At 60.0% G+C, this 113884-nt stretch carries 107 protein-coding genes, 1 tRNA gene, 2 other RNA genes, 4 pseudogenes and 2 riboswitches (1 of these 116 cut by a window edge); of the genes and pseudogenes, 29 read left to right on the top strand and 85 right to left on the bottom strand.

What is annotated here, in order from left to right; translation table 11 throughout:
* From thiO to GF108_RS15285, 9 genes are all read right to left on the bottom strand, one after another.
* A protein-coding gene (thiO, locus tag GF108_RS15325) for a glycine oxidase ThiO (protein ID WP_153668755.1) crosses the window boundary here: on the bottom strand, positions 1–893 show its 5' portion. 67 nt of this gene lie to the left of the window's left edge; the window shows 893 of its 960 coding nt (coding positions 1–893); its start codon is at positions 891–893; its stop codon lies off the left edge, out of view.
* Positions 894–897: 4 nt separating this feature from the next.
* A complete protein-coding gene (gene thiC / locus GF108_RS15320) occupies positions 898–2700 on the bottom strand; it encodes a phosphomethylpyrimidine synthase ThiC (protein WP_153668753.1) in 1803 nt (600 codons plus the stop codon).
* 147 nt (positions 2701–2847) lie between these two features.
* A riboswitch (TPP riboswitch) is annotated at positions 2848–2966 on the bottom strand.
* Between the two features lie 50 nt (positions 2967–3016).
* Positions 3017–3583, bottom strand: coding sequence for an NADPH-dependent FMN reductase (locus GF108_RS15315; RefSeq protein ID WP_027231834.1), 567 nt, complete (start codon positions 3581–3583; stop codon positions 3017–3019).
* Positions 3584–3781: 198 nt separating this feature from the next.
* Positions 3782–4054 carry a 30S ribosomal protein S21 gene (gene rpsU, locus GF108_RS15310; protein ID WP_027231835.1) on the bottom strand — a complete coding sequence of 91 codons (273 nt, stop codon included), beginning with the start codon at positions 4052–4054 and terminating at the stop codon, positions 3782–3784.
* Between the two features lie 240 nt (positions 4055–4294).
* Positions 4295–4639 (bottom strand): RidA family protein, encoded by a 345-nt coding sequence (locus GF108_RS15305; protein WP_153668751.1) that lies wholly within the window; start codon positions 4637–4639, stop codon positions 4295–4297.
* Positions 4640–4725: 86 nt separating this feature from the next.
* Positions 4726–4801: transfer RNA gene (locus GF108_RS15300), tRNA-Lys, on the bottom strand.
* A gap of 115 nt (positions 4802–4916) precedes the next feature.
* The gene (locus GF108_RS15295; protein WP_153668749.1) at positions 4917–5834 is read right to left on the bottom strand and encodes a PhzF family phenazine biosynthesis protein; all 918 of its coding nucleotides are present in this window, start codon (positions 5832–5834) and stop codon (positions 4917–4919) included.
* Between the two features lie 127 nt (positions 5835–5961).
* Positions 5962–6675, bottom strand: a complete 714-nt coding sequence (locus GF108_RS15290) for an NUDIX hydrolase (protein ID WP_153668747.1) — start codon at positions 6673–6675, stop codon at positions 5962–5964.
* A 3-nt stretch (positions 6676–6678) separates the two neighbouring features.
* Entirely contained in the window at positions 6679–7794 is a 1116-nt protein-coding gene (locus tag GF108_RS15285; RefSeq protein ID WP_153668745.1) for an endonuclease/exonuclease/phosphatase family protein, read from the bottom strand.
* 351 nt (positions 7795–8145) lie between these two features.
* Between GF108_RS15285 and GF108_RS22480 the strand changes: the two are divergent.
* Positions 8146–8268, top strand: a pseudogene (locus GF108_RS22480) (BA14K family protein); the annotation flags it as partial.
* 63 nt (positions 8269–8331) lie between these two features.
* On the opposite strand, the gene ilvC reads toward GF108_RS22480, so the two are convergent.
* The 12 genes from ilvC to GF108_RS15220 all read right to left on the bottom strand — a co-directional run bounded on the left by ilvC (position 8332) and on the right by GF108_RS15220 (position 19569).
* The gene (ilvC, locus tag GF108_RS15275; protein ID WP_027231841.1) at positions 8332–9351 is read right to left on the bottom strand and encodes a ketol-acid reductoisomerase; all 1020 of its coding nucleotides are present in this window, start codon (positions 9349–9351) and stop codon (positions 8332–8334) included.
* A 20-nt stretch (positions 9352–9371) separates the two neighbouring features.
* The gene (locus GF108_RS15270) at positions 9372–10031 is read right to left on the bottom strand and encodes a TetR/AcrR family transcriptional regulator (protein ID WP_370462185.1); all 660 of its coding nucleotides are present in this window, start codon (positions 10029–10031) and stop codon (positions 9372–9374) included.
* Between the two features lie 185 nt (positions 10032–10216).
* Positions 10217–12082: a potassium transporter Kup gene (locus GF108_RS15265; protein WP_246664004.1), complete on the bottom strand. Its 1866-nt coding sequence runs from the start codon at positions 12080–12082 to the stop codon at positions 10217–10219.
* Positions 12083–12287: 205 nt separating this feature from the next.
* On the bottom strand, positions 12288–13028 hold the full coding sequence (locus GF108_RS15260; RefSeq protein ID WP_153668740.1) for a pyridoxine 5'-phosphate synthase: 741 nt from the start codon (positions 13026–13028) through the stop codon (positions 12288–12290).
* Between the two features lie 125 nt (positions 13029–13153).
* A complete protein-coding gene (locus GF108_RS15255) occupies positions 13154–14281 on the bottom strand; it encodes an ATP-dependent RecD-like DNA helicase (RefSeq protein WP_153668738.1) in 1128 nt (375 codons plus the stop codon).
* A 61-nt stretch (positions 14282–14342) separates the two neighbouring features.
* Positions 14343–14789: a hypothetical protein gene (locus tag GF108_RS15250; protein WP_153668736.1), complete on the bottom strand. Its 447-nt coding sequence runs from the start codon at positions 14787–14789 to the stop codon at positions 14343–14345.
* Position 14790: 1 nt separating this feature from the next.
* On the bottom strand, positions 14791–15153 hold the full coding sequence (locus GF108_RS15245) for a nitrile hydratase accessory protein (protein ID WP_370462184.1): 363 nt from the start codon (positions 15151–15153) through the stop codon (positions 14791–14793).
* A complete protein-coding gene (gene nthB, locus GF108_RS15240; protein ID WP_153668732.1) occupies positions 15140–15799 on the bottom strand; it encodes a nitrile hydratase subunit beta in 660 nt (219 codons plus the stop codon). Before nthB ends, GF108_RS15245 begins: the two co-directional genes overlap by 14 nt.
* Positions 15796–16416 (bottom strand): nitrile hydratase subunit alpha, encoded by a 621-nt coding sequence (gene nthA / locus GF108_RS15235; RefSeq protein WP_153668730.1) that lies wholly within the window; start codon positions 16414–16416, stop codon positions 15796–15798. Before nthA ends, nthB begins: the two co-directional genes overlap by 4 nt.
* 38 nt (positions 16417–16454) lie before the next feature.
* Entirely contained in the window at positions 16455–17048 is a 594-nt protein-coding gene (locus GF108_RS15230) for a LysE family translocator (protein WP_153668728.1), read from the bottom strand.
* Positions 17049–17168: 120 nt separating this feature from the next.
* Complete coding sequence (gene ilvN / locus GF108_RS15225) at positions 17169–17741, bottom strand: acetolactate synthase small subunit (protein WP_027231850.1); 573 nt, start codon at positions 17739–17741, stop codon at positions 17169–17171.
* 22 nt (positions 17742–17763) lie between these two features.
* Positions 17764–19569, bottom strand: coding sequence for an acetolactate synthase 3 large subunit (locus GF108_RS15220; RefSeq protein WP_091922221.1), 1806 nt, complete (start codon positions 19567–19569; stop codon positions 17764–17766).
* 382 nt (positions 19570–19951) lie between these two features.
* Between GF108_RS15220 and GF108_RS15215 the strand changes: the two genes are divergently transcribed.
* On the top strand, positions 19952–21850 hold the full coding sequence (locus tag GF108_RS15215; protein ID WP_153668726.1) for an ATP-binding protein: 1899 nt from the start codon (positions 19952–19954) through the stop codon (positions 21848–21850).
* On the opposite strand, the gene miaA is transcribed toward GF108_RS15215, so the two are convergent.
* On the bottom strand, positions 21851–22753 hold the full coding sequence (miaA, locus tag GF108_RS15210) for a tRNA (adenosine(37)-N6)-dimethylallyltransferase MiaA (RefSeq protein ID WP_370462213.1): 903 nt from the start codon (positions 22751–22753) through the stop codon (positions 21851–21853).
* A gap of 6 nt (positions 22754–22759) precedes the next feature.
* Between miaA and serB the strand changes: the two genes are divergently transcribed.
* On the top strand, positions 22760–23647 hold the full coding sequence (serB, locus tag GF108_RS15205) for a phosphoserine phosphatase SerB (RefSeq protein ID WP_153668724.1): 888 nt from the start codon (positions 22760–22762) through the stop codon (positions 23645–23647).
* A gap of 27 nt (positions 23648–23674) precedes the next feature.
* Here serB and GF108_RS15200 read toward each other — a convergent pair.
* From GF108_RS15200 to GF108_RS15165, 8 genes and pseudogenes are all read right to left on the bottom strand, one after another.
* Positions 23675–25072, bottom strand: a pseudogene (locus GF108_RS15200) (DegQ family serine endoprotease); the annotation flags it as partial.
* Positions 25073–25333: 261 nt separating this feature from the next.
* Positions 25334–25519: a DUF2065 family protein gene (locus GF108_RS15195; RefSeq protein WP_027231855.1), complete on the bottom strand. Its 186-nt coding sequence runs from the start codon at positions 25517–25519 to the stop codon at positions 25334–25336.
* A gap of 12 nt (positions 25520–25531) precedes the next feature.
* Complete coding sequence (gene hflC, locus GF108_RS15190) at positions 25532–26476, bottom strand: protease modulator HflC (RefSeq protein WP_153668722.1); 945 nt, start codon at positions 26474–26476, stop codon at positions 25532–25534.
* The gene (gene hflK / locus GF108_RS15185) at positions 26473–27579 is read right to left on the bottom strand and encodes an FtsH protease activity modulator HflK (protein ID WP_027231857.1); all 1107 of its coding nucleotides are present in this window, start codon (positions 27577–27579) and stop codon (positions 26473–26475) included. The genes hflC and hflK overlap by 4 nt, the downstream gene beginning before the upstream one ends.
* 191 nt (positions 27580–27770) lie before the next feature.
* A complete protein-coding gene (locus GF108_RS15180) occupies positions 27771–28271 on the bottom strand; it encodes a dihydrofolate reductase (protein ID WP_153668720.1) in 501 nt (166 codons plus the stop codon).
* 23 nt (positions 28272–28294) lie between these two features.
* Positions 28295–28573 carry a DUF2442 domain-containing protein gene (locus GF108_RS15175; RefSeq protein ID WP_153668718.1) on the bottom strand — a complete coding sequence of 93 codons (279 nt, stop codon included), beginning with the start codon at positions 28571–28573 and terminating at the stop codon, positions 28295–28297.
* A 54-nt stretch (positions 28574–28627) separates the two neighbouring features.
* On the bottom strand, positions 28628–28789 hold the full coding sequence (locus tag GF108_RS22745) for a DUF4160 domain-containing protein (RefSeq protein ID WP_210386081.1): 162 nt from the start codon (positions 28787–28789) through the stop codon (positions 28628–28630).
* Between the two features lie 42 nt (positions 28790–28831).
* A complete protein-coding gene (locus tag GF108_RS15165; RefSeq protein ID WP_153668716.1) occupies positions 28832–29626 on the bottom strand; it encodes a thymidylate synthase in 795 nt (264 codons plus the stop codon).
* Positions 29627–29888: 262 nt separating this feature from the next.
* Between GF108_RS15165 and GF108_RS15160 the strand changes: the two genes are divergently transcribed.
* Positions 29889–30401, top strand: a complete 513-nt coding sequence (locus tag GF108_RS15160; protein ID WP_153668714.1) for a DinB family protein — start codon at positions 29889–29891, stop codon at positions 30399–30401.
* Positions 30402–30406: 5 nt separating this feature from the next.
* Positions 30407–31486: an NAD(P)/FAD-dependent oxidoreductase gene (locus tag GF108_RS15155; protein ID WP_370462183.1), complete on the top strand. Its 1080-nt coding sequence runs from the start codon at positions 30407–30409 to the stop codon at positions 31484–31486.
* A gap of 53 nt (positions 31487–31539) precedes the next feature.
* Here GF108_RS15155 and GF108_RS15150 read toward each other — a convergent pair whose 3' ends face one another.
* Positions 31540–31851 (bottom strand): DUF2853 family protein, encoded by a 312-nt coding sequence (locus tag GF108_RS15150; protein ID WP_027231861.1) that lies wholly within the window; start codon positions 31849–31851, stop codon positions 31540–31542.
* Positions 31852–31994: 143 nt separating this feature from the next.
* On the opposite strand from GF108_RS15150, the gene ssrA reads away from it, so the two are divergent.
* From ssrA to GF108_RS15130, 4 genes are all read left to right on the top strand, one after another.
* Positions 31995–32352, top strand: a transfer-messenger RNA (tmRNA) gene (gene ssrA, locus GF108_RS15145).
* Between the two features lie 138 nt (positions 32353–32490).
* Positions 32491–32832 carry a helix-turn-helix transcriptional regulator gene (locus GF108_RS15140; RefSeq protein ID WP_153668710.1) on the top strand — a complete coding sequence of 114 codons (342 nt, stop codon included), beginning with the start codon at positions 32491–32493 and terminating at the stop codon, positions 32830–32832.
* Complete coding sequence (locus tag GF108_RS15135; protein ID WP_153668708.1) at positions 32825–33304, top strand: SRPBCC domain-containing protein; 480 nt, start codon at positions 32825–32827, stop codon at positions 33302–33304. Before GF108_RS15140 ends, GF108_RS15135 begins: the two co-directional genes overlap by 8 nt.
* 208 nt (positions 33305–33512) lie before the next feature.
* A complete protein-coding gene (locus tag GF108_RS15130) occupies positions 33513–34070 on the top strand; it encodes an AAA family ATPase (RefSeq protein ID WP_153668706.1) in 558 nt (185 codons plus the stop codon).
* A 63-nt stretch (positions 34071–34133) separates the two neighbouring features.
* On the opposite strand, the gene GF108_RS15125 is transcribed toward GF108_RS15130, so the two are convergent.
* Positions 34134–35342 (bottom strand): multidrug effflux MFS transporter, encoded by a 1209-nt coding sequence (locus GF108_RS15125; RefSeq protein WP_153668704.1) that lies wholly within the window; start codon positions 35340–35342, stop codon positions 34134–34136.
* Positions 35343–35583: 241 nt separating this feature from the next.
* Between GF108_RS15125 and GF108_RS15120 the strand changes: the two genes are divergently transcribed.
* The 5 genes from GF108_RS15120 to GF108_RS15100 all read left to right on the top strand — a co-directional run bounded on the left by GF108_RS15120 (position 35584) and on the right by GF108_RS15100 (position 38027).
* Positions 35584–36240, top strand: a complete 657-nt coding sequence (locus tag GF108_RS15120; protein ID WP_246663966.1) for a TetR/AcrR family transcriptional regulator — start codon at positions 35584–35586, stop codon at positions 36238–36240.
* Positions 36241–36422: 182 nt separating this feature from the next.
* Positions 36423–36992 carry an SspB family protein gene (locus tag GF108_RS15115; protein WP_027231866.1) on the top strand — a complete coding sequence of 190 codons (570 nt, stop codon included), beginning with the start codon at positions 36423–36425 and terminating at the stop codon, positions 36990–36992.
* Between the two features lie 2 nt (positions 36993–36994).
* Entirely contained in the window at positions 36995–37213 is a 219-nt protein-coding gene (locus tag GF108_RS15110; RefSeq protein WP_370462182.1) for a DUF4169 family protein, read from the top strand.
* Positions 37210–37440, top strand: a complete 231-nt coding sequence (locus GF108_RS15105) for a ribbon-helix-helix domain-containing protein (protein ID WP_370462181.1) — start codon at positions 37210–37212, stop codon at positions 37438–37440. Before GF108_RS15110 ends, GF108_RS15105 begins: the two co-directional genes overlap by 4 nt.
* Before the next feature lie 101 nt (positions 37441–37541).
* Positions 37542–38027 (top strand): VOC family protein, encoded by a 486-nt coding sequence (locus tag GF108_RS15100; RefSeq protein WP_153668700.1) that lies wholly within the window; start codon positions 37542–37544, stop codon positions 38025–38027.
* Positions 38028–38057: 30 nt separating this feature from the next.
* Here the strand turns inward: GF108_RS15100 and GF108_RS15095 are convergent, their stop codons facing one another.
* The 6 genes from GF108_RS15095 to GF108_RS15070 all read right to left on the bottom strand — a co-directional run bounded on the left by GF108_RS15095 (position 38058) and on the right by GF108_RS15070 (position 46857).
* On the bottom strand, positions 38058–41843 hold the full coding sequence (locus GF108_RS15095; RefSeq protein WP_255453110.1) for an AsmA family protein: 3786 nt from the start codon (positions 41841–41843) through the stop codon (positions 38058–38060).
* A gap of 124 nt (positions 41844–41967) precedes the next feature.
* Complete coding sequence (locus GF108_RS15090) at positions 41968–43377, bottom strand: FAD-binding oxidoreductase (RefSeq protein ID WP_027231870.1); 1410 nt, start codon at positions 43375–43377, stop codon at positions 41968–41970.
* 224 nt (positions 43378–43601) lie between these two features.
* The gene (locus GF108_RS15085; protein WP_027231871.1) at positions 43602–43967 is read right to left on the bottom strand and encodes a DUF2185 domain-containing protein; all 366 of its coding nucleotides are present in this window, start codon (positions 43965–43967) and stop codon (positions 43602–43604) included.
* A gap of 8 nt (positions 43968–43975) precedes the next feature.
* Positions 43976–44929: a hypothetical protein gene (locus GF108_RS15080; protein ID WP_153668697.1), complete on the bottom strand. Its 954-nt coding sequence runs from the start codon at positions 44927–44929 to the stop codon at positions 43976–43978.
* Between the two features lie 84 nt (positions 44930–45013).
* Positions 45014–45901: a dienelactone hydrolase family protein gene (locus tag GF108_RS15075; RefSeq protein WP_153668695.1), complete on the bottom strand. Its 888-nt coding sequence runs from the start codon at positions 45899–45901 to the stop codon at positions 45014–45016.
* 44 nt (positions 45902–45945) lie between these two features.
* Entirely contained in the window at positions 45946–46857 is a 912-nt protein-coding gene (locus GF108_RS15070; RefSeq protein WP_153668693.1) for a DMT family transporter, read from the bottom strand.
* 145 nt (positions 46858–47002) lie between these two features.
* Here GF108_RS15070 and GF108_RS15065 point away from each other — a divergent pair, with 145 nt between their 5' ends.
* Positions 47003–47473 carry an Lrp/AsnC family transcriptional regulator gene (locus tag GF108_RS15065; RefSeq protein WP_027231875.1) on the top strand — a complete coding sequence of 157 codons (471 nt, stop codon included), beginning with the start codon at positions 47003–47005 and terminating at the stop codon, positions 47471–47473.
* A 3-nt stretch (positions 47474–47476) separates the two neighbouring features.
* Here the strand turns inward: GF108_RS15065 and GF108_RS15060 are convergent, their stop codons facing one another.
* Positions 47477–49816 carry a glucose/quinate/shikimate family membrane-bound PQQ-dependent dehydrogenase gene (locus GF108_RS15060; protein ID WP_153668691.1) on the bottom strand — a complete coding sequence of 780 codons (2340 nt, stop codon included), beginning with the start codon at positions 49814–49816 and terminating at the stop codon, positions 47477–47479.
* Positions 49817–50066: 250 nt separating this feature from the next.
* Between GF108_RS15060 and GF108_RS15055 the strand changes: the two genes are divergently transcribed.
* Positions 50067–52508 carry an ATP-dependent helicase gene (locus GF108_RS15055; protein ID WP_153668689.1) on the top strand — a complete coding sequence of 814 codons (2442 nt, stop codon included), beginning with the start codon at positions 50067–50069 and terminating at the stop codon, positions 52506–52508.
* 9 nt (positions 52509–52517) lie between these two features.
* Here the strand turns inward: GF108_RS15055 and GF108_RS15050 are convergent, their stop codons facing one another.
* From GF108_RS15050 to GF108_RS15035, 4 genes and pseudogenes are all read right to left on the bottom strand, one after another.
* Positions 52518–52769, bottom strand: coding sequence for an SH3 domain-containing protein (locus GF108_RS15050; RefSeq protein ID WP_153668687.1), 252 nt, complete (start codon positions 52767–52769; stop codon positions 52518–52520).
* A gap of 85 nt (positions 52770–52854) precedes the next feature.
* A pseudogene (locus GF108_RS22740) lies at positions 52855–53352 on the bottom strand (N-acetylmuramoyl-L-alanine amidase); the annotation flags it as partial.
* A gap of 104 nt (positions 53353–53456) precedes the next feature.
* Positions 53457–53942, bottom strand: coding sequence for a CreA family protein (locus GF108_RS15040; RefSeq protein ID WP_153668683.1), 486 nt, complete (start codon positions 53940–53942; stop codon positions 53457–53459).
* 69 nt (positions 53943–54011) lie between these two features.
* Positions 54012–54659 carry a DapH/DapD/GlmU-related protein gene (locus tag GF108_RS15035; protein WP_153668681.1) on the bottom strand — a complete coding sequence of 216 codons (648 nt, stop codon included), beginning with the start codon at positions 54657–54659 and terminating at the stop codon, positions 54012–54014.
* 274 nt (positions 54660–54933) lie between these two features.
* Between GF108_RS15035 and GF108_RS15030 the strand changes: the two genes are divergently transcribed.
* Together GF108_RS15030 and GF108_RS15025 are read left to right on the top strand one after the other, a co-directional pair.
* Positions 54934–55527, top strand: coding sequence for an SCO family protein (locus GF108_RS15030; protein ID WP_153668679.1), 594 nt, complete (start codon positions 54934–54936; stop codon positions 55525–55527).
* A 10-nt stretch (positions 55528–55537) separates the two neighbouring features.
* Entirely contained in the window at positions 55538–56422 is an 885-nt protein-coding gene (locus GF108_RS15025; protein WP_153668677.1) for a 50S ribosomal protein L11 methyltransferase, read from the top strand.
* A 4-nt stretch (positions 56423–56426) separates the two neighbouring features.
* On the opposite strand, the gene GF108_RS15020 is transcribed toward GF108_RS15025, so the two are convergent.
* On the bottom strand, positions 56427–56567 hold the full coding sequence (locus GF108_RS15020; RefSeq protein WP_153668675.1) for a hypothetical protein: 141 nt from the start codon (positions 56565–56567) through the stop codon (positions 56427–56429).
* 249 nt (positions 56568–56816) lie between these two features.
* Between GF108_RS15020 and GF108_RS15015 the strand changes: the two genes are divergently transcribed.
* A complete protein-coding gene (locus tag GF108_RS15015; RefSeq protein ID WP_370462212.1) occupies positions 56817–58661 on the top strand; it encodes an aminopeptidase P family protein in 1845 nt (614 codons plus the stop codon).
* A 7-nt stretch (positions 58662–58668) separates the two neighbouring features.
* Here the strand turns inward: GF108_RS15015 and GF108_RS15010 are convergent, their stop codons facing one another.
* The 9 genes from GF108_RS15010 to GF108_RS14970 form a co-directional block, all read right to left on the bottom strand.
* On the bottom strand, positions 58669–58962 hold the full coding sequence (locus GF108_RS15010; RefSeq protein WP_027231884.1) for an AzlD family protein: 294 nt from the start codon (positions 58960–58962) through the stop codon (positions 58669–58671).
* Between the two features lies 1 nt (position 58963).
* On the bottom strand, positions 58964–59704 hold the full coding sequence (locus GF108_RS15005; RefSeq protein WP_153668671.1) for an AzlC family ABC transporter permease: 741 nt from the start codon (positions 59702–59704) through the stop codon (positions 58964–58966).
* Between the two features lie 104 nt (positions 59705–59808).
* Positions 59809–60528, bottom strand: a complete 720-nt coding sequence (locus GF108_RS15000) for a DUF2461 domain-containing protein (RefSeq protein ID WP_153668669.1) — start codon at positions 60526–60528, stop codon at positions 59809–59811.
* Positions 60525–62669 carry an NAD-dependent DNA ligase LigA gene (gene ligA / locus GF108_RS14995; protein ID WP_153668667.1) on the bottom strand — a complete coding sequence of 715 codons (2145 nt, stop codon included), beginning with the start codon at positions 62667–62669 and terminating at the stop codon, positions 60525–60527. Before ligA ends, GF108_RS15000 begins: the two co-directional genes overlap by 4 nt.
* 112 nt (positions 62670–62781) lie before the next feature.
* A complete protein-coding gene (recN, locus tag GF108_RS14990) occupies positions 62782–64461 on the bottom strand; it encodes a DNA repair protein RecN (RefSeq protein WP_153668665.1) in 1680 nt (559 codons plus the stop codon).
* A gap of 18 nt (positions 64462–64479) precedes the next feature.
* Positions 64480–65346: an outer membrane protein assembly factor BamD gene (locus tag GF108_RS14985; protein WP_091946539.1), complete on the bottom strand. Its 867-nt coding sequence runs from the start codon at positions 65344–65346 to the stop codon at positions 64480–64482.
* 339 nt (positions 65347–65685) lie between these two features.
* Positions 65686–66891: an MFS transporter gene (locus tag GF108_RS14980; RefSeq protein WP_153669484.1), complete on the bottom strand. Its 1206-nt coding sequence runs from the start codon at positions 66889–66891 to the stop codon at positions 65686–65688.
* A 148-nt stretch (positions 66892–67039) separates the two neighbouring features.
* On the bottom strand, positions 67040–67612 hold the full coding sequence (locus tag GF108_RS14975) for a DUF4865 family protein (RefSeq protein ID WP_153668662.1): 573 nt from the start codon (positions 67610–67612) through the stop codon (positions 67040–67042).
* Positions 67609–68019, bottom strand: coding sequence for a tautomerase family protein (locus GF108_RS14970; RefSeq protein ID WP_153668660.1), 411 nt, complete (start codon positions 68017–68019; stop codon positions 67609–67611). Before GF108_RS14970 ends, GF108_RS14975 begins: the two co-directional genes overlap by 4 nt.
* A gap of 118 nt (positions 68020–68137) precedes the next feature.
* Here GF108_RS14970 and GF108_RS14965 point away from each other — a divergent pair, with 118 nt between their 5' ends.
* Positions 68138–69031 carry a LysR substrate-binding domain-containing protein gene (locus GF108_RS14965; RefSeq protein WP_153668658.1) on the top strand — a complete coding sequence of 298 codons (894 nt, stop codon included), beginning with the start codon at positions 68138–68140 and terminating at the stop codon, positions 69029–69031.
* A gap of 137 nt (positions 69032–69168) precedes the next feature.
* Here the strand turns inward: GF108_RS14965 and lpxC are convergent, their stop codons facing one another.
* The 24 genes and pseudogenes from lpxC to GF108_RS14845 all read right to left on the bottom strand — a co-directional run bounded on the left by lpxC (position 69169) and on the right by GF108_RS14845 (position 93961).
* On the bottom strand, positions 69169–70110 hold the full coding sequence (gene lpxC / locus GF108_RS14960; RefSeq protein ID WP_153669482.1) for a UDP-3-O-acyl-N-acetylglucosamine deacetylase: 942 nt from the start codon (positions 70108–70110) through the stop codon (positions 69169–69171).
* Positions 70111–70380: 270 nt separating this feature from the next.
* On the bottom strand, positions 70381–72075 hold the full coding sequence (ftsZ, locus tag GF108_RS14955) for a cell division protein FtsZ (RefSeq protein ID WP_113282213.1): 1695 nt from the start codon (positions 72073–72075) through the stop codon (positions 70381–70383).
* A 69-nt stretch (positions 72076–72144) separates the two neighbouring features.
* A complete protein-coding gene (gene ftsA, locus GF108_RS14950; protein WP_027231896.1) occupies positions 72145–73467 on the bottom strand; it encodes a cell division protein FtsA in 1323 nt (440 codons plus the stop codon).
* Positions 73464–74405, bottom strand: coding sequence for a cell division protein FtsQ/DivIB (locus tag GF108_RS14945; protein WP_370462180.1), 942 nt, complete (start codon positions 74403–74405; stop codon positions 73464–73466). Before GF108_RS14945 ends, ftsA begins: the two co-directional genes overlap by 4 nt.
* Positions 74393–75319 (bottom strand): D-alanine--D-alanine ligase, encoded by a 927-nt coding sequence (locus GF108_RS14940; RefSeq protein ID WP_153668654.1) that lies wholly within the window; start codon positions 75317–75319, stop codon positions 74393–74395. The genes GF108_RS14945 and GF108_RS14940 overlap by 13 nt, the downstream gene beginning before the upstream one ends.
* Positions 75320–75571: 252 nt before the next feature.
* Positions 75572–75877 carry a type II toxin-antitoxin system RelE/ParE family toxin gene (locus GF108_RS14935; protein ID WP_153668653.1) on the bottom strand — a complete coding sequence of 102 codons (306 nt, stop codon included), beginning with the start codon at positions 75875–75877 and terminating at the stop codon, positions 75572–75574.
* A complete protein-coding gene (locus tag GF108_RS14930; RefSeq protein ID WP_153668651.1) occupies positions 75874–76119 on the bottom strand; it encodes a type II toxin-antitoxin system ParD family antitoxin in 246 nt (81 codons plus the stop codon). Before GF108_RS14930 ends, GF108_RS14935 begins: the two co-directional genes overlap by 4 nt.
* A 58-nt stretch (positions 76120–76177) precedes the next feature.
* Entirely contained in the window at positions 76178–77152 is a 975-nt protein-coding gene (gene murB / locus GF108_RS14925; protein WP_153668649.1) for a UDP-N-acetylmuramate dehydrogenase, read from the bottom strand.
* A gap of 58 nt (positions 77153–77210) precedes the next feature.
* Positions 77211–78611, bottom strand: coding sequence for a UDP-N-acetylmuramate--L-alanine ligase (murC, locus tag GF108_RS14920; RefSeq protein WP_153668647.1), 1401 nt, complete (start codon positions 78609–78611; stop codon positions 77211–77213).
* The gene (gene murG / locus GF108_RS14915) at positions 78608–79735 is read right to left on the bottom strand and encodes an undecaprenyldiphospho-muramoylpentapeptide beta-N-acetylglucosaminyltransferase (protein WP_153668645.1); all 1128 of its coding nucleotides are present in this window, start codon (positions 79733–79735) and stop codon (positions 78608–78610) included. Before murG ends, murC begins: the two co-directional genes overlap by 4 nt.
* Positions 79736–79741: 6 nt before the next feature.
* Positions 79742–80899, bottom strand: a complete 1158-nt coding sequence (gene ftsW / locus GF108_RS14910) for a putative lipid II flippase FtsW (protein ID WP_153668643.1) — start codon at positions 80897–80899, stop codon at positions 79742–79744.
* Positions 80892–82295, bottom strand: a complete 1404-nt coding sequence (murD, locus tag GF108_RS14905) for a UDP-N-acetylmuramoyl-L-alanine--D-glutamate ligase (RefSeq protein ID WP_153668641.1) — start codon at positions 82293–82295, stop codon at positions 80892–80894. Before murD ends, ftsW begins: the two co-directional genes overlap by 8 nt.
* A gap of 5 nt (positions 82296–82300) precedes the next feature.
* Entirely contained in the window at positions 82301–83383 is a 1083-nt protein-coding gene (gene mraY, locus GF108_RS14900) for a phospho-N-acetylmuramoyl-pentapeptide-transferase (RefSeq protein WP_027231906.1), read from the bottom strand.
* 31 nt (positions 83384–83414) lie between these two features.
* On the bottom strand, positions 83415–84848 hold the full coding sequence (locus tag GF108_RS14895) for a UDP-N-acetylmuramoylalanyl-D-glutamyl-2,6-diaminopimelate--D-alanyl-D-alanine ligase (protein WP_153668639.1): 1434 nt from the start codon (positions 84846–84848) through the stop codon (positions 83415–83417).
* Positions 84845–86314, bottom strand: a complete 1470-nt coding sequence (locus GF108_RS14890; RefSeq protein WP_153668638.1) for a UDP-N-acetylmuramoyl-L-alanyl-D-glutamate--2,6-diaminopimelate ligase — start codon at positions 86312–86314, stop codon at positions 84845–84847. The genes GF108_RS14895 and GF108_RS14890 overlap by 4 nt, the downstream gene beginning before the upstream one ends.
* A gap of 119 nt (positions 86315–86433) precedes the next feature.
* Positions 86434–88092: pseudogene (locus GF108_RS14885) on the bottom strand (peptidoglycan D,D-transpeptidase FtsI family protein); the annotation flags it as partial.
* Positions 88093–88175: 83 nt separating this feature from the next.
* Positions 88176–88604 (bottom strand): hypothetical protein, encoded by a 429-nt coding sequence (locus GF108_RS14880; protein WP_027231910.1) that lies wholly within the window; start codon positions 88602–88604, stop codon positions 88176–88178.
* A 3-nt stretch (positions 88605–88607) separates the two neighbouring features.
* On the bottom strand, positions 88608–89606 hold the full coding sequence (gene rsmH, locus GF108_RS14875) for a 16S rRNA (cytosine(1402)-N(4))-methyltransferase RsmH (RefSeq protein WP_153668636.1): 999 nt from the start codon (positions 89604–89606) through the stop codon (positions 88608–88610).
* The gene (gene mraZ / locus GF108_RS14870) at positions 89603–90061 is read right to left on the bottom strand and encodes a division/cell wall cluster transcriptional repressor MraZ (RefSeq protein WP_153668634.1); all 459 of its coding nucleotides are present in this window, start codon (positions 90059–90061) and stop codon (positions 89603–89605) included. The genes rsmH and mraZ overlap by 4 nt, the downstream gene beginning before the upstream one ends.
* A gap of 377 nt (positions 90062–90438) precedes the next feature.
* An RNA gene (gene rnpB, locus GF108_RS14865) (RNase P RNA component class A) lies at positions 90439–90876 on the bottom strand.
* A gap of 97 nt (positions 90877–90973) precedes the next feature.
* The gene (locus GF108_RS14860) at positions 90974–91741 is read right to left on the bottom strand and encodes a lytic transglycosylase domain-containing protein (RefSeq protein WP_153668633.1); all 768 of its coding nucleotides are present in this window, start codon (positions 91739–91741) and stop codon (positions 90974–90976) included.
* A 211-nt stretch (positions 91742–91952) separates the two neighbouring features.
* Positions 91953–92717, bottom strand: a complete 765-nt coding sequence (locus GF108_RS14855) for an N-acetylmuramoyl-L-alanine amidase (protein WP_091922307.1) — start codon at positions 92715–92717, stop codon at positions 91953–91955.
* Positions 92704–93423 (bottom strand): DnaJ family molecular chaperone, encoded by a 720-nt coding sequence (locus GF108_RS14850; protein ID WP_091922309.1) that lies wholly within the window; start codon positions 93421–93423, stop codon positions 92704–92706. The genes GF108_RS14855 and GF108_RS14850 overlap by 14 nt, the downstream gene beginning before the upstream one ends.
* 127 nt (positions 93424–93550) lie before the next feature.
* Complete coding sequence (locus GF108_RS14845) at positions 93551–93961, bottom strand: hypothetical protein (protein WP_139202489.1); 411 nt, start codon at positions 93959–93961, stop codon at positions 93551–93553.
* A gap of 233 nt (positions 93962–94194) precedes the next feature.
* On the opposite strand from GF108_RS14845, the gene GF108_RS14840 reads away from it, so the two are divergent.
* The 4 genes from GF108_RS14840 (at position 94195) to GF108_RS14825 (ending at position 100425) form a co-directional block, all read left to right on the top strand.
* On the top strand, positions 94195–97830 hold the full coding sequence (locus tag GF108_RS14840; RefSeq protein WP_370462179.1) for a hydantoinase B/oxoprolinase family protein: 3636 nt from the start codon (positions 94195–94197) through the stop codon (positions 97828–97830).
* Positions 97823–98335 (top strand): GNAT family N-acetyltransferase, encoded by a 513-nt coding sequence (locus GF108_RS14835; RefSeq protein ID WP_172982646.1) that lies wholly within the window; start codon positions 97823–97825, stop codon positions 98333–98335. Before GF108_RS14840 ends, GF108_RS14835 begins: the two co-directional genes overlap by 8 nt.
* Positions 98336–98512: 177 nt before the next feature.
* Positions 98513–99769, top strand: coding sequence for a DUF3419 family protein (locus GF108_RS14830; RefSeq protein WP_153668629.1), 1257 nt, complete (start codon positions 98513–98515; stop codon positions 99767–99769).
* Positions 99769–100425, top strand: coding sequence for a class I SAM-dependent methyltransferase (locus tag GF108_RS14825; protein WP_153668627.1), 657 nt, complete (start codon positions 99769–99771; stop codon positions 100423–100425). The genes GF108_RS14830 and GF108_RS14825 overlap by 1 nt, the downstream gene beginning before the upstream one ends.
* Before the next feature lies 1 nt (position 100426).
* Here GF108_RS14825 and GF108_RS14820 read toward each other — a convergent pair whose 3' ends face one another.
* A complete protein-coding gene (locus tag GF108_RS14820; RefSeq protein WP_153668624.1) occupies positions 100427–101446 on the bottom strand; it encodes a hypothetical protein in 1020 nt (339 codons plus the stop codon).
* A gap of 191 nt (positions 101447–101637) precedes the next feature.
* Here GF108_RS14820 and GF108_RS14815 point away from each other — a divergent pair, with 191 nt between their 5' ends.
* Both GF108_RS14815 and GF108_RS14810 read left to right on the top strand, forming a co-directional pair.
* Entirely contained in the window at positions 101638–102456 is an 819-nt protein-coding gene (locus GF108_RS14815; protein ID WP_027231922.1) for a GH25 family lysozyme, read from the top strand.
* A gap of 114 nt (positions 102457–102570) precedes the next feature.
* A complete protein-coding gene (locus tag GF108_RS14810; RefSeq protein ID WP_153668622.1) occupies positions 102571–103788 on the top strand; it encodes a lytic murein transglycosylase in 1218 nt (405 codons plus the stop codon).
* Between the two features lie 9 nt (positions 103789–103797).
* Here the strand turns inward: GF108_RS14810 and GF108_RS14805 are convergent, their stop codons facing one another.
* Positions 103798–105024 carry an alanine racemase gene (locus tag GF108_RS14805; RefSeq protein WP_153669476.1) on the bottom strand — a complete coding sequence of 409 codons (1227 nt, stop codon included), beginning with the start codon at positions 105022–105024 and terminating at the stop codon, positions 103798–103800.
* A gap of 180 nt (positions 105025–105204) precedes the next feature.
* Here GF108_RS14805 and GF108_RS14800 point away from each other — a divergent pair, with 180 nt between their 5' ends.
* Positions 105205–106095, top strand: coding sequence for a DMT family transporter (locus GF108_RS14800; protein WP_091923638.1), 891 nt, complete (start codon positions 105205–105207; stop codon positions 106093–106095).
* 494 nt (positions 106096–106589) lie between these two features.
* Here the strand turns inward: GF108_RS14800 and metF are convergent, their stop codons facing one another.
* On the bottom strand, positions 106590–107516 hold the full coding sequence (metF, locus tag GF108_RS14795; RefSeq protein WP_091944972.1) for a methylenetetrahydrofolate reductase [NAD(P)H]: 927 nt from the start codon (positions 107514–107516) through the stop codon (positions 106590–106592).
* Positions 107516–108523 (bottom strand): metalloregulator ArsR/SmtB family transcription factor, encoded by a 1008-nt coding sequence (locus GF108_RS14790; RefSeq protein WP_153668620.1) that lies wholly within the window; start codon positions 108521–108523, stop codon positions 107516–107518. The genes metF and GF108_RS14790 overlap by 1 nt, the downstream gene beginning before the upstream one ends.
* 127 nt (positions 108524–108650) lie before the next feature.
* On the opposite strand from GF108_RS14790, the gene GF108_RS14785 reads away from it, so the two are divergent.
* Positions 108651–108968, top strand: coding sequence for a DUF2293 domain-containing protein (locus GF108_RS14785; RefSeq protein ID WP_153668619.1), 318 nt, complete (start codon positions 108651–108653; stop codon positions 108966–108968).
* Here GF108_RS14785 and bluB read toward each other — a convergent pair.
* Together bluB and GF108_RS14775 are read right to left on the bottom strand one after the other, a co-directional pair.
* The gene (gene bluB, locus GF108_RS14780) at positions 108901–109662 is read right to left on the bottom strand and encodes a 5,6-dimethylbenzimidazole synthase (RefSeq protein WP_153668617.1); all 762 of its coding nucleotides are present in this window, start codon (positions 109660–109662) and stop codon (positions 108901–108903) included. The two genes, GF108_RS14785 and bluB, sit on opposite strands and share 68 nt — an antisense overlap.
* A gap of 45 nt (positions 109663–109707) precedes the next feature.
* A riboswitch (cobalamin riboswitch) is annotated at positions 109708–109890 on the bottom strand.
* 27 nt (positions 109891–109917) lie between these two features.
* Positions 109918–110526 (bottom strand): molybdenum cofactor sulfurase, encoded by a 609-nt coding sequence (locus GF108_RS14775; protein ID WP_153668615.1) that lies wholly within the window; start codon positions 110524–110526, stop codon positions 109918–109920.
* A 237-nt stretch (positions 110527–110763) separates the two neighbouring features.
* On the opposite strand from GF108_RS14775, the gene GF108_RS14770 reads away from it, so the two are divergent.
* Positions 110764–111408, top strand: a complete 645-nt coding sequence (locus tag GF108_RS14770; RefSeq protein WP_228017962.1) for an MT-A70 family methyltransferase — start codon at positions 110764–110766, stop codon at positions 111406–111408.
* Here the strand turns inward: GF108_RS14770 and GF108_RS14765 are convergent.
* Positions 111378–112160, bottom strand: a complete 783-nt coding sequence (locus tag GF108_RS14765) for a BglII/BstYI family type II restriction endonuclease (RefSeq protein ID WP_036814458.1) — start codon at positions 112158–112160, stop codon at positions 111378–111380. The two genes, GF108_RS14770 and GF108_RS14765, sit on opposite strands and share 31 nt — an antisense overlap.
* A 6-nt stretch (positions 112161–112166) precedes the next feature.
* Positions 112167–113816, bottom strand: a complete 1650-nt coding sequence (gene ettA, locus GF108_RS14760; RefSeq protein WP_153668613.1) for an energy-dependent translational throttle protein EttA — start codon at positions 113814–113816, stop codon at positions 112167–112169.
* Between the last annotated feature and the right edge of the window lie 68 nt (positions 113817–113884).

Below are 113884 nucleotides of genomic sequence, written 5' to 3'. Positions count from 1 at the left end.
AGGAAACCGTGGCGGAAAAGTCCATTGATGCTGATTGCGTTGCCGTTGCGGACGACGCGCGGCAGGTTGTCGGCATAGGCCGGCCGGATACCGGTTCCAGTCTCCACGATCTCAGCCTCGCCAAAGGCGGGATGGAGGCTATAGGCGGCATTCAGCAGTTCCATCATCGAGCGCGCCGTGATCGGCCCGGTCGCATCGCTTTCGATCATCGTTGCGCCGACCATGAAGGTCTGTCCTGCCCTTGGCACGATGTAGACGGGAAAGCGTGGATGAATGAGCCGTATCGGCCGTGACAGGGCAACGTCCGGCGTGCGCAAAAGCAGCATTTCGCCGCGCACGCCGCGAATGTTCGCGTCCTGCGTCGCGCGGCCGACACATTCTATGGTCCAGTCGAAGGCCGACCGGGCCGACAGATCGGTTTCGAAAGAGACACCGCAGGCGGCAAGCTTTGCGGCAAGACCGATCAATGCGTGGCGAGGATCGAGATGCGCTTCGCGGGGGAAATGAAGCCCCTTGTGAAAGCGGCCGGAAAGGTCGGGCTCAAGCGCCGTGATCTCTACTTCATCGATCATTTCGAAGCCGGACGTGCGCGCGCCAAAGCGGTCGAGTTCCTTATGGTCGCGCGCCGGGGCGAGGACCAGCGTGCCGTTCCGGGTCACGCTGCCGGGCAGTGCTTCCTCCCACCAATCGGCTGCCCCTCGTCCAAGCTCGACGACGGCTTGCTCGGCGCTTTCCCGTTCGCAATAGGGCGCGAGCATACCGCCGGCATACCAGGATGCGGCCCTTAGGCCTCCGGGCGCTGGATCGACCACGGTCACCTCGATACCGCGCACCATCAGTTCATGCGCAACCGCCAGGCCGGCAACGCCAGCGCCTTTGACAAGCACCGCCATGGGATCAGCCGCCATTTTCCAGCGGCATATAGAGATCGCCGCCCTCGCGGAATTTCGCCGCCATCGCCGCCATGCCTTCCTTCTGAGCCTCCGCCCTGATTTCGTGCGAAATGCGCATCGAGCAGAATTTCGGCCCGCACATCGAGCAGAAATGCGCCACCTTGTGCGCTTCTTTCGGAAGGGTCTCATCGTGGTAGAGGCGCGCGGTTTCCGGATCGAGCGACAGGTTGAACTGGTCTTCCCAGCGGAACTCGAAACGCGCCCGCGACAGCGCGTCGTCGCGCAGTTTCGCCGCCGGATGGCCCTTGGCAAGGTCGGCCGCATGGGCGGCGATCTTGTAGGTGATGACGCCGACCTTGACATCGTCCCGATTGGGCAGGCCGAGATGCTCCTTGGGCGTGACGTAGCAGAGCATTGCTGTGCCGAACCAGCCGATCATTGCCGCGCCGATGCCCGAGGTGATGTGATCGTAGCCGGGTGCGATATCTGTCGTCAGCGGTCCTAGCGTATAGAATGGAGCCTCGCCGCAAACCGCGAGCTGCTTGTCCATGTTCTCCTTGATCTTGTGCATCGGCACGTGGCCGGGCCCTTCGATCATCACCTGACAATCCTTGGCCCAGGCGATCCGGGTAAGTTCGCCGAGCGTCTCGAGTTCGGCAAATTGCGCCGCATCGTTGGCATCGGCGATCGACCCAGGCCGCAGCCCGTCGCCCAGGGAGAAGGAGACATCATAGGCGCGGCAAATATCGCAGATTTCCGCGAAATGCTCGTAAAGGAAGCTTTCCCTGTGGTGATGCAGGCACCACTTCGCCATGATCGAACCGCCGCGCGAGACAATGCCGGTCACCCGGTTGACGGTGAGCGGGATGTAATGAAGCCGCACCCCGGCATGGATGGTGAAATAGTCGACGCCCTGTTCCGCCTGTTCGATCAGCGTGTCGCGAAAAATCTCCCAGCTCAGATCCTCAGCGATACCGCCCACCTTTTCCAGCGCCTGATAGAGCGGCACCGTGCCGATCGGCACTGGCGCGTTGCGGATGATCCACTCGCGAATATTGTGAATATTGCGCCCGGTCGAAAGGTCCATGACCGTATCCGCGCCCCAGCGCGTCGCCCAGACCATTTTCTCGACCTCCTCGGCCATCGAAGAGGTGACGGCGGAATTGCCGATATTGGCATTGATCTTGACGAGGAAATTGCGGCCGATGATCATCGGCTCGAGTTCCGGGTGGTTGATATTGGCCGGGATGATCGCCCTGCCTCGCGCGATCTCGTCGCGCACGAATTCGGGCGTCACATAGTCCGGTATCGCTGCTCCGAAGGATTGGCCGTCGCGCACCAACGCGTTCCTCGCCGCCTCGCGCCCAAGGTTTTCGCGAATCGCGACAAACTCCATCTCCGGCGTAACGATCCCTGCCCGCGCATAGGCGAGTTGGGTAACCGCACGGCCGTCCCTGGATCGGCGTGGCCTGCTGAGGCCGGAGAAAGCCGGCGTCAGGCGTTCGCCGGTCGCAAAGCCATTATCGGCGGGGAGAACGTGGCGGCCGTCATAAACAATCGTGTCGCCCCTCGCCTCAAGCCAGGCCTCCCGCATGCGTGGCAGGCCCTGCGCAATATCGATCGTCACGAGCGGATCGCTATAGGGGCCGGACGCATCATAGACGGTGATATTGGGCTCGCCCGCCGTTGGATGCACGGCAACTTCGCGCATCGGTACGCGCAAATCCGCATATATGCGCCCGGTCTTGTAGACCTTCGTCGATGCCGGGAGTGCGCCGGTCGAAACGATTGGAGTAATTGCGGTCATCATCAGGTTCCTTTGCTCCGCGAACGCTCAAAAACGCCCGCCAGTTCAAATTGCCCGCATGCCATTATGGCCATGCAGGCGCGAAACCCAGTTCTGTGCCGGAAGGATGAAAGGCTTGTGCGAACTACAACAGGAGATCCCTGGCCCGCGCAGACTTTTGCACCGTCCCTACGCCAGTATGAACTGGATCAGGTTCAACGGGTCACTGCGCTTGCCGATGGCCAGCAGTATCTCAGCCCCTTGTCGGGACCCCCCTGGTGAATGTCTCTAAGAGACCCGCCTGCAACGCTGTTGTCAAGCGGGTCAATACGTCAGATCAAGCGCGCAGCGGCTTCAGGGCCTCTGCCCACTTGGCAAGCTCCGCCAGCATTGTCGCCGCGCTGCCCGTCATCGATTCGGTAGGCTGGAAGACGCCTTCATCATCGATGAACTGCTGATACGAATGCACGGCAACGCCATCGGGAATCGGCATCATGCGCAAGCCCGCAACCAGCCCTTTTACCGACTCGACCGAACGCAAGCCGCCGGATACGCCGCCATAGCTGACAAATCCGGCCGGTTTGTAATTCCACTCCTTGGACAGGTAAATCAAAGCGTTGATGAGCGATGGCGGAGCAAAATAATCATATTCCGGCGTGACGAACACGGTTGCGTCTGCCGCATCGACGAGGCTGCTCCAACGCTTGGTATGAGCCTTTTCATATTTCTGCATGCGGGGATGATGCGGTTCATCAAGGAGAGGCAGATTGATCTCGGCAAGGTCGATCAGCGCGGTTTCGAACCGGGCATCCAAGCTGGCAAATTCATGAAACCACTTTGCGACTGCCGGGCCGCCACGACCGGGGCGTGTGCTGGCAATGATAATGTTGAGCTTGAGCGCCATATGCTTGTCTCCATGATGCATGACTGAATGCCCGCATGAATAGGCAGGCTGTGGGGCCGCGCAAGGAGGCACTTTCTGGAAACCGCCCAAGTGATGATCCCTGCCGACCATACAGGGCCAGGAAAAAACGAAACCCGCCCCGGCAAGGCCGTGCGGGTTTTCTCGCTTTAAAAAATGACCGGACGGGCCGGTCACCGACTATCGGTTGAAATCGCCACCGCTATTGCCATTCGGACGCGGCGGGCGTTCCTTCTTCTTCGGCCCTGGCAGGAGGCCTTCGCGCTGTGCCTGCTTGCGCGCTGCCTTGCGGGCGCGGCTGACGGCTTCAGCTTTTTCACGGACACGGCGCTCGGACGGCTTTTCGAATGCCTGGCGCGCCTTCATTTCGCGGAAGAGTCCCTCCCGCTGCATCTTTTTCTTCAGGACCCGGAGGGCCTGTTCAACATTGTTGTCTCGAACGAGTACTTGCAATCGTTTTCCTTACCCATGCTTGCCTCGTCTTGCGCAATAGCAATTGGCTACAATCAGACAAGCGTTTGAAGAATTGCCCCTGTGGCAATCCGGAGAAGCGCGGACTTTATGCATTTCCGCGCCAAAAATCCAGCCTGCCCGAGCAATTTACTCGGGCTTTGCTGCAAAGAAACCGCCTTTTGCGGCAGGATGGTGACAACCGCTTCAAGAATGGCGCACATTGAGGTGCGCCAAAGCGAATCAGAGAGCGGCGGTGATGATGATCTCGACCTTGTATTCGGGCGTTGCGAGCTTGGCTTCGCCGGTCGCGCGCGCGGGCGTATTGGCCGGATCGACCCAGCTATCCCATACGGCGTTCATCTCGCTGAAGTCCTTCATGTCGTCGAGCCAGATAATGGCCTGGAGCAGCTTCGACTTGTCGGTGCCGGCCTCCTTGAGCAGGCGATCGACGGCCGCAAGCACATCCTTGGTCTGCTCGGTAACGCTCTTGCCCGGGCCACCGACCTGGCCGGCAAGATATACCGTGTTGCCATGGATAACGGCCTGGCTCATGCGTGGACCAACTTCAATACGACGGATGCTCATGGGAAGTCTCCTCTAGCGTTTGCCGGCAGGTTGAGCCTGCCTCGCGTACATGAAAAAAGGGCCATGCGGCCCTTTTTTCGAAAGAATGGTGGGCACAGTAGGGATCGAACCTACGACCCGCTGATTAAGAGTCAGCTGCTCTACCAACTGAGCTATGTGCCCGTCAGCCGCTGTGACGACCGAAAGTGAGGGCTCTATAACGGGGCATTTCCTGCCTGTCCAGCCCTTCTTGAAAACTTTATGACGGCCGCGCACAGGAACAGCGCAAGGCAGCATATCAAGCAAAAAGACGGCCCTCCGCGATCTTGACCGCCGAACCGCCAATACGCGCGCTAAGGAGCTTCTCCTCGGCAATATCCAGCTCCAGTTGCAGGCGCGACGGCCTGCCCATCTCGTGGCCCTGTTCGATCGAGAGCCGCAGCACTCCGTCAAGCGGCCTGTCGAAGGCGTGGATGGCGCCGGCAAAGGCCGCCGTCGCCGAGCCTGTCGCGGGATCCTCGTAGGTGCCGTCATCGCTGACGAACATGCGCGAATGGAAATGGCTGTCGTGCAGGATAGTTTCGCGGCAATAGCAGTAGACCGGCAACTGGCGATGCCCGATGGTCGGGGCAACATCCTTCATGGCCGTCTGGTTGATGCGGATGCGGCCGGCCGATTCGAGACCGTGGACCGGGACCATCATGAATGGCACGCCCGCGTCCCAGATGCTCGGCACATGATTTTCGAAGCCGATCTCCCGCGGTTCGAGCCGCAGCGCGTTGGCAATTGCGATCCTGTCGTAATTGTAGGGTATCTGCACGGGAAGCTTCGGCAGGTCGAACTCCGCAAAGGCACCGCTCGCGGTAAGCCGGACGCCGCAGCGGACCGGGCCAACCTGCTCCTCAAGAATGATCAGTGCGTCCTGGTCCTCCTCGACGGCGCCAAAGCGTCGTTGCGCCAGTGAAATCGCCGTGCCGACGGTCGGATGACCGGCGAACGGCATCTCATAGTCCGGTGTGAAGATACGCGCCCAGGCCGTATGTGCCGGATTCTTGGCCGCAAGCACGAACACCGTTTCGGAAAGGTTGAACTCCCGCGCAATCTTCTGCATTGCCTCGCTGTCGAGCCCATCGGTATCGTGGACGATAGCCAAGGGATTTCCCGCCAGTACCTTGTCCGTAAAGACGTCGTAAACTTCGTAGTTCCGGCCAGCCATTTGCGTTTCTCCCCGCGTGAATGCCGCAGAAATTAGTGGATGGTCCCGCTCATTCAAGCCAAAGCTTGTGACGGTTACATTCTGGACGGGTCCGAGACCCGAAAGCTTACGCTCTTGTGGCGCAAGCTCAAGACCGGCCGAAGTGCCAGTCTGCAAAGGCGCGGAATGTCGGAGGAGTCGCCTCGCGCATTGCACCGGCGCCGGAAATCGCAACGATGTCATCGAGTTCCGGATCGTTTTCCGAGGCAATGTGCGCGCGGATGCGATCGAGAATGGTCGCGGCGGTCAGATCGAAATAGTGGCGGCGGAACAGCGCAATGCTGCGGTTTACGGTTACGAGATACAGGGCATCGTCCCTGCTTGCCGCCCGCGAAAGATCAATGCCGGTTTCCTCTTCGACTTCACGCATCATATTGCCGTCGATATCGATATGGTCGCCGACGACATCGTCCTCGTCGAAGGATCCGGCTGGAAAATAGATGCGGCCCGCGGCCGACGTCGAAGGCGCCATGCGGCCGGCGATCAACCTGTTGTCGCTGGAAACGATGACGCCCACGCCAAAAATGTGCAAGGGCTTTTCGACGGAAGCATTGCCCTTCCAGTGCATCATCGTTGCAAAGCGCGTGCGGTGATATCGCGCGCGGAAATCGCCACCCGCAACCGATGCCTCCTCCGCCATGAAGAACGGACCATTGAACAAGGCAGGGTTGTCGGCAGTCGCGCGCGACCAGTTTGCCGCAATATTCGCGCTGTTCTGCAATTCATAGGTCAGAGGTGCGCCGTCGATGCGCACGGTCGCGCTCTTCAGCGGAATGACGACGCCTTCCGGAATATCCAGCATTGTTCAAACCATATCGAGAGTGACTGCCACCGGGCAATGATCACTGGCCTTGGGCCGGTCCCAGCCAGTGCGTGGAAAGCGATCGACCTCCTGGCCGGGCGGAAAGATTGTCCGGTGCGGCTGGCCGTTGCGGATGATGTCGGGGAGAACCTTGCCGTTGGAACGGGCAAGCTCCGGCGAGGCCAGGATATAGTCGAGTTGGCAAAGATGCCGTTCCTGCGGGCCGCGCGTATGATAAAGCGTCCAGCGGTCCATGATCGGCCGCCTCTCCACCAGATTTTCGCAGAACCCGCCCTCGAGCAGGACGTCGACACAGCTGACCGGGTCGTTGACGGGGGCAAACGTATAGCCGCTCATGGAATCGCCGCCGATCACCACCCGCTCGCGATAATCGTTGAAATCGCCGCAAATCACCCAATGCTTGTCCGCCGGGCCGCCACTTGCCGCAAACTTTTCGCTGATGATGCGCCGCACGGCCTTCGCCTCTGCGAGGCGGACCGGCATGGTCGATGTTCGCCCGTCGAGACCATTGCGCGGCGAGCCCATCGATTTGAAATGGCAGACGAAGAGGCTGAGCGGCTTGCCGGCGATGCGCACATCGATCTCCAGGCAGTCGCGCTTGAAAATGCGCTCATTGGCGGTGATCCCAACAAGGCCGAGCTGCGGATCGTAAAGCCCGAAATCGTCATAGGTCACATGCGCGTGGCTGGTCATGGAAACGAATTCGATCGGCTCACCATGGCGCGTCTGGTCGCGCAGGAGCACGGCGACATCGATGCCGCGGCTGTCATTGCCTTCGACCATGTATTTGTGGCGGTAGCCCTCGCCCACCATTTTGAACAGGTAGCCGAACTCGAAAGCATTCAGCGCGCCGATATTGTCGACTTCCTGCAGGCACAATATGTCGGCATGGGTTTCGGCAATCGCCAGCGCCGTCAATTGGCGCGTATCGTCCGCATGGGCAATGGCGCGGGCCTGTTCGAGCTGCCTGAACTGCGCCTCGTCCTGAATCTGAAAGAGCTGGAGCGAACGATCCATGTTGAGATTGTTACGGAACCCGGAAAAATCGAACCGGCTCATCAGGTTCTCGACATTGAAGGTAGCGATGCGGACGGGCATGCGGAGGGGTCCAGGTTGAAACCATTCGGTACAAAGCAACGTTGCTTTTCAGGAACCTAATCGGGTTCGGCGATGACCACCAGTGGCTATCGTGGCGCTTCGCTCCTATATTGTTGTGCGAATGGAAAGACCGGACAAATGAAAAACCTCCCAATTGCCCTCGCCATCTGCCTCGCCGCGACGACCTCGATGAGCGTCGCATCGGCACAGGAAGTGCAGACCTATCGCCCGGCGCCGCGTGGCCTCGACGTCATCCCGCGCCAGCCGATCATCCTCAAGAATGGTTCGCCTGCGAATATTGCCTCGCCTGATTGTACGGGTTCGTCGCGCTGCTACGATTTTCGCGTTCGCCGTCCGGTCGGGCCGTCCGGACCGAGCCAGGTCGAACGCTGCCGCGCGCGTTACCAGTCGTACCGCCCTTCCGACAACACGTTCCAGCCGTATAATGCACCACGGCGGCAATGTGATCTGTAATTGCAGAGCGCGAAAAGGCCGGCGGATCGCTCCGCCGGCCTTCCTGCTTCAGACGATAATGTCTTAGTTCTTGGCCTTGTCGACCAGCTTGTTCTTGCCGATCCACGGCATCATGCCGCGCAGCTTTTCGCCGACTTCCTCGATCTGGTGGGCGTCGTTCATGCGGCGGATGCCCTTGAAGCGCGATGCGCCGGCCTTGTATTCCTGCATCCAGTCGGACGTGAACTTGCCGGTCTGGATATCTTTCAGAACACGCTTCATCTCGGCCTTGGTCTCGGCGGTGATGATGCGCGGACCTGAGACATATTCGCCCCATTCGGCCGTATTCGAGATCGAATAGTTCATGTTGGCGATGCCGCCTTCGTAGATAAGGTCGACGATCAGCTTCACTTCGTGCAGGCACTCGAAATAGGCCATTTCCGGCGCATAGCCAGCCTCGACCAGCGTTTCAAAGCCGGCGCGGATCAGTTCGACCAGACCGCCGCACAGAACGACCTGCTCGCCGAAGAGGTCGGTTTCGCACTCTTCGCGGAAATTGGTCTCGATGACGCCGGAACGCCCGCCGCCAACGCCGCAAGCATAGGAAAGCGCGAGATCATGCGCATTGCCGGAAGCATCCTGATGGATGGCGATGAGGCAGGGAACGCCGCCGCCCTTCTGGTATTCGCCGCGTACCGTGTGGCCCGGGCCCTTCGGGGCGATCATGACCACGTCGACGCTCTTCTTCGGCTCGATAAGGCCGAAATGCACGTTGAGGCCGTGCGCGAAGGCGATCGCAGCGCCGTCGCGGATGTTGTCAGCGATATGTTCCTTGTAGATGTCGGCCTGCAGTTCGTCCGGCGTTGCCATCATCATCAGATCGGCCCATTTGGCAGCCTCGGCAACGCTGACGACCTGGAAGCCGTCAGCCTCGGCCTTCTTGGCGGTGGCGGAGCCAGGGCGAAGCGCAATGCGCACGTCCTTGGCGCCGGAGTCCTTGAGGTTCAGCGCATGGGCGCGGCCCTGCGAACCATAGCCAATAATGGCAACCTTCTTCGACTTAATGAGGTTGATGTCCGCATCGCGGTCATAATATACGCGCATCGATTTATTCCTTCCCTTGGTTAGGATTGGTGGCCGTTCCCGGCCTGGTTGGTGTTAATTCCGTAAAGAGCCAGAAACTGCTGTGTCGCTCGCCTTGCGTCACGGTCGATCGCCGTCTCGTTCAATCCGAGCCGGTCGCCAAGCAGCAACCGGATTTGCACGTCCCGGACGACAAGTCCGAAGAAAGTGCGAAACGCCTCGTCCGTTTCCTGAAATTGCAAAAGGCCGGTCTCCCGCCCGAGCTGCAGCAAGGGCTTCAAGCGCCGCGCCATGGCGAACGGGCCGTTTTCGAGCACGATCGCGCCAAGATCGTGCTTGTCGCTGCCGGCATGACCAACGGCGACCCGGTTGAGCGCGACCGAAATATTGCCCGACAACACACGCAGCCAATCGGCAGCGAAGCCTTCGAGCCCCGCGGTCAGCGAGGCAAGATTGAAAGCCTCTGGATCGACCGGCACGCCCCTCACCTTCAGGGCCTGCCATTGCACCGTTGCGGTCAAGAGACCGTCGCGGTCGCCGAACCACTTGTAGAGGCTTTCCTTCGAGCAACTGGCACGGCGCGCAACGCTTGTCATCGTAAGCGTGTCGCCGGCCTCAACGAGAAGCGCGAGCGCCGCATCGAGCACGTCCTTCTGACGCTCGGTCAATCCGCTTTCGCTGACATCGACTGTGGGGTGCACGCGTTAACTCCCTGCCGTACCGTACCGTACGTTACGGCCGGGTTTCTAATACGATGCAGGGCATTTGGCAAGCGCGATGGCGCAAATATTTTTCGATACAGAATGAATTGGCATGGCGTTGGCGGCCGGGGCTTGACACCGGCCGGATGCGGCCTCGAGCATGTCCTAACTAAACAGGGAATGCTCTAAATATTCACCTGCGTACCGATTTCGACGACGCGCCCGGTCGGGATCTGGAAATACTCCGTCGCGTCGCTTGCGGTGCGAGCGAGCGCAATAAACAGCCGATCCTGCCAGCGCGGCATTTCGGACCGCGCCGAAGCTTTCAGCGAACGCCGCGACAGGAAGAAGGACGTCGTCATGATGTCGAACTTCCAGCCCTGCTTGCGGCAGATGGCGAGGGTGCGGGGAATATTGGGGCGTTCCATGTAGCCGAAGGTCAGGGTCACCCGCATGAACAGGTCGTTGATCGGTTCGATCCGTACGCGCTCGCTCTTCTTTACCAGCGGCGTCGGCGCGGTGATGACCGTGAGTATGACATTGTTCTGGTGCAGGACCTTGTAGTGCTTGAGGCTGTGCATCAGTGCCGTCGGCGTGCTTTTTGGATCGCCGGTGAGGAAGACGGCCGTACCCGGAACCAGCGTCGGCGGGTTCTCGGCCATCTTGCGCGAGATCAGATCAAGCGGCACTTCGCCCTTGCGCGTCTTTTCGAAGAGCTGGCGGCTGCCGCGCACCCAGGTGAACATGACGAGGATGATCAGGAAGGCGACGACGAGCGAAGCCCAGCCGCCATCGACGACCTTGATCAGATTGGCGCTGACGAAGGTCAGATCGATGATAAGGAAGGAAAGCGTCAGGCAGATTGCGACCCAAAGACGCCACTTCCAGATGCGGAGCATGACGATGAACAGCAGGGTCGTCGTGACCAGCATGTTGCCGGTGACGGCAATGCCATAGGCCGATGCAAGATTGGACGAGCGCTCGAAGCCGAGAACCAGCAAGATGACAACGAGGCCGAGGAGTACATTGACCCGTGGCAGATAGACCTGGCCGGACTGTTTCTCCGAGGTATGCTCGATATTCAGACGCGGCAGAAGATTGAGTTGCACGGCCTGACGCGACAGCGAATAGGCACCCGAGATGACCGCCTGGCTGGCGATGACCGTCGCCATCGTGGCGAGAATGACCATGGGCAGGAGCGCCCAGTTCGGAAACATTTCGAAGAAAGGATTCTTGGCCGCTTCGCCATGCGCGAGAATGAAGGCGCCCTGACCGAAATAGTTCAAGAGCAGGCACGGAAAAACGACCCACATCCACGCCGTGGCTATGGGTTTGCGGCCGAAATGCCCGAGGTCGGCGTAGAGCGCCTCCGCACCGGTGACGGCCAGGAATACCGTACCGATGGTCGGGAAGGCGGTAGCCGGATTGTCGATGATATATTCGAAGGCATAGACCGGATTGGCGGCGGCGAAGACGCTGAGGTCATCGGCAAGATGCCAAAGACCGAAGAAGCCGAGGGCAAGGAACCAGAGCAAGGTAATCGGACCGAAAACGGTCGCGACACGCGCCGTGCCGAAGCGCTGGATGGAAAACAGCGTGAGCAGAATGACCAGCGTAATCGGGACGATGAACGGCTCCAACGTGGGCGTGACGATCTCGAGGCCTTCCACCGCCGAAAGCACGGAAATCGCCGGCGTGATCACTGCATCGCCGTAAAACAGCGACGCCCCGATAATCCCGAGGGCCAGAATAAGTTGCGGGCGAGTCTTGAAGCTCGCCCGTGCCAAGGCCATCAAGGAAAGAATGCCGCCTTCGCCGTCATTGTCGGCGCGCAGCACGAAAAGCACATATTTTATGGTGACAATGACCGTGAGGGCCCAGAAGATCATCGAGACGACGCCGAGCACGTCAGTCCGGCTCAGGCTTCCATCAAGGGAAGCAGCGTGAAGCGCCTCGCGGAAAGCATAGATCGGGCTCGTGCCGATATCACCATAGACGACGCCGAGTGCCCCAAGCACAAGGACCGGAAACGTCTCTTTGTGGTGATGCATATCCGGGTCATGGGTGACGGGATCTTTGTAGTAGTTCTCGTCAGCCAATTGCTGGTCACTCATGCAATTTTTTCCTCGCTCTGACAGCGTGGGCGGACGAGTTAGCCGTGTTGCATCGCAATATCAATCGCCATTTCTTCATAGCTCTAGACTAACGGTATGCAAAAACGCATGGCAAATCAAATCGCGCACCCTTATCAAGGGGCTAAGCTCGTAGCGCATCGAGGAATCTTTCCACAGAGCGCGACATTCCGTGTGTCAAAGCGTCGGCGGTCAGGCCATGACCTATTGAAACTTCAACCAGATTTGGCACTTTCTTGACCAGAGGCGGCAGGTTGGCGACGGTCAGGTCATGTCCGGCATTGACCGCAATTCCTACCTTCGCAGCCGCCGCAGCGGTGACTTCCAGCTTCGAAAGTCCTTCGGCCGCACGGCGCGGATCATCGAAGGCGCCGCCATAGGGACCGGTATAGAGTTCGACGCGGTCAGCCCCGAGTGCCTGGGCCCCGGCGGGCGCTTCCGGATCGGGATCGATGAACAGGGAAACGCGCGCGCCGCGCTCTTTCAGCCCGGCGATGATCGGGCGGAGATAATCTGCCTTCGCGACGACATCCCAACCGTGATCTGAGGTCGATTGCGATGGATCGTCGGGAACAAGGGTCACTTGTTCCGGCTCGTTCCTGGCGACGAGTTCGAGAAACTCCGCCGTCGGATAACCTTCTATGTTGAACTCGGCGTCGGGGAATTCATCGTCGATGAGCGCACGAATTTCGGGCAGATCCGAGAAACGTATATGGCGCTCGTCCGGTCGCGGGTGAACCGTCAGGCCGGACGCTCCGGCCGCCAGCGCTATGCGCCCGAGGCCGGTCACGCTCGGCCACGGCAGGTCGCGGCGGTTGCGTAGCATCGCAATAGCGTTGAGGTTGACGGAGAGTGTTGCAGTCATCGTCGAATTTCCACGCAGGAACGTCTCACACAGTTCTATCTGAGAAATACGACATAAGACATTGGTAATTCGTTCAAGGGCAGATCGAAATTTGAACGATCCATGTTACGGACGCATGGTCTGCCCTACCGGACAACCGTCAATCGCTCGGCGGCGCGGGTAATGGCCGTATAGAGCCAGCGCTCGCGGGTATCGCGGAACGCAAAGCTTTCGTCGAAGAGCACGACATCGTCCCATTGCGAACCCTGCGCCTTGTGGGTCGTCAGCGCATAGCCATAGTCGAAGTCGTCGAAGCGCTTTTTCGTCTGCCATGGAATTTCAGCGTCGGGGTCATCGAACTGCGCCTTCAGGAGCTTGATCTTGGCAACACCCCTGCCCGGTTCCTCATCTTCAGGCGAAACGAGAAGATTGATGCCCGGCTTCACGGTCTCCCGCGACGAGGTCATAACCTTCCACAGCGAGCCATTGAGCAAGCCCTTGGCCGGGTCGTTGCGCAGGCAAACCAGCTTGTCGCCAGCCTGCGGAAAGGCGGCGGAAAAGCCCTTGAGTTCGCGCAGGCGCTGGTTGTAACGGCGGCGTGTGCGGTTCGTTCCGACCAGCACCTGGTCGGCGCCAAGCACGAGGTCCTGGGTCACGTCGGTCTTGGAGATGACCTTGGCCGCGCCATAGTCGCCATAGCCGAATTCGCGACCTTCGCGCACGTCAAGTGCCAGCCGTATGATCGGATTATCGCGCGCCTGCCGGTGAATCTCGCTCAAGAGAAAATCCGGCTCGTGCTCGGTAAAGAAGCCGCCGCCGGAAATCGGCGGCAACTGGCCCGGATCGCCGAGAACAAGGATGGGCGTGCCGAAACTCAGCAGATCCTTGCCAAGCTGTTCGTCAACCATCGAGCATTCGTCGACGACGATGAGCTTGGCCTTGGCGACGGGGCTTTGCCGGTTCAGCGAAAAAGTCGGCGCGATACTGGTCTTGCCCGTGGTCTGGTCTTCGACAGCCTCTTCGCCGCGCGGCCGGTAAATCAGCGAATGCAACGTCCGTGCATTTGCCGCGCCCTTCGAGCGCAGCACCTGCGCCGCCTTGCCGGTAAAGGCCGCAAACTGGACGTCGCCATCGATATGTTCGGCGAAGTAACGGGCGAGCGTTGTCTTGCCGGTGCCGGCATAGCCGAACAGGCGAAAGATCGGCCGTCGCCCTTCCTTCAGCCATGTCGAAACCGCTCGTAGCGCTTCGTCCTGTTGCGGAGCTAATTGCATGGGTCTGACTGACAGGATTCGCCGCCAAAGGGCAAGGAAAATGCCGCGCTATCGGCTTATACTATAGATTATCGGGATTTCCCGCCCGGATCTGCCCCTCGCCGACCCGACCGAATTTCTGGTCGGTCATGCGAAACCGGTCGCCCTTCACCTGCAGGCGCCAGCAGATCTTGTCCGCTTCACCTTCATAGGTAACGCACAGATTATCCTTCTCCAGCGTCCACTCGCCCGCATAGGACATGCCGTTGCTGACGACCTGCTCCGGCTTGCAGCATTCGATCATCTTGCCGCGCGACTTTCCATCGGAGGCAAGGAATTCACTGAAATTGAACGGCGGCTCCGCCTTTACCTCGCCCGTCAGCGTCGCCCCGGTGATAATCTTTCGCAAATCCTCTTCGCTGGAGGTTGGCCAATTGTCTTCCTGCGCCTTGGCGGCGCCGCCAAGTACAAGCATTCCGCACGCAAGAAGGAGAAACGCCTTCCGGCGCACGTTCAGTAAAATCATCATTTCAGGATCGATCCGGGTCGTTTTCAAGTCTGATGGGCTCGCCGTGCGGCGTCGCATGGGCGGCGCGTTGCCAGGATGCGGCAAGCGCTTCTACTTCGCTTCTCGCCGCAACATTCTTGGTGATGACAAGGGTTTCCAGCGCCTCAAGCCAGCAATGATAGTAATCGCTGGCATCCTCCAGCGCGTCGGGGCGTTTCAATTCAGCCGAGAGCGCATGCGCCCATTCATCCCAGGTGAACAGGCCTCTGTCGTGCAAGGCAACGACCATGGCAAATGCCTCCGCCTGCCAGGGCTCGGCAAAGACAGGACTGCCATCATGCGACGGAAGACCCTTGGAGTGCGTGATCAGGTCACGCAGGCTCAAGATAGCTCTCCCAGGCATCGATGCTGACTGTCAGCGTGGGGTCGGCCCCGTCGCCCCAGATCTCCGCAGCCGGAAAGGTCACCGTATAAACGAATTGCGGATTCTCGCCCTTGCCGTGGGCGTTGGTGTCCGGAAAGACGAAGCCCTCCCGCACAGCCTCGACGATTCCTGCCTTGCCGCGGGCGTAGCGCGGCAGCCGCGTATGCGTCTGCGGATTGAAATTATGTGTTCGCACCCTGTCACCCGCCGAAAAGCGCGGCTGCGCAGTCATCGGCCGGTCGCAGGGTCCCCCCTTCGCCAGGGCCGCAGCGACGTTTTCCGCCTTGAGGACACGTTTCGGCTCCGTGCCCTTACCCGTGGCATGACCTTTGCCAAGTTCCTCGGCCGACACGAACCCATGGTGCTGCAGCAATCGCTCGAGCGCCTTGATCCAGATTTCATAATAGGTGGACGAATAATAATCGGCAGGGTGCAGGCTTTCGCGCGTGTGCCGGCTTTCATCGATGTTCCAATGCCCCATCGCCCCAGCGGCTATGGTCAGGCCGAGCGCGCGCTTTTCCCATTCCGCATGAAACAGCGGCTCGTCCTTTTCCGGTGCAACCGGGCCGAATCCCATTTGCCCGCCGAGATCCTGCGGGCCGTTCATGCCGCCTCCGGGGTCAGTGCCAGCCCGGTGCCGATCATCGAATCGCGTGTGACGAGTTCTGCGAGTTGTTCCTCGCTGAAACCATCGGTACTCGCCGGACGCAGGGGGACGACGAGGTAGCGCAGTTCCGCGGTCGAATCCCAAACGCGGATCTTCGTCGTCTCGGGCAGAATGAGATCGAACTCCGCAAGCACGCCGCGCGGATCGATCACTGCCCGCGAGCGATAGGGCGGCGCCTTGTACCATACTGGCGGCAAGCCGAGCACCGACCACGGATAACAGGAGCACAAGGTGCAGACCACCAGGTTATGCGTATCGGAGGTGTTGAACACCGCTTGCATATGTTCGCCCTGGCGCCCGGCATAGCCGAGCGAGGCAATTGATTCGGTGGCGTCGCGTTGCAGCCAACCGGCAAATTCCGGGTCGGACCAGGCCTTCGCGACCACTCTCGCCCCATTACGCGGGCCAACTTTCGTCTCGTATGTATCGACGATCGCATCGATGGCCTTCGGATCGACGAGACCCTTCTCCGTCAGGATCGTCTCGAGCGCCCGCACGCGCGCGGCCATGGGATCGAGTTCGTTGTCGTGGTCATGCTCGGGGTGATCGTGTGCCATGGAAAAATCTTAAGACCTTTTCCTGCCCCGGTGCAAGCTCACTTCAGCATTGGCCAGAGGCTCGCAATGAGGAGAAGCGCCATCGTGATGTTGAACCATTTAAGCCGGACGGGATCGGCGAGCCATCCCCGCATCATCTGGCCGAACGCTGCCCAACTCGACACAGAAGGGACGTTGACGATGGCAAAGGCGATGCCGACGATGAGAACCGTCAGCAGATAGGCATCCGACGAGGTGTAGGTCGCCATGGCGGTAACGGCCATGACCCAGGCTTTCGGGTTGATCCATTGGAACGCAGCAGCTTCGAGGAACGTCATCGGCCGTGCATTGCCATCGACCGTGCCGAGCGACCGCGATGTCGCGATCTTGTAGGCAAGGTAGACGAGGTAGGCCCCGCCGGCGAACTTGAGTGCAGTGTATACCAGCGGAAAATTGTGAATGAGCGCGCCGAGGCCCAGCCCGACCGCGATAAGCAGGGTGAAGAACCCGCTGCCGATCCCGAACATATGCGGAATCGTCCGCCTGAAACCGAAATTCACACCCGATGTCAGCAGCATCAGATTGTTCGGACCGGGGGTTATGGAGGTGACAAAGGCAAAGACGAGCAGCGTCAGGAAAATTTCGAGCGTCATGATCTAACCATACATAATATGAATTGACTCACGTTATGGCCGCTCGATATGCGGCTCAACGCCTATCTTGTCAGGGATACAATTGCGCATCCCTGACATTTGGCGCCATTCCATTGGAGATTACATGCCCTGTGCGCCGCGATTCATCGCAGCCACACCCGTGCGGCAGATTTCGACGAGGCCGATCGGCTTCATGATGGCGATGAACTGGTCAAGCTTTGAGCCTTTGCCGGTTATCTCAAAAATGAAGTGCTCGACAGTCGCGTCCACGACCTTGGCGTGGAATGCTTCGGCGAGGCGCAGCGCCTCATTGCGGTTGTCGCCGAAACCGGCAACCTTGACCAGGGCGAGTTCGCGCTGGATCGGTTTCTCGTTGCCAAGCTCGCCTGCACGTACCGACAGGTCGACGACACGATGCACCGGCACGATGCGCTCGAGCTGGTGGCGAATCTGGTCGAGGACATGCGGCGTGCCGCGCGTCACGATGGTGATGCGCGACAGGTGCTGCTCGTGCTCCGTCTCCGAAACCGTAAGGCTTTCAATGTTGTAGCCGCGTCCGGAAAAGAGGCCGATCACGCGGGCAAGGACGCCCGGCTCATTGTCGACGAGTACCGATAGGACCGTCGTTACCGGTAGTTCGGTCTCCTTGGCGATGAAGTAGGCCGAGCCGGAGGCAAGGTTTTGCGCGTTCATGATATTTCTTTCTCCGGTTCGGTTAAACGAGCTGCCTGCCCTTGGCATCGATGGCATTGGCGACCGCTTCGTCCGTTGCTTCGTCGGGCAGCAGCATTTCATTGTGCGCCTTGCCCGACGGGATCATCGGGAAGCAGTTGGCAAGATTGGCGACGCGGCAATCGAAGAGGACCGGCTTCTTGACATCGAGCATTTCCTGGATCGCATCGTCGAGGTCGCCCGGCTTCTCGCAGCGTATCCCGTGCCCGCCATAGGCCTCCGCCAGCTTGACGAAATCAGGCAAGGCTTCCGTGTAGGAATGCGACAGGCGGTTGCCGTGAAGCAGTTGCTGCCATTGGCGCACCATGCCCATGTACTGGTTGTTGAGGATAAAGATCTTGATCGGCGCATTGTACTGCACCGCCGCGCTCATCTCCTGCATCGTCATCTGCACCGAAGCATCGCCGGCAATATCGATGACCAGCGAATTCGGATGGGCGATCTGCACGCCCAGCGCCGCCGGCAGGCCATAACCCATCGTCCCGAGCCCGCCGGACGTCATCCAGCGATTGGGCTTTTCAAAGCCGTAGAACTGCGCTGCCCACATCTGGTGCTGGCCGACCTCGGTCGTGATGTAGGTGTCGTGATCCTTCGTCAGCGCGTAGAGACGCTCCAGCGCATGTTGCGGCATGATCACGTCCTTATTGCGCGTATAGGACAGGGATTTGCGTGCGCGCCACTTGTCGATCTGTGACCACCATTCGCCGATCGCCTTCTTGTCCGGCTGGACCGACGAGGCGCGCATCAGGCGCACCATGTCTTCAAGAACGTTGGCGACATCGCCGATGATCGGAATATCGACGCGAACGGACTTGTTGATCGAAGACGGATCGATATCGATATGAATCTTCTTCGAGTTCGGCGAAAAGGCGTTGAGCCTGCCGGTGATGCGGTCGTCGAAACGCGCACCGATGTTCAGCATGACATCGCAATCGTGCATGACCATGTTGGCTTCGTAGGTGCCATGCATGCCGAGCATGCCGAGCCAGTTCTTGCCCGATGCCGGATAGGCGCCGAGGCCCATCAGCGTCGATGTGATCGGGAAATTGCTGATCTCCACGAGTTCGCGCAAAAGCCTGCTGGCTTCATCGCCGGAATTGACGACGCCGCCGCCCGAATAGATGACTGGACGCTTCGCGGAGGCAAGCAGCGCAACCGCCTGTTTGATCGCTTCGATATCGCCCTGGACTTTCGGATTGTAGCTGGTGCGCGGCGCGGTTTCCGGCGGCGTATACATGCCGGTCGCAAACTGGACGTCCTTCGGAATGTCGACGAGAACCGGACCGGGCCGCCCGGTCTTGGCAACGTGGAAGGCTTCGTGCAGTACGCGCGCCAGATCGTTGACGTCCTTGACCAGCCAATTGTGCTTGGTGCAGGGGCGCGTGATGCCGACCGTATCGCATTCCTGGAACGCATCGGAGCCGATCAGGCTGGTTGGGACCTGGCCGCTGATGCAGACAAGCGGGATCGAATCCATCAGCGCATCCTGCAGCGGCGTCACCGCATTCGTCGCGCCCGGCCCCGAGGTCACCAGCATGACGCCGACCGTGCCCGTCGAGCGGGCGTAACCTTCGGCCGCATGGCCCGCGCCCTGCTCATGGCGCACGAGGATGTGATTGATCTTGTCCTGCTGGAAGAGCTCGTCATAGATCGGAAGGACAGCACCGCCTGGATAACCGAAAATATCCTTGACGCCCTGGTCGATAAGCGCCTGGACGACCATTTCGGCGCCGGTCATTTCGCGTCGTTGCGATGCGTGGCTGTCACTATCCTGTTTTTCTGCGGTCATCGGTCTCTTCCCGTTCGATCCTGTGGCTCTCGGCCCTTCAGAAGATGATTTCGTTTAACTGAGATGCTGGTAATAAAAAAGGCCCCCGAAGGAGCCTGTGTTTCGCGCATGGGAGCTTTCGCCGGGTGCTTACAACACCCTGCCCATGCGCGATCCCACGACGATAAGAACTGTTTTCATGGTCGCGGACGATAATTTGGCATTTTCCATCCGTCAACGGCAAAAATGCAGCGATTTGGCAAATGAATCGCGATTGGGGCACGCCCCAGGCGCATATCGTTCAAATGCAAACAACCGGACTAACATAATCTCAATGCGTCTCAGCTTAGGGTTGTTGTGAACGATATCAGTATTCCTCCTCGCCCAGGATTGAACGCCGCCAATGAGTTCAGAAGCTTTGCCTTCCCAGCAGCCCCGTCCCTTCCTTCGCAATCGAACCGACGGTCATGTCATCGAGTGCAACGGCGAAAAGGCGATCATCCATGCCAAGTCCGGACCATCCGTCTCGGCGTCGGACGACTACTGGACGGTAGGCCAGCTCATCTCGATACAGGTCGCTCACAGCCGCGTTGTCGGCCTCGTCTATAAGGTCGATCTTCCCAACGCCCAATGGGAACCTGGCGAAGACCAGATCATACACGTCCACATCGAACTCGTCGGGCAGGTCGATACGCTCAGCGACGGGACGCTGCGGTTCTCCTCCGGTATCGCCACCTATCCCTATATGGGAGCAGTGGGGCACCGCATTCGCTCGGAAGACCTCGCGGCGATCTACAACGCTACGATGAACAACACCGTGTCGGTCGGTCATCTGTCGCAAAATGCCGATATTCCCGCCCTGATCTCCATCGACAGCCTCGTATCGCGCCATTTTGCCGTCCTCGGCAGCACAGGCGTCGGCAAGTCTAGTGCAGTCTCGCTGCTTCTGCGCAAGATTATCGCCCAGCGTCCCGATCTGCGCGTCCTGATCCTCGATCCGCACAATGAATTTTCGAGTGCGTTTCCAGAACACGCCATTTCGATCGATTACACAACATTCGACCTGCCCTACTGGCTGTTCCGGCTGGAGGAATTCGCAGAGGCAGTCTTCCGCGGGCGCCCATCGGTTGCGGCGGAAGTCGATATATTGCGTGATCTGATCCCGCTCGCCAAGGAGCGCTTTGCCAGTGCCGAAGGGACTACCAGCGCATCGCTCCTCAAAAAGGACCGCGATTATTCTTCCATGACGGCTGATACGCCCTCGCCATACCGGATCACCGACCTGATAAAGCTTATTGATGAGCGTATAGGCCAGCTCGAAGGCAAGCCGGACCGTCCGACGATGAAGGCATTGAAGCAGCGCTTGCAGGCGCTTGTCGCCGATCCGCGCTACCGCTTCATGTTCTCGGCGCCGACGACCATGGACACGATGCGCCAGACGATCGGCCACATATTCCGCATACCGAAGAACGACCGGCCGATCTGCGTTTTCCAATTGGCTGGCCTGCCATCCGAAGTCGTGAACTCCGTTGCCTCGGTGCTATGCCGCCTGGCGTTTGACCTTGCACTTTCGAGCGACGGGCGCGTGCAGACCCTTGTCGTCTGCGAGGAAGCACACCGCTATATTCCCGCCGATCCAAATGGCGGTTTCTGGCCGACGCGCCAGGCCGTTGCCCGCATTGCCAAGGAGGGACGCAAATACGGCGTCTATCTTGCCGTCATCACGCAGCGCCCGGGCGAACTCGACCCGACGATCCTGTCTCAGTGCAGCACGGTCTTCGCCATGCGGCTCGGCAATGAGCGCGACCAGGAAATCATCCGCGGCGCCATAACCGGCGCGTCGCAGAGTACGATCGGGTTTCTCTCATCCATCGCCAATCGCGAGGCCATAGCCTTTGGGGAAGCTGTTCCAACCCCGATGCGCATGATGTTCGAGACGATTGCGCCGGATCAATTGCCTGCCGCGCACATGGCAAGGACCCAGCAATCGTCCCGGCTTGGCGATACACACGTCTCGCTCGACATGATCCTGACGCGCATGCGCCAGCTCAATGCGGCGGAAAACAACAGTGGCGACGACAGCGACTTCGACGATCTGGATGGGATAACGGCTCACGCGACGCCGCAGTCGTTTGCAGCGCCACGTCCTCAGCCGCCGGCCGCGACGGATCCCGTCCGCGCCCAATGGCGGACGCTCGATGCGGCGATGCGCAATGACGAGCAAGCCAAGCCGCAGCAGGAAAGTAGCGAACGTTTCCGGGCCAGCGATCTCATCCGCACCTTCCGCACCGACAAGCCCTGATCAGGGATAGGGCAGGCGTTCCCACTCGTCGCCGAGCTGGTTGCGAAACCACGTCATTTGCCGCTTGGCATATTGGCGCGTGGCGATAATGGCGCGATTGGCCGCTTCCTCGGCGCTCGACCGGCCTTCAATGACTTCCGCTATCTCCTTGACACCGATCGCCCGCATCGCAGGCAATTCGTTTGGCAGTCCCAGGGCCAGCAGTTGGCTGACCTCCTCGATCGCGCCCGATGTCATCATGGTTTGAAAGCGCACGGCAATGCGCTCGCCGAGCCACGCCCGGTCCGGATCGATGACGATCTTGCGCGTCGTCCGGGGATCGATCAGCGGGCATCCAGTCTCCTTTTGCCAATCGACGATAGAACGGCCCGATGCATCGATAACCTCCAGCGCGCGCACAATCCTTTGGCTGTCCGAGGGCCGCAAGGTCGATGCAGCCAGCGGGTCCTTTCCGGCAAGGATCGCATGCAATTTGTTGGCTCCGTGCTCCGCGTCCTGACGCCGCCAGTGCGCTCTGATTTCTGCGGGAATATCCGGCATGGCCGAGAGCCCGCCCAAAAGCGCCCGGAAATAAAGTCCTGTGCCGCCCACAAATACGACAGGCTTGTCTGACAGTTCCGCACGCCCCAGCAGCGCCTCGACATCTGCAAGCCAGCGGCCGGTCGAATAGGCAAATGCAGGCGAAACATGGCCGTAGAGATAATGTGGCGCGATCTCGAGATCGTGGACACTCGGCCGCGCGGTCAGAAGGTTCAATATGTCGTAGACTTGCATTGAATCGGCGTTGACGATCACCCCGCCCGCTTCGCTTGCCAAACGAAGCGCAAGCGCCGACTTGCCGCTTGCCGTCGGTCCAGCTATCAGGATCGCCTGTCTTGTCACATCAACCGCCCGATCGGAAATTGTCCCATGCCTTTGATGGCCACCCTCATCGCAAATCCCGCTATGGCGGGCCTTTCGCCTTCGCTCGGGATTAAAGCCTCGGCGGCGGTCAATGCAACAGGTGTTTATTGGCTGGCAGATGGAATTGCCTGCGATATTGCGCTGAAAGATGGCACCGATCCGGCCGAAGCCCATGCGTTGCTTGCGGATGCGCTTGGCGGCAGCCCCATCGATATCGTCGTGCAGGACCAGGATGCACGGCGCAAGAAGATCCTGATCGCTGACATGGACTCGACCATGATCCAGCAGGAATGCATCGACGAACTCGCCGAGGAAGCAGGCCTGCGCGACAAGGTTGCGGCCATCACGGCAAGGGCAATGAACGGGGAGATTGCCTTCGAGCCAGCCTTGCGCGAACGTGTTTTGCTCCTGAAGGGCCTCCCCTACAGTGTCATCGATAAGGTCATTGCCAGCCGCATCACTCTGATGCCGGGCGGTCCTGAACTGGTGCGGACAATGAAGAAGTTCGGCGCATATACCGCCCTCGTTTCCGGCGGCTTCACGGTGTTCACCCAGCGCATAGCCGATATGATCGGCTTTCATGAAAACAGCGCCAACACGTTGCTCGACGACGGAAAGGTGCTGACCGGCGAAGTCCGGAAGCCCATTCTTGGCCGCGAGGCGAAGGTCGCCGCCTTGAAATCGATCTGCGACCGTTTCAACCTGTCGCCAAGTGAAGCGATTGCCGTGGGCGACGGGGCCAACGATCTCGGCATGCTGCAGCTTGCCGGAACCGGCGTTGCGCTTCACGCCAAGCCTGTCGTTGCCGAGCAGGCACGCGTTCGCATCGACCATGGTGACCTGACGGCGCTGCTTTACGTGCAAGGTTACCGGAAGACGGATTTCGTGATTTGAGGCGGCGGGCGGGCCCGCCGCGCTCCATCAATCCATCTGCAGTGTAACGAACCGCAACTCGCCGGTTTTTGAAGCCAGCATGAGCAGCGCGTTCTTGCGGCCCTCGTCGCGCAGCTTTTCGATGCGTGCCGCGACGTCCTCAGGCGTCGAAACCGTTTCCTGCGCGATATCGACTATGACGTCGCCGGCTTCGATACGCTTGTTGGCGGCAATCGAGTCTTTCTGCACTTCGGTGACGAGAACACCCTGCACTTCCTTGGCGATGCCGAACGACTTCCGGCTGTCATCGTCGAGCGACCCGAGGGTCATGCCGAGGACATCGACGCCGTGCAGGGCATTGTTGTCCTCGCCCTGACTGGATTGATCGTCCTTCTTGGCCTGCTGATCGGTATCTTCGAGCCTGCCGAGCTTGACCTTGACGGTCTGCTCCTTGCCCTTGCGGATCACGACGACATCGACTTCCTTGCCAACCGGGCTCTCCGCAACCACGCGCGGCAGGTCCTTGACATTGTTGACGTCCCGGCCGTCGAAACGCGTGATCACGTCGCCGGCAAGAATCGAACCATCGGCGACGGGGCCGCCATCGATGATCCCGGCGACGAGCGCGCCCTTGCTCGAAGGCATGCCGAGGCTTTCGGCAATCTCGTCGGTAACCGGCTGGATGCGCACGCCGAGCCAGCCGCGGCGCGTTTCGCCGAACTCGCGCAACTGGGCGATGACGCCGGAGGCAAGCTCTGCCGGAATGGCAAAGCCGATGCCGATAGACCCGCCGGTCGGGGAAATGATCGCAGTGTTGATGCCGATCACCTCACCGTACATGTCAAACAGCGGGCCACCGGAATTGCCCCGGTTGATGGCCGCATCCGTCTGGATGAAGTTGTCGTAGGGTCCGGAATTGATGTCGCGATTGCGCGCCGAGACAATGCCAAGCGTAACCGTGCCACCGAGGCCGAACGGATTGCCGATGGCCATGACCCAGTCGCCGATACGCGTCTTGGCGGAATCGCCGAACTTGACGGCAACGAGCTTGTGCTTCTTCGGATCGACCTTGAGCACGGCAAGATCAGTCTTCGTGTCCTTGCCGACAAGTTCTGCCTTGAGCTTCGAGCCGTCGTTGAAATTGACTTCAATCTCGTCGGCGTCGGCGATCACGTGATTGTTGGTGACGACGATGCCTTGCGCTGCATCCACCACAAAGCCGGAGCCGAGCGACTGGACCTGATGCGAGGGATTGTTCTGTCCGGGCTTCTGCTTGCCGAAATACTCATCGAAGAATTCCTGGAAGGGCGAGCCTTCCGGAACCTTCGGCATGGGTACCGGACCTGACTCGCCATCCTGACCCTTGACGGTCTGGGACGTCGAGATGTTGACCACGGCGTCAAGAAGCCCTTCGGCAAGATCAGCGACGGAAGCCGGACCTTGAGCCCGCGGCTGCAGGCTGTTCGGTACCGGCGCCGCCTGCGCCTGCGCAAATGCGTGGTTGACCGACAAGGGAGTAGCGCCCGCTGCAACCAATGCAATCAGGGCCGCTGCTGCCGTGGTGGAACGGAAGAAGGTGCGACCAGTGTTTAGAACCATGCGTTCGGTCCCCTATCGGTTAACGTGGAAATAATACAACAGAACGGTGAGAGTAGACAAAAATATGGCCGCCGACACAAAGGTTTGATGAACGGCGGCCTTGACCACTTATCCACGTGCCAGCCAGACGATGGCAACGCCGATCGCCACCGCCGCCACGCCGGCGATACGCAGGAACCCGTCAGGCTGCTCGCTGACGTCGCGTGCGACGCGCTTGGCTACCACGGGAAAACAGCCGTAGAGCACGCCCTCGAACACGAGGAACAGCCCTACGGCATCGAGAAAGTCTACCATGAGAGCCTGCCCCTATTGCGGGGCAGGCGCAGGAGCGGCCGGCGCCGGCGGCGTTGCGCCGCTCACCGGAGGAAGGTTTCCATTCGAGTCCTGGAAGTAGCGGAAGAACTCGGAATTGGGCGAAAGCACCATCGTCGTTCCCGTATTGTCGAGAGCGGTGCCATAGGCCGTCATCGACCGGTAGAACGAGAAGAAATCCGGATCCTTGGAGAACACTTCGGCAAAGACGCGGCTGCGCTCACCTTCGCCCTCGCCTCGCATGATTTCCGATTCCTTGCGGGCTTCGGCGATGATCTCGACCACCTGGCGGTCGGCGATGGCCTTGATGCGCTGGGCTGCTTCACGACCGCGGGCGCGCAGGCGTTCGGCTTCGGCAAGCCGCTCCGCCTTCATCCGGTCGAAGGTCTGCTGCGAGACTTCCTGAGTGAGATCAGTCCGGCGAATACGCACGTCGGTGATCTTCAGGCCCAGCGATTCCGCATCGGGACGCAGCTGTTCACGCACCTCATGCATCATGCCGGCGCGTTCATCAGACAGCGCAGCTTCGAAACCGCGCAAACCATAAACACCACGCAAAGAGGCATCGAGACGGGTGCGCAGCCGGGCTTCCGCCAGTGTAACGTCACCCGACACGGTCTGCCGGAACTTGCGCGGATCGGTGATCTGGTAAACGAGGAAGGCATCGACTTCGTAGAACTTGCCGCCGGAGACCTGCACGCGGATATTGTCAAGTTCGAAGCTCAGGAGGCGATCTTCGATCATCTGGACATTGTCGGCCTCAAGGAAGCCGAACGGCAATTTGAAATAGATGCCGGGGTCGGATTTCACATCGACGATCTGGCCGAAGCGCAGGACGATGGCTTGCTGACCGGCGCGAACGACGAAAATCGACGAATAGACCAGCAAGGCGACAAGGGCGATGAGGCCGACGATGATGGGGAGGCGGTTCTGGGTCATTGCTTCGCCCCCTCGGCTGCCGGACGCTGCTGCTGCTTGGTCAGTTCCGTCAGAGGCAGGTAAGGAACGACACCCTGGCCGCTCTGATCGACAATCACTTTATTGGAGTCCTTCAGGACACGCTCCATTGTTTCGAGGAACAGACGCTTGCGGGTAACCTCCGGCGCCTTCACATATTGATCGTAGACAGACGTAAAGCGCTGCGCCTCACCCTGGGCTTCCTGCACGATACGGTTCTTGTAGGCGGCCGCATCTTCGCGGATTTGCGCGCCCTCACCGCGGGCCTGACCGAGCTTCTGGTTGGAATATTGGTTCGATTCTTCGACGAACCGGTCTTCGTCCTGCTCGGCGCGCTGCACTTCGTCGAAGGCATCGGCGACCTCGCGCGGCGGTGCCGCATCCTCGATCGATACGGCATTGATTTGCATGCCAGCGCCATAATCGTCGAGCGTCTTCTGGATGATACCGCGCACGTCGTTGGCAATGCCCGCACGATTGTCACGGAAAATGTCCTGCGCCGGACTGCGGCCGACGATCTCGCGCATGGCGCTCTCGGACACCTGCTGCACCAGATTTTCCGGGTTTTCGACATGGAAGAGATAGGCGACGGGATCGGAAACGCGATAAAGCACGGAGAACTGGACGTCGACGATATTCTGGTCGCCCGATAGCATCAGGCCTTCCTTGGCGCCGCGCGCGCCCTGACCACCAATGTTCTTCTGTTTTTCGACGATCTCGACCTTTTCATAGGATTCGATCGGCCAGAAATGGAAATGCAGGCCAGGTTCGGCGATATCGGGCTTCGGCTTGCCGAAGCGCAGTTCAACAGCGCGCTCATCCGGCTGCACCGTATAGACCGACTGGAAAAGCCAGAAAGCAACGAGAACGAGGGCTGCAATGCCCCAAAAGGCAGGGCTGCCGCCGGAACCGCCAGGCAGAGCCTGACGCAAACGATCCTGACCGCGACGGAGTATGTCTTCGAGGTCCGGCGGATTACCGCCACCGCCCCCTTGCGGCTTCTGGCCCCATGGACCCCCACCACCACTATTGTTACCGCCGCCACCCCATGGGCCGCCGCCGCCGTTCTGATTACTCCAGGGCATTCCTACCTCATATTTTGAAGGAAAACGCCAACCCCTTGGCTTCCTCCCACTGTCACGATGTCCCGTTTATAGGGATGGCAGGGCACGCTTTCAACGCGCGCGGCCGGATTTCGCGCGAATTTGGTAAAAAGCCGAACGATTATGGTTCCTTATCACGATATTTTCATATCGCGCGCAGTTTGTGCGCGCACTCAGCGGCGCTCGTAGACGGCAAATCGCGTCGGATAATTGTCCTTCTCGCCAGCCGGGAATTCCTCGCTGGAAACTTCGGTCCAGATCTTGGGATCGATCGGTGGAAAGTGCACATCGCCATCGATATCAGCGAGCACCCAGGTCACGTAGAGCCGGTCGACCCGGTTCAGCGTCTGGCGAAAGATTTCGCCGCCACCGATGATGCAGATCTCGTCGACCTTATCGGCAGAAGCATGACTGCCGGCGACGACCAGCGCCTCATCGACGGAGCGAACCGCAACGACGCCATCGACCCCGAAGGCAGCGTCGCGCGTTACGACGATATTGGTCCGTCCGGGCAACGGGCGGCCGAGCGAATCCCAGGTCTTGCGACCCATGATGATGGGCTTGCCCATTGTCGTCGCCTTGAAGCGCTTCAGATCCGAGGACAGCCGCCAAGGCAGGCCGTTCTCTCGTCCGATGACGCCGTTTTCGGCAATTGCAACCACGAAACTGATCATAGGAGAGACCGCCGGTCCTGTTATTACGCCGCTTTGGTTTTTGCCGGCTTCTTCTGGTCGCGCCGACCTGCGAGTAGCCCCGCAACGGAGATGTCCTCATCAAGCTCGGGCCAATGGATGCCCTGGCCCCGCCCGATCAGTTCCCAGCGATCACGGGACTGCTGCGAACCACTCAAGAGTCGCGGGAACCAGACCGTAGGGACCGCGAGTTGCCTGCCGTCGTCGAGCGTTAGACTCAGAACAATGTCGGAGACAGCCACCTCGATGGCCAGTGGTTCGGTTTCAAGAACTAAAGTGGTCATGCCATGCCTCCAGCAGCTCGTCGCAGTGCTCGACAACCAGCAAGCGAATATCATTCAATTGGTTGGCGCGTAAACCTTTCGAGTTCGCAAGCTCAACCGGCAACGCCAAAATTTGGCGACAGTGTCGCCATTTGTAACCTGAATATGCGGCGGTTCGCTGCCCTCGTCGCTGTAGAAAAAGAATCTGAACCCATTAAGGCGAAGGACAGTTGGCATGGACCGCTCCGGCTTTCGGGAAAGTGGCCTCGCCAACGGCACTCATACGGCGATCGGCGCCTTGATGCTGGATTCGGCGACGTAATCTATCAGACGGAAATCGTCATATTTGAAGGCAAAGAGGTCCGTTACCGCCGGATTCATGTGCATCTTCGGCAGGGGACCGGGAGTCCGGGTCAGCTGCAACCTGGCCTGTTCGAAATGGTTCGAATAGAGATGCGCATCACCAAGCGTGTGGACAAAATCGCCGGGCTTTAGGCCTGTTACCTGCGCCACCATCATCGTCAGCAGCGCGTAGGAAGCGATGTTGAAGGGCACGCCCAGGAAAATATCGGCCGAGCGCTGGTAGAGCTGGCAGGAAAGTTTTCCATCAGAAACGTAAAACTGGAACAGGCAGTGGCATGGCGGCAGGGCCATCTCGTCGACGAGCGCCGGATTCCACGCCGAAACAATCAGGCGCCGCGAATGCGGGTTGGTCTTTATCGCCTCGACCACATTGGCGATCTGGTCGATGTGCCGTCCATCGGCGGCCGGCCAGGAACGCCACTGGTAGCCGTATACCGGCCCAAGGTCGCCATTCTCATCGGCCCACTCATCCCAGATGGTGACACCGTGCTCATTCAGATAGGCGATGTTGGTATCGCCCTCAAGAAACCACAGCAACTCATGGATAATGGACTTGAGGTGGAGCTTCTTCGTCGTCAGCAGCGGGAAGCCTGCCGAAAGATCAAACCGCATCTGGTAGCCGAACACGGAGCGTGTACCGGTGCCGGTCCGGTCGCCGCGGTCGACGCCTGTGTCCAGCACATGCTGGAGAAGATCGAGATAAGTGCGCATGCCTCCTTCTTAGCAGATTCGACCGGCGAAAAACCATCGCTTTCGCCAATCCACAGCATCCCGGTTTCAGAGCGCATGAGGGCAATCGCCTTGCATATGAACATCAAAGCTTGAATGCTTCGATTTGTCTGAGGTGAAATCGACATCCACTTTTTGATGACACGTCATTTTGAATTTGATTGAATAGCAAGAGAGAGCCAAGCATCGGCGGAAAATACTTTAATCCATTACAAAACAGCGTATTGCGCAGACGAGGTTTAAAATGAGTTCACAGGTTCTTCTGAAATCCCTTTTTGAGTATAAGGCTTGGGCAAATGATACGCTCTATCGGGCGATGCTCGATATCGGTGATGAAAATTCTCCTTCCTATCGCACGGCCTTGAGCACGCTCAATCACGCTCATATCGTCGATCGAATCTTCATGGCGCATCTTGAGGGACGAAGCCATTCCTACAGCACCAATGAGCCGGACGACGTGCCTGCCGCGGATCGACTATTCTCCGATGTGCGCGAGACCGACGCGTGGTACATCGGTTACATGCGTAATGTCACTCCTGAAGAACTGTCGGAAATGGTGGCATTCCAGTTCACCGATGGCAAGCCGGGGCGTATGTCCCGTGAAGAGATGCTGGCGCATGTGATTACCCATGGCGGCTATCATCGCGGTGAAGTGGGCCGGCTGCTACCCCAAGTTTCGGATGCGGCATCCGGCGATGTCTTTGCCGGTTTTCTCCACAGGACGGATCCCAGCCGTCGCAATTTTGAGAGCAAATGAGGTCCATGAAAATTATCGTCGTCGGCGCCGGCATTATCGGCGCATCAATTGCCCGCTCGCTGGCGAAAGCCGGCGCTGAAGTCACCGTGCTCGCCGAGCACGCGGGCGGCGTTGCGACCGCTGCTTCCTTCGCCTGGATCAACGCGAGCTGGGGCAATCCGGAACCCTATTTCCGGCTGCGACGTAGCGCGATGGCTGAGTGGCGGCAGCTTGCATCGGAATTGCCGGACATGCCGCTGCGCTGGTGCGGCAGCCTGTGCTGGGACCTCGCGCGTGATGAATTGCATGCCTATCTGACCGAGCATGGACGCTGGGGCTACGACATCAGGCGAGTTGGCCGTGCTGAGGCCTTCAATCTGGAGCCAAACCTCGCAGAATATCCGGAGTTCGCGGTTGCCGTTGCGGAGGAAGGCGCAGTCGAACCGGTCGATGCCGCGCGCATACTGCTTGCCGATGCGCAAGCCCACGGGGCAACGTTGATCGGCAATGCGAGCGTCACCGCCCTGCGCGAGGAAGGCAGGCGTATTGCCGGCGTCATAACCTCTTCCGGTGAAATGACGGCCGACATGGTGGTGCTCGCCGCCGGATCCGCTGTCACGAAGCTTGCGGCTTCGGTCGGCGTTACAGTGCCGCTTGAGACGCCGCCAGGTTTGATCGTTCATTCGAAGCCAACACGGCAGCGATTGAATGGATTGGTGATTGCGCCCGAAGTCCACATGCGCCAGACGGCGGCCGGGCGTATCATTGCCGGCAGCGATTTCGCGGGAAGCGAACCCGGCGACGATCCTGGCCAAACCGCGGAAGCTCTCTTCGCCAAGGTCAAGGCAATGTTGCGGGATGCGGACGATCTTGCCCTTGAGTTTCACACGATAGGATATCGCCCGACGCCCGCGGACGGATTTCCTGTCATTGGCCGGCCAGCAGGCTGCGACGGCCTTTACATTGCCGTCATGCATTCAGGTGTCACCCTCGCCCCCTTGGTAGGAACCATGGTCGGCGGCGAAATCATGACGCAGGCTGTCGATGAACGCATGGCGCCTTATAGGCTGGAGAGGTTTGAAATCGCCGGCCGCGCAGCCTCCTGACGCAAAATCCCCGGCGCACGGCCAGGGATTTCACATCGATCAGGAAGCGTGAATCAGAGGCTTCCGAGGGCGCCGAGTGCTTTCGCCGTCAAATAGTAGAAGGTGACACGGCTCTTGGTGTTGTCAGCCTTCATGGCGGCACAAACCGACTCGATCGCGGCTTCCGCCTTGGCGGTGTCGGTGAGGCCGAGTTTCTTTTCCACCCAATTGGTACGTACCCGCTTGAGTTCATCAGGGTCCGTGCAGGATACCAGCGACGAGTCGCGGTTGCGCAGGGCAATGCCGAGGTGCTTGACGATCTTGGCAACAGTCGCCTCATCGGCAGCTGCGTCGTAATGGCGTACATCCTTCAAATAGTCAGTCATGGAAATTCCCCTGCTTGCTGGGTGCAATGCCCCGCATTGCAGCCTCCCTGAAACCTGAAGACGCCTCGCGACTGGCCGACGCATGAGGCGGTGACTCTGTATACGAGTCGAAACATTCCCCAGCAACGATTTGAAGTCAATGCACTCTTTCAATTCAACAAATCAGGCCCTATATAAGTCGTGCCGGCTTCGGTCGGCTATGGTGATAAACGGACGATGCAATAAGCCCATTGGACCCGGGGGCAGTACCCGGCGCCTCCACCACAATGCAGCCGATGACGCTGCCTTGTGGCGGGGGCGACACAGGATCGACAAGGGTGTAAAGATCGCTCTTTTGCCCGGCATTGTACCACCGTTATCGGGCTAACTCAGTAGTTGCAAACGACAACTATGCGGAAGCACGTCTCGCCGCTTAATGCGGTGCGATAGCTTCAAATCAAGTCCTAGGGGTTCGCACTTCTAGGCGGGGTTCGGAGGCACCTGGCAACAGAAGCCTCCACTTTCCCTCCCTGTTTCTTTCAACAAAATTCGCCTCGGACCTCGCCCGCTGGACGTTTTCGTTTGTCGACGACCGCTTGACCGCTGTTAACACAGGGTGTATTAAACTCCCAAGTTAAATAACCATTAGGTTCCGTTAAGATGATGCCTGATCGACTCGACACAATATTTTCAGCCCTCGCTGACCCGACGCGCCGCGCAATCCTGGCACGCTTGTCGCTTGGAACGACTTCGGTCACTGAACTCGCGCAGCCGTTCGACATGTCAGGACCTGCAATTACCAAACATCTGAAGGTGCTTGAACGCGCAGGCCTTGTGACCCGCAGCCGTGAAGCGCAGTGGCGCCCCTGCAGTCTCGATGCCAAGCCTCTGAAGGAAGCGACCGACTGGCTCGAACGCTACCGCCAATTCTGGGAAAGCAGCTTCGACCGCCTGGAAGACTATCTGCACGAAGTACAAAACAACGGAGAGCGAGATGGCTGATACCGATAGGGCCCACGTGATGAATGACACTGCGGGACGCGTCCTTACCATCACACGACTGTTCAATGCGCCCCCTGCCGTCGTCTTCGCGGCCTTCGCCAACCCGAAACGGATGATGCAGTGGCTCGGTCCGCGTGATTATCCGGCAACCCAGGTGGAAGCGGATTTTCGCGTTGGCGGCAAGTGGCGCGCGTGCCTCGATTCGGCGGCCACGGGGAAAAAACTCTGGCACGGCGGTGTCTACCAGCAGATTGTACTCAATCGAACGCTGGCCTTCACCTTTGCCTGGGACCAGGAGGACGGTAAGCCTGGAAACGAGACGCTTGTCCACATCACCCTCGAAGATCAGGCGGCGAAGACGCTGATGACATTCCGCCAGAGTGTCTTCGAGACGGCTGAAAGTTGCGACGGCCATGTCAGCGGCTGGAACAGCGCCTTCGATCGTCTCGAAGCTCTGCTCGCGCGCGAATAATTCGGACTTCGAATTTGGGTGGCGATGGTTCGTCGCCGCCCTTGTCAGCGATGGCATTTGATTTCGGTGCTGGTGCACCCTCCCCCCGCCTGCCCATGCGCGCTCTCCAAATTCCCAAAATTCAAATCGGCCAGGACCTAGCAGTCTGTGCCTGACGTCAACGCGTGACGAGTTGCGATCTTTCCGCAACCGTCGAGCCGGAGCATTTATGCAGCGACACATCCAGAACAATTTCATCATTCTCACCGGCGGTCCGGGCTCGGGCAAGACGAGCCTGATCGCAGCCCTTGACCGGCACGGATACGCTACCTCGACCGAGGCCGGGCGTGCGATCATCCGTCATCATCAGATAGTGGATGGCCCTGCCGTGCCATGGAAGGACCCCGCAATCTTCGCGGAACTGATGTTGTCGTGGGAGATGCGTTCCTACGATAGCGCCGCTGACAGCGCCGATCTCGTCTTCTTCGATCGCGGCGTGCCCGACATTGTTGGCTATCTGAAGCTTAACGGTCTTGAAGTTCCCGCCCATGTCCGCAAGGCAGCACGGATATTCCGCTACAACCCGACGGTTTTTATTCTGCCGCCGTGGCCGGAGATATTCACACAGGATACAGAGCGCAAACAAACGCTTGAAGAAGCCGAGCGGACCTTTCACGCAATGGTTTCGGCCTACAGTAATTGCGGCTATGCGCTCGTCGAGGTTCCACGCGTGCCTATATCGGAGCGGGTCGCATTCCTTATCGAAAGCATAGGCGCCGTCACCTGACGACAAAGGCTCCCGGAACTCGCGTTCCGGGAGCCTTCGCATGCTTCTGACGGAGGATCAGAATTATTCGGCAGCAGCTCCCGCCTCAACGACGCGGCGCCTGCCGATTGTTGCCTGGGTAAGAACGAAAGCGCCAACCGCACAAAGAGCGATGCCTATGGCCATCGGCAGGGCCGTGCCGTCGAAAAACACGCCGGCAATGACCATCGCTATCGCCGAGGTGACGAAATGCAACGTACCCATCAACGCCGACGCCGTACCGGCGATTTCGCCGTGGTCCTCGAGTGCCAGAACCGAGGTTGTGGGGATGACGAGGCCGAGGAAGCCGTATCCAACAAAGAGGAACGCCGCCATCACCGGCAGTTGATTGATACCAAGGCTCATGACCACGACCATCGCCGCCATGGTGAGCGCGAACGCCGTGACCGCCATACGCATGACGCGGACGAGGCCAAAGCGGTCGCCGAGCCAGCCGGTCAGTTGCGACACGGCAAAGAACGACACGGCATTGATCGAGAACGCTATGCTGTATTGGGTTGGCGTCAGCCCATAGTGATCGATCAGCACGAACGGCGAGTTCGCGAGATAGACAAGGAAACTGGAAATGCCGAGGCCGCCGATAAAGGTGAGCGTCAGGAAATTCCGGTCGCCAAGAAGCAGGCGGTAGGCCGACATGGCGCTGCCAAGGCCGCTTTCGGCACGCGCCGCGGATGGGCGCGTTTCCTTGAGCTGAGTCGATAGCAGGATAAGGCCGATGAAGGCGGCGATCATCACCGCCCAGAAAACACCGCGCCAACCGTAAAATTCGATGACGGCACTGCCCGTCAGCGGAGCCAGGATCGGCGAAATGCTGAAGACCAGCATCAGCAGCGACATGAGGCGGGCCGCCTGGACGCCCGTGTGCATGTCACGGACGATCGCCCGCGGAATGACCATGCCGGCGGCGCCGCCAATTCCCTGCAGGAAGCGGAAGGCGACGAGCGTCTCGATATCCTGCGCAAGGGCGCAGCCGATGCTGGCGACGGCAAAGAGACCGATGCCTATGTAGAGGGGCGCCTTGCGGCCCCACATGTCGGACAAGGGACCGTACAGCAACTGGAAAATTGCAAAGGAAATGAAGAATGCCAGTAGGCTCAGCTGTACGGCGCTGTTTTCTGCCCCGAGTTCCCTGCCGATCGATGGCATGGCCGGCAAGTACATGTCGATGGCAAATGGGCCGATCGCAGTGAGAAGACCGAGGATGAGAGCGTTGCGAAAGAAGGATGTCGTCATGATGCCAAATCTTTCAAAAGCTGCGGCGCAGAAACCGGATTGTTTCCGCGGTGCCTTGCGATCAGGATGAGGTTTGACGGAGCGCACAGTCTTGGGAGGAAGTACACGTACCGCGTTAATTGGCGTGTCAACAATTTTGGACACAAGTGTAAAATTAGACACCATTGTCTAAAACGTCAAGACGCCTTATCTTTCATTCATGACAAATCGTGAAGTTGCCCTGAAATCCGCGGGGCCCACCATGCGTGGCCAATGTGCCAAACGCCTTTCCATCCTCGACGCCGCTGCCAACGTGTTTTGCCGCGAAGGCTTTTCCGGAGCGAGTATCGACGAAATTGCCGTCGAGGCCAGCGTTTCGCGCCAGACCATCTACAACCACTACCGCGAGAAGGAAACGCTGTTTACCGCCGTCGTCGCCGACGTCATGGACCGGGCCAATGCCGCGCTCTTTTCGGTCCTTGCGACCTTTCCCGAGAAGAGTGACAATCTGGAGAACGAACTGACGGGGTTTGCCATACGTTTGACCCAGAATTGCCTTTGCAATCAGGACGGGCGCTTTTTGCGCAAGCTTGTGCAAAGTGAGGGCGAACGTTATCCGCATCTGTTCGAGGCCTGGCGCCTGCATGGGCCGGGCAAGATTACCACGGCCCTCGCGGCGCTGTTCGCCCGCCTCAACCACAAAGCTATCCTCGACATTGACGATGTCGATGTCGCCGCGCGCCAGTTTCTTGCGCTCGTCAACGCCGACCTGCAGATGGTAACGCTGTTCGGCGAAACGCCGAGCCCGGAACAGATGGAGAGCGCGTCTCGCAATGCGGTCGGCACGTTCCTGCGCGCCTATGCTTGCCACGGCAACGATTCGAACCGCCCTGGCACGCCGCTTTCGGTTGTCGGCTGATCATTATTGCCGCCATTCTCCCTCTCCGCTCACTGCGCTTGACGATCCGCGCAGCCCATCACGTTAAATTTAAGCGCAGTGCTGACAAGCGGTCGCAATTCCTTTAGCCATGCGCCATAATGGTCGAAATTCGGTCACCCTTTCGCTTGACAGGCAGGGGTGAATCCATGGGATAAGAATGCATGCCACAAGATATGATCCGCTACGATATACTTGCCCAGGAAGCGCTTCGGGGCGTCATCCGCAAAGTGCTCGGCGAAGTTGCCAAGGCAGGTCTCCCGGGCAATCATCATTTCTTCGTCACCTTCCTGACTGGCGCGCCCGGCGTGCGAATCTCGACCCGGCTGCACGAGAAATATCCCGAGCAGATGACGATCGTGTTGCAGCATCAGTTCTGGGACATGCAGGTAACCGACACGCAGTTTGAGGTTGGCCTCTCCTTCGGCGACGTGCCGGAGCGCCTCGTCGTGCCATTCTCGGCCATTCGCGGCTTTTATGATCCTTCGGTCAATTTCGAACTTGAATTCGATGTCGAGATTGCTGAAACGGTCGGGGACAATGATCAGGGCGTCACCAGCATCGCGCCTGCCCAGCCCGAAAAGCCCAAGGTCGCAACGCCGAGCGCCAAGCCGAAACCGCCCGTCAAGGCAGCGAAGAAGCCCGCAAAGGCAGGCGGTGAAGCTGCTGAGGAAAACGGCGAGAAATCATCGGCTTCCGTCGTATCGCTGGACTCCTTCCGCAAGAAAAAATAGCCGTGGGCGAGATCGTCAACCTTCGCCTGGTCAAGAAGCGCAGGGCCAAGGACGCAAAGGACAAGCACGCCGCCGAGAACCGCATCCGGTACGGTCGCACTAAGGTCGAAAAGCAATTCGAGCGCGATGAGACCAACAAGGCCGCGCGCTTTCTCGAAGTCAATCGGCTGGAAAAGCCCGACGCCACCGATCAGGCCGACGTGCCTACGGACAAGACGTGAGCGCCGTCCGCAAGCGCTCAGTTTCCATTCATGGCCACCGCACGAGCTTTTCGCTCGAAGACGCCTTCTACGACCTTCTGCTCGACATCGCCAAAGCCCGCAATCTGACCATCGCCGGTCTCATTGCTGAAGTGGATGAGACCCGCGACCGCAATTCCAATCTTTCGTCGGCGTTAAGGCTTTATGTTCTCGACTGGGTGAGAAACGCCGGCAACAATCGGCCGTAAATAGCTGTTGCGACTCTGCAAAAAAATATCGGCGCGGTGTCGGTCCGGCCCATGCTCGTTCGTCCTCGGAGCGGTTGAATTCAAATCGAAAGGAAGGATAGATGCCAGCCAACCAGAAGATTACGCCATGCCTTTGGTTCGACGGAAATGCTGAGGACGCGATTGAGTTCTATTTGTCGGTTTTCAAGGATTCGAAGGTTCTTGAAATTACCCACTGGGGCAAGAGCGACCCGGAAAAGGAAGGCAAGGTCTTGATCGCCAAGTTCCAGTTGGCAGGCGAGGAATATCTCGCCCTCAATGGCGGGCCGCAGTTCAGATTCACCGAGGCTGTCTCACTCACCGTCGACTGCACCAACCAGGAAGAAATCGATTATTACTGGGAAAAACTGACAGCCGATGGCGGCGAACCCGGACCATGCGGCTGGCTCAAGGACAAGTTTGGCCTGTCATGGCAGATCGTTCCATCGTTGATCATGGAAATGCTGCAGGACAAGGACGTGGACCGGTCGACGCGCGTCATGAATGCATTGATGGATATGCACAAGCTCGAGATCGCCGAGCTGCAACGGGCCTATGACGCCGGATAGACTGCGCTCATCGAAGGAATTCTCTCCGACCTAAAATTTTGGTTCGAGCGTCTTCAAAAACTCGTCGACGGACTGCTTGTTTATCGTACCCGATCCCTGTGACGGGGTCACAGCTGCGCCGCCCTGCCCTTGCGCGGGCGGCGTTTGGCCCTGTTCAAGGGCCTTCTGGGCTGCGGCTTCGTCCGCCGCTCTCTTTGCCGCAGCCGCCCGCTCCTCGGCGGCGCGTTTTTCCGCCTCGGCGCGTTCAGCCGCTTCCCTTGCCTCTTGTTCAGCCTTCAACCGCGCCTCCTCGGCAAGACGCTGCCTTTCGTCCGCACGCGCCTGGAAAAGTTGAGCCTCGCGGCGCAGCCGCTGCTTTTCGACAAGCGCCGCCTGCATGGCGTCGACCCGCTGTTGCTCGCGTTCAAGCGCCCGCTGCGTCAGGAATTGCTCCAATGGCTGCTGGTTGAGCGTCACCTTCGGTGCTGCCCAAGGCCCATAGAGGCTGAACTCGACGACGGGATCGGCCCCGGCCACGGTCGATTTTCCGGGATCGAAAACGAAACGTCCCTGCGATGCTACGGTGAGATCGGGAAAGTTGACACGAAGATCGGCGCCGAGCGTCGCTCCCTCGCTCGCCAACTGGAACGTCGACGTGCGCGCCATGCCGCCGGCGATGGTGAAGGCGAATTCGGCAGCGCCGGCCTTGAACTCGCCAGTGTTGAGATATTTGCCGATCGTGGCGTCGATCATTGCCGGGGTAACCGGCCCGTCGGCCGCATCCGTATCGGTCACAATCGGCTTCAATGCGGCTGGATTGAGGGCATTGATCGCAAGATCGGCGACAGAAATGACACCGGAACCCGCCACCGACTGCATCATCTCCGCCACTGACGTGCCGGTTGAATTGACCGATGCCGATATTTTTGTCTTACCGCGGAGCGGCACGAAGGGGATTACGTCCTCATCGGGCTTGTAAAGCGTATCGAGCGCCGTTCCGTCCAGGGTGAACTGACCTGTCGCCAGGCCCGTTCCGCTTGTATTGCGCAGTTCGAACATGCCGTTGAAACTGCCGCCGAGAACATCCCCCTTCGCGTCATCGAAGCGCAACGATCCGTCTTTCAGCGCCGTGTTTGCCTGAAACTTGCCGATCGTCCCGAGGAAACCGGCATCCGCCTCGTTTGCATTAAGCTTCAGCTTGAAATTCAGAGGAAACAGCGGTGTGCCCGAAAAAGTCGTCGTCGGCCATGGCCCGCGTGCCTCTGCTTGGAGCGCGCTGGTCCCGAGCATGAAGTCACCGAGAGTCGCAAGATCGAGATGCGCCACATTCAAATCGCCTTGAACGTCGGGGACCTGGTTGGCGATTTCTAGTCCGAGCCGTCCGCCGACCTTGGTGCCGCTCACCTGGCCCGCAAAATCGGGAAGGTTAAGCCTGCCCTTGCCCAGTTGAAAGCTGCTGGCGAGATCCACGGGCATGCCATCGCCAAAGCCGGGAAGCGTGTAGCCTGCCGTCGCGATATAGGGTTCGAGGTCCGCTGCCTTGATCGAGGCTCTTCCTTCGCCGCTGAGAACATCGCCAATATTGCGAAACACGCCATCGACCAGCGCCTGTCCGTCCGATGCTTTAAGCGAAAGTTGCGTTTGCAGCCCGTCCTTCTCGTTGCCCTTCAAGGCAAGATCCGCTTCAAGCCCGCCAGCAAGCCCAAGAGGCAGCGCCGGCAGGCCGATGAACGCCATCAGGGCTTCCGCCTGTTCGCTGCGCGAATCCATGGTGAGTTCGAGGCTTCGCAAACCCTCGCTGTTCTTCGAGGTCGTGCCTGAAAGCGTGACGTCCATACCGCCGGTCTTGCCGGCCGCGCTCAAGGAGAACTCGTTGGTACCGCTTTTTCCCTGCAGGCTATTTGCGAGAACGTTGAGCTTGGTTTCCTCGAAGAGGCCGGGATAGCTTGCCGCATGCTGGCTGAGCGACGTTATGAATGGGAAGTCGGGAAATCTTCGCGCCATGGCCGTCACGAAGGGAGCAAGGTTGTCGGAAAGAACGGTCGAATCGATCGAGCCGGATGGCTCCGCCTTGAAGGGTTCGAGCTTGCCGGTTGCGGTAATGGTGGCCCCGGCGACATTGCCGATCGTCAGGCGATCTATATCGAAGACGCCGTCGCGCAGGCGGAATGAGGTGTCGAGCGTTTCTGCGACAAGACCGCCATGGGTGACGGGTCCAGCTTTCAGATGCACATCGAGGTCCTGTCCGCGCAATTGCGGTGAACCATCGTCTGAAGGCTGGCTATTATTGCCGAAGATGGCGGCGAATGCTTCAAGCGCATCGGCGTCAAGCGCGCCGCCCTCGAGCACCAGTTGCGTCAGCGGCAGGGATTCGCCCTTGGCGCTACGCAGAAGCGAACCCTTCAGCGAGGCCCCGCCAAGGGCTACCTCGAGATTGTCGATCTTCTGCAGGTCATCGCGCAGACTTACATCACCAGAAAAGCCCGCGCCCGGCAGACGCCGGATGGCTTCGTCGACAGAATTGGTCAGCCATGCTGCGAGCCCGGAGGGCTGCCGCGAAGCGACGAGCAACCGGCCGTCGAAGCCGAAATCATCGCCGACCCTTAAGGTGCCCTTTGCCTCGAATTGCGTGCGTCCCGGCAGTTCGGCCCGCAATTGGTTGATCGTCCAGCCGGCTGCGGATGGCGCAGCGTCGATGGTGACGGAGCGGATGGTCGTATCGCCCGCAACGATCGCGGGCAGTTTGAGGTCGATCCTGCCCGGCACGGTTGGAATTGGCAGCTGGTCCATGAGGCGGCGGAACACCGCCAGACGCTCGGCCGCCGTTATCGGGGTCGGCGTTGCGCCTTTCGCCGGCTGAACCTGCTCCGCGAAGGTGACCTGCTGCCCGTCTGCCGTCACTTCGAAGTGGGGGTTCTTGCCATAATCGAACAAGGCGGTGCCATTGACCACATAAGGATCGTCCACGGGCCCCTGCTCCATGCGGAACTCGGGGATCGTCACCTTGGCGTGATCGGCCTCGAAGCGGCCTGTCACGCGCAGGCTGGACAATAGCGGCTTTGCTTTTTTCGGTTCGACTTTGGCGCCCGTTGCCGCCGCGACTTCATCGGCCGAGCGAATGGCGATACTGCCGGTATATTTAAGGCCGCTGTTCTGAAGCGAAACGAGACCGTCGGTTTCGAACGAGGCCGGAACACTGTCAGGGGTGAAGCGGGTGCGCAGGTTCATCGTACCATCGGGTTTGACCGCGCCCGTCGATGCAGTAACGGCGGTCTTCTTGCCGTTGAAGAACAGCGTGCCATCGAAGCTCCAGGGTCCGGACAGATCGTTTGCCGCAAGCGTGGCATCCAGATTGGTAACCGTACGCGTCGTTCCCGTGGAAGCATCGCGGATGATGATCGATCCGTCCGTGATGCGCATGTCTTCAAGCCGTACCTGCGCGGAATGAAACGGCGTGCGCGGACGGATCGCCCAGTCGAACGCCCCGTCCTTGTCGATTCGAACGGTGGCCCGCGGGTTCTCGATGCGCATGTCGAAAATCAGGATTTCGCCGCGTATAAAGGGCGCAAGCTCCGCATCCATTGAGAACTTGTCGATCGTCATGACGGGCTCGGTGCCGGGATCGCCGACCCGCACATCGGAGAATGTTACCGAAGGAAACGGCAGGAGACGCGCGCTCGCGCTGCCCGCAACCGTAACGGGCCGGCCCAGAAGCGCCGACGCCTCCCGTTCGAACGACGAACGATAACCGGCCCAGTCGACGAAATAAGGCACGATCAGTGCTGCAGTCAGCACCAGGACGAGGAGTCCACCAATGAAAACAAAAAGGCGTGCCAGGTTCCTGCTCCGATCACTCTATCTTGGGCGCTATACCAGAAGATTGCGCACGCGGACGTGACAAGCGCCTCGCTCGCACGCAATCCTCAGAAAAAGGTTCAGCGCCCCGAATCAACTTGCAAGCTCAAAGCCGTAAGATCTTGCCGGGATTCATGATATTGCCCGGATCGATGGCGCGCTTGATCGTTTCCATGACGTCGACCGCGCCGCCAAGCTCTGCTCTCAGGAACTTGATCTTTCCCTGCCCTATGCCGTGCTCACCGGTGCAGGTACCATCCATTGCAATGGCCCGCAAATTGAGGCGCTCGACGAAGGCTTCGACCTTTTGTATCTCCTCGGGGTTCTTTTCATCGAAAAGCACCAGCACATGGAAGTTGCCGTCTCCCGCATGGCCGACGATCGGCGCGATGAGGCCGCTGCTCTCGATGTCGGTTTCCGTCTCTACAATGCATTCCGCCAATCGCGAGATCGGGACGCAGACATCCGTCGACAGGGACTGCTTGCCGGGAGCGAGCGTCATGCAGGCGAAGTAGGAGTTATGCCGCGCCGACCAGAGTTTCTCCCGCTCCTCAACATTTGCGGTCCATTTGAACGCGCCGCCGCCATTGGCCGCAGCGATTTCGCCGAAGAGCTCCGCTTGTTCCGCCACCCCGGTTTCACTGCCGTGGAACTCGAGGAAGAGGTAGGGCGCCGGCTCGTAGTCGAGCTTTGAATAGGCGATCATTGCCTGCATTTCGAGCTGGTTGACCAGTTCGATGCGCGCCACGGGAATGCCCATCTGGATCGTTTCGATCACCGTGTTGCAGGCGCTCTCGAGATCGGGAAACGCACAGATGCCGCCAGAAATCGCCTGCGGAATGCCGTAGAGCTTGAGCGTCAGTTCGACAATGATGCCAAGCGTGCCTTCGGAACCTATGAGGAGCCGCGTCAGGTCATAGCCCGCGGATGTCTTCTTCACCCGTTTAGACGTGGTGATGAGACGACCGTCGGGCATCACGGCTTTCACAGCCAGAACATTCTCGCGCATTGTGCCGTAGCGCACTGCATTCGTTCCCGAGGCGCGCGTCGCCGCCATGCCGCCGAGGCTCGCATTGGCGCCGGGGTCGATCGGGAAGAACAGCCCGGTATCGCGCAGATATTCGTTAAGCTCCTTACGCGTAACCCCAGGTTCGACAACGACATTCAGATCTTCGCTATAGACTTTCAGAATGCGGTTCATGCGCGACAGATCGATCGATATGCCGCCGGCCGGCGCGTTCACATGGCCTTCAAGGGAAGTGCCTGTTCCAAACGCGATGACCGGTACCTGCCACTCTCCGCAAAGGCGCACGACCTCCTGCACGTCCTCGACGGATTCGGCGAAGACGACGAGATCGGGAGCCTGGTTCGGAACGTAGCTTGTGGTGTGGGCATGCTGTTCGCGAATGGATTTGCCGGTTTGGGCATTATCGCCGAAGCGCTTCTTGAGAATCGATACGACAGTTGCAATTCCGTTCTCGTTGCGCAGCAATGCCTCTGCGTCTGCCAGTGCCATTTCAGTCTCCACCCTTCCGCGCATCGTTTACGGCCGAAACCGGCCACCAACTCATGCATGCGCGTTCGCACACTCTTTTTGACCACCACCCGCGCACAAGCGAGGGCTGGGCACAACAATCGAGGATTCATCGATTATCACTGCATTTTCGGGGAATGCACGTGACTTGTCCAGTTGTAACTCAGTGTGAAAGCTGCTGGCCCAGCGCGTCGCAACGCCGCGTGTCAGTCTTCCTCGTCGTCATCGTCGTCCGGATGCCAATCGGTCACCGCGACGAAGCGTTCCTGCTGGCCGGTCTTCTCGAAGACACTGCCGACCGGAGCGTCCAGCAAGGGGATAATGCTCGGATCGTAATTGGCGATCGTATTGACGTCAAAGATGCCGCTGTTCTCCGGATCTTCCATGTAGTCGTCGCTCTCAAAGCCGGAAAGGAAGCGCCAGCCACTGTCGAACTCGTTGTCGGGGTCTTCGCGGTACATGAAACGCACCGGAAAACCATCGATCGTTATCGTGTCCGTAGCGATGCAGCCACCATAGTTGCGAATCAATGGCCGTATCTGGTCTTCACTGAGTCGATAGCTCTTTTCCATGACTAATTTTAATTGATCGTCATGGATTTGGCTAGTTTACGGAAGCGATCGGCATATTTGGCCTTCTCACTGTCACGAACGATCAGGATGGCGCGGACATATCGGCTGGCCTCGAAACGGGCGATTTGAGCAACGTAGAGAGGATCGCCGCTTGCCGCATCCTTGGCGCTGCCGTCGATCTCGACCCATTCGGCGCCTTCGGCTTCGGAACTCGATTCATTGTCGGAACTGACATCCTTGATGCCGGTCAGCGAGGCGAACGCTTGCCTGGCAAAGTCCATGCGCGTGGACGGCTCGGGCGCCGTATTGAGATTTGAGGCAATGATTACCATCGGCTGTGTGGAGTTCGTCGCAACGTCATTTGCTCCTTCGGTCAAAAGAAACGTCGCGCCGGCGATGACGCGCACAGGACGAAAGCCCGCCATGTCGGTCAGCTTGAAGGGGAGCGATGCGATCTGTTCATCGAGGCTCGGCGGTGGGCGAACGACGATGCTGCGCAGGGCCTGATCGACATCGGCATCGGACAGGCCGCCTTGGACGCCATCGGGAATTTGCACCGTGACCATGGCCGTCGTCGATTGTGCGCCGACAAGCACGATCCATTTGCGATATTTTATGCCTGCTGCCATCTGGCTGCCGCGCATGAGCTTGGAGACGACCGCGCCCTGAACCGGCCAGTTTTCAGGCTGGCCCACAGTTTCGATGCCCGTCTCGCGCAGGCCCTCGGGATTGAATTTCGCCGCCAGTGCAGCATAGGCGTCAGCGGGCATTTCGGTGACAACGACGGAGGTGCCCTTGGCTGCGTCTTCGAAACCGCTGAAATTGGTGGAAAGCACCAGCCCGGGCGGCGGGACAAGCCCTATGCTCGATCCGCCCGGAAATACGACATCATCAGCGCGGCTTGCCCCAATGCCGGCGAGCAGCAACATCAGAAAGCTAAGGGCAATTGTGACCAGGCGCATTTGCGGTTCCTTGCGTGAACGTCATCCAGAAGTAGTGCTCCGCGACGGTTCCCGCAAGCCGTTGGCCTCGTTCGCTGTTTCGCGCTAGCTCAGGTTCTTCTTGAAGAAGCCGATTGTCCGGCCCCAGGCAAGCTCGGCCGCCTTCTTGTCGTAACGCGCCTCCGAGGTATCATTGTTGAAAGCGTGATTGGCGCCATCATAGACAAAGATTTCGAAGGTCTTGCCATTCGCCTCGAGCGCCTTCTTGTAGGCGTCGATGCCCGCATTGATGCGCGTGTCGAGCCCGGCATAGTGCAGGAGGAGCGGCGCCTTGATCTTCGGCACGTCTTCAGCCTTGGGCTGGCGCCCGTAATAGGCGACACCTGCGCCAAGATCAGGCGCATTGACGGCAAGGTCATTGACAAGCCCGCCGCCCCAACAGAAGCCGACGACCCCGACCTTGCCGTTGGTGGCCTTGTCATTCTTCAGATAGTCGATGGTCGCGACACCTTCGGCAATCGCCGTGCTGGCATCGAGCGCGCCGATCATGTCGCGGGCCTTGTCCTCATCCGGCGGCGTTCCCCCCGAAACGGACAAAAGGTCAGGCGCGAGCGCAACAAAGCCTTCTAGCGCCACACGCCGCGCGACATCGCGGATATGATCGTTCAAGCCACGATTTTCATGAATGACGACAACGCCGGGAAGCTTGCCGGACGCATCGGCAGGGCTCGCCCTATAGCCCTTGATCTCGCCTTTGGATCCGGGAAACACAACATCCTTCGTGAGCAGGCGCTTGTCGTCGGCAGCGACGATGGCCGCTCTCGCGGAATTTGCCGCAAGCAGCGGGGCGATCATGGCGGCCGCAGCACCGGAGCCCGCGAGCTTGGTCAATTTGTCCATGAAAGAGCGCCGGTCAAGCGTCAGGTGCGTATACTCGTCATAGGCATCGACCATGGCCTGCGTGATTTTTGGAGTAGCGTTAGGATCGTTCATGACAGCCTCACCCTTGTTGGGGGGCGAGGCGCCGACCTTTCACATCAGCGCTTGCAGCGGTGTGAAAGGATGCCGGTTGAGAGGGCAACGCCAAGCCCGGTTATCAATGCTGCCGCAATCTCCCAGACGCCGACCGGTTCGTCAAGGAAGATGGCGCCGCCAAGCGCGGCAAGAACCGGCGTAAGGGCGCTGAAGGCCGCTGCCTGGCTGCCGCCGAGCACACGCACAGCGATCCCATAGGCGAGCATGGCGGCGAGGCCCGACAGGATGCCCTGGCTGAGAAACTGCAACCCGATCTCCGCCAGGGGAACGCTGGTGATGGCCGTACCGAAGACAAGCGCGAGGCCAATGTGGATGATGAAAGACCAGACCGCAATCAACGCGCCGCCTTCAAGCGCCGTGAGGCCGGAGCGCTTGAACGCATGCGTATAGCCTGCCCACAGCAGAGCTCCCAGCGGCAGAAAGGTAAAGCTGATCCACCCGATCGCGTGGCTGCCGAGCGCGATGGTAAGAAGTATCGCAAGACCGGCCACGATTGCGGCAAGGCCGAGCCAGCGGGTGAAATCCGGCCGCTCGCCGAAGACGACCACGCCGATCAGTGCGGCTGCAAGCGGCATCGATCCGCCGAGCAATACGCCCACCGCGGAAGCGGGCGTGGAATGGATGGCAAAGGTGGTGATCTGGAAGAAGAGTGCCCCTGCCCCGCAGACCATGATGGCGACAAGCATGACAGGCACGCCGCGCGGAATGAGCCCGGCCCTCAACCAGACTGGCGCAAGGACGAGCGCCGGAACACCATAGCGGATCAAGCCGAGATCGATGGTGCCAAGGTGTGTTGCGCTGCTGTGCCGGGTGGCGATGATCCACGTCGCCCAGATAAGGATGGTAATCAATGCGCCGGCGTAACCGGCTCCCAGTGAATTGGACTTCTTCATTTCGGGGGCAAGAGCAACCATCGGAATGTCCTTTCGTTTCGTCCGAAACAGCGTTCGGTTGAGAGAACATACTGCAAACCGTCGAAGCATGTCCTTGCCAGTTGATGCCGCTCCACCTATGCTTTCAGCAACTTTCGGGAAGTTTGAACCCTATAAAAGGTCGTTTATGCCAAACATGGATAATTTCGATATCGGCATTCTTGAGGCGTTGCAGGAGGATGCGCGTGCAACCAATGTCGAGATCGCCGAGAAGGTGAACCTCTCCCCGTCCCCCTGCCTGCGCCGTATCCGCAACCTCGAGAAATCTGGCGTGATCCGCGGCTACCGCGCCGACATCGACCGCAAGGCCGTAGGCCTCGGCTTGACCGTTTTCGTGGAAATAAAGGTCGGGCACCACAGCCGCGAAAACTCGGAAGCGCAGCAGGCCGCGCTCCTGGCGATGCCCGAGGTCACGGCCGCTTTCCTCATTTCAGGCACGGCAGATTTTCTGGCCGAAGTGGTGGTCGAAGACCTCAGCGCCTATGAACGCTTCCTCACCGACAAGTTGCTCCTCTTGCCGGGCGTCGCCGATATACGCTCCAACTTCGCCATCCGGACGGTGAAGACCGGCGCACCGCTGAAATTGCCGCAGCGATGATGCTCACTTCGGCAATGTATAGGCCATGACGTAATCGCCGGGCTTGGTCCCGACCGAACCGTGACCGCCGGCGACGATGACGACATATTGCTTGCCGTCGGCGAGCGCATAGGTCATCGGCGTCGACTGGCCGCCGGCTGGCAACCGCGTCTGCCACAATTGCTTGCCGCTCGTTAGATCGTAGGCCCTGAGGTAATCATCGACAGCCGCGCCGAGGAAGGCGACGCCGCCTGCCGTGATCATCGGCCCGCCGATGCCCGGCACGCCGACCTTGAATGGCAAGGGCAGCGGCGAAGAATCGCGGACAGTGCCGTTGCGGCGCTTATAGGTGATTTTGCCGGTGCGCAGATCCGCGCCAGCGACATAGCCCCACGGCGGCGCCTGGCAAGGCAAGCCAAGCGGCGAGACGAACGGCCCCATATAGACCGCATAGGGGGCGCCTTCATTGCGGTTGAGGCCCTGCTCGCTGCCTTTCGTGCCCGCGCCGGGCGGCGGCACTTCGGCACGCGGCACCAGCCGCGAGGTGAAGGCGAGATAGGTCGGCATGCCGAACATCACCTGGCGCGCCGGATCAACCGCGACGCTGCCCCAGTTGAACACACCGAAATTGCCGGGATAGATCAGCGAGCCTTGCAGCGAGGGCGGCGTATAGCGCCCGTCATAGCGCAGGCGAAGAAACTCGACGCGGCAGGCGAGCTGGTCGAACATCGACACGCCCCACATATCCTTGCCTGTCAGGCGCTGCGGCATGAAGGTAAGGTCCGAAACCGGCTGCGTCGGTGACGTGAAATCGCCTTCGATGGCGCCCGTTGGCGCTGGCACCTCGTTGACCGGTATGATCGGTTCGCCCGTGCGCCGGTTAAGAACATAGATGTCGCCCTGCTTTGTGGGGCCGACCAGGGCCGGCACGGACCCTGTGGCCGTATTGATGTCGACAAGCACCGGCTGGGCCGGAATGTCCATGTCCCAGAGGTCGTGATGCACGGTCTGCCGCATCCAGCGCAACTGCCCGGAGTTCAGATCGAGGGCAACGATGGATGAGGAGAATTTCTCGACATTCTCGCTGCGCCCCGCTCCCAGCTGATCGGGCGTCTGGTTGCCGAGCGGCACGAACAGGAGGCCAAGCTTCTCATCGACACTGGATACCGACCAGCTGTTCGGTGAGTTATGCGTATAAGTCTGTCCTTCGGGCAACGGCGTCGTTACATCCGGATTGCCGGAATCCCAGTTCCAGATCAGGGCGCCGGTATTTATGTCGAAGGCGCGGATGACACCGGATTGTTCGTGGACCGAGTAATTGTCATTGACGGCGCCGCCGACAATGATCTTGCCGGCCGCGATGACCGGCGGCGATGTCGAATAGTAATAGCCGGCGGGATTGTAAGGCATGCCCTTTTCAAGATGGACTGTGCCCTTGTCGCCGAAGGATGGGCAGATTTGGCCATTGGCGGCATCGAGGGCAATGAGACGGGCGTCAGATGTCGGCAGATACAAGCGCTCGGCGCAGGGTTGCCCCGCCGTCACATTCGGATCGGCATAATAGGAGACGCCGCGACAGGTCTGATGCTGGCGATCCGGGTTGAGACCGACATTCGGATCGAACTTCCATTTCTCCTTGCCCGTCGCCGCATCGATAGCGATCGCCCAATTGTGCGGCGTGCACAGATAGAGCGTATCGTGGACCTTGAGCGGCGTGACCTGATAGGTGGTTTCGCCAACGTCCTGCGGCAGCTTTACATCGCCGGTCTGATATTGCCAGGCGAGCTGCAGGTTGCCGACATTCTCGGTCGTAATTTGCTTCAACGGCGAATAGCGCTGGCCGTAGGGCGTGCGGCCATATTGGTGCCATTCATTGTCCGGTACCTTACCGCCAAGGTCAGGCGTGGCAACGATGACTTCCTTGCTGAGTTCGCCCACGATCGCAAGCGGATCGCCTGTCATCGCGTAGCCGGCAACGCCGAGCCCGACGATTGCCGCGATGGCCAATGGCAGGGCGGGCAGAAAATCAGAGGGCGACCTTCCCTCTTCCTCGTTGAGCTCACGCCGGATCCATGGGGTCAGCAACCAGAGCGCGAAAAGCATGATCACGCCTCCGCGCGGCGCAAGCTGCCACCAGTCGAACCCGATCTCCCAGATTGCCCAGGCCAACGTGCCTATGACCAGGACGGCATAGATGATCAGGGCGGAACTGCGCTTGCGAAAGAGCTGGATCGATGTAGCAAGAAAGAGGATTCCAGCGATGAGATAGTACCAGCTTCCGCCGAGAATTATGAGCCAGACCCCGCCGACGCCAAGTACTGCTGCAAATATGAAGAAGATGAGCGCCGTCAGAGTGATTGCCATGGTGGGGGTCCTTTCCAGGCTCAATCAGGTTCGGTTCGGTGGCCTTGGCATGCGGCTGCGAATGCGCCGGCGACTGCCAGAGTCGGCTCTGGTCAAAAGGGGTAAGCCTTTAAATTGCTTGAAGCAATATCGACTAAGGAACAATTCAACCGGAGATATACACCGCTCAACCCGTCTTAGCGCGCGCCCGTTCTCTTTTTGTATCGCTTTTATCTGGTTTTTCGATCCCGAATCATTACATTGGGTTCAAATGGCCGGATTGCCTGACGATATTCCATTCTTCGATGAACCTGAGGCGCCGCGGCGTCCATCGGGCATAGCTGCGCGCGCCATGCAGGCGCGGGGCGCACCGCCTTACCTCAACGGCCTCAATCCCGAGCAACGCCTTGCCGTGGAGACGACGGAGGGACCGGTCCTCGTCCTCGCCGGTGCCGGCACGGGCAAGACCCGCGTTCTGACGTCCCGCATCGCGCATATCCTCTCGCTTGGCAAAGCCTATCCGAGCCAGATACTCGCCGTGACCTTCACCAACAAGGCCGCGCGCGAGATGAAGGAACGCATCGGCGTCCTTGTTGGCGGCGCCGTCGAAGGCATGCCCTGGCTTGGCACGTTTCACTCGATCGGCGTCAAGCTCCTGCGCCGGCACGCCGAACTCGTCGGGCTCAAATCCGATTTCACCATTCTCGATACGGACGACGTGATCCGCCTCATCAAGCAGATCATCCAGGCCGAGGGAATCGACGACAAGCGCTGGCCCGCCAAGCAATTCGCGCTGATGATCGACAGCTGGAAAAACAAGGGCCTCGGTCCGGCTGAAATACCGGAAGGCGATGCGCGGTCATTTGCCAACGGCAAGGGGCGCGAACTCTATACGGCCTATCAAAACCGCCTGAAGACGCTCAATGCCTGCGATTTCGGCGATCTTTTATGTCATCCGATCCGCATGTTCCGCGCCAATCCGGATGTTCTGAAGGAATATCACGCAAAGTTCCGCTACATTCTGGTCGACGAGTATCAGGACACGAACACCGCCCAATATATGTGGCTGCGGCTGATTTCGCAGGGGTCGAAGAATGTCTGTTGCGTCGGCGACGACGACCAGTCCATCTATGGCTGGCGCGGCGCGGAGGTGGACAATATCCTGCGCTTCGAGAAGGATTTCCCCGGCGCCAAGGTCATTCGCCTCGAGCGCAACTATCGCTCGACCGCACACATTCTCGGTGCTGCCTCCTACCTCATCTCGCACAATGAAGGCCGGCTCGGCAAAACGCTCTTCACCGATGCGGCAAACCCAGACGATGCCAAGGTGAGTGTCCACGCCGCCTGGGATTCCGAAGAGGAAGCCCGCGCTGTCGGCGAAGAAATCGAGCAGGCGCAGCGTCGCGGCCACAATCTCAACGACATGGCGATCCTCGTGCGCGCCTCTCACCAGATGCGCGAATTCGAAGACCGCTTCGTCACGCTCGGACTGAACTACCGGGTCGTAGGCGGACCGCGTTTTTACGAACGCCTCGAGATACGCGATGCCCTCGCCTATCTGCGTGTCGTGGCGCAGACTTCCGACGATCTTGCCTTGGAGCGCATCGTCAACACGCCGAAGCGCGGGCTTGGCGAGGCAGCGATCCGCCAATTGCATGATTATGCCCGCGCCCGCGACATCAGCATGTTCGATGCCGCCGTCGACCTTGTCGAAACCGAAGAGCTGAAGCCGAAGCCGCGTTCAGCGTTGCGCGAAGTCATCGAGAACTTCAAGCGCTGGCAGGCGCTCATCGACAATACCCCGCACACGGAACTCGCCGAGCAAATCCTCGACGAATCCGGTTATACCGCGATGTGGCAGGCGGATCGGTCGGCCGAAGCGCCAGGCCGACTTGAAAACCTCAAGGAACTGATTCGCTCGATGGAGGAATACGAGTCGCTGCGCTCATTCCTCGAACATGTCGCGCTGGTCATGGATGCCGAGCGGAACGAGAACCTTGACTCCGTCAATATCATGACGCTGCATTCGGCAAAGGGACTGGAGTTCGAGACTGTATTTCTCCCCGGTTGGGAGGAAGGTCTCTTTCCGAACCAGCGGGCGCTTGACGAAGGCGGAAGGTCCGGCCTCGAAGAGGAGCGCCGCCTCGCCTATGTCGGGCTGACCCGCGCCAAGAAGAACCTTCACATCTGGTTTGTCTCCAACCGGCGCATCCATGGTCTGTGGCAATCAACGATCCCCTCGCGCTTCCTCGAAGAACTGCCGGAAGCGCATGTGGACGTTGTGGCGGGTGGCGATTCCTATGGAGGCTATGGCGGACGCGGAGGTTATGGCCAGTCGCGTTTCGACCGCGCCGACCCGTTCGAAAACAGCTATTCGACCCCCGGCTGGCAGCGCGCGCAGCAGCATCGCTCTGATGCCACGCGCAACAATTGGGGCTCACGCTCAGGCGCGAAGGTGGAGCGGATCGGCTATGGCGAGACGGATTCGGGCTTCGGCGCCGGACGCGGCTCGGTCAAGGGCCGCACCATAGATGGCGAACTCGTGGCAAAATCCGTCAGCGAAACGCCCTCCAACTTCGACGTTGGCGACCGCGTCTTCCATATCAAATTCGGCAACGGCAACGTCTCCTCGATCGAAGGCAACAAGCTGACGATCGATTTCGACAAGGCCGGCCAGAAGCGCGTGCTCGACAGTTTCGTCCAGGCGATTTGATTGGCTGGATTAAACCAGCCAATCGCCATGAACCCAGCCTGAAAAGTCTGGCTTTCCTGAAGCCTCGAGCACTGAAACGTAGCGCCATTTGCCGTTGGCTTCGTGCACCAAGACCTTCGTACCATCGGGCAGCATATTATGAACCAGGGGGAACGACGCCCCGGCGCCGGAGCGGATGTTGAGCCCGCTCGGGCAATGCACGATCATGACCGCATCGCCATCTTCGGCCTCGCCTTTCACCTTGGCCTTGAACGTCGCCATGTCCCAGGCCGGGCCGGGATCGGACTTGCGGCCGGGCGCGATATCGTCGTGGCCGAGAATATCCTCGATGGCATATTCGGCGCAGAGTCGCCTGGACCGCCGCGATCACGGTCTCGAGCTGCGGCGTCGTGAAAACCTCCCACCCGCAATCGGGCGCGCCGAACTTGTGCCTTGCTTCGATAACCTTTTGACTTTCGATAGGCGCACCCGTCCATGACACCCAGCCGGCGCCGCTCTTCTTCAAAGGTCCCCAGTTCTCGATCTCGATGCCGATCGCAGAATTGTTGAGGCCGGAATATTGCCGACCGCCCTTGCCGGTCCACCGGCTTTGACCCGCGTGCCATGCGACCTTGTCGAAGGGTACGCACTGACAGATCGAGCCATCGCGCGGTACGACGAGGTGAGCCGCGACGTTGGCGGACTTTTGCGAAAAATATCGGGCGATATCGGCGTCCGGCCCGCTTGCAGTATAGTGAATAACGATGAATTTCGGGGCCAACGCACCGCCGACGTTGGAAGAAGCAACGAACGGAATCTGGGAACCGATCGTAGCAAGCCTATGATTTTTAATCGTGAATTTCATGACCAGTTTCCTTGATGAAGAACTGACCTAATCTATACACTATAAGAATAAATTCCTATTAGACGAACGAGCTACGATAATCCGCCATCGCAGGCCACAAACCTCTATTCGGGCTTCCCCTTGCTCCAGGTCACATTGCCGGCAAAGAGCGGGATGGTCGAGATCGAGGTCTTGGCCGAGCCGTCCTGAACCTGCGTCGCATGCGCGAGATAGATCAGAGAATTGTTGGGTTTGTCGTAGATGCGGGTGATGACGAGCTTCTTCCAGATAAGGCTGGTGCGCTCGGAGAATACGCGTTCTCCGCCTTCGCCAAGTTCGATATCGCCGATGGTCACGGGGCCTGTCTGCTGGCACGAAATCGAGGCATTGGACGGGTCTTCGAACCAGTTGCCCTTTTGCAGCCGATCGATCACGCCGCGGGAGAAAGAAGCAAGGTGACAGGTCACGCCCTCCACTTTCGGATCGTGGACCGCATCGATGACGATATCATTGCCGAACCAGTCGACGCCCACCTTGCCGACCTCCTCGGCTGTTGCCGGCTGGAATGCCGCGGCGCCGAAAAGCATGAGTGCAATCAATGTCTTCTTCATTCAAATCTCCGGAGGTTTAAAAACGTTCGCCAGAGACAGTTGGCGATTTAAGGCGGCGATTGCAAGCCGTCATGAGCCGGGGCGATGTCCTTCCCACTTTGCCAGGAAGTCTTCGATGGAGAGCGATTGGATGTCGGGAATTGCTTCGAAGATGTTGTCGAGCGGCCAGTCCCACCACGCAAGTTCGATGAGGCGTGTCGCGATCGCCTGTGGGAAACGCGGCCGTATCATCCTTGCCGGGCTGCCGGCTACGATCATATAGGGCTCGACATTGCGCGTGACCACGGCATTGGCGCCGATGACGGCGCCGTGCCCGATCTCGACAGCGGGCATGATCACCGCGCCGTGGCCAATCCAGACATCGTGGCCGATACGGACCCGCTTCGCCTGTCTGCGGGCGCGAAACGCGTTGTCGATGCCCTGAAAGCGGAAATATTCATTCGGGCGATAGCTGACCTTGTGCATCGTCAGCCGCTCCATGGGATGTTCGAGCGCGTTGATGCGAACATTGGCGGCGATCGAACAGAAGCGCCCGATGTCGGCGTAGATACCCTCGCTGTGCCGTTCCAGATAGGAGAAATCGCCGACCGTCACGTCGCGCAGGATCACTCTTTCACCGACTTCCGCATATTTGCCGAGCTTGACGCCCTTGAGCTGCGCGGTCGGATGGATACGCGGCTGCTCGTTCATGAAACGGGGATCGTTGGTCTCAGCCATGGCATTTTCTCGAAACTGGTTGACGGGCATCGGGCCCACGGCATTTCTTTTGCATAAACCGCGGGCAAATCCTATATTTGCGTTATGAAAACATCGCCGTCGGTCAGCACGCCCAGATTGATGCTCTACGCAGCGCTCGCGCTCGGCGCATCAGTCGCAACGGGACTGACATTTGCCGCATGGTTCAACAATAGCGATTCGATCTTTCTTTCTCTCATTAATGCGGGTCTTGCCTGGTGCATGTAGCCGCCACGCCGTCCCGGAGCCTTCATCCATGAATAGACGCCTGCTGCCCCTGCTCATTGCGGCGACCTTGCTTGTTGTGGCCGCGGCCGGATGGGTCACTTTTGAGGCGTCGCGCAAGAGCGCAGGCGGGGCGCAAGGCCCGTTCGGTTCAGCGTTTCAACTGACGACGATGAATGGCGAGCCGATCACCGAAGCAGCTTTCCGGCAAAAGCCCTCGGCGATCTTCTTCGGCTTCACCCATTGCCCGGAAATCTGCCCGACGACCTTGTTCGAACTTGACGGCTGGCTGAAAAAGCTCGGACCCGAGGCGGACGGCGTCAACGCCTATTTCGTCACTGTCGATCCGGAGCGGGATGACGCGGCAACGCTGAAAGCCTATGTCGGCAATGTTTCCGATCGCATCGTCGGCGTCACCGGCGAGCCCGACAAGCTTGCCGCCATGCTCAAGGGCTACAGCGTCTACGCCCGCAAGGTTCCCGTAGAGGGTGGTGATGGCTACACGATGGACCACACTGCGTCGATCTATCTGCTCGACAGCAAGGGCGGCTTCTTCGGCACCATTGCCTATGGCGAAAATCCTGATACGGCTGTCGAGAAATTGCAACGCCTCGCCAAGAGCTGAAAGTTCCCTGATGACCACGCAGACTCGTCTTTTCCTCACCGCCGGCAAGATCGAGGCCGGCCGCGTCTTCGCCATGCTGGAGCGCGCATTCGAAGAGGACGGCCTGCCCATATCTTCCTCGGAAATCGATGAGGATCGCGAAATCTTCGAAGTCTCGGTCTATACGTTCGAGCCCGACGAGATCGAGGCGCGCATGCGCGACGCACTCGGCAGCGACATGTTCGGCCTTGAGCTCCAGCGCGAACAGGTGCCGGATATCGATTGGGTGGCCCATTCGCTGGAAGGACTGAAACCTGTGCGCGCCGGGCGCTTCTTCGTCCACGGCTCGCATGATCGCGACAAGCGGCGGATCAACGATCTCGCCATTGAGATCGACGCCGGCCAGGCCTTCGGTACCGGCCACCACGGCACCACGTCCGGCTGTCTCGACATGATCGGCGAAGTGATCCGCAGGGACCACCCGCAAAACGCGCTTGATCTCGGCACCGGCAGTGCCGTCCTTGCCATCGGCATCGCCAAGCTCGCACCGATCCCGGTGCTTGCGACCGATATCGATCCTGTTGCGGTAGCGGTCGCCCGCGAAAATGTCGTCAAGAACGGTGTCGCCGCTCGCGTCAAAACCGAAACGGCGACCGGATTTCACCATCCGGCAATGCGTCTTGCGGCGCCATTCGATCTGATCGTTGCCAATATCCTGGCCCGGCCGCTGATGCAGTTAGCGCCCGAAATGCGCAAGCACCTTGCCTATGGCGGCTCGCTGATCCTTTCCGGAATACTGGAGTCACAGCGCGAAAAGGTTTTGGCCGCCTATCGTATCCAGGGGCTATTCCACCACAAGACGCTGCACCGCGAAGGCTGGGTGACGCTGCACCTCAAGTCCCGGGCAACCTACTGAAGCGTCAAACGGAATAGATCCTGTGCCGGTATCTTTCGCGCGGCGCGTCGATGGCGCGCACGGCATAGCGGCCCATTTGGGCCGTGCGACAGGAAACCAGGTTTTCAAGGGCTGTCTTGAAAAATCCGCGGATCTTCTGGGCCATGTCTCATCTCCGTGATTATGGTGGCAGACCGATCCTCCCGCTTCGAATCTAACTGATTTTGCCCGCCTCCCGCCAGCGCGGTTCACGCATGGCAGTGATGCACCTCGCACATGCGCCCCGCAATAATTCTGCAATCTTCCTGTGCGGCTGCTGATTCCCGCGGCAAAATTCGCTCCGCGCATCGCCTCTTCCATTGCGTGCGCGCGGCCGTGGCGATAGGTTCGGCCTCCAACAAAAGAGGTCAGATTAATCATGTTCCAGTCGTTTGAGGTCGTCAGCAATCCAGCTACCGGCGGCCCCCGCGTTGCAAAACTGCGCGCCGAACTCGAATCCCTTGGTCTTGACGGATTTCTGGTACCGCGCGCCGACGAGCATCAGGGCGAATACGTGCCCGCCCGCGCACGCCGGCTCGCATGGCTGACCGGCTTCACCGGGTCGGCCGGCGTCGCCTTGGTCATGACGGACAAGGCCTATCTATTTGTCGATGGCCGCTACACATTGCAGGCGGCGGAACAGACTGATCCGAACGTTTTCACCGTAGAAAGCTTGGTCGATACCCCGCCGCCGGTATGGCTGCGCAACGCCGAACGGAAATTCACGATCGGCTTCGATCCCTGGCTTCACACGATAAGCGAAACCAAGGCGCTGCGCGAGGCGCTTGAGAAAAATGGCGGCACGCTCGTTGCGGTGAAGGATAATCTCGTTGATTTGATCTGGGACGACCAGCCATCGGCGCCGCTCGAACAGGTCACGATCCAGCCCGAAAAATATGCGGGCAAGCTTGCCAGCGAGAAACTGCATGAGATGGCCGGGACGGTTGCCAAGGCCAAGGCCGACGCGACCATACTCACCGATCCGTCATCGATCGCCTGGGCTTTCAACATTCGCGGCAACGACGTCAGCAATACGCCGCTCCCCCTCGCCTTTGCCCTCATCCCGGCGAGCGGTGAGCCGCTTCTCTTCATCGACAAGCGCAAGCTGCCGATCGAGACCGAAGCATACCTAACCCAGCTTTCGACGCTGCGCGCGCCGTCGACCCTCGAAGGCGACGTTGCTGCCTTTGCCGCTGGCGGCAAGACGGTGGTGCTCGACCCGGCGCTTGCAGCAGAAAAACTGCGCCTGATCATCGAGCAGGCAGGCGGCAAGGTGGCCGATGGTCTTGATCCCGCACGCCTGCCACGCGCGGTGAAGAATGCTGTGGAACTTCAGGGCGCCCGCAAGTCGCATGAGCGCGACGGCGTGGCCATGGTGTCATTCCTGTCGTGGATCGACACGCAGGCACCCGGCACGATCGACGAGATCAAGGCGGCGACCAGGCTTGAAGAAACGCGGCGCAAGGTGGCCGAAGGTTTCCAGATGCCGCTCGAAAACCTGTCCTTCGACAGCATTTCCGGCGCTGGTCCGAACGGCGCTTTCGCCCACTACCGCGTCAGCACCCAGTCGAACCGCGTGCTCCAGGACGGCGAACTTTATCTGATCGATAGCGGCGGCCAATACCGCGACGGCACCACCGATATCACCCGCACCTTGCCGGTCGGCACGCCGACCGAGGACATGAAACGCAAGTTCACCCTTGTGCTCAAGGGCATGATCGCCATTTCCACGGCGCGCTTTCCGAAGGGGACACGCGGCATGGATATCGACGTTCTCGCCCGTATTGCCTTGTGGAAGCAGGGTTACGACTATGGCCATGGCACCGGCCACGGCGTCGGCTCGTTCCTGTCCGTTCACGAGGGGCCGCAAAGCATCTCGAAGCGCGGCGTCCATGAGCTGCTTCCGGGCATGATCCTTTCGAACGAGCCCGGCTATTACAAGCCCGGCGGCTACGGTATCCGTACCGAGAACCTGCTGATCGTCACCGAGCCTTCGGTGCCGGAGGGCGGCGACTTGCCGATGATGGGTTTCGAGACGATCACCCTGTGCCCGATCGACAAGCGCCTCATCGACACCGATCTTCTCGTGCGCGATGAACTCGTCTGGCTTGACGATTATCACGCCCGCGTGCGCGAAACCCTGCTGCCGCATGCAAGCGGCGAGGAACGCGAGTGGCTGATCGCGGCGACGGAGCCCTTCGGTCACGAATCGAAGGGCTGAGATCGGCTCAGGAAAACTGGCGCAGCAGGATGATCATTGCTGCGCCGGCAAGAAACATCGTCAGGGCATTGAAGCGCAGCGAAACCAGCCCGGCAAATACGAGCGCAACCAGCCCGCGCCAATCGGCGGTGGCGATGGCGGGCGCGACAAGCGTCGTCAATACCGCCGCGGGAACGGCATTTAGGGCTACCTCGACACGCGGGTGAATGCGCTCAAAGCGCGAAAGCACGAGGTGCCCGCCGATACGGGTGAGGAATGTCAGGATCGCGCCGGCAACCGTAATCCAGAAGATCGACGACATCTCAGTCCTTCCCTTGCGCTTTTTCAGGTTTGGCGACGATGACGGCGACGAGGATGCCGGCGAGTGCGCCAATGCTCACATGCCAAGGCGAGCCGATGGTCTTGTAGGCGATGATCGATACGACGCCGCTGGCGATGACGATGGGGCCCCAGTTATCGCGCTTGCGGAACCCCATGACGAGACCGAGAAAATAGATCGGCAGCAGCATGTCGATGCCAAGCGCATGGGGATCTGAAATGAGATTGCCGAAGAGGCCGCCGATCCAGGCCTCCAGCACCCACATGACATAGATCGGCGTCGCGACGCCGAGGTACCAGATAAAGGTTACAGGCCTACCGGATTCAGCCCGCTTTTCGGTTTCCGCATATTGCGGATCGGTGAGCAGGAAATAGCTCAACAGGCCCTGCAGCGGCTTGAAATGGCCGATACGCCGTCCGACGGCTGCCGAATAGAGCACGTGCCGGAAATTGACCGCAAAGATCGAAAAGACGATCAGCCAGGCGGGAACATTATGGCCAAAAAGTTCGATGCCGACCATCTGGCTGGCGCCGCCGAAAATCGACGCGCTCATGAACACCGCTTCGCCGACAGTAAAACCGTTGTCGATGGCAAGGGCGCCGAACAGCAGCCCGAACGGCGCCGACGCGACCATGATAGGCAGGCCCTTTACAAAGCCTTCCCAAAACTGCGTGCGGGAACTCGTCTCGCCGGTGGCCGTCCGCTGATATATTTGTTCGTCCATCGCCGTGCTCTAGGCCATACGCGCGGGTGTGTCACGCGAGATTTGTTGATCGATAAGATCAATGTTGCTGCAGTGAACCCTGTCCGGCGCTCCTGCTGATACGTTTACAATGTAGCAACTTCAGTGACGAGCGTGCCCTCGATGGATCGACCCCAGTCGATCAACGGTCTGGATCGCAAGGCGAAATCAAAGAGATCATCGGCAAGCTCCGGCGCGGTAATCGCGCCAGGGTCGATCGCATGGCGCACGACGAAACTTCGGTTGCGCAGCGCTTCGATCAGATCCGCATCCGTCACATCGTCAAAGCCGCGCGGCGTTCGCTTCAGCCGGTCGCTGTCGCGCAATTCAAGGCCGTTCTTGCGCAGGGCCTCGACCATCGCACGGTATTTCTCCGGCTTCGTGACGATCGATTGGCGCATGGCGGTGAGGAGCTCGCCCTTTGGCTGCCACCAGGCCACCGCCGCATAGCAGCCGCGATAATCTTCAAGCCCGACGCAAACGTAAAAGCATCCGGTTTCGGTCCATTTACTGCCGTCCGGAGAAAGCAATGCCGAAAGATGCCGGTTATAGGGGCTCTTGTCCTTGGCGAAGCGCGTGTCGCGCTTTATCCGAAACTGCGACTTCTTGCGGTCGCCTTTAAACGGGAGGCCCGCCTTTTCGAAGCGGTCGATCAGGTCTTCGACGAGATCGCCGAGCGGTTCGTAGAGATGGGCCTCGAAAAGCTCCTTGTTTTCGAGGAACCATTCCCGATTCTGATGGAAATCCAGCGCTTTGAGGAAAGGCAACGCCTTGTCGCCAAAGCCCTTGAACAGCGGCTCGCTCATGCCCCCACCAACGTAAACCACGAATCCTCGTCAATGACTTCGATGCCGAGCGTTTGCGCCTGCGCGAGCTTGGAGCCGGCGCCTGGCCCGGCAACGACAAGATCGGTTTTCTTGGAGACGGACCCCGCAGTCTTCGCGCCGTAGCGTTCAGCCATCGCCTTCGCCTCGTCGCGCGACATGCGCTCGAGCGACCCAGTGAAGACGATCGTCTTGCCCGCCACGGGCGAGTCGTTGACTGTCTTCACTTCCTCGTCGAGCGGTGTCACTTCGGCAAGAAGCGCCGCAAGCGCCTCGCGATTATGTTCCTCCGCGTAAAAATCGACGAGCGCCTCGGCAACGATGCTGCCGATACCTTCGACGTCGTTGAGTTCGCGCCAGGCATCATTGCCCTTGTCGGATCTGTCCTTCGGCATCTCGGCCGCCATGGCTGTTTCGGCCAGCCGTGCATAGGAGCGGAAGGCTTTCGCCAGCCGCTTCGCATTGACTTCGCCGACATGGCGTATGCCAAGGCCGTAGATGAAGCGGCTCAATGACACTTCCCGCCTGTCGTCGATGGCGTCATAGAGCTTTTTGACCGACAGGGTGCCAAAGCCGTCGATATTTTCCAGCTTTGCCAACGAGTTGGCTTGCCGTTTTTTCAACGTGAAGATGTCGGCAGGCGTGCCGATATGAAGCGCGGGATCGTCCGATTTGAAGAAAAACTCGACCTGCTTTTCGCCAAGTCCCTCAATGTCGAACGCGTTGCGCGAGACGAAATGCCGTATCCGCTCCACGGCCTGGGCCGGGCAGATCAGCCCGCCGGTGCAGCGACGCACCGCCTCGCCTTCCTCGCGCACGGCATGCGAGCCGCAAGCCGGGCATTTGTCGGGAAAGACGTAGGGAGCCGATCCGCGCGGCTTGTCGGCCACGATATCGACGATCTGCGGAATGACGTCGCCGGCGCGTTGTACGACGACCGTATCGCCGATGCGCAAGTCCCTACCTTCCCTGATCGGCTGGCCGTTCTGACCAATACCCTTGATGTAATCTTCATTGTGCAGGGTGACGTTGGTGACGACAACGCCGCCTACCGTGACCGGCTCCAGCCGCGCAACCGGCGTCAGTGCACCAGTGCGTCCGACCTGGATATCGATGCCGCGCAATATGGTCATCGCCCGTTCCGCCGGGAACTTGTGAGCGATGGCCCAGCGCGGGCTGCGCGAAACGAAGCCAAGCCGCTGCTGCAGGGCAAGCTCGTCGACCTTGTACACCACCCCGTCGATGTCGTAGCCGAGAAGCGCGCGCTGTTCCTCGATCTCGTGGTAGTGCTTGACCAGCCCCTCCACCGTTTCGAAGCGCTGCATCAGCGGGTTGACGCGGAAACCATAGTCCTTGAAGGCCGCAACCATGCCCATCTGGGTCTTCGCCGGCATCTCGCTGATTTCGCCCCAGGCATAGGCAAAGAACTGCAGCGGGCGCGACGCCGTGATCGTGGCATCAAGCTGGCGCAGCGATCCTGCCGCGGCATTGCGCGGGTTGGCAAAGATTTGCTTGCCTTCCTTGGCCTGGCGTTCATTGAGTGCGGCGAAATCCGCATGGCTCATATAGACCTCGCCGCGCACCTCAAGCACCTCTGGCGGCTTGCCGCTGAGGACGTTCGGAATGCTCGCAACGGTACGGGCATTGAGCGTGACATTCTCGCCGGTCGCTCCGTCGCCGCGCGTCGCCGCCGTCACGAGCCGCCCGAGTTCGTAGCGCAGGGACAGCGACAGGCCATCGATCTTCGGCTCGGCAGTGATGGCTACCGGGGCGTCCGCACCAAGCTTGAGAAAGCGGCGGATACGGCCGACGAAATCCGCAACATCGCTGTCGGAAAAAGCATTGTCCAAGGACAGCATCGGGATGGCGTGCGTAACCTTGCCGAACTTTTCCGAAACGCTGGCGCCGACCTTGTTGGAGGGCGAGTCTTCGCGCTTCAGGTGCGGGAAGCGCTGCTCGATGGCAAGGTTGCGTCGGCGCAGGGCGTCATACTCGGCATCCGAGATGATCGGCGCGTCCTCCGTATTATAGCGATAGTCGTGCTGGGCGATCTCTGCCACCAGACGGCCAAGTTCCTCGGCCGCTTCCGGCTCAGTCAGTTTTTCTACGGGGGTGTCTGCCATGGCCTGTCCGACGCTGAATATACGGATTCGGACGGGAGATTAACCTAACATATACCGAAAAGCATCGTGCAATCTGCGCGTTGGCAGCGCAGCCGACACCTCCTGCCATAACTCAGGAAATGGCGGCGGCGTTCTCGCGCAAAAGCCGGACCGCCGCGGCGCGAGCCTCGTCGGTGACGCTGGCGCCAGCAAGCATACGGGCTATTTCCTCCTGCCGGTCGTTCGTTTCCATCGCCCGGATGGAAGTCGCAACCCGGTCATTTCCAGCTGCCGATTTCGCAATGAGAAAGTGTGTCTGTGCCCTCGCAGCCACCTGCGGCGCGTGCGTTACCGAAAGCACCTGCACCTGACCGGCAAGGCGACGCAGCCGTTGGCCGATCGCATCGGCAACAGCGCCGCCCACGCCCGTGTCGATTTCGTCAAAGACGAGCGTCGGGGCCGAACCACGATCGGCAAGCGCCACCTTGAGCGCCAGCAGAAAACGCGAAAGTTCGCCGCCGGACGCAACCTTCATCATGGGCCCGGCACGCGTGCCAGGGTTTGTCCGCACCCAATATTCGATCGTGTCGATGCCATCGGCGCTGCGGTTTGCCGGGTCCGTCTTGATTTCAACGATGAACTCGGCGCGTTCGAGCTTGAGCGCCGGCAGTTCGGCCATCACCGCCTGCTTGAGATGATCAGCGGTTTCGTGGCGATCGGCCGAAAGCACAGCCGCTGCTCGATCATAGGCATCGCGCGCTGCCGCTGCCTCGAGTTCCAGCGCGGCAAGCCGCTCGGCGCCTGCATCGATATCGGCCAGATCGGCATCCATCCGATCGCGCAGCGCGGCAAGATCGTCGACCGCGACAGAATATTTACGGGCAGCTGCACGCAGAGCAAAAAGTCGCTCCTCCGTCTGTTCGAGGACGCGCGGGTCAAAATCGATGGCACGAATGGCATGTTCGACGCCATTTTGCGCTTCGGCGAGCGCATTGAGCGCTTCATCGATCGCCTTGACGACCGGTTCGAGCAGTTGCGGCGCTTCGGGAACCTTGCGCTCGAGCCGGCGCACCAGGCTCGCCAGCGACGGCACCGGCGACCCATTGCCCGAAAGCACCTCATTGGCATCGTTGACGTCGCCCGCAATCTTTTCGGATCGCATCATATCCGTCCGCTTGATCGCCAGCGTCTCTTCTTCCTGCGGCTCGGGATCGAGCTTGGCGAGTTCTTCGACGGAGGCGCGCAAATAGTCGGCCTCGTGCGCGGCGGCCTCAACTTTGGCCCGGTGGCGCACGAGCGAATGCTCAGCGTCGCGCCATGCCTTGTGCAAATCGCGAACCAGCGCCGCCTTGACTTCCAGCGCCCCGAAGGCGTCGAGCAGCGTGCGATGAATGTCGATATCGACAAGAGCACGATCGTCGTGCTGTCCGTGAATTTCGACAAGCCGCTTCCCGAGCTCGCGCAGCAGGGTCACGCTTGCCGCCTGATCGTTGATGAACACACGGCTGCGACCGTCAGCAGTCTGGACGCGGCGCAGGATGATGTCGCCGTCGTCATCGATATCGTTGTCGCGCAGCAAGGCACGGGCCGGATGACCGCCTGTCACATCGAATACAGCCGTTACCTGGCCCTGGTCGGCACCATGGCGAACGAGCGAGGCGTCGCCGCGCGCTCCGAGAGCCAGCGACAGCGCATCGAGAAGGATGGATTTGCCGGCACCTGTCTCGCCGGTCAGCACCGACAGGCCATCGCGAAACTCGATGTCGAGCCGTTCAATCAGAACAATATCGCGGATCGACAAATGCGAAAGCATGGATCGCTCAGGTTAGGGTCAGACGCCGTCTTTACCACCAGTAATAGCCGCTGCGGCCTTGGAAAGCCACGATCCAGCGCTTTCGCGCGGCTGCAATCCACCGCTTTGCAAGAGCTTGTAGCTGTCCTTGTACCACTGGCTGTCCGGATAGTTCTGGCCGAGCACAGCGGCCGCGGCCTGTGCCTCGTTGGTTACGCCCAAGGCATAGTAAGCCTCGGTCAGCCGCGCCAAAGCTTCTTCAACGTGCCGGGTGTTCGAATATTGCTCGACCACGCCGCGGAAGCGCTTGATGGCGGCGACATAATCCTTCCGCTCCAGATAGTAGCGGCCCACCTGCATTTCCTTGCCGGCGAGCTGGTCGCGGCCGAAGCGGATCTTGGCACGCGAATCTTCGACATATTCGGAATCCGGGAAACGCTCGACCACCTCGTTGAAGGCGGCAATGGAACGGCGCGTCATGCTCTGTTCGCGCGTCACGTCCGGGATCTGCCGATAATAGGCAAGGCCGGTGATGTAATAGGCGTAAGCCGCTTCCGGCTGGTTCGGATAGAGCGCGATGTAGCGCTTGGTCATGTTGACCGCTTCGTCATACTTGCCGGCGCGGTAATTGGCGAAGGCGCCCATGACCAGCGACTTGCGCGCAAATTCCGAATAGGGATGCTGGCGGTCGACCGCGTCGAACTTCTTGGCGGCCTCGTCGAGACGTCCGGAATTCAGATTGGCGAGCGCCTGATTGTAAAGAACGTCGGCGGGCTCGATCGTGTCGACATAGGCGTTGAGATCGATATCGTCATCCTTGGATGCACAACCTGTAATTGCCAATGCGCCGGCGATCGGAACAAGGAGAAGGGTCAGTCTGGCCTTGCCGCCAAACCGCTTATTCATCGACATTCTGCAGTTCGCCATGCTCTCTCCGGCCCCACACATAATTCAAGAGCATCACTCGCAAACCTGTTGGCCACGCTTGCGACTCATGCTCAAACAAAGTCAATCTTACCGTCGGTTGGGCGTTCATAAACCACAAGCCGAAAGAATCAGCAATCTTATTGCCATCCAATCGTCCAATTTTGTGGCGGAGCTCAAAAAGGTGGCGGAATAAGCAAGCAAGATTACTTCCGAAACCGGATAATATGCTTCAAATCATAAGGTTGAGGCAATTGTTGAATGCAGGTTCCGCAAAGCCTTGAAGCCGGCGATTTCACCGCTCCGCCATCTCATGAATGCTCAAGGCGACTCTGCAGGCGCTTTCGGCCCACGTGCTCGCGATCTTGGGCTGTCCGGCGCAATAGAGGTTCTTGTGGCAAGAAACAGGAGAAGCGCCAGCACCGCTACGCCGCCATGCACCCAATAGGCCAGGGCGTAACCGCCTATTTGAGTGAGCCAGCCGGCGACCGCATTGCTGAGGGAAGCGCCGACGCCCTGTACTGTCATGACTGCGGCAAGGCCGACATTGAAGCGTCCGGTTCCCGACAGAATCCGTTCCGCGGCGATCGGCGTCGCAATGCCGATCAGACCTGCGCCAACGCCGTCTAGGATCTGGACAGGGAAGATCGATACAAAACTTGTCAGCGTTCCGGCAATCGCGCCCCGTATGGGCAGCGCGGCAAGGGCGATAATGAACACGGAAGCGAGGCCAAAGCGCCTGATCAACATTGGCGCGGCGAGCGCGGCAACGATCATTGCCAGTTGCGCAACCCCTATCGTAATCGCCGTCGTCCGGAACGGCGTCCCAAGCTGGACCGAAAAATTCTGCGCTATCAACCGGGTGATGGGTGCATTGCCAAAATGGAAAATCAGCAGCGTCACGGCAAGAAAAATCAAGCCCTTATTGTCGAAGAGCACGGCAAACCCGGATGGCCCGTTGTCATTGTCGCGTTCGGGAACAAGGCCGCGCGCGACGTCATTGTCGATTTCATCCGGGTCGATTGCCAGTACGGCAACGATGCTGGCGACGGCGGTGATCAGCATGAGAACGACCACGCCACTTTCACCGAACATAAGGATGGCCCCGAATGTCCCGGCCATGGAAACGACATTTCCGGCGTGGTTCCAGAATTCATTGCTGGCCACCTGTCCCGGAAACTTCTTCTCGCCCACGAGGCCAAGCGTGAGGCCCATGAGCGCCGGGCCGATAATCGCTCCGACAACAGCGGTCGCGGACTGCCCACCGAACACCGACAGGTTGGCGGGGCTGACAAGTGTCCAAAGCGCACCGGCATTGACCAGCACGACAGGCACAATGATCAGCAGGCGCTTGTGCCGCGACGCGTCCACCATGGCTCCGAATAATGGGGTAGCTACCATTCCGAGTATGCCGCCGAGCATCGCTATGAAGCCGAGCGTTACCGGCGACCATCCGCGCGTTGCCAGAAAGCCGTCGAGAAACGGACCAAGCCCATCGCGCGCATCAGCCAAGAAGAAATTCAGCATGGCGAGTGCAATGAGCGAACGGCTGGTTAGCGATGTCTTTAGTTCCGAATTCACGACCGGCTCCACGAGGTCGGTCGCGCTGGACCTGCGGATGCCGACAACGTTACTCGTTGCATGGACATACGGCTGTTAATAGCCCTACGAAAGTCTAATCGGCTTGTGCCTCTCCCGGAATGGAAATGTGCCCGACATCGAACGTCGCTATCCCCTCACCTTGTCTAGCTGAATTTCTCTCGCCCCATAGCTGAAAGCGCACGCGCGTCCAGGTCGTCGGCTCGAAAGCAGAAATCGACGCCAGCGCGCCATTCTGCTCGACATCTTCGAACACTTCAGCGCTCTCGCGCCTGCGCAAATCCGCAAGCGGCGCATAGGCCGGCGTTTCGCGAAGTTGACGCGTTGCTGCGACTGCATCCCGGATGTTACGCGCGATCTGCGCCTCCCAGACAAACCATGTCCGGACTGTCGGCCAGCCGAACGACTGCGTCAGGTTGGCGAAACCATCGCCGCAGATGAAGTCCGTCAGGCCGCATTCATCGTCCCAGACGTAGAATGGCGCGTAGAGATTTTCGGTATTTCTGCTGCCTTTGCGCGCCGTCAGGTAGGCTTTGAACTTAAGGCCGGGCAGGCTATCGAGAAGCGGTCCCTTTTCGGCGATCCGTCTGTCGATGATCGACATGTCGTAGTCGGCAGGCAGCGTGAAGCTATATTGCATGGCGATCATGTCCGGGCCTCCTCGACGGCAGCGCCATCCAGCATCTGCGTTTCGCCGTTGCTGAACGACCACTCGTCCCGGCTCGATGTGCTGACGATGATCATGACGTCCTCGGGTCTTACCCCCGGGGACTCTGCGAGCAATGCCGCGAGCCGCTTGTAGAACGCTCTCTTGGTCGCCGTGTCCCGTGGCTTGCCGGTAGTGATGGTAAAGACGACAAAATCGTCCGAGCGCGGCCCGCCGAAATAGGTGCGGTCGAATATGAGTTCGCCGGGGCGCAACTGGTGGATCGCCTGAAATCGATCCGCCGCCGGCACGTCGAATGTTTCCACCATCGCCTGATGCAGGCTGTCGGAAAGCCCCTTCAAATACTCCGGCGACTTTCCCTCCAGCAGTGTGATCCGAGTGAATGGCATCGTTATCGTCCTTTGATTCTTGTGCAACTTTGCTTGACGCAGCGACTATACGCCCTCATCATAATCCTTAAACTTGGAATAATGTGGATAATTCATCCTAAAATACAGGATAGTTAAAATGCGGCAGATCGCACTGGATCTCGAGGTGCTAAGGACATTCGTCGCTGGCGTCGAGCTTGGCAGCTTCGCAAAGGCTGCTGACAAGCTTGGGCGCTCAACCTCTGCGGTCAGTTCGCAATTGAGAAAATTGGAGCAGCAGGCCGGCACGGATATCTTCATCAAGCACGGTCGGGGCCTTGCATTGACGGATGCCGGAGAAACCATGCTGGCTTACGCCCGCCGCCTGCTCGATCTCAATGACGAGGCTATTGTAGCGATCCATGGCAGCGAACTCGAAGGCTGGGTGCGGCTTGGCCTGCAAGAGGATTTCGGCGAGACCATTTTGCCGCAGGTGCTGGGCCAGTTTGCACGCGCCCATCCAAAGGTTCGCATCGAAGCCCGTGTCGCACGCAACGCCGAATTGATCGATCGCGTCACCTCCGGGAAACTCGATCTCGCGCTCGCCTGGAGCGACGGGGCGGTTACGCCCTATTGCGAGCGCATTGCCGAGGTGCCGATGTGCTGGGTAGGTCCGGCCAATGCGTCAATTGAACGGCTGGCGGTTGCTGGCGAGCCTCTGCCCTTGGCCTGCCTTGAAGCGCCCTGCCTGCTGCGCACTGCCGCCACCAACGCCCTCGATCATGCCGGCATCGCCTGGCGCCTCGCCTTTACCAGCCCGAGCCTTGCCGGCCTGTGGGCGGCAACGGCGGCAGGACTGGGCGTAACTGTTCGAACACCCGTCGGACTGCCGGCCAGCGTCCAGCCTCTGGCGCCAGTTGAAAGCGGCCTTCCCGGGCTGCCCTCGCTCAGTCTCCTCTTGCATCGCGCACAAGCGCATGCCGAACCGGCAACCCTTCGCCTCGCCTCGATCATGACCGAGGCGGTGCGCAGCGCTGTATCTGTCGAACGATAGGAGCAAACCCCAGGGTGAGAATATCGTCCCAGCGGCCGTGCTGGTGGTAGTCCGCCGTCCGACGACCGAATCCGACGAGCAATAGAAACGCTGTTTCTGCGTGGCGACGCCGGCGCAGCCGGTTTCAATTCATCGGACTACAGCACCCAGGGTGCGAATACCGGCGCGTTGACCGCGACAAGCGTCGCCCCGCGCGATTGGCTGCGCTTTCCGGCCATTTCCACGATCTCGAAAGCCGATTGATCCGACAGAAGCGCGCGCAGCATAGCCGCATTGAGCCTGTGACCGCCCCGATAGGAACGGAAACAACCGATGAACGGGGCACCCGCAAGCGCAAGGTCGCCGATGGCATCGAGCGTCTTGTGACGCACGAATTCATCCTTGTAGCGCAGGCCGCCCGGATTGATCACCGAATTGTCGTCGCCGATGACGAGCGAATTGTCGAGCGAGGAACCGAGCGCCAGACCGGCGGCCCAGAGCTTTTCGACATCGCGCATGAACCCGAAGGTGCGCGCCCGTGCGATCTCCTTGCGGAAGGTCTTCTCGTCCATGTCGGCGGCAAATTTCTGGCGGCCGATAACCGGCGTCTCGAAATCGATCTCAACCTCGTAGCGCGTGCCGTCATGGGGCCGAAACTCGGCCCAGGAAGCGCCCGACTCGATCCGCGTCGGCTTGAGAATGCGGATGAAACGGCGCTTGGCCGCCTGGCGCACAAATCCGGCCTCTTCGAAGGCATCGAAAAAGGCGAGCGACGTCCCGTCGAGGATCGGCACTTCCGGCCCATCGATTTCGATGGTCATGTTGTCGATGCCCGCGCCGGCAATCGCAGCCATGACATGCTCGACAGTGCTGATGGTGAGACCGGCGCTATTCGTCAGTGTCGTCGAAAGATCGGTCGTCCCGACTTGCGACACCAGCGCCTTGATCGGGTGCGCATCGCCCTTGCCGTCCACCCGGTGGAACACGATGCCGGTATCTGGATCGGCGGGCAGGAAGGTCAGGCTGACGGGGGCGCCGCTATGAACGCCCGCTCCCGAAAGCGTGATGCGTCCTGCAATCGTCGTCTGGAAATCGCGCATTGAACCCCTTGCCTGTGAACTTGCCGGATCGATATCCGGTCTGGACATCTGACTGACGCGCAGCGTTGCCGCGGAATCAACCACCCTGTCATATTGCAGCGCAAGATACAGATGGCGCCTTGCGAAGCAAAATCACGGTTTCGGGACATTTGTAACGAAACCGCCATGCGTGCAGCTAAGTCGTTTTCATGCCAATTCAATGGTTTTAAAGAGAAATTCCGCCACGATTTGAGTGGCGGAATTCATATTCTTTAATAATCCGTGATCGGATCAGTTGGCCTGCCGGCGCAGGAAGGCCGGGATTTCCAACTGGTCGTCTTCGGAAGCCTGACGCGACTGCGGCTGGACGCGGCCCTGATCGTCGAGCTGTCCACGGCGTGGCGCGTAGATCGACGCATCCTGTGACAGCGGGCGGCGCGGCTCGGCCGGGCGCATTGCCGGTTCGCGCGGCTGCGCCGGCTCGAGGCGTGCGGTCTCGTCTTCGCGGCGGGTCAGGCCAGCGGTTAGGCGCTTGAGGAGGCCCATCGGTCCGCGGTCTTCCTGCGGTTCGTAAGCGGCCTGCTCGCGGCCATGATCGCGCGACGCCATATCCCGTGCGCTGAGTTCCGCCTGAACGACAGGCGGGAAATCGGCGACGTTGGGCATGCGTGGCGCAGCAGGCTGCAAGGGTGCGGCCTGCATTTGCGGCTGCGGTGCCGGCTGATGCACGGGCTGAACCGGTGCGGCAGCGATCGGTGCATCGAAGACTTCCGGTGCAGGAGCCTGGAAGATCCGGCTTTGCGGACGGAACTCCTGCTCGATTGGCTGCGGTGCGCGCTGCGGAACGTCGTGTTCGGCGGCGCGGATCACATCGGCGACCGGATCGGCGGTGCGGGCGGCCGGCTGCTGTACAACCGGACGGGTCACGGTCTCGACCCGTGCCGCCGGCTGCGGCGCGGGCTTCGCCACAGGCTTCATGGGCTGGCGAAATTCGATCGGCGCAGGCGCCGATTCCCCAACCTGCTTGTCGATGCCGGTAGCGACGACCGAAACGCGGATGATGCCTTCGAGGCTTTCATCGAATGTGGCACCGAGGATGATGTTGGCATCCTGGTCGACTTCTTCGCGGATACGCGTTGCAGCCTCGTCCACCTCGAACAGCGTCATGTCGCGGCCGCCGGTGATCGAGATCAGGAGGCCCTTGGCGCCGCGCATCGAGGTTTCGTCGAGGAGCGGGTTGGCGATCGCAGCTTCCGCGGCAGCCATTGCGCGGCCATCGCCCGAAGCTTCACCGGTGCCCATCATGGCCTTGCCCATCTCGCGCATCACCGAGCGAACGTCGGCGAAATCGAGATTGATGAGGCCTTCCTTGACCATGAGGTCGGTAATGCAGGCAACGCCCGAATAGAGGACCTGGTCGGCCATCGCGAAGGCATCGGCAAAGGTCGTCTTGTCATTGGCGATGCGGAAGAGATTCTGGTTCGGAATGACGATGAGCGTATCGACATTCTTCTGCAGGTCGGCAATGCCCATGTCGGCGGTGCGCATGCGGCGCTGGCCTTCGAAATGGAATGGCTTGGTGACGACGCCGACGGTGAGGATGCCCTTTTCGCGCGCCGCGCGGGCAACGACCGGAGCAGCGCCCGTACCCGTACCGCCGCCCATACCGGCGGTGACGAAGCACATATGGGTGCCCGACAGATGATCAATGATCTCGTCGATGCACTCTTCGGCGGCTGCGCGGCCGACTTCCGGCTGCGATCCAGCGCCGAGGCCTTCGGTAACGGCAGCGCCCAGCTGAATGAGGCGTTCCGCCTTTGATTGCGACAGCGCCTGTGCGTCGGTATTGGCCACAACAAACTCAACACCGCGCAAGCCGGCATTGATCATGTTATTGACCGCATTGCCACCGCCACCGCCAACACCGAACACGGTGATGCGGGGCTTAAGCTCGGTAATATCCGGCTTTTGCAGATTGATGCTCATGTGTCTCGTTCCTTTTCGTCCTTACCGCCTCGCCGCTGCGGCATTTTCTTTTTGGGTTTCCCCGATTGATCAAAAACTCTCTCTCAGCCACTGGCCGATACGCTGAAAACGCCCACCTGTACCTGTCATCAGCGATGATGAACCGGCCTTTACAGAACGCTCTTCGATGCCTGCTACCTGCGGATAGATCAAAAGACCGACCGCTGCGGAGAAGGCCGGACCCTTGGCTGCTTCGGGAAGCCCCGTAACGCCGAGAGGACGACCTATGCGCACATTGCGAGCCAGGATGCGGCGGGCGACTTCCGGCAGCCCTGCCAACTGACTGGCTCCACCTGTAAGTACGACGCGCTTGCCGACGATCTGCCCATAACCGGACTGATTGAGACGGTCGCGCGCAAGCTCCAGCGTCTCCTCGACGCGGGCGCGGATGATGCGCGTGAGCACGGCACGCGGATATTGGTTGGGGACATCCCGCGCATCGTTGCCGAGCGGCGACACGCTGATGAGATCGCGATCGTCGGCCGCGCTCGGCAGGGCCGAACCGTGCATGACCTTCAGCCGCTCGGCATCGTCCATATGCGCGGAGAGGCCGCGTGCGACGTCCATCGTCACGTGATTGCCGCCGATGGCGATGGCATCGGCATGAATGAACTTGCCCTCAGAGAAGACGGAGATGGTGGTCGTGCCCCCACCCATGTCGATGCAGGCGGCACCCATCTCCGCTTCGTCGTCGACGAGAGCCGAAAGGCCGCTGGCATAGGGTGTTGCGATCATCGCCTCAACCGAGAGGTGGCAGCGATTGACACAAAGCTCGAGGTTGCGCAGCGGAGCGGCATCAGCCGTCAGCACATGCATATCGACACCGAGCGTATCGCCGATCATGCCGAGCGGATCGCGGATGCCGCGCTCGCCATCGAGACCGTAGGCAACCGGCAGGGAGTGGACGAGATGCCGTTCGGTGGCAAGCGCCTGCTTGGCGCCGGCGGCAAGAACGCGGCGGATGTCGGCCTGGTCGACTTCATGGCCACCGAGATTGATGCTGGCGGAGAACGTCTCGCTCTTGAGCCGTCCGGATGAAATATTGACGATCATCGAGTCGACCGTGAGCCCTGCCATGCGCTCCGCCGCATCGACGGCAAGGCGGATCGCCTGTTCGGCCGCATCAAGATTGACGATGACGCCGGACTTGATGCCGCGCGATTTCTGGTGACCGATGCCGAGCACTTCTATGCGATGGGTTCGGCCAGGCAGAAGCGCGCTTTCCTCACGCGGACGCAACCGCGCAATGATGCAGCAGACCTTGCTTGAGCCGATGTCGAGAACCGTCAAGGAGCGCGTCCGCTTGGCGGATGGCGCTCCATTCGAGGTGCTCTTTCCGTTCAGAATACTCATACACGCTTCTCCGAACGCTTTGGCGCCTTGTCCCGCGCCTTCAAATACTCAACACGCTGCATCATCGCGTCAGGCGTCAGCCGCACGACCACGCGGTCTGTCAAACGCATGTCCACCGAGGCGATGTCGCGCGACAGGATGCCGGACTTGTTGTCCATATCGACGATGTCGGCGAGCGCCTGCTTGATCTGCCCCTCGGGCAGCATCACCGTCACGCCATTCTTCAGGAACAGGTCCCAGCGACGATCGCCAACACGCGCATAGGCTTTTGCCTCAGCTGCGATCTGCGGGAACGCCGCCATCTGCGCGAACAGCAGCTTCGCCTGCTTTTCGGCGCCGACACCGATAACCAGCGGCAGCGTGGCACTGCGTCCGCCCGTATAGGGAACGATCACGCGGCCATCCGCATCGATCACCGAAAGCTCGGAGCCGTTTTGCCAGACCGCCAGCGCGGTGCGCTCGTGGATCGAGATCTGGATTGTGTTGGGATAGACCTTGAAAACATCGACGGATTCGACCCAGGGCAGCGTCGCAACCGCCTTTTGCGCATCCGCCGCGCTCAGCCCCACCAGCGAAGTCTCACCGTCGAGCCCGAGCGCACCTAGGACATCGATCTCCGAGGTTTCGCTGTTGCCGACGACCTTCACGTCCTCGATGGCAAAGCCGAAGGTCGAAGTCGTTACTTTCACGACCTCCGGGGCATGCCCGCCGAGGATCGCGCCATAGGCGCCGGTCAAGGCAAAGAAGGCAACCGCGCCGATGGTGCCAACATGATTGGGGATCGTGAGTTCACCCTCGACGAGGCGCGAGAAGACGCGGACCGGCTTGCGCAGGAATTTCGGCAGGACGACGCGAAAGCGGCCAAAGCCCGCCGTGCGGTCCGAACCGACCGTCACTGCAGCGCGCGGATGCGCATTTTTAGCCTTCAACGCAAACACGATGCGTCCTCCACCATCCAACTCAACAATTCACCGAAGGTATGCCCCGCAGCTTTGGCGATATCCGGTACAAGGGATGTTGGCGTCATGCCGGGCTGGGTATTCACTTCCAGCCAGATAAGCTCGCCATCTTCGGAAAAACGGTCGTCATAACGGAAGTCCGACCGGCTAATTCCTTTACATCCAATTGCCTGATGCGCCTTGAGTGCCAGTGTTTGTACTTTTTGGTAAATTTTTAGTGAAATTTTAGCCGGCACCACATGATTTGATCCGCCAGCAACGTATTTTGAATCATAATCGTAGAACTGGTGGCCAACGGGGATGATTTCGCACACGCCGATGGCGACGTCGCCCATGACAGCGCAGGTCAATTCGCGGCCGTGAATGTAGCGTTCGACCATGACCGTATCGCCATATTTCCAGTCCGGCGATGTGATGACCTGCGGCGGATGCGACTGATCCTCCTTGACGATAACGACGCCAAAGCTCGAACCTTCATTGACCGGCTTAACGACATAGGGCGGCTTCATCGGATGGGCCGACGTGAAGTCGAACCGGTTCATCACCTTCGCTTCCGCGACAGGCACGCCGGCCGCCTTGGCAACGATTTTCGCCTGCTGCTTGTCCATGGCAAGCGCCGAGGCCAGCACGCCGGAATGGGTATAGGGAATTTCAAGAAATTCGAGGATGCCCTGGATCGTACCGTCCTCGCCGAAGGGGCCGTGCAGGGCATTAAAGGCGACGTCGGGCCGAAGTTCGTTCAGGACGCTGGCGATGTTGCGGTCGACGTCGACGCGGGTGACGGCATAGCCTTCGGCCTCCAAAGCATCGGCGCAGGAATTGCCGGACGAAAGGCTCACCGGACGCTCCGATGAAAAGCCGCCCATCAGCACTGCAACATGCTTTTTCGCCATCAAGGCATCCCCTCGAATTTCCCCATCAACGCGAAAAAGACATGAGTCCGGGCACGTCCGGCGGCCGGGACCGCAGACACCCAAGGCTGGCAAAAAAAAGCAGCCGACTCAAATCAGTTAACGCTTGTCCCTAAAGAATCAGAGAGTTGATTCGCTGACAAGCCCTCAATGATTCAACAATGAAATTCGGCGTAAAAAAATGCGGCTCCTCAGGCAGCGCGTGCGGCGGCTTCGACACCCGCAATGACGGGATTATTCGGGCTTGGGAAGATGCGCTGGTACGTCCATGCTTTGATGCAAGATACGCATCAATTCCATCACGCCGTCATCAGCAAGGCGAAAAAACAGAAGGTGGGAGCCAACTGGCATCTTTCGATATCCGGCGCGGACATGTTCTGCTGAACTGCCTGAATTCCGTCGTGCAGAGATATCATCGCACGCTTTTTGGATTTTCCGCAAATATCGCTCGGCCTGGTCATCGCCCCAATTTGCGGCGGTGTAATCCCATATTCGATCCAGATCAGCAAGGGCGGCCGGGGAGATGCGCAATCGCTTCATGCGGGTTTGGTACGACGCTTGGAGTTGAGGAAATCTTCGAAGTTTAACTCAACAGGGTCACCGCTCGTTTCACCTTCATCGAGCGCCGCGCGCAGAGCCTGCAACCTCAGCTCCTGCTCCTCAAGCAGGCGCAAGCCAGCGCGAACAACTTCGCTTACCGTAGCATAACGGCCTTGCGAAATCTCTTCGTCGATAAAATCGTTGAAGTGTTCGCCCAACGAAATGGACGTGTTCTTGCCCATGAAAGCCTCCTGTATTTGTACCAATATATGCCAACAATTGGTACAAATACAGAGAGTCCTACAACAACTGCCCCATGAATTCCTGTACATCCTGACCGGTACGGAACCGGCCCAACCGCTTGATCTCCCAATGGAGCCGGATGCCGGAATTCTTCAGGACATTGGCGCGGATCGTCTCGCCCAAGGTCTCGAGATCGTGTCCGCTTGCCGTGCCGGTGTTGATCATGAAATTGCAGTGCATGGGCGACATCTGGGCGCCGCCGATCATCAACCCGCGTCCGCCGGCCTTGTCGATCTCCTTCCAGGCCGATGAACCTTCCGGATTCTTGAAGGTCGAGCCGCCGGTTTTTTCGCGGATCGGCTGAACGGTCTCGCGATGGTGCTGAACGGCGTCCATCGCCGCCTGAATCTCGGCCCTGTCGCCGGGGGTGCCTTCGAACAGCGCCGAGGTGAAGATAAGATCGCTCGCCGCACCCGAATGGCGGTAGGCGTAGCCCATGTCGGCATTGGAAAGCACATGAAGCTCGCCCTTGCGGTCGAGCGCTCGCACCTCGACGACGCGTTCGCGCGTTTCGACGCCGTTCGCGCCCGCATTCATGCGCAAGGCTCCACCAATACCGCCGGGGATGCCATGGTAGAAATGAAAGCCGGCAATTCCGGCTTCGAGCGCTGCGGCAGCAACGCGCTTGTCCGGCGTTGCAGCGCCTGCGCGCAGTTGCACGTCACCCGCCCGCTCGACCTCGCCAAATCCCTTGGCGGAGAGGCGAACGACGAACCCAGGGATACCGCCATCGCGCACCAGAAGGTTGGAACCGATGCCGACCGTGAGGATCGGATACTCCGCCGGTACTGCATTCAGGAATTCGGCAAGATCTTCTTCATCCGCTGGCTGGAACATGACCTCGGCCGGTCCCCCGGCGCGAAACCAGGTGACTTTCTCCATGCCCATATTGGGCGTCAAGCGGCCACGCAGCTTCGAAAATCGATCGCCCAGCTTCTTCAGCAGGGCCTCGCCGTCAACCAGTGAGTACATATTATCCTTCCAACGGTTCACAGCGCCGCACATCCCGCTGGCGGCGCAACCGCCAAATCTAGATCGCCGCCAGTTCCTTTGGCAAGGCATAGGCCCATTGCGTGATATTGCCGGCACCCAGAAAAATGACGAAATCGTCGGGCTTGGCAATCTGGGCAATCAGCGGCGCGATCTCCTGGGGCCCGCTGATATAGCGCGCGTCCCTGTGAGCGGCCGTGCGGATGCGCGAAACCAGAGCTTCGGAATTGACGCCCTCGATCGGATCCTCGCCCGCCGTATAGACCGGCGCCACGATAACCGTATCGGCATCGTTGAAGCAGGCGGCAAAGTCGTCAAAAAGGCTGGCGAGCCGGGTAAAGCGATGCGGCTGCATGACGGCGATCACCCTGCCCTTGGCGGAATCGCGCGCTGCCTGCAGCACCGCCTTGATCTCGACTGGGTGATGGCCGTAGTCGTCGAAAATCTCGACGCCCTGCCATGAACCCGTATGGGTGAACCGACGCTTGACGCCGCCGAACGATGCGAGCCCCTTCTTGATGTCCTCGGCCGAAATGCCGAGCTCATTGGCGACGGCGATTGCAGCCGTGGCGTTCGACACATTGTGCCGGCCGGGCATTGGCAGATGCAGACCTTCGATCACCATTGTATCGCCGGTCTTGCGCTTGGCGATCTGGACATCGAATGTCGAGCTTGCGCCATTGACGGCAAGGTTGACGAAACGCACATCGGCCTGCGGATTTTCACCATAGGTGATGACCCGGCGGTCCTCGATGCGCGAGACCAGCGACTGCACCTCCGGATGGTCGAGGCACATGACGCCGAAGCCGTAGAACGGCACGTTTTCGACGAACTGGCGGAAAGCCTCCCGCACGCGGTCGAAGGTCCCGTAATGGTCGAGATGCTCGGGATCGATATTGGTCACGACGGCAATATCGGCGGGAAGCTTCAGAAACGTGCCGTCGCTTTCATCCGCCTCGACGACCATCCAGTCGCCCTCACCCATGCGTGCATTCGTACCATAGGCGTTGATGATGCCACCATTGATCACCGTTGGATCGAGATTGCCGGCGTCGAGCAATGTTGCCACCATAGAGGTCGTCGTGGTCTTGCCATGGGTGCCGCCAATGGCAACCGCCTGACGGAAACGCATCAGTTCGGCGAGCATTTCAGCGCGGCGAACGACGGGCAGCAGCTTTTCGCGCGCCGCGACGAGTTCCGGGTTGGATTTCCGGATCGCCGTCGAGACGACCACCACTTCCGCGTCGCCGAGATTGTCGGCCGCGTGACCGACGAAGACCTCGATGCCTTTCTCGCGCAGACGCTGCACATTGGCGCTGTCGGATTGGTCCGATCCCTGCACCTTGTAACCGAGATTATGCAGAACCTCGGCAATGCCGCTCATGCCGATACCGCCGATACCGATGAAATGAACGAGACCTATGTTGAGCGGCATCTTCATGGACGCACTCCTTTTTTGAATTTTTCGACGCTTTGGCCGGTTGCAATAGCCTCTGCGAGGTCGGCAAGCAACCTTGTCGCCTCCGGCTTGCCGGTGCTTCGGGCTTTCTCGGCGGTCATGGCCAGCCGGTCGGGCTCGTTCATGGCATTGGCAAGGATCGAGGCGATGCGTTCCGGCGACAGTTCCGACTGCTTGATCACCTCTGCGCCCCCGGCCGCCGCGAGCGCCGCCGCATTGGCCGCCTGGTCATGGTCGAGTGCATGCGGAAACGGCACGAGCACGGCCGGCCGTCCAATGGCGGCAATCTCTGAAACCGTCGACGCCCCCGACCGGGAGAGGGCGAAATGCGCTTCGGCGATGCGGCGCGGCATATCCTTGAAGAACGGAGCGACCTCCGCCTTGATGCCGAGCGCATCATAGGCGGCGCGGACCTTGGCTTCGTCTTCGGGTCGGGCTTGCTGCGTCACCACCAGTCGCGCCCGGTTCTCGCGCGACAGCAGTTCGATCGCCGCAGGGACCGCCGCCGAGAAATATTGCGCGCCCTGACTGCCGCCAAAGACGAGGAAACGGAACGGCCCCGATACCTGCGCTGGCTCATAGGTTTTCCCGACCTCGGCCAGAACCTCGGGGCGCACGGGATTGCCCGTCAACACCGTCTTCTGCGCGAATGGCCCGCCATTGTCGGGCAGGAAGCCACCGGCAATGGCCGTCACGCGCGCCGCAAGCGCCTTGTTGGCGCGGCCCATAACTGCATTCTGCTCGTGAATGAGCGTCGGAATTTGCAGCGAGGTTGCCGCATAGAGCGGCGGCAGCGTCGGGTAGCCGCCAAAGCCGGCGACGAGCTTCGGCTTCATCGCCCGAAACAGCTTGCGTGAATCGAGATTGCCCTGCCACAGGGTCCAGAAAGTCCTGGCGAGCGAAACGGGATTGCGGCCGCCAATCGTAGCCGAGCGTACGACGTGAATTGCTTTTGCCGGAAATGCGCCGGTAAACCGCTCCGCCCGGTCGTCTGTGGCAAGATGAACTTCCCAATCGCGGGCGATCAACTCATGTGCGAGCGCCTGAGCCGGGAACAGATGACCGCCGGTTCCGCCGGCGGCAAGAAAGATAATCCCCTTTGCCATGACCCCTCAGCGTGCGCCCGCCATGGAAGGCATGTTCGCGCTGCCGAGCGTGGCCGACCGCCGCGCTTCAGGCCTGCGTCGCGTCAGAGCAAGCAGCAGCCCGGTGGATATGGCGACCGAGATAAGCGACGAGCCGCCATAGGAAATGAATGGCAGGGTCATGCCCTTGGCCGGCATCAGGTGGAGATTGACGGAGATATTGATGATCGACTGGAAGCCGAAGAGAATGACGAGACCTGACACTGCAAGGCGGGTGAAGTCGTCCCGCTCCTTGAGTGCGATCGTCAGCCCGCGAATAACGATGAAGGCGAAGATCGCGACAATGAGCAGGCACAGGGCAATGCCGTACTCTTCGGCCGTCACCGAGAAGATGAAGTCCGTATGGCTGTCGGGGATGATGCGCTTGATCGTGCCCTCGCCTGGTCCCTGCCCGAACCAGCCGCCGCGTATGATCGCCTCGCGGCCGGCATCGACCTGGAACGTGTCGCCTTCACCGGTCAAAAATCGGTCGATACGACCGGCGACGTGCGGAAACACCGTATAGGCGCCGAAGAACCCGACCATGCCGAGCACGCCGAGGCTGATGATCCAAAGCCACGGAACCCCTGCCATGAAGAACATGGCGCCCCAGGTGCCCGCCGTGAGGATCGTCTGTCCAAGATCGGGCTGCGCCACCAGAAGCGCGGCCACCACGCCGAAGAGCATCATGGAGAAGAGATTGCCGGGAATATCCCTGTGGCGCTCGTTCTCGGCGAAGAGCCAGGCACAGACGATGACGAAGGCCGGCTTCATGAATTCCGACGGCTGGATCGAAACGCCGGCAAGCGAAACCCAGCGCCGCGCGCCCTTGACCTCGATGCCGAAGAACAGCGCCCCTACCATCGCGACGAGTGAAACGCCGAGCAGGATGATGGCAAAGCGGCGAATGGTGCGCGGCGCCATGAATGATACGGCGAACATCACGACAACCGCCGGCACCATGAACATCGACTGGTGCTTGACGAAGTAGAAGCTCTCAAGGCCGATGCGTTCGGCAACGGCGGGGCTTGCGGCAAAAGACAGGAGAATCCCGAGGCCCATCAGTGCCAGGCAGGCCGCCAGGAGAAATCGGTCTATCGTCCACCACCAGTCGGCGACGGGACCACGGTCAATACGACTAACCATCTATGCCTCCAATTGGTGATGCGCCCGCAAGCGCGAGAACGGCGGAGCGAAATGCCTCGCCGCGTTTTTCAAAGTTCTGAAACTGGTCGAAGCTGGCGCAGGCAGGCGAAAGCAGCACGACAGGTTCGCCCGAACCGTCGCTTGCGGCGTCGCGGGACGCATGTTCGACGGCAGCGGCGATGGTGCCGGAAATTTCGAAGGGCGCTGCATCGCCGAGCGTCGCGGCAAATTGCGGAGCGGCTTCTCCAATCAGATAGGCCTTGGCAATGCGCGGAAAGAAGCCCGCAAGCGAGGCAATGCCGCCCTCCTTGGGCAGTCCGCCGGCGATCCAGTAGATGCGTGGAAACGACGACAGCGCCGGCGCCGCCGCGTCGGCATTAGTGGCCTTGGAATCGTTGACGAACAGGGTATTGCCGAGCTTGGCTACCTGCTCCATGCGGTGCGCAAGGCCGGGGAACGTGCGCAGGCCCAGATTGATCTCTTCCATCGACAGCCCGACCGAGAGGCAGGCGGCAAGCGCGGCAAGCGCATTCTGCGCATTGTGCTCGCCCCTGAGCGAACCGATGCCGGCAAGAGAGGCGACGACCGACGTATCGCCGTTCCTGGCGCGGACGAGATCGGAGCCCTTGGCGAAATAGCCGTTCTCGATGGGCATGCGCTTGGAGATACGAACAACATGCTTGCCGGTCCGCTCCAGCCGCTCTGCTATCGCCGCGCAGTAGCTGTCATCGACACCGACAATCGCCGTTTCGCTTCCTGCCACCAGACGTTCCTTGATCTCGGCGTAGTGCTGCATCGTGCCGTGCCGGTCGAGGTGATCCGGGGTCAGATTGAGGAGTATGCCTGCCGTCGGATTGAGGGACGGCGCAAGGTCGATCTGGTAGGACGAACATTCGACGACATAGAAGCGATTGTCCGCCGGCGGCTCCAGCGTCATCACCGCCGTGCCGATGTTGCCGCCAAGTTGCACGTCCCGGCCCGAAGCCTTGATGATATGGGCAATGAGGGCAGTTGTCGTCGACTTGCCGTTGGTGCCGGTGATGGCGATAAACGGGCTGTTCTTGCCGGCGCGATTGCGCTCGCGCACGAAAAGCTCGACGTCGCCGATGATCTCAACGCCTGCTGCTCTCGCAAGATCGACGCTCCAGTGCGGGCGCGGATGCGTCAGCGGTACGCCGGGCGACAGGACGAAGGAGGAAAACTGCTTCCAGTCGACGTTTCGAAGATCGCCGGTTTCGATGCCGGCGCCTTGCGCCTTCCTGACGCTTTCCGGGTTGTCGTCCCATGCAATAATTTTGGCCCCGCCCGCGGCGATCGCCTGCGCGGTCGCAATGCCCGATCCACCGAGCCCGAAGAGCGCGATGGTCTTGTCCTTCATGGAATGGGCGGGGATCATGCGGCCTACCGGAGCTTGAGCGTCGAAAGGCCGATCAGCGCGAGAATGACGGCGATGATCCAGAAGCGGATCACGACCTGGCTCTCGGTCCAGCCCTTCTTTTCGAAATGGTGGTGGATCGGCGCCATCAGGAACACGCGCTTGCCGGTCATCTTGAACGACGCCACCTGGATGATGACGGACATGGCTTCCATGACGAAGACGCCGCCGATGATGGCAAGGACGATCTCGTGCTTGGTTGCGACGGCAACAGCCCCGATGAGACCGCCAAGCGCCAGCGAGCCGGTGTCGCCCATGAAGATGGCGGCGGGGGGCGCGTTGAACCAGAGAAACCCAAGGCCCGCGCCGATGACGGAGCCAAGGACGACGGCGAGCTCGCCGGTGCCGGGCACGAAGTGAATTTGCAGATAATCGGCGAAAATCGCGTTACCGGAAAGGTACGCGATAACCCCGAAGGAAGCTGCGGCGATCATCACCGGGACGGTGGCAAGACCATCGAGACCATCGGTGAAATTGACGGCGTTGCCCGCGCCGACCATCACGAAGGCAGCAAACGGGATGAAGAAGATGCCGAGATTGATGATAAACTGCTTGGCAAAGGGGAAGGTCAGCGACGACGAAAACGGTTCCTGTCCCGCCCACATGATGCCGAGACCGGCCAGCCCCGCGATCAGGAACTCGATGCCGAGACGCCCGCGGGCCGAAAATCCCTTGAACGATTGTTTGCTGACCTTGAGGTAATCGTCGTAGAAGCCGATGGCGCCGAAGCACAGCGCGACGAGCAAAACAATCCACACATAGACATTCGACCAGTTGGCCCAGAGCAGCGACGACAGGAGAATCCCGGTCATGATCATGAGGCCGCCCATGGTTGGCGTGCCTGCCTTCTTGAAGTGCGTCTGCGGGCCGTCGGCGCGGATCGGCTGGCCGCGGCCCTGCCTGATGCGCAGCGAGTCGATGATGCGGGGTCCGAACAGAAAAACGATGAGCGCCGAGGTAATCAGCGCACCGCCGGTCCGAAACGTAATATAGCGGAACACGTTCAGCGCCTGGATATGTTCCGCCAGACCGGCGAGATAATAAAGCATGTGGCTAGAGCCCTTTCCCCATCCCCGCAGCTTACTCGGCTGGACCGGCAGGCTCGATGGAATTGTATTTCTGCAAGAGCGTTTTCACGATCCGGGAGAATCCAGTCCCCTTGGATGACTTGATCATGATCACGTCACCAGCCCGGATCGTCTTCAGCAATTGCGGTTGCAGTTCCTCTACGCTCTGCCTGTATTCGGCATGAAATTCAACCGGCATGGCCGCCTTGAGCGCCGCCATTTCAGGACCGCCGAGAAAAACCATGTTGATATGGTTGTCGGCAATCACTGAAGCGAGTTCCGCATGAAGTTTCGGCGCCTGCTTGCCAAGTTCGAGCATGTCGCCGAGCACGGCGATGTGCCGCCCGCGTCCGGTCGGGGTTGCCGCCGCAAGCAGTTCGATCGCGGCGCGCATGGAGGCCGGGTTGGCATTGTAGCTCTCGTCGATCAACGTGAACGTACCCTTTGCCACTTCCAGCGTATGGCGCGCCCCGCGCCCGCTTTCCGGGCGCAGCGAGGCAAGAGCAAGCGTCGCCTTGGCCATGTCTGCACCGGCCAGATGCGCCGTGCCGAGGACGCCAAGAACGTTCTGCACAATATGTCGGCCGGGCGCTCCGATCTTGACCACGGCTTCTTCGCCGGCGAGCCGCGCTGTCATGCAGGAACAATCGCCGAGGAGTTTCAATTTGATCAGTCTATAATCTGCCCGGGCGTTCTCACCAAAGGTCTTGATGTGCTCGACGCCCGCATCCTTCGCCATTTTCTCGAGCAGTTTGAAATGCTTGTCGTCTCGGTTGAGAAGCGCGTAGCCGCCGGGAACGACGCCTTCGAAAATCTCCGCCTTGGCGGTAGCAATTTCCTGAAGATTCTTGAAATGACCAAGATGCGCCGCCGCAATGAGCGTGATCAGCGCGACGTGCGGGCGCACCATCTTGACCAGGGGGCGGATTTCGTCGGGATGGTTCATGCCGATCTCGAACACACCGTAATCGGTATCGGCCGGCATGCGGGCAAGCGTCAGCGGTACACCCCAGTGGTTGTTGAAGGACGCCGCCGAGGCATGAACCTTCCCGCTGGTGGCAAGCACATGCCGCAACGCTTCCTTGGTCGTAGTCTTTCCGACCGATCCGGTCACCGCGATAATCTGTGCATGGGAGCGCGTTCGTGAAGCAATGCCGAGCCGCGTCATCGCCGCGAGCACGTCATCAACGACGATCATCGGTGCCTTCAACTTGCCGAGCGCCGGCAGTTTCGCTTCCGCAACGACAAGCAGCGCCGCGCCCGCAGCGACCGCCGCGGTGGCGAAATCGTGTCCGTCGAGCGCGTCACCCTTGATGGCGAAGAATGCCTCGCCCTGTTTCAGGGTACGGGTATCGATGGAAATGCCGGTGATGCCCTCCGGCAACTTGCCGATGGGCCGCCCGTTCATCGCTTCGATCATGGCATCCGAGGTCCAGAGCAGGCTCATGCGCCGCTCTCCCGTGCCAGACGGTCTTTCAGCGCCGAGCCGACTTCTGCATGATCGGAGAACGGCAGAACGACATCGCCGACTGTCTGGCCTTCTTCATGGCCCTTGCCGGCCACGATCAGCGTGTCGCCGGATTTCATCATCGAAACCGCATGGCGGATCGCTTCGCGGCGGTCAGCGATTTCTATGGCGCCCGGCGCTGCCGCAAGGATTTCGGCGCGAATGGTGGCAGGCACTTCTGAACGCGGGTTGTCGTCGGTGACGATGACCACATCGGCGAGGCGCGTCGCGATCTCGCCCATCATCGGGCGCTTGCCTTTGTCGCGGTCGCCGCCGCAGCCAAAGACGACGATGACGCGGCCGGTCGTGAACGGACGCACCGACGCGAGGACGTTCTCCAACGCGTCGGGCTTGTGGGCGTAATCGACATAGGCGGGCGCACCCTCCTCTGTCGCACCGACGAGGTCGAGCCGCCCCGGCGCGCCCTTTAGGCGCTCGAGGCCGCGCACGGCCGCTGCGGGCGGAACGCCGGTGGCAATAGCAAGGCCCGCCGCGACAAGGCCGTTCGCCACCTGGAAGTCGCCGGCGAGCGGCAGGGTAATCTCGAAGATTTCCCCGGCAATGTGCATCTCGACGTGCTGGCGAAAGCGCTCGTGCTCGACGCGTTTCAAGGTAATGAAATCGCCCTTGCGCCCGACGGTGAGCACCTTGCAGCCAGCGTCAGTGGCAGCAGCGATCGTCGGCTTGGAAAAGGCGTCATCGGCAAAAATGACCGCCGGCGCACCCTTCGGCAGCAGTTCCGTGAAGAGCCGCAGCTTGGCGGCGTGATATTCCTCGACCGTCGCATGGTAGTCCATGTGGTCGCGGCCAAGATTGGTGAAGGCGCCGGCCGAGAGACGCACGCCGTCGAGGCGGCGCTGGTCGAGACCGTGCGAGGAAGCCTCCATGGCGGCGTGGGTAACGCCCTCATCGACGAGCTCGCTGAGCAGCTTGTGGAGTTCGACAGGGTCGGGCGTCGTCAGCGAACCATAGTCGTCGCGCTTGGGCGATACGACACCGGTGGTGCCGATGCTGGCGGAGGCAAAGCCCGCCTGCGCCCAGATCTGGCGGGTGAAGGATGCAACCGATGTCTTGCCGCTCGTGCCGGTGATCGCCACCATCACATCTGGTTGAAGCTTGTAGAAGCTTGCAGCAGCAAGCGCGAGGGTGCGGCGCGGATCGTCGACATAAACGATCGGAACGGCAATCTTGCCAAGCTTCGCACCCTTGGAGGTAATAATGATCGCGGCCCCGCGCGACGCAGCGTCCGCCGCATAGGTTGCGCCATCGGCTTTGGAGCCCTTCAGCGCAGCAAACAGGAAACCGCGTTCCACTTTGCGCGAATCCGACGTCAATCCGGTTATCGTCTTATCGCCGAGTTCGGAGATAGCGATTTCAGGAATTCCGTTCAGATCTTTAAGTTGCATGGCCGCAGTGGAACCCATTTTCAAAAACTTTTCATCTCATAAGGGCAAGAATCATCGATTCTGCTCGCAAAACGCATCGTTTTGAGTCGTTTCTGGGGCATTCGCGAGCGAAGCTGTGGCTATTCATCGAACGACACCATCGTTGGCGCTGCCATGTTCTCTTCCTTGAAATCCGGCTTGACGCCAAGGAACGATGCCGAACGGCGAATAATGTCCGCAACCATCGGCGCGGCGTTCAAGCCGGCAGTTGCCGCAACCTTGCCCTCTTCTGGCTTCGGCTCGTCGATGATGGTCAGCACCACATATTCAGGCTTGTCGATCGGGAACGCCGCGACAAACGCATTGAACCTGACATCGCTCGAATAGCGGCCGTTGACCACTTTTTCCGCCGTTCCGGTCTTGCCGCCGACGCGATAGCCCGGAACGTTCGCCCGCGCGCCTGAACCGCCGGAGCCCTTCTCGCTGTTCAGGCGATAGAGATAGCGCATGTCCTCGCTCGTCTTCTCGCTGACGACCTGCTTGGCAACCTTGGTGGCTTCCTCCTCCGTGCGCGGCAGGAATGTCGGCTCTATCAGTTTGCCGCCGTTCATCAGGGCGGCGGCGCCGACGGCCGTCTGCAACGGGGTTGTTGCCATGCCGTGACCGAACGCGATGGTGATCGAGTGAACCTTCTTCCAGACTTTCGGTTCCATCGGGCGCGCTACTTCCGGCAACTCGGTCTGCATGCGGTCGAGCAGACCGAGACGATGCAGAAACGCCCTGTGACCCTCGATGCCCACGACGTCTGCTTCCTTTGCCGAACCGATGTTCGACGAATAGATGAAGACTTCAGGCAGGGTCAGCACGCGATGCTTGCCGTGAAAGTCGCGAATGGTCTGGTGGCCGATCGTGATCGGGCGGCTGGCGTCGAAGGTGCTGTTGATATTGACCTTGCCGGAATCGAGCGCCATCGCCGTCGTGAAGCTCTTGATGGTCGAGCCCATTTCGAAGGTGCCGGCGGACATGCGGTTGAGCCTGTCCTTGTCGAGCGCGTTGAACGGGTTGTTCGGATCGAAATCCGGAGCGGAGGCCATCGCCAGGACTTCGCCCGTATGAACGTTAAGGACAACCGCGCCCGCGGCAATGGCGCGGTAGCGCTGCATCGCATTGACGACGACATCGCGGACCACGTGCTGGACGCGAAGATCGATCGACAGCTTAACCGGTTCGAGCGAACGGCTGTCCGCAAGCCCGACATCGCGCAGGTCCGAAAGACCCTGCTCATCGATGTATTTCTCCATACCGGCAATGCCCTGATTGTCGATATTGACGAGGCCGAGAATGTGCGAAGCGGTCGGCCCGCCCGGGTAGAAGCGCGATTTCTCGGTCCTGAAGCCGATGCCGGGGATGCCGAGCGCCATGATCTGGCTCTTCTGCTGCGGCGTCAAACCGCGCTTCAGCCAGGCGAAGCCCGCATTGCTCTTCAGACGGTTATAGGTCTGCTCGAAGTTCAAATCCGGCAGAACGGTGGATAGAAGTTCGATCGCCTCGTCGGGATCGATGATCTTGCGCGGCTCGGCGTAGAGGGACGCCGTCTTGATGTCGGTCGCCAGCACCTCGCCATTGCGGTCGAGAATATCGGGACGCGAGGCAAGCACGGCGCCAGTCGGTCCATTATAACCGGTCGTATCTTCCTGCATGCCGTAATAGATCAGGCGGCCGCTGATAATGCCGTATATGCCCATGAAACCGGCAATGGCCATGACAACGCGATTGCGCGCACGATTGCCGGATTTCTTCTTCTTCGCGTCAAGCGCGAAGGCCGGCGCAACGCCCGCTTCGAGAAGGTTCTTTTTCCGTTTGATCCACAGCGCTGCCATCATCAATGCCCCTTCGGCTTTGCGCCTGGAACGGCTGCGCTGCTTTTCTTGACGCTGCCGGTCAGCGTCGCGTCCGTCTTTATCGTATTGCCTGCATTCGCCTCGGTGATGATGTTAGCGACATCATCAAGCCCGTCCGATGCCGGCTTTGGCTGCGGCAACTCGTCGATGTTGACGATCTGCTGCGCTTCCATCTGCTGCAGGTCGAGCTGGCCCTGGAAGGTCTCCACCAGCTTCTGCAGGCGATTGGGCTGGGTGAGCAGGCTCCAGTCGGCCTTGAGCAGGTCGATCGTATCGCGCTCATCGGCAATCATGCGTTCGAGCTTGCTGACCTGCGCCATCTGCTTTTCCGCATCGTGCTTTATCTTGTAGGTCACGGCGGCCGCCGCGATCATCAGTCCTATCAATATGATATCGAAGGTGCGCAGCACGGATCAGTTCCTCGCCTTATCTTGGAATGCGGGCAGGTTGGGCAGGCCGTAAATGGAATGGTCCTCGGCAAGCGGTGGATTGGTTGTGCGGACGCCGCCGCGCAGCTTTGCGGACCGGGCGCGCGGATTGCGCTCGGCCTCAGCCTCACTCGGAGCAACGATGCCCTTGCCGATCGGCGTGAAGCTTGCCAGCCGCTGTTCGACCTGCGGCAGATGCCTCGATCCGCCGCCACTTGCCGAACGATCGGCGAAGAATCGCTTGACTATACGGTCTTCCAGCGAATGAAACGTGACAACGACAAGACGCCCGCCCGGCTTCAGCACTCTTTCGGCCGCGTGGAGCGCGCGCACAAGTTCGCCCAGCTCGTCATTGACGAAGATGCGCAGCGCCTGGAACACGCGCGTCGCCGGATGGATCGGCACCTTCGGATTGCGCCCGACCAGCGCTTCGATCGCGTTGGCGAGATCGCGTGTGCGGATGAACGGCTCGCTGGCGCGGCGCTTTTCGATCATGCGCGCAATACGCCCGGCATGGCGCTCCTCGCCGAGGAAATTGAAGATGCGCGCAAGGTCGCCCGCTTTCAGGCGGTTGACCACATCGGCAGCGCTTGGTCCGGAACTCGACATGCGCATGTCGAGCGGCCCGTCCTTCTGGAAGGAAAAACCGCGCTCCGCTTCGTCGATCTGCATGGAGGAGACGCCGATATCGAGAACGACACCATCGGGCGCGCCGCCCAGCAAGGCAACCTGATCAAGCGTCGAGAACGTGCCCTGGACAAGCGTGAGACGCCCGGCAAATTCCTTTTCCATGGCGCGGCCTGCCTCGATCGCGGAAGGATCGCGATCCATTGCCGTAACCGACGCGCCTGTTTCGAGAATGCGGCGCGTATAGCCGCCCGCGCCGAACGTGCCGTCGATAATCAATTCGCCCGGCTGCGGCTGCAACGCCGTGATGACTTCGTCGAGCAGGACGGGAATGTGCCGGTCGTCGGATGCCGTCATCGAGTGCCCCCGTTCAGCGTCTCGAGTTGGCGCTTTTCCGCGAGGCGTTCCCGCACCGTTGTGCGATGCGCTTCGAAACGATCCGGATGCCACATCTGAAAGTGGGTGTTGGCGCCCGCAAAGGTCACATCCGACGAGACGCCCGTATGCTCCCGGATGAAATCCGTGATCGTAATCCGCCCCTCCCCGTCGAGCTTCAGAAAGCCGCCGTCGGCGTGCAGGTAGAAGGACATGTCGTCCGCCGTCTCCGCGAAAGGATCCTCGCTCTCCAGACGCTTGTCGAACCGGCTCAGAAGCTCCGGCCCGCCCACATCGAGGGCAGGCAGATGCAGAGAACGCAGCGCATAGAGCTCCGCGTGACCGGCCTTCTGGATAATCGAACGGAAGTGCGCCGGCACCGAGACCCGTCCCTTGGCGTCGATCCTGTTCGTTATATTCCCGAGGAACCGGTTCAAGACGTAACACCGCCGTTTCCGCCCCGTCCGCATTTTTCGGGGTGCCAATGGTTCTAACTTCCGATGGTTCGGACAAGGCATCGGCATGGTCAGCCCATGGCCAGCCCTGGCATGCGTGTTCGTAATGCGGGGGACACCGTGTCGAATGAACGCTACTGATGAAATCAATCGGTATCATGGGGCACTATGGGCGTCAATGGGACCAGCGGACACGGATAGGGAATGAGCCGTCAATTCGGCGCACTACCGGCGATTCTGAAATTTATCGCTCATTAAGCTTAATGAAGCGTTAGGAAAGGCCAGATTCACGCGTTCGCATTCACTGTGAAGCCGCTCGCCGAGCGGCTTCACAGTGATCGATCATCAATGGAATAGAAGTTGCCAGCTGGCCTGTAAGCCGGGTTCTGTATGGCCGGGCTCACGCCCGACGCGGCAGCCATTCATCTTGGACGGACGTTGCCGCCCGCCTCCTGCAACCCACCCGGACGACTGACCCGGAAACTGATCGCCAGGCTTGCGCCCGGCACGCCGTCCCTATTCGGTTTTGCTCCCGGTGGGGTTTGCCATGCCGCCCCTGTTACCAGTTGCGCGGTGGGCTCTTACCCCACCCTTTCACCCTTACCCCGCCAGTATTTGGGCTCGGACCGCGTTGCGCGGTCGCAGCCGAAATACAGGCGGGGCGGTTTCCTTTCTGTGGCACTTTCCCTGGGGTCGCCCCCGCCGGACGTTATCCGGCACCGTGTTTCCCTGGAGCCCGGACTTTCCTCACATGCCGCCTTTCGGCTTTTGACATGCGCGGCTGCCCGGCCAGCTGGCGACGCGTATAAAGGCGTTTCGCGCGAAAAACGCAAACGAAAAAAGGCCGGGCGTCCGGCCCGGCCTTTCAAATCATGCGGTGATTGCACCCAAAGCCTAGTTGGATGCCATCTCCAGCTTCACCTTGGCGCAGTAATTGGCCGAAACCGGGTTCATGCGCGTCGCGCCATGGCCGGCATTGTAGCGCAGGATCGTACCGCAGGTGGTGCCGTTGCCGAGCTTATGGGCGCCGGCAAGATATTTCATGCCCCAGCGGATATTTTCCTCCGGGTTGTACAGCGCCTGGCGCGTACCGGTATAGCCGAGGCCGCGGGCCGTCTCATACTTGATCTGCATCAGGCCGATTTCGCCGGCGCTGCCGGTCATGTTGGGCTGGTAATTGCTTTCAACGCGAATGACGGCATTGGCAAGCGCGACCGGTACGCCATAGGAGGCGGCGTAGGAATTGATGATCGTCGAATACTTGGTCCCGCCGATCGCCGAAGCGCCGGCAGAGGCGATGCTCCCCGTCGTCATCGTATCGACGCTGGCAATGGTCTCGTTGACGACAGTGGTCTTGATGCGGGCCTTGGCCTGAACGACCGGGCGCTTGTGCGAGGCGGATTTCTTGCTGACGCGCTGCTGCTTGGCAGCTGCCTTTTTCGTTGCCGGCGCCTTGGCGACGACGCGTTTACCCTTTTCCTTCGACTGGGTGATTTTTGCGGCCGGAACTGCCTTGGCCTTTGCCTGGGCTTCCCGTTCACGCTTCAACTTGATGTAATCAGCGATACTGTTCGGCTCTGCCGGGCTGCTGAGTGCTGAATTTGAGCCATAGAGGGCCATCGCCCCGAAAAGGGCGAGAATCATACCAAATTTTTTGTTCATCGTTTTCCGTCTAGAAGCTTGGGCGACACGAATGTGCACACCGGGATCGTTCCGTGCCAAAAATCAAAAGGGCAGAGCCGGAACACTGGCCAAGGATTTGACGGTCCAATGCAGCCGAATATTGATCGGCCAAATAACAAAATGTAACCCATTGATATATATAGGTTGCATTGCACAAAACGAGCCGGAAAAGGTTTTTTGGTTCAAACGCTTACGCAGAGAGAGCAGGCAGCGAATAAAGTAGTCGATGCAAGGTCTCGATAGTTGACATGTCGGCGACTCCATCGACCTTTTCGGCGCGAAAATGGCGCTGGAACGCTAAAATGCCCAATTGTGTCGCGTTTCCGAAGACCCCGTCGATGGGCACGCCATAGCCGTAAAGTGCCAGCATCGACTGCAGCGCTTCGACCGGCTGGCCCTGATCGCCGAGCGTGAAGAAACGCCCGCCTCTGATCGGCGACGCTTTCACCCAGTGACCGACGCCGGCATCGTAGAGGACAGGCCAGGGAAACTTCTCGCCGGGATCGATCTTGCGCGCCGGAGCGATGTCGGAATGGGCAAGCACCGCCTCGGGCCGGATGCCATGGCGGGATACGATGCCCTTGCAAAGGTCTATGACGGCATCGATCTGGACGGGTTCGAAATCGGGAAAACCGAGAAGCGGACCGCCGTTCACGATCTCGATACCCACCGAACAGGAGTTGATGTCTGTCTCGCCCTTCCAGAAGCTCTGGCCTGCATGCCAGGCCCGTTCGCTCTCGGGCACCATCTGCACGATCCGCCCATCCTCATGAACGACGTAGTGCGCGGAGACTTCGCTTTGGGGATTGGCGAGCCAGTTCTGGGCGGCCTCGCCGGTCTCCATGCCGGTATAGTGCAATATGAGATATGACGGTCGCTTGCCGTCCTTGCGCGGCCCGAAATTGGGCGAGGCATGGACGTCGGCGGAAAGGTGGTCCGGCTTAAACCCGCTCATACGCCTTCAGGTCTTTTTCAACCCGGTCCCAGGCGGCATTGATCGCTGCGATGCGCTGGTTGGCGATGGCGATGAATTCTTCCGGCACGCCGCGAGCGATCAGAACGTCCGGGTGGTTCTCACGCACCAGCGCGCGGTACTGCTTGCGGGCCTCTTCGAAACTGACGCCGTGCGAAAGGCCAAGGACCCGGTAAGGGTCCGTCTGGCCTAGGCCGACATGGCGCGCGAGTATCCGGTCGAACTGTTCTTCGTCGAGCTGAAAGATTTCAGCCACGGTTCCGAGGAAAACGAGTTCCTTGTCATGCAGGGCGCCGTCGGCCTTGGCGATGTGAAAGAGCCCATCCAGAATGTCTTCGAGCATCTTGCAATTGGGCTTGCCGGTGCCGCAAAGCCCGGACAATTGCGTCGCATAGGCCTCATAGCCGGCTACGTCCTGCTTTGCGAGATTGTAGAGGCTCGTAACCTGCTCCTGATACTGCGGCGGGACATGGAATATTTCGTGAAACGCATTCACCTCGGCCTGCGTCACGACGCCGTCAGCCTTTGCCATCTTCGCCGAAAGCGCAATCATCGCAATGGAGAAAGCCACGCGCCGGCGCGTCTCCGGATCGCCCTCAAACGTGGTTCGGACGGCTTCGATGATGCTCGAGAATGCATCGATCGCAGTGCTGGTAATGAAATCGCTGATGCGGCGCCAAATCGACATGACTTCGTTTTATTCAAATTCATTCGCAAATGCGAGAGCCATATCAATGTCGCGGCGGTGGACGCGTTGCCGCATGGCGCGCACCACCGTCGGCCGGACGGCGGAGCGCCCGGCCGAACGGCAAGCGCTATTGCATGCCGAGGGCGTCCTTGATCGCCTTCTCCGCCTCGTCGGCAGCGACCTTGGCCTGGTCGTCGGTCTGACCAGCCGATTTGGCAGCGTCTTCGGCAGCCTTGCGCGCCGTCGCTACCGCTGACTGCTTCTGCTCAGGCGTCATCGTCGCTGCCTGCTCTTTCAGCTTGTTCAAGGTGTCTTGAGCATTCATCGGCGTTGCGGGTGTCGCGGCAGGGGCTGCGGGAGCCGCGGGCGTCTCGGTTGCCGCCGGGGCAGCAGGCGCAGGCGCTGGTGCCGGGGCGGGAGCCGGAGCTGGCGCTTCGGTTTTAGCCGGAGCCTGTTCCGATTTCTGTTCGCTCTCGCCGCAACCGGCAAGCACAAGAAGTGAGGCTGTCGCCATCGCCACAAAAAGTCTGTTCTTCATCGTTTCCTCTCCATCGCTAAAACTGGCCCCTCGCCTTACCTTAAAACGAATTGGCGGCTGGCGGCGGTTTGTTTGCGCTCTCAGTTAATTTTCCCGTGGATATCAACAGTTTCGCGCGAATCTTAATGTAAAATCTTCCATGATTGCGCTTGTTGCCGTTTGGCTTATTCTCACTTGGGGCATGTGCGAGGTTTTTTCCGCGCCGCCGAATCACCTGTAGACGGAGGCTGCCCGTGAAGGACAGATGGGATTTCTGGATCGATCGCGGTGGCACGTTCACCGATGTGATTGCGCGCGATCCGGTTGGGCAGCTTCATGCCCACAAGCTCCTCTCCGAGAATCCCGAAGCCTATAAGGACGCGGCCATCCAGGGCATTCGCGAACTCCTCGGCGTCGAGCCGGGCGATCACATTCCGTCCGAGCGTATCGGCGAGGTGAAGATGGGGACGACTGTCGCAACCAATGCGCTGCTTGAGCGCATGGGCGACCGGACCTTGCTCGTCATAACACGCGGTTTCCGCGATGCCCTGAGGATTGCCTACCAGGCGCGGCCCGACATCTTTGCGAAGGAGATCATCCTTCCCGAACAGCTCTACGAGCGCGTCGTCGAAATCGACGAGCGGGTGCGAACGGACGGCACAGTGGAAGTTGCGCCAGATGCCGAGCAGATACGCGCCTTGTTGACCGAGGCCAAGGCGGAAGGGATCGATGCTGTCGCCATGGTCTTCATGCATGCCTGGAACTATCCGGCACACGAACAGCTTGCGGCCAGGGTGGCGCGGGACCTCGGGTTCGGACAGGTGTCGGTGAGCCATGAAGTTTCGCCGCTCGCCAAGCTCGTCGGCCGCGGCGACACCACCGTCGTCGATGCCTATCTTTCACCAATCCTGCGCCGCTATGTCGATCGGGTTGCCGGCGAGCTTGGCGCGGGGGACGGGGCGGAACAGGGGCCGCGCCTCTCCTTCATGATGTCATCAGGTGGGCTGACGGCGGCCGATCTCTTCCAGGGCAAGGACGCCATTTTATCCGGTCCCGCGGGCGGTGTCGTCGGCATGGTCGAGACGGCACGGCTCGCGGGGTTCGACCGGGTGATCGGCTTCGACATGGGCGGGACCAGCACCGATGTCGCCCACTACGATGGGGATTATGAGCGCGCCTTCGATACGGAAGTCGCCGGCGTGCGCATCCGTGCGCCGATGATGCGCATTCATACGGTCGCCGCAGGCGGCGGTTCCATTCTGCACTACAGCGCGGGGCGCTTCCAGGCGGGTCCCGATTCAGCCGGTGCCAATCCAGGCCCCGCCTGCTACCGGCGTGGCGGGCCGCTTGCGGTTACGGACGCCAATGTCATGCTCGGCAAGCTGCGGCCCGAATATTTTCCGGCGATCTTTGGTGCTGATCAAGATAAGCGGCTCGATGCTGAGATCGTTGCGAGAAAATTTGCGCAGCTTGCGGCAGAAATCGGCGACGGCAAGACGCAGGAAGAAGTTGCCGAAGGCTTCGTGACGATCGCAGTCGAGAATATGGCGAATGCGATCAAGAAGATATCGGTGCAGCGTGGCTACGACGTCACCGGCTATCTCCTGAATTGCTTCGGCGGCGCGGGCGGGCAACATGCCTGCCTTGTTGCCGATGCGCTCGGCATGGAAGCGGTGCTTATCCATCCATTCTCGGGCCTGCTCTCTGCCTACGGCATCGGCCTTTCCTCGATATTCGCGTCACGGCAACAGGCGCTGGTCAAACCGCTTTCTTCCGAAAACCTTGAGGAGATCCGCGAACTCGCTGCGCGCCTTTCGGCTGCCGTGACGACTGAACTTGCTGGTCAGAGTGTTCCGGCCGAGGCAATCACGGCGCGTCCCATTGTGCATCTGCGCTATGACGGAACCGATACGACGATACCCATCGATTTCAGCGCCTTTGCGATTGATGGAGCGCGCGCTGCCTTTGAAGCTGCTCACAAGGCCCAGTTCGGCTTTATATACGACAACAAGGGCATCGTGGTCGAAGCCGTCGGCGTCGAGGGCATGGACTCCCGCGAGCGGACGCAAGTCGAAAAGAAGCAGGCTCGGGTTGCGGCAGAACCGCAGCACGAAAACACATGCCGGATTTTCTCCGGCGGTACATTTCACGACGCTCCGGCGTTCCGGCGCGAAAACCTCGCGCCCGGGCATGAGATCAAGGGTCCGGCCCTGATCATCGAGCCGCATCAGACCATCGTCGTCGAGCCAGGCTGGCGCGTGCAGATCACCGACTTGAACCATGTCCTCATGCGCCGCGCCGAAAAGAAGCTTCGCACGGCCGCGCTCGGCACCGAAGCCGATCCGATCATGCTCGAGGTTTTCAATAATCTCTTCATGTCGATCGCCGAACAGATGGGCGTGACGCTGCAGAACACCGCCTATTCGGTCAACATCAAGGAACGTCTCGATTTTTCCTGCGCCGTGTTCGACGGCAGCGGCGCCCTCGTCGCCAATGCACCGCACATGCCCGTTCATCTCGGCTCCATGGACCGCTCGGTCGAGACGATCATCAAGCTCAATGCCGGCGATATCCATCAGGGCGATGTCTTTGCCCTCAATGCTCCGTATAATGGCGGCACACACCTCCCGGATATTACTGTGGTGACACCGGTCTTCGACGAAGCGGGAAAAAACATTCTCTTCTACGCCGCCTCACGCGGCCATCATGCCGATATTGGCGGTTCCGCGCCGGGATCGATGACGCCGCTCGCGACGACCGTCGATGAAGAAGGCGTTCTCATCGACAATTTCCGTCTCGTCGAGCGTGGCCGCTTTCGTGAACGGGAATTGACCGCGCTTCTCACCAATCACCCCTTCCCTGTGCGCAATGTCCACCAGAACATCGCCGACCTGAAGGCGCAGATCGCGGCCAACGAAAAGGGCGTTGCTGAGCTTAAAAAGATGATCGGCCAGTTCGGGCTCGGCGTGGTCGAGGCCTATATGGGCCATGTCCAGGACAATGCGGCGGAGAGCGTGCGGGCCGTGCTCGACCGGCTGCCGGAGCAATCCGAATACAGCTACGAGACCGACACCGGCCAGACGATTGCGGTGAAGATTACCGTCGATCGCAACGAGCGCCGGGCAACGGTGGATTTTACCGGCACGTCACCGGTCATGAAAAACAACTTCAATGCGCCGGAGCCTGTGGCGCGCGCAGCAGTGCTCTACGTATTCCGTGTCATGGTCGAAGGCGCGATACCGATGAATGCCGGCTGTCTGCGTCCTATCGACATCATCATCCCAGATGGGTCGATGCTGAAGCCCACCTACCCGGCGGCCGTCGTTGCCGGCAATGTTGAAACATCGCAGCATGTCACCAACGCACTGTTTGGCGCCTTGGGCGCGATGGCGAATTCGCAAGGGACGATGAACAATCTGACCTTCGGCAACGAGCGCTATCAATATTACGAGACGATCTGCTCGGGATCGCCCGCCGGCCATTTCAACGACGGCACCGGCTTTGCCGGAACCGCCGCCGTCCACACGCACATGACCAATTCACGCCTCACGGATCCCGAAATCCTCGAAATGCGCTTTCCGGTCCTGCTCGAGAATTTTCATATCCGCGATGGTTCGGGCGGCACCGGGACGTACCCGGGCGGCAACGGCACGCAGCGGACGATCCGTTTCCTCGAACGAATGGATTGCGCCATTCTATCGTCGCATCGCAGCCGGCCGCCCGAAGGCCTCGACGGCGGCGGCAATGGCGAGACAGGCAAGACGCAAGTGCATCGCAACGATGGAACAACCGAAACGCTCAAAGCCTGCGACCAGACCGTCCTCGACGCCGGTGAAGCCGTAATACTCACCACACCCACCCCCGGCGGTTATGGAAAGACTGATGGTTGAACCGATGCAGATTGCGGTCAGGCGCCTCACCCGCGACGATGCGGAGCGTTTCCAGGCCCTGCGGCTGCATTGCCTGCAGACGGCACCCGAAGCATTCGGTTCGAGCTATGAGGAAGAATGCGGCCGGAACATCGCCGAATTACGCTCGATGCTGGAGGCGCAGCCCAATGCGGTGTTCGGCGCCTTCGCCGGCGACCAACTCGTTGGCCTTGCCGGCTTTGCCGTCAGTCCGAAAGTCAAGAAGCGTCACGTAGGTCTGCTATGGGGTGTCTTCGTCGATCCCGCCTGGCGAGGTCATGACTTGGGCAGACGATTGACTGCGGCCGTGATCGAACATGCGAGGCAGCATGTCGACATTATTCATGCGACGGTGATGGCAACCAACCTCTCCGCGCGCAATATCTATCTTGGTCTCGGATTTAAAGTTTTTGGTTTTGAGAAGGATGCATTGCGCTACGACGGCAAGTCCTATGACGACGAGCACCTGCGCCTGGATTTACGCTGAATCGGCTTGGCGAAGTGGCCCTTTGCACGGCTGTCACACTTCCTGGCCGTGCAAGCTCAATTACTTGCCCGCTTAAGTTGAATCAACTTGGCAAGTCGCTACAAGGGCGTGCGTCACCCATTTGTTACATCGGGATGCTAGGCGGGCAGGAATTTCCAATAAAGGGGATTCGATTAGATGCCGCTTGCTAGACAATCCAACGAACTGTCCCCGCGCAACGAGAAACTCAACAAGGCGGTCCGGCAAAACAGGCTCCTTTCGAAAGCCGGCCTTTCGGAACGCCTCTTCGCCCATGTCTTCAAGGGGCTGGTCTATCCGCAAATCTGGGAAGACCCGGAAGTGGACATGGAGGCACTGCAGATTCTGCCTGGCCACCGGATTGTCACCATCGCCTCTGGTGGCTGCAACGCCATGTCCTATCTGACGGCCGATCCGGCCAGCGTCGAAGCCGTCGACCTCAACACCGCGCATGTCGCCTTCAACCGCCTCAAGCTTGCAGCAGTTGCCCACCTGCCCAATTACGACGCCTTCTACCGCTTCTATGGCACGGCCGACGACAGGGCCAACCTTGCTGCCTATGAGCGATTCATCCAGCCGCATCTCGACGCGACGAGCCGCGCCTATTGGGAAAAGCGCATGCTCTCGGGCCGGCGCCGGATCACCATCTTCTCGCGCGACCTCTATCGGCACGGGCTGCTCGGGCTCTTCATCGGCATGGGGCATCGCATTGCCAGGCTGTATGGCATCGACCCGCGCGATCTGCTCAAGGCATCCACCATGGAGGAGCAGCGCGCCTATTTCGATACGGCCCTCGCCCCGCTGTTCGACAAGCGCATGATCCGCTGGGCGACGAAGCGGAAGTCGTCGCTGTTCGGACTAGGCATTCCTCCGCAGCAATATGATGCGCTCGCCACCGCCGGCGACGGCAACATGGCGCAGGTGTTGCGCGGCAGGCTGGAAAAGCTCGCCTGCGGCTTTCCGCTTTCGGAAAACTATTTTGCCTGGCAGGCTTTTGGCCGCGGCTACAGCGACAATGCCGAGACCGGCCCGCTGCCGCCCTACCTTTCCCGCAGCAATTTCGCCACCGTGCGCGACCGGGCCGGCCGCATGAGCGTCGTAAATGCCTCCTTCACCGAATCCCTCGCGGCAAAACCCGACGCCTCGGTCGATCGCTTCATTCTTCTGGACGCGCAGGACTGGATGAACGACACCCAGCTCAACGAACTATGGGCCGAGATTACACGAACCGCCGCGCCGGGCGCACGCGTCATCTTCCGCACGGCAGCCGAGCCTACGATCCTGCCTGGCCGCATCGACGATACGTTGCTTGATAGCTGGGACTATCAGGAAGAACTCTCCCGCGCGCTGCATGAGCGCGATCGCTCGTCGATCTATGGCGGCTTTCATCTCTACATTCGCAAGGACCGCGCCTGATGTTTGCCAAGATTGAACACGGACCGCTGATGGACCGGGTTTACCGGCATCAGCGGCACTTCTACGACGCTACCCGCAAATACTATCTGCTTGGCCGCGACCCGATGCTTGCCGGGCTCGCCCCGCCCGAGCGTGGCAGCATCCTGGAGATCGGCTGCGGTACGGGCCGCAACCTCGTGCTTGCCGGGCGGGCTTATCCAAAGACTTCGCTCTATGGCATTGATATTTCCAATGAAATGCTGGCAACGGCACGCAAGAAGATCACTGCGGCAGGAATCGGTGATCGCGCCACGCTCGCCTATGCCGACGCGGCAAAGTTCGAACCTGAAGCGATCCTCGGGCGGCGCGAGTTCGACCGGATTTTCATCTCCTATGCCGTATCGATGATCCCGCAATGGCAGGCGGTGATGCGCGAAGCGATCAACCATCTCACGCCGGGTGGCGCGCTGCATGTTGTCGATTTTGGCGATCTGCGCGATCTGCCTGCCTTCGCGCGGCGCGGGCTTTATAAATGGCTCGAATGGTACCACGTGACGCCTCGCAACGACCTGTTCGATGTTGCAAGCGAGATTGCCGTGGCCACCAATGCGCAGGCCGAAATCCATAGGCTATATCGCGGTTTTGCCTGGATTTCAGTTATCCGCCGTCACGCCTGACCTACTGGCAAAGGTCCGCTTTGGGGCCGGCTGAACCCGGGCCCGCGAGGCAAAACAGCATCGACATTTCCGCGGCCGAACGCCCGCTTTGCGGGTTTTCTTCGCCGCTATCGCCGCTTGTCGGTCGCTTCAACTCGCAATCATCGCGCAGCAGGCACATGACCGGGATGCGTGCCATCGCAACGGCAGCCCGCTGCATGCCGGCGGGACCGGAGAAATCTCCGGCATTGCGCACGCGGTACCACTGGTGGATCCGCGAAATGCGAAAGAAGGCGCGCGGATTTGGCAGGACTGCGAGCCGCGAGCGCAAATCATTGTCAGCGAAGAGATCGACGACCTGGCCGTCATAGGGCTCAGCCAGGCGCCGATTGTTGGAGACGAAGGTCGAATCGAAGGTAACCGCCGCAGTACATGGAAACGCTGCCGCAAGGTGACGAGCAAGTCCGCCGCCAAGCCCATGCCCGACGACGATATATTCGACCGGCAGGCCCGCCGAGCCGCTTTGCGCCTCACGGCGGATACGCGAAAACTCCTTGCGCACAGTCCGGTATTGATCCCATGGATTGATCATCTGGGTAAACAAGGTGTTCTCGCTGATAAGATCCGGCAGGTTGAACGCGCTGTCCTTGCCTCTGATGACGAGCATTACCGAAAGCCGCACCGGGCTGCGCTTGTAGAAAAGCTCAGCGTAGAACCCACCCGGCCGGATGATCGGCCCGCCCTGCGGAACCCAGCCGAATATTTCTGGTTTGAGATTGAAACGGTCTCGGTTCGATGGCGCGTAGACGTTGGAAGCGTAAGCGGCATAGATGCCGAAATAGTCGGAAATCAGCTCATTGTCGTAATCGGGATACCCTCTATAGTTGCGCCAGAAACTCGGTATTGCCGGTCGAACGCAACTGCCAGACTGGCTGACGGATATCGCCAGATCATCCCTGTTGATGGTAACCCACGACGCGAAAAAGGCATTGGCGAGCGCAACCAGCGCGACAAGAAAAACCAGCAAACCAAGTTTTCTCATCGTCCCGCCCCTCGCACCAAACGCTGTTTGCAACGAGTATCACGGCTTAAGATTCGATGCAGCATGCAAAAATATGCAATCAGAACAGCATCGACGAGGCGCGCTCACGCTCATCATCTGTTAAGCATAATCGCGCATCTCTAGTGCATGAGCACTAATCCCGCCACGATTCGATGATGGACCGTAAATATATGAAACGACTTGCAGCAGGTTTGCTGACTGTTCTTCTGACCGGCTGCACGACCGTCGACTATGATTTTTCCGACGCCAAGCAGACAAGGCCTGTCCAGCAGATCGCCGCGCCGACAGGCAACGTAAAGGCGCCGCGCTTCGGCGACCGCGACCCGCACGACTGGACCGGGAAGACGCCCTGGCACTATCCAATCCACGGGACGGACATATCGAAATATCAATCTACGGTTGATTGGCAGACCGTCCGGGCCAATGGCATTTCCTTCGCCTTCATCAAGGCGACCGAAGGCGGCGACCGGGTGGATGACCGCTTCGCCCAGAATTGGGCCGCGACGCGCGCAGCCGGCGTTCCACGCGGCGCCTATCACTTCTATTATTTCTGCCGCACGGCCAAGGATCAGGCCAAGTGGTATATCCAGCACGTCCCGAAGGACCCAAGCGCCTTGCCGCCGGTCCTCGACATGGAATGGAATGCGGCCTCGCCAACCTGCAAGCTCCGGCCCAATGCCGCGATCGTACGCAGCGAGATGAAGACCTTCATGGATATCGTCGAACGCTACTACGGCAAGCGTCCGATCATTTATACGACCGTCGATTTCTTTGACGACAATGACCTGCGCCAATTCGTCGGCTATCCCTTCTGGCTGCGCTCGGTAGCCGGGCATCCCGACGAGAAATACGGGTCGCACCCCTGGACCTTCTGGCAATATACCGGCACCGGCTCCATCCCCGGCATGCGCGGCGATGCGGACATCAATGTCTTTGCCGGAAGCGAAAAATCCTGGAAAGAGTGGCTGGTGCGCAACAAGGTGCAATAAAGGGCAAGGCCCCCGCCCTGTTTCGCGATTCTTTGACTTCACCTCAACTGCATATTCGTGCATTAGCAGGGCATCTGCGCGCTTGGGCGCGCCCGTTAGAACGAGATTTCCCTGATGAACAGACTTTCGACTGCCCTTGCCGCTGCCGGCCTTCTTCTGACATCGAGCGCGTCCTATGCGCTGGATCAGGTAGCGCCTGCGCAGACACCGGCTGAAAAGCCGGCTTGCGGCGGCGAACTCGAACCCTGGTTCAACGGCCTCATTGCCGAAGCACGCGCTGCCGGCGTCGGGGAACGTGGACTGAACGAGCTGTTGAAAGCCTCGCTCGACGACAAGGTCCTGGAGCGCGATCGCGCACAGGGTGTCTTCAGCCAGACATTCCTGACTTTCTCCTCGCGCATGGTCTCCGATTACCGGTTGAAGCAGGGCGCAGCCAACCTCAAGAAATATGCCTCGACCTTCACCGAAGCCGAGCAGGAATATGGCGTGCCCGGTCCGGTCATCGCCGCATTCTGGGGTCTCGAGACGGATTTCGGGGCAGTCCAGGGCGATTTCGACACACTGAATGCACTGCTTACGCTCTCGTTCGATTGCCGCAGGCCGGAGCTCTTCCGGCCGCAATTGATTGCGCTGTTGAAGCTCTTCGACAACGGCGTCGTCGATGCCAAGACGACCGGCGCCTGGGCCGGCGAAATCGGGCAGATGCAAATGCTCCCCACCGACTATCTGGAACGCGGCGTCGATGGCGACGACGACGGCAAGGTCGATCTGAAGCACAGTGCGCCGGACGCGATCATGACCGCGGCCCGCGTGCTGCGCGATCTCGGCTGGAAGCGCGGTGAACCCTGGCTCGAAGAGGTCAAGCTAACCAAGGATCTGCCTTGGGAAAACGCCATCCGCACCAACCGGCTGCCGCATTCCAAATGGTCGGAGTGGGGCGTGACAGGCATGAACGGCCCTCTCGGGCCGGATGATGGCGATGCTTCCCTTCTGCTGCCGATGGGCCGCAAGGGACCAGCCTTCCTTTCCTATGCCAATTTCGACGTGTTCGTCGAATGGAACAAATCCATCATCTACGCCACCACGGCGGCCTATTTTGCCACGCGCCTGGCCGGAGCCGGACCACTGCAGGCGACGACCCCTGAAGTCGGGCTCAACCCTGACCAGATGAAGGAACTGCAGAACAAGCTTGCGGCACGCGGCCACGACATGGGCCCGAAGATCGACGGCGTGTTCGGCATCCTGACGCGCGATGCCGTGAGAGATGAGCAAATCCGCCTCGGCATGCCGGCCGATTCCTGGCCGACGCCGGAATTGCTCGGCAAGCTCTAAAACGAAGCGCTATTGCGGCGGAGCCATCGTTTCGAGCGATGCGAAGCCTTCCGGCTCGCTGCCCTCATCGAAAGCCGTATCGACTTCGACAAACGTGTCCGGATAAAATCCGTTGAAGCGCGTGCGAAGCGATAGGGAATAGGCGCCGATATGGCCGATCTCGATCCAGTCGCCCGTTTCGACGGTGGCCGGCAACCAGAATGGCCGCGACAGGATATCGACGGAATCGCACGTAGCGCCGCAGACGCGGAACGGTACGATCTCCTCCACATCCCCGTGCCGCAGCTTCTTGGCAGGATCGGGGATGAAGCGCGCCGGCAGCGTGATCTTGCCCGTCCATGAATCCGATAGCGACGCCCAGATACCATCATTGATATAGAGCCGCCTGCCCTTGCGCAGGAGCACCCGCACGATGAGCGAGAAGGCGCGAGCGACAATGACGCGGCCAGGTTCGGCCACAAGCGGCAGATCGCCGAAGCCGTATTCCTTGATGTCGCCGCGCAGGCGGGACATCAGTTGCCCGAGCGAGGGCATTTCCACGTGCTTGCGCTTCGGATCGTGGCCATATTCGGCCGGAAAGCCGCCGCCAATATCCAGCCCCGCGAGCGGGACGCCGGCGCGATTGCGCACCCAGTCAGCGGAGCGCAACGCATTCTCATAGGTATCGGGATCCTCGATCTGGCTGCCGACGTGAAAACACAAGCCGACCTTGTAGCCGATTTTGTCCGAGCGCTGCAGGAGTTCGATGGCATGTGCGGGCGCCGCGCCGAACTTCTTGGAGAGTTCATAGGCGGCATGGCCCTTGGTTTGCAGGCGAACATAAAGGGTAATACTGGCCGGATCGATATCGAGCGCGCGGACGATGCGCGTGATCTTGGCGATCTCGTCCTCATGATCGACGGCAAGGACGCGGATGCCATAGGTTTCGAGAGCAAGGCGTATGTCCGATTGCGCCTTGATCGGATGCATGTAGAGCATCTGCGCATTCGGGGCGACCTTGCGAACGGCCGCGAATTCGCCGGGGGAAGCCACATCGAATGTGCTGACGCCATTGCGCGCCAGCGTATCGAGAACGAGATCTTCGCCATTTGTCTTGACCGCATAGGCTGTCTCGCCCGGGAACATTTTCATGAACCGGTCCGCATCCTTGATGAGGACGTGGGGACGAAAGCAGTAGACGGGTTGATCGGGCCGTAAGGTAAGCGCTGCTTCACGGGCCGAGGCGAATCGTTGCATCTTTTCGTTCTGCGTCATACGAAACTCTTAGCAAGCGAACGTGACGGACGAAAGTCGCTTCTTTTCCGGCAGGAATCGGGTGGCCTTGACCCGGTTTTGCCGTGAATGTGCAACGCCGGGCAGGCTTCTGGAGGAAATGAAACCGTGTCATCTCAAACCATAGCACCAAGACCTCTTGCCATGACTGGCTTCGCCTGGGCGCAATTGTTCCTCCTCGGCGCTATCTGGGGCGGCTCGTTTTTCTTCGCCCGTATCGCGGTTCAGGTCGTCCCGCCGCTTACCCTTGTGCTCTTTCGCGTCGCCATAGCCGCGCTTGCTCTTCATCTTTATTTGCTTGCACGCGGCATCAATTTCTGGAGCTACCGGCAACACGCGCTCAAATTTGCCGGGCTCGGCCTGCTAATGAACGTCATACCGTTTTCATTGTTGTTCATCGGCCAGACGGCCCTTGGCGCTGGAGTGGAGGCCATCCTCAACGCAACGACTCCGATCTGGACTGTCGTTGTTGCCGCGTTTCTGACAGTCGATGAAAAGGTCACCGTCAACAAGATCGCCGGTATCCTGCTCGGCATTGCCGGCATCGTTACTCTCATTGGTCCAGGGGCGCTGACCGGACTTGGCGGACCCCTATGGGCGGAAATGCTGGTGATCGCCGCAACGCTCTCCTACGCCTTTGCTGGCATCCTCGCCAAGCGCTTCAAAGGCGTCCCGCCAACCGTCACCTCGACCGGCCAGATGACCGCGGCGACATTGATCATGATACCTATTGTTCTGTTCTGGGATGGCGTCCCGCAGGTCGCTACGATCGATGGCGGAGTTTGGGCCGCGATCCTCGGACTTGGTCTCCTGTCCACCGCCTATGCCTATATTCTTTATTTTTCCATCGTGCAGACGGCAGGCGCGACCAACGCTTCACTCGTGACGCTGATCGTCCCGGTCAGCGCCATCCTGCTTGGAACAATTTTTCTTGGCGAACGGCTCGCCGCGCACGATTTTCTTGGGATGGGGCTCATCGCGCTTGGCCTGTTGACTATCGACGGACGCCTGATAACCGCAATGCGAAAACGGTAAAAAACCTAAAGTTTTCAATAAAGCGACATATTCCAGGACGGGCACATTATGGCTCAATTGTGGCTGAAACAGGCCTCGGCGTCGTTTAGTGGCAAAAATGCTGCAGTGCAAAGATATGCCCCATATCGGAACATTTTATCGTGATCTCGAAATTTTTTGCCCTGTCAAATGTGTTTCATTTCAGAAACTTAGGTTTATCAGGCAAAAATTTTCTCACCCCGGCGTCATGAGACTGTAATATTTGGGCTTTTTCTGTGGCAAATTTGCGCTATGCTAAATCGGTTAACTGCAGGAGACAAACGATGGGACTAACTCGATCGATGAATGTCCTTATGATCTGTGCAGCGTTCGCATTTATCGGTGCAATGGTCGTAGGACTCATCCCCTGAGTAAATACAAGAGCGCTACGTAGATGGTCTCTGACCGTTAAGTAGGTGAAACATGGAGCGGCCCGATCATGGCAGTCGGGCCGTTTCCCATTTCAGAGGCGGGTCTTATGCCGCGGCCCCGGCCAAATTGGCCTCAACGACATTGCTGCCCGGCCGAATTCCGATGAGATGGCAGATGGCAAAAGCAAGGTCGGCCCGGTTCATCGTATAGAAGTGGAAATCCTGCGCACCCCTTTCGACGAGGTCGAGCACCTGTTCGGCGGCAACTGCCGAAGCGACAAGCTGGTGCGTCTGCGGGTCGTTCTCGAGACCCTCGAAGCGCTCGGCCAGCCAGTTGGGAATGTGCGTTCCGGCCTTCGAGCAGAAGTTCGTCACCTGCGTGAAATTGTGGATCGGCAGGATGCCCGGTAGGATCGGAATATAGATACCGGCACGGCGAACCTTTTCGACATAGCGCTCGTAGAGATCGTTCTCGAAGAAGAACTGGGTGATCGCCCGCGTCGCGCCATTGTCGACCTTGCGCTTGAGCATGTCGATGTCTGTGGCGAAATCCGGGCTTTCCGGATGCTTTTCCGGATAGGCCGAAACCGAAATATCGAAATCGGCAAAGGCTTTCAGACCGGCAACGAGATCGGCGCCGTTCTCATAGCCGCCGGGTGTCGGCTTGTAGTGGGAACCGACGCCGCTTGCTGGATCGCCCCGCAGGGCAACGAAGCGCTTGACGCCCATGGCGGCAAACTCGCGCACCACCGTATCGACTTCCTCCTTCGTCGCATCGACGCAGGTAAGATGGGCGGCGGCATTGACGTCTGTTTCCGTCAGGATGCGGTTGATCGTGCGGGCGGTCCGCTCGCGCGTCGACCCGCCGGCACCGTAGGTCACCGAGACGAATTCAGGATTGAGCGGCGCAAGGCGCGTCACCGTCTCCCAAAGCCGTTCCTCCATGACTTCCGTCTTCGGCGGGAAGAACTCGAAGGACACACGGATATTGTGACCGATATCGGGGCGGCGCGATTGGCGAAAGAAACTCATCAGACACTCTCCGTGACGCGGGAGGTTAAATCGGGAACTGCAATCAGCAGGCGCGGGTCGCGTGCCAGCCACAGTTTGACGGTTAGTTTGTTCTTGTCTTTCGGTTCAAGTTCCGTGCTCTCTTCGAGCATCAACCCGGCTTCCGTAAGCCATTCGCGCATCTGCGCATCGCTGAAGCCGAGACGCATATGGGCATGATTGTCGCGCAGGAACTCAAGTTCGTGCGGAGCAAAATCGACGATGAGCATGCGCCCGCCTGCCCGCAGCGCACGTGCCGCCTCGCGGATTGCTTCGGCGGGGTTATCGAGGAAGTGCAGAACCTGGTGGACGGTAACAAGATCGAAGGATTCCCGGTCTACCGGCAGGGAATAGACATCGCCATGGCGCACCTGCGCATTGGTGATCCCGTCGCGATCGAGATTGGAGCGAGCAACCGTCAGCATGTCGCGGTTTATGTCGATGCCGACGCCGCGAATATAGAGCGGCGAGAAGAGTTCAAGCAGACGGCCCGTCCCCGTGCCGACATCGAGCATCGCCTGAAACGGCTTGCGGCCGACGATCTTGAGGAGCGCTGCTTCCACCGCGCCATCCGGCGCATGCAACGACCGGATCATATCCCAGCTCGTTGCATTGGCGCTGAAATAGGCGGCTGCGCGTTCGCGCCGCTGCAACTTCACAGACGAAAGCCGTTCGAGGTCGCGTTCGAGCAAAGGATCGGAGAAGTCGAGGCGGTCGAGCAGCGACCGCGCGATGTCACCGACGATCAGCGAGTCGGCCAGGCGGAAATAGGCCCAGGAACCCTCCTGGTAGCGATTGATGAGGCTGGCCTCGAACAGCAGCTTCAAATGCCGCGACACGCGCGGCTGCGACTGGCCAAGGATGGAGGTGAGATCGGAAACGGTAAGGTCGCCGCGTGACAGGAGCGCGAGGATGCGCAGGCGGCTCGGCTCTGCTGCCGCTTTCAGCGTATCGACCATCAGGTCCAAGTTGAGATCACGCTTGTCCATGCTTCCAATCCTCAAAAGACATAAAGATATGTTTATGTGACAAACGCCGCATAAGCAAGTTGTTTTTGCCGTTGACGACATTTTTTGCCGCGCCTGAAATAGGACGAGAATCGGCTAGGATAGCGGCATGAGCATCGGAACGAACCGCCAGCGCGCCATCAACAAAGCTTTGACACTTCTGCTACCGGCCGTACCCTATTCGGATTCCGAGCCGATCCGCGCCGCCGCAAATGCCCCGCACATGAAGACGCTGCCGCCGCCGATTGCGGTGTGGCTGGCGACGGTCGCGCATGTCCGGCACCAGCATACGGATTACGATGTGCTTCGCGACGACGGTTACGACAAGGAGTCGGCGCGTTTCTTCGTGCTGGAAGCGATCAACCGGAAACTGACGGAGTGGCGGGCGACACGGCTGCTTGATCCGGATGAGGATGATCCGATCTGAGCGTTCCTGGATCAGCGCATCCACTCCAGCGGTCCCGGAATATGAGTTCATCCAGCGGCAGTCGCTTGCGCCATCCGCGCTGCTCGAGCTCCGGCGCCTGGTAGAGCTCATCCACATAGCCGACGCAGAGATAGGCGACGATCTCGACATGCGCGGGAATACCGAGAATTCGGCGCATGTCGGTATCATGGTAGATGCTGACCCAGCCGACGCCGACGCCTTCGGCGCGCGCTGCAAGCCAGAGATTCTGCACTGCGCAGACGGTACTGTAGAGGTCCATCTGACGGTTATGGGTGCGGCCAAGAACGACGCGCCCGCCACGGGTGCGATCGCAGGTGATGCAGATGTTGAGCGGCGACTTGAGGATGCCTTCGAGTTTCAGCGCAGCATAAAGCGCCTGGCGATCGTCAGTGAACATTGCCCTCGCTTCCTCATTGGCGCGGGTGAAGGCTTGATGCACCTCCTGCTTGCACTCGGGATCGCTGATCAGGATGAAATTCCAGGGCTGCATGAAGCCGACCGAAGGCGCATGGTGGGCCGCATCGAGCAGGCGCATAAGTACATCGTTGGGTATGGGCTTGGGAAGAAACTGGTCGCGCACGTCGCGGCGCGTATGGATGGCTTTGTAGACTGCCGCGCGTTCATCTTTGGAAAAATTGTCGGCGGCAGTCGGACCTTGGCATTTATCGTGCATTGTTTGCTCCCAACAACGCTTGAAACTCTCGCCGCCGTCCACGCGGTTCGAGCTATGAGGTCCGGCCGGTCTTCTGACTGAGGTTCAACTGAGCCGCGCGCCTTCCGGAAAGTTCCGTGGCAAATGCGCGTCCATCCCCCTTACAGCGTTGGGCACGTGCCGAATTTTCACCGGCTTCCCGATTCTCCCGCAACGCTTGCCGCAGGCACCGGACCTGCCTGATCATTCGCCACAATTCCCGGGCGCGCGCAAGCCTCAGGGGCGATAAATCCATTGTTCGGGAATGCGCACATCCACCTTTTCGCCACTACCGATCGTTCCGGGCTTTTCGACCCAGGCGACGATGCCGCGCATCCGCCGCGAGACCCGAACGAAATCGAGCGCAGTCGCGGTATGGTCGGCCTTTCCCGCATGTTCGCCGATCGAGCGCCCCGCAATCTTGCAGGGTGCGTTCTGGCCGTCGACCTTCAACGTGACACCGCCCTCGAAAAATATCAGCGTCCGCGGCGGGAGCATAGAAAGCGACGGGATCCCGTCGATCAGCATGTTGCCGCCGATCCACTCGGCCCTGAGTTCGGTAAGCCCCATGCCGGCTGCAACTTGTACGAGTTCGTCCGGCGCAAGAATCGAGAGCTGCCGTTCGTTGCGCATTTCCGTGCCGCGCGGATACCAGGGCTCACGACCGCCGGATTTCCGCGTCGGGCCGGCATGAAAATCACCGACAATTCCGTCGAAAGTAACCCTGAGTTCCGCCGACGGCGCCGTGACGAAATCGCCGGCGCGTGCCTCGAACAGGCCGCTGACACGCCCGCTGAGCTTGCGCGCGGGCAATATCTCGGGGCCGGTTGAAAAAAGGTCGTTCATAAACGCTCCTGAAAATATGCGCCGTGAAAGCCGCCGCATTTTATGAAAAACTGCGGGCAACACCAGCAAATATCCCTGATGAATCTGTCAAAAAGAGTCATGAGAATTCGGTGAACTATTGCGGCTCGGCAATACCTTGCGCCTATGGCATGCTACAACCCACTGGAAAGGCGAATCGTCTCCGATTGACAATCGTTATGTGTTCTGCTTTCGTTCTTTTCCCACCGGAGGTTTGTCGTGAACGCTGAAGTTATGGACGCAGCCATAGATTTGGCGAAACGAACCGCAGGAAAGCGTTATCACACCGTCCTTGCCGATCCGCCGTGGCGCTTCACCAATCGCACTGGAAAGGTCGCTCCGGAGCACAAGCGCCTGTCGCGCTACGGCACGATGACGACCGACGATATCTGCGCCCTGCCGATCGCCGACCTGACAGCGCAACCTGCGCATCTCTACCTGTGGGTGCCGAATGCGCTGCTGCCGGAAGGGCTGCGGGTCATGCAATCCTGGGGATTCGAGTACAAGTCGAACATCATCTGGCACAAGGTGCGCAAGGATGGCGGCTCTGACGGGCGCGGCGTCGGCTTCTATTTCCGCAACGTCACCGAAGTCTTGCTCTTCGGCGTTCGCGGCAAGAACGCCCGCACCCTGGCGCCGGGCCGCAGCCAGGTGAACTATCTTTCGTCGCGCAAACGCGAACACTCGCGCAAGCCCGACGAGCAGTACGACCTGATCGAAAGCTGCTCGAAGGGTCCTTACCTCGAACTTTTTGCACGCGGGACGCGGCCAAACTGGACCTATTGGGGCAATCAGGCCGACGAGGACTACAAGCCGACCTGGAAGACCTACGCCTATAATTCCGCGGCGGAAGCCGCGGAGTGATCGAACGTCACCACCGATGAAGGTATGCCGATAAGGACAAGCGGGCACGGGTTGCCGACGCCGCGCAAGACGCGGTCGCGCAGCTTGCGCCAGTGGGTCGTCGCCTCGCCGAACTTGTCGCCGACGAATGCATCCACCCATGCTTGCCGGAAATCGCCGGTACGCTCGGCCCTTGTCAGGATCATTTCGCGCTGACGCCGCGTCGGAACGTAATTGAAGCTGTCGAGCTGGCCGAGTTCATCGACCGCCCTTTCATCTGCAAAGCGGCGCAGGATCGTCCGCATATCATTCTGAAGGCTCTCGCCGCGGGTAATGAGCCCGCCAACGGAGACAGCGCCCTCGGCGTGCAGCCGCTTGAAGCTCTCAAGGTCGCGGTCGAAGAAGGGGTCCTTGTTGTTCCACTCGATTTCGAGCGCGAACACCGAGCCTTGCGGCCCGAAGGCCTTCACGTGATCGATTTCATGGGAGAGGGAGGCGACCTCCCTTTCCTCATCGAATTCGGACCAGCGAACGGTCTTGCGGACGCGGATATTGCGCTTGCTCCAACCCCGTTCGGCGAGACCACGGCGCAGACGCTGCGTCAGCCGCGCCTCGCCTCCCCCGCCCGCGACAATTTCGGTGACGGGGATCGTCAGATCGAGCAGCACCGTTTCGAGGTCGTTCTCCGCGCCGGCCATGTCCATGGTGACGATGGCTTCGGCGTGGTGAAGCGCCAGGATATCAAAACCGCGTTCCTTCAGCCGCTCGAACATGCGGACTTACCGCGTCAGGCGCTTGTAGGTCGGACGCTTCGGGTTGACGCTGTCCGGGCCGAGGCGGCGGATCTTGTCGTTCTCATATTCCTCGAAGTTTCCTTCGAACCATTCAACGTGGCTGTCACCTTCGAAGGCCAGGATATGCGTCGCAAGACGGTCGAGGAACATGCGATCGTGGCTGATGATCACGGCACAGCCCGCATACTTTTCGAGCGCATCCTCGAGCGCCGAAAGCGTTTCGGTGTCGAGGTCGTTCGTCGGCTCGTCGAGAAGCAGCACATTGCCGCCGGACTGCAGCATTTTGGCAAGATGCACGCGATTGCGCTGACCGCCCGATAGATTGCCGACTTTCTGCTGCTGGTCGCCACCCTTGAAGTTGAAGGCAGAGACATAGGCGCGCGAATTCATCTCGTGCTTGCCAAGCTTGATGATATCGTTGCCGCCCGAAATCTCCTCCCAGACGTTCTTGTCGCCCTTGAGGTGATCGCGGCTCTGATCGACATAGCCGAGATGGACTGTGTCACCGATGCGGATCGATCCGGAGTCCGGCTTCTCCTGGCCAGTGATCATCTTGAACAGTGTCGTCTTGCCGGCGCCGTTCGGACCGATGACGCCGACGATGCCACCCGGAGGCAGCTTGAAGGTAAGGTCCTCGATCAGAACCCGGTCGCCGAAGGACTTGGTGAGATTCTCAGCCTCGATCACCACCTGCCCAAGGCGCTCGCCAGCCGGAATGATGATCTGGGCGTCGCCCGGACGCTGGTCGTTGGCCGCATCGACCAGTTCGTCATAGGCCTTGATACGGGCCTTGGACTTGGCCTGGCGTGCTTTCGGGCTTGCTGCGATCCACTCGCGCTCACGCTCAAGTGCCTTCTGGCGCGACGCCTCTTCGCGGCCTTCCTGCTGCATGCGCTTCGATTTCGATTCGAGATAGGCCGAGTAGTTGCCCTCGTATGGGATGCCGCGGCCGCGATCGAGTTCGAGGATCCAGCCGGTCACATTGTCGAGGAAGTAGCGATCGTGAGTAATGAGCAGAACGGCGCCGGGATATTCGCGCAGGTGCTTTTCAAGCCATGCAGTCGTTTCGGCATCGAGATGGTTGGTCGGTTCGTCGAGAAGCAACAGGTCAGGTTGCGACAGCAAAAGGCGGCACAGCGCGACCCGGCGGCGTTCACCGCCGGAGAGCGTGGTGACATCGGCGTCGCCAGGCGGGCAGCGCAAGGCTTCCATCGCCATCTCGACCTGCGATTCCAGATCCCAGAGGTTCTTGGCGTCGATGATGTCCTGGAGCTTGGCGCCTTCATCGGCGGTCTCGTCGGAATAGTTCATCATCAGTTCGTTATAGCGGTCGAGGATCGCCTTCTTGTCGGCGACACCCTCCATCACATTGCCCATGACGTCCTTGCTGGCGTCGAGAGCGGGCTCCTGGGCGAGATAGCCAACCGTTGCTCCATCGGCAAGCCAGGCCTCCCCGGTGAACTCCTTATCCGTTCCCGCCATGATCTTGAGGATCGTCGACTTGCCGGCGCCGTTCGGGCCGAGAATGCCGATCTTGGCGTCGGGATAGAAGGAGAGATGAATATTCTCGAGAACTTTCTTGGTGCCATAGGCCTTATTGAGACCGGCCATATGATAAATGAATTGGCGTGCCATAACGCGCGTCACTCCGATGTTCGTATTCGTGTGAATGAAGTTGCGCCGTATTTAGGGGAAAGGCGCTC

Source organism: Phyllobacterium sp. SYP-B3895, assembly GCF_009647635.1.
Taxonomy (GTDB): Bacteria; Pseudomonadota; Alphaproteobacteria; order Rhizobiales; family Rhizobiaceae; genus Phyllobacterium; species Phyllobacterium pellucidum.
Note: the sequence above shows the minus strand (reverse complement) of the source record. Positions and strands in the feature narration are given on the sequence as shown.

Excerpts from the sequence above, each read along its gene's own strand:
- GF108_RS15155 (WP_370462183.1), top strand. The coding sequence starts at position 30,407 with ATGAAAATTATCGTCGTCGGCGCCGGCATTATCGGCGCATCAATTGCC.
- GF108_RS22745 (WP_210386081.1), bottom strand. The coding sequence starts at position 28,789 with ATGCCAACTGTCCTTCGCCTTAATGGGTTCAGATTCTTTTTCTACAGC.
- GF108_RS15055 (WP_153668689.1), top strand. The coding sequence starts at position 50,067 with ATGGCCGGATTGCCTGACGATATTCCATTCTTCGATGAACCTGAGGCG.
- GF108_RS14980 (WP_153669484.1), bottom strand. The coding sequence starts at position 66,891 with ATGCTGAATTTCTTCTTGGCTGATGCGCGCGATGGGCTTGGTCCGTTT.
- GF108_RS15050 (WP_153668687.1), bottom strand. The coding sequence starts at position 52,769 with ATGGCGACGTTCAAGGCCAAGGTGAAAGGCGAGGCCGAAGATGGCGAT.
- GF108_RS15005 (WP_153668671.1), bottom strand. The coding sequence starts at position 59,704 with ATGGACGAACAAATATATCAGCGGACGGCCACCGGCGAGACGAGTTCC.
- GF108_RS15020 (WP_153668675.1), bottom strand. The coding sequence starts at position 56,567 with ATGGCCCAGAAGATCCGCGGATTTTTCAAGACAGCCCTTGAAAACCTG.
- nthA (WP_153668730.1), bottom strand. The coding sequence starts at position 16,416 with ATGGCACACGATCACCCCGAGCATGACCACGACAACGAACTCGATCCC.
- rsmH (WP_153668636.1), bottom strand. The coding sequence starts at position 89,606 with ATGACGGCATCCGACGACCGGCACATTCCCGTCCTGCTCGACGAAGTC.
- GF108_RS15215 (WP_153668726.1), top strand. The coding sequence starts at position 19,952 with ATGAGTTCAGAAGCTTTGCCTTCCCAGCAGCCCCGTCCCTTCCTTCGC.
- GF108_RS15120 (WP_246663966.1), top strand. The coding sequence starts at position 35,584 with ATGCGTGGCCAATGTGCCAAACGCCTTTCCATCCTCGACGCCGCTGCC.
- GF108_RS14930 (WP_153668651.1), bottom strand. The coding sequence starts at position 76,119 with ATGGGCAAGAACACGTCCATTTCGTTGGGCGAACACTTCAACGATTTT.
- hflC (WP_153668722.1), bottom strand. The coding sequence starts at position 26,476 with ATGACCCAGAACCGCCTCCCCATCATCGTCGGCCTCATCGCCCTTGTC.
- GF108_RS15070 (WP_153668693.1), bottom strand. The coding sequence starts at position 46,857 with ATGGTTGCTCTTGCCCCCGAAATGAAGAAGTCCAATTCACTGGGAGCC.
- GF108_RS14970 (WP_153668660.1), bottom strand. The coding sequence starts at position 68,019 with ATGCCATTCACTCGGATCACACTGCTGGAGGGAAAGTCGCCGGAGTAT.
- murG (WP_153668645.1), bottom strand. The coding sequence starts at position 79,735 with ATGGCAAAGGGGATTATCTTTCTTGCCGCCGGCGGAACCGGCGGTCAT.
- GF108_RS15250 (WP_153668736.1), bottom strand. The coding sequence starts at position 14,789 with ATGATGATTTTACTGAACGTGCGCCGGAAGGCGTTTCTCCTTCTTGCG.
- GF108_RS15100 (WP_153668700.1), top strand. The coding sequence starts at position 37,542 with ATGCCAGCCAACCAGAAGATTACGCCATGCCTTTGGTTCGACGGAAAT.
- thiC (WP_153668753.1), bottom strand. The coding sequence starts at position 2,700 with ATGACCGCAATTACTCCAATCGTTTCGACCGGCGCACTCCCGGCATCG.
- ilvC (WP_027231841.1), bottom strand. The coding sequence starts at position 9,351 with ATGCGCGTATATTATGACCGCGATGCGGACATCAACCTCATTAAGTCG.
- GF108_RS15140 (WP_153668710.1), top strand. The coding sequence starts at position 32,491 with ATGATGCCTGATCGACTCGACACAATATTTTCAGCCCTCGCTGACCCG.
- GF108_RS15135 (WP_153668708.1), top strand. The coding sequence starts at position 32,825 with ATGGCTGATACCGATAGGGCCCACGTGATGAATGACACTGCGGGACGC.
- GF108_RS14820 (WP_153668624.1), bottom strand. The coding sequence starts at position 101,446 with ATGAGAAAACTTGGTTTGCTGGTTTTTCTTGTCGCGCTGGTTGCGCTC.
- recN (WP_153668665.1), bottom strand. The coding sequence starts at position 64,461 with ATGCTTTCGCATTTGTCGATCCGCGATATTGTTCTGATTGAACGGCTC.
- GF108_RS14765 (WP_036814458.1), bottom strand. The coding sequence starts at position 112,160 with ATGTTCGAGCGGCTGAAGGAACGCGGTTTTGATATCCTGGCGCTTCAC.
- GF108_RS14855 (WP_091922307.1), bottom strand. The coding sequence starts at position 92,717 with ATGAGCGGGTTTAAGCCGGACCACCTTTCCGCCGACGTCCATGCCTCG.
- nthB (WP_153668732.1), bottom strand. The coding sequence starts at position 15,799 with ATGAACGGCCCGCAGGATCTCGGCGGGCAAATGGGATTCGGCCCGGTT.
- GF108_RS15285 (WP_153668745.1), bottom strand. The coding sequence starts at position 7,794 with ATGCCCGTCCGCATCGCTACCTTCAATGTCGAGAACCTGATGAGCCGG.
- bluB (WP_153668617.1), bottom strand. The coding sequence starts at position 109,662 with ATGCACGATAAATGCCAAGGTCCGACTGCCGCCGACAATTTTTCCAAA.
- lpxC (WP_153669482.1), bottom strand. The coding sequence starts at position 70,110 with ATGCGCGATTTCCAGACGACGATTGCAGGACGCATCACGCTTTCGGGA.
- GF108_RS15305 (WP_153668751.1), bottom strand. The coding sequence starts at position 4,639 with ATGAGCATCCGTCGTATTGAAGTTGGTCCACGCATGAGCCAGGCCGTT.
- GF108_RS14850 (WP_091922309.1), bottom strand. The coding sequence starts at position 93,423 with ATGTCGATTTGGCGCCGCATCAGCGATTTCATTACCAGCACTGCGATC.
- GF108_RS14835 (WP_172982646.1), top strand. The coding sequence starts at position 97,823 with ATGGTTGAACCGATGCAGATTGCGGTCAGGCGCCTCACCCGCGACGAT.
- GF108_RS15080 (WP_153668697.1), bottom strand. The coding sequence starts at position 44,929 with ATGCGCCTGGTCACAATTGCCCTTAGCTTTCTGATGTTGCTGCTCGCC.
- hflK (WP_027231857.1), bottom strand. The coding sequence starts at position 27,579 with ATGCCCTGGAGTAATCAGAACGGCGGCGGCGGCCCATGGGGTGGCGGC.
- GF108_RS15150 (WP_027231861.1), bottom strand. The coding sequence starts at position 31,851 with ATGACTGACTATTTGAAGGATGTACGCCATTACGACGCAGCTGCCGAT.
- GF108_RS14785 (WP_153668619.1), top strand. The coding sequence starts at position 108,651 with ATGAGCATCGGAACGAACCGCCAGCGCGCCATCAACAAAGCTTTGACA.
- GF108_RS15030 (WP_153668679.1), top strand. The coding sequence starts at position 54,934 with ATGAATAGACGCCTGCTGCCCCTGCTCATTGCGGCGACCTTGCTTGTT.
- GF108_RS14860 (WP_153668633.1), bottom strand. The coding sequence starts at position 91,741 with ATGAACAAAAAATTTGGTATGATTCTCGCCCTTTTCGGGGCGATGGCC.
- GF108_RS14965 (WP_153668658.1), top strand. The coding sequence starts at position 68,138 with ATGCGGCAGATCGCACTGGATCTCGAGGTGCTAAGGACATTCGTCGCT.
- GF108_RS14895 (WP_153668639.1), bottom strand. The coding sequence starts at position 84,848 with ATGAGCCTGCTCTGGACCTCGGATGCCATGATCGAAGCGATGAACGGG.
- GF108_RS15000 (WP_153668669.1), bottom strand. The coding sequence starts at position 60,528 with ATGAGCGAGCCGCTGTTCAAGGGCTTTGGCGACAAGGCGTTGCCTTTC.
- GF108_RS15040 (WP_153668683.1), bottom strand. The coding sequence starts at position 53,942 with ATGAAGAAGACATTGATTGCACTCATGCTTTTCGGCGCCGCGGCATTC.
- GF108_RS15085 (WP_027231871.1), bottom strand. The coding sequence starts at position 43,967 with ATGGAAAAGAGCTATCGACTCAGTGAAGACCAGATACGGCCATTGATT.
- ftsW (WP_153668643.1), bottom strand. The coding sequence starts at position 80,899 with ATGGTTAGTCGTATTGACCGTGGTCCCGTCGCCGACTGGTGGTGGACG.
- GF108_RS15290 (WP_153668747.1), bottom strand. The coding sequence starts at position 6,675 with ATGCTGGATATTCCGGAAGGCGTCGTCATTCCGCTGAAGAGCGCGACC.
- GF108_RS14815 (WP_027231922.1), top strand. The coding sequence starts at position 101,638 with ATGAAACGACTTGCAGCAGGTTTGCTGACTGTTCTTCTGACCGGCTGC.
- serB (WP_153668724.1), top strand. The coding sequence starts at position 22,760 with ATGCCTTTGATGGCCACCCTCATCGCAAATCCCGCTATGGCGGGCCTT.
- GF108_RS14890 (WP_153668638.1), bottom strand. The coding sequence starts at position 86,314 with ATGCAACTTAAAGATCTGAACGGAATTCCTGAAATCGCTATCTCCGAA.
- GF108_RS15065 (WP_027231875.1), top strand. The coding sequence starts at position 47,003 with ATGCCAAACATGGATAATTTCGATATCGGCATTCTTGAGGCGTTGCAG.
- GF108_RS14975 (WP_153668662.1), bottom strand. The coding sequence starts at position 67,612 with ATGATCGCCATGCAATATAGCTTCACGCTGCCTGCCGACTACGACATG.
- GF108_RS14810 (WP_153668622.1), top strand. The coding sequence starts at position 102,571 with ATGAACAGACTTTCGACTGCCCTTGCCGCTGCCGGCCTTCTTCTGACA.
- GF108_RS15025 (WP_153668677.1), top strand. The coding sequence starts at position 55,538 with ATGACCACGCAGACTCGTCTTTTCCTCACCGCCGGCAAGATCGAGGCC.
- GF108_RS15255 (WP_153668738.1), bottom strand. The coding sequence starts at position 14,281 with ATGCAATTAGCTCCGCAACAGGACGAAGCGCTACGAGCGGTTTCGACA.
- GF108_RS15220 (WP_091922221.1), bottom strand. The coding sequence starts at position 19,569 with ATGACCGCAGAAAAACAGGATAGTGACAGCCACGCATCGCAACGACGC.
- ftsZ (WP_113282213.1), bottom strand. The coding sequence starts at position 72,075 with ATGAGCATCAATCTGCAAAAGCCGGATATTACCGAGCTTAAGCCCCGC.
- GF108_RS15090 (WP_027231870.1), bottom strand. The coding sequence starts at position 43,377 with ATGGCACTGGCAGACGCAGAGGCATTGCTGCGCAACGAGAACGGAATT.
- GF108_RS14845 (WP_139202489.1), bottom strand. The coding sequence starts at position 93,961 with ATGAAGAACAGACTTTTTGTGGCGATGGCGACAGCCTCACTTCTTGTG.
- GF108_RS14800 (WP_091923638.1), top strand. The coding sequence starts at position 105,205 with ATGACTGGCTTCGCCTGGGCGCAATTGTTCCTCCTCGGCGCTATCTGG.
- mraY (WP_027231906.1), bottom strand. The coding sequence starts at position 83,383 with ATGCTTTATTATCTCGCCGGTCTGGCGGAACATATCCAGGCGCTGAAC.
- GF108_RS15115 (WP_027231866.1), top strand. The coding sequence starts at position 36,423 with ATGCCACAAGATATGATCCGCTACGATATACTTGCCCAGGAAGCGCTT.
- GF108_RS15175 (WP_153668718.1), bottom strand. The coding sequence starts at position 28,573 with ATGACCACTTTAGTTCTTGAAACCGAACCACTGGCCATCGAGGTGGCT.
- GF108_RS15160 (WP_153668714.1), top strand. The coding sequence starts at position 29,889 with ATGAGTTCACAGGTTCTTCTGAAATCCCTTTTTGAGTATAAGGCTTGG.
- GF108_RS15130 (WP_153668706.1), top strand. The coding sequence starts at position 33,513 with ATGCAGCGACACATCCAGAACAATTTCATCATTCTCACCGGCGGTCCG.
- GF108_RS15230 (WP_153668728.1), bottom strand. The coding sequence starts at position 17,048 with ATGACGCTCGAAATTTTCCTGACGCTGCTCGTCTTTGCCTTTGTCACC.
- GF108_RS15260 (WP_153668740.1), bottom strand. The coding sequence starts at position 13,028 with ATGACTGCAACACTCTCCGTCAACCTCAACGCTATTGCGATGCTACGC.
- GF108_RS14985 (WP_091946539.1), bottom strand. The coding sequence starts at position 65,346 with ATGAATAAGCGGTTTGGCGGCAAGGCCAGACTGACCCTTCTCCTTGTT.
- GF108_RS15180 (WP_153668720.1), bottom strand. The coding sequence starts at position 28,271 with ATGATCAGTTTCGTGGTTGCAATTGCCGAAAACGGCGTCATCGGACGA.
- murD (WP_153668641.1), bottom strand. The coding sequence starts at position 82,295 with ATGATCCCCGCCCATTCCATGAAGGACAAGACCATCGCGCTCTTCGGG.
- GF108_RS15010 (WP_027231884.1), bottom strand. The coding sequence starts at position 58,962 with ATGTCGTCGATCTTCTGGATTACGGTTGCCGGCGCGATCCTGACATTC.
- GF108_RS15295 (WP_153668749.1), bottom strand. The coding sequence starts at position 5,834 with ATGGCTGGCCGGAACTACGAAGTTTACGACGTCTTTACGGACAAGGTA.
- GF108_RS14790 (WP_153668620.1), bottom strand. The coding sequence starts at position 108,523 with ATGGACAAGCGTGATCTCAACTTGGACCTGATGGTCGATACGCTGAAA.
- GF108_RS15195 (WP_027231855.1), bottom strand. The coding sequence starts at position 25,519 with ATGGTAGACTTTCTCGATGCCGTAGGGCTGTTCCTCGTGTTCGAGGGC.
- metF (WP_091944972.1), bottom strand. The coding sequence starts at position 107,516 with ATGAGTTTCTTTCGCCAATCGCGCCGCCCCGATATCGGTCACAATATC.
- GF108_RS15035 (WP_153668681.1), bottom strand. The coding sequence starts at position 54,659 with ATGGCTGAGACCAACGATCCCCGTTTCATGAACGAGCAGCCGCGTATC.
- GF108_RS15165 (WP_153668716.1), bottom strand. The coding sequence starts at position 29,626 with ATGCGCACTTATCTCGATCTTCTCCAGCATGTGCTGGACACAGGCGTC.
- ligA (WP_153668667.1), bottom strand. The coding sequence starts at position 62,669 with ATGGCAGACACCCCCGTAGAAAAACTGACTGAGCCGGAAGCGGCCGAG.
- GF108_RS14940 (WP_153668654.1), bottom strand. The coding sequence starts at position 75,319 with ATGGCGAAAAAGCATGTTGCAGTGCTGATGGGCGGCTTTTCATCGGAG.
- ilvN (WP_027231850.1), bottom strand. The coding sequence starts at position 17,741 with ATGAACGCGCAAAACCTTGCCTCCGGCTCGGCCTACTTCATCGCCAAG.
- murC (WP_153668647.1), bottom strand. The coding sequence starts at position 78,611 with ATGAAGATGCCGCTCAACATAGGTCTCGTTCATTTCATCGGTATCGGC.
- murB (WP_153668649.1), bottom strand. The coding sequence starts at position 77,152 with ATGTACTCACTGGTTGACGGCGAGGCCCTGCTGAAGAAGCTGGGCGAT.
- GF108_RS15125 (WP_153668704.1), bottom strand. The coding sequence starts at position 35,342 with ATGACGACATCCTTCTTTCGCAACGCTCTCATCCTCGGTCTTCTCACT.
- ettA (WP_153668613.1), bottom strand. The coding sequence starts at position 113,816 with ATGGCACGCCAATTCATTTATCATATGGCCGGTCTCAATAAGGCCTAT.
- GF108_RS14775 (WP_153668615.1), bottom strand. The coding sequence starts at position 110,526 with ATGAACGACCTTTTTTCAACCGGCCCCGAGATATTGCCCGCGCGCAAG.
- ftsA (WP_027231896.1), bottom strand. The coding sequence starts at position 73,467 with ATGAGTATTCTGAACGGAAAGAGCACCTCGAATGGAGCGCCATCCGCC.
- GF108_RS14825 (WP_153668627.1), top strand. The coding sequence starts at position 99,769 with ATGTTTGCCAAGATTGAACACGGACCGCTGATGGACCGGGTTTACCGG.
- GF108_RS14830 (WP_153668629.1), top strand. The coding sequence starts at position 98,513 with ATGCCGCTTGCTAGACAATCCAACGAACTGTCCCCGCGCAACGAGAAA.
- GF108_RS15315 (WP_027231834.1), bottom strand. The coding sequence starts at position 3,583 with ATGGCGCTCAAGCTCAACATTATCATTGCCAGCACACGCCCCGGTCGT.
- GF108_RS14805 (WP_153669476.1), bottom strand. The coding sequence starts at position 105,024 with ATGCAACGATTCGCCTCGGCCCGTGAAGCAGCGCTTACCTTACGGCCC.
- GF108_RS14935 (WP_153668653.1), bottom strand. The coding sequence starts at position 75,877 with ATGAAGCGATTGCGCATCTCCCCGGCCGCCCTTGCTGATCTGGATCGA.
- GF108_RS15060 (WP_153668691.1), bottom strand. The coding sequence starts at position 49,816 with ATGGCAATCACTCTGACGGCGCTCATCTTCTTCATATTTGCAGCAGTA.
- GF108_RS15265 (WP_246664004.1), bottom strand. The coding sequence starts at position 12,082 with ATGCATCACCACAAAGAGACGTTTCCGGTCCTTGTGCTTGGGGCACTC.
- GF108_RS15075 (WP_153668695.1), bottom strand. The coding sequence starts at position 45,901 with ATGAACGATCCTAACGCTACTCCAAAAATCACGCAGGCCATGGTCGAT.